The 111130-nt window shown below is 74.2% G+C and carries 106 protein-coding genes; 45 read left to right on the top strand and 61 right to left on the bottom strand.

Going from position 1 to position 111130, the window contains the following annotated elements; genetic code table 11:
• Positions 1 to 23 precede the first annotated feature (23 nt).
• The 3 genes from ACZ47G_RS10280 (at position 24) to ACZ47G_RS10270 (ending at position 3341) form a co-directional block, all read left to right on the top strand.
• A complete protein-coding gene (locus tag ACZ47G_RS10280) occupies positions 24 to 440 on the top strand; it encodes a hypothetical protein (protein WP_465740994.1) in 417 nt (138 codons plus the stop codon).
• A 189-nt stretch (positions 441 to 629) separates the two neighbouring features.
• Positions 630 to 1055, top strand: a complete 426-nt coding sequence (locus ACZ47G_RS10275; protein WP_465740993.1) for an ATP-binding protein — start codon at positions 630 to 632, stop codon at positions 1053 to 1055.
• 216 nt (positions 1056 to 1271) lie between these two features.
• Positions 1272 to 3341, top strand: coding sequence for a sensor histidine kinase (locus ACZ47G_RS10270; RefSeq protein WP_465740992.1), 2070 nt, complete (start codon positions 1272 to 1274; stop codon positions 3339 to 3341).
• Positions 3342 to 3510: 169 nt separating this feature from the next.
• Here the strand turns inward: ACZ47G_RS10270 and ACZ47G_RS10265 are convergent, their stop codons facing one another.
• From ACZ47G_RS10265 to ACZ47G_RS10255, 3 genes are all read right to left on the bottom strand, one after another.
• The gene (locus tag ACZ47G_RS10265; RefSeq protein WP_465740991.1) at positions 3511 to 3699 is read right to left on the bottom strand and encodes a hypothetical protein; all 189 of its coding nucleotides are present in this window, start codon (positions 3697 to 3699) and stop codon (positions 3511 to 3513) included.
• Between the two features lie 110 nt (positions 3700 to 3809).
• Entirely contained in the window at positions 3810 to 4271 is a 462-nt protein-coding gene (locus ACZ47G_RS10260; RefSeq protein ID WP_465740990.1) for a DUF5946 family protein, read from the bottom strand.
• A complete protein-coding gene (locus tag ACZ47G_RS10255; RefSeq protein ID WP_465740989.1) occupies positions 4268 to 4534 on the bottom strand; it encodes a hypothetical protein in 267 nt (88 codons plus the stop codon). Before ACZ47G_RS10255 ends, ACZ47G_RS10260 begins: the two co-directional genes overlap by 4 nt.
• Positions 4535 to 4738: 204 nt before the next feature.
• Here ACZ47G_RS10255 and ACZ47G_RS10250 point away from each other — a divergent pair, with 204 nt between their 5' ends.
• The 4 genes from ACZ47G_RS10250 to ACZ47G_RS10235 all read left to right on the top strand — a co-directional run bounded on the left by ACZ47G_RS10250 (position 4739) and on the right by ACZ47G_RS10235 (position 8648).
• Positions 4739 to 5677, top strand: a complete 939-nt coding sequence (locus tag ACZ47G_RS10250) for an ABC transporter ATP-binding protein (RefSeq protein WP_465740988.1) — start codon at positions 4739 to 4741, stop codon at positions 5675 to 5677.
• Positions 5674 to 6525, top strand: coding sequence for an ABC-2 transporter permease (locus ACZ47G_RS10245; protein ID WP_465740987.1), 852 nt, complete (start codon positions 5674 to 5676; stop codon positions 6523 to 6525). Before ACZ47G_RS10250 ends, ACZ47G_RS10245 begins: the two co-directional genes overlap by 4 nt.
• 147 nt (positions 6526 to 6672) lie before the next feature.
• Entirely contained in the window at positions 6673 to 7968 is a 1296-nt protein-coding gene (locus ACZ47G_RS10240) for a sensor histidine kinase (protein WP_465741460.1), read from the top strand.
• Complete coding sequence (locus tag ACZ47G_RS10235) at positions 7965 to 8648, top strand: response regulator (protein WP_465740986.1); 684 nt, start codon at positions 7965 to 7967, stop codon at positions 8646 to 8648. Before ACZ47G_RS10240 ends, ACZ47G_RS10235 begins: the two co-directional genes overlap by 4 nt.
• Positions 8649 to 8746: 98 nt before the next feature.
• Here the strand turns inward: ACZ47G_RS10235 and ACZ47G_RS10230 are convergent, their stop codons facing one another.
• Positions 8747 to 10114, bottom strand: a complete 1368-nt coding sequence (locus ACZ47G_RS10230) for a chloride channel protein (protein ID WP_465740985.1) — start codon at positions 10112 to 10114, stop codon at positions 8747 to 8749.
• A 359-nt stretch (positions 10115 to 10473) separates the two neighbouring features.
• On the opposite strand from ACZ47G_RS10230, the gene ACZ47G_RS10225 reads away from it, so the two are divergent.
• Positions 10474 to 11103 (top strand): TetR-like C-terminal domain-containing protein, encoded by a 630-nt coding sequence (locus ACZ47G_RS10225; protein ID WP_465740984.1) that lies wholly within the window; start codon positions 10474 to 10476, stop codon positions 11101 to 11103.
• Between the two features lie 100 nt (positions 11104 to 11203).
• On the opposite strand, the gene ACZ47G_RS10220 is transcribed toward ACZ47G_RS10225, so the two are convergent.
• The 3 genes from ACZ47G_RS10220 to ACZ47G_RS10210 form a co-directional block, all read right to left on the bottom strand.
• Entirely contained in the window at positions 11204 to 12568 is a 1365-nt protein-coding gene (locus ACZ47G_RS10220; protein WP_465740983.1) for an FAD-dependent oxidoreductase, read from the bottom strand.
• A 152-nt stretch (positions 12569 to 12720) separates the two neighbouring features.
• Positions 12721 to 13512: a slipin family protein gene (locus ACZ47G_RS10215; protein WP_465741458.1), complete on the bottom strand. Its 792-nt coding sequence runs from the start codon at positions 13510 to 13512 to the stop codon at positions 12721 to 12723.
• Positions 13513 to 13795: 283 nt separating this feature from the next.
• Positions 13796 to 14656: an NAD(P)H-binding protein gene (locus ACZ47G_RS10210; RefSeq protein WP_465740982.1), complete on the bottom strand. Its 861-nt coding sequence runs from the start codon at positions 14654 to 14656 to the stop codon at positions 13796 to 13798.
• A gap of 248 nt (positions 14657 to 14904) precedes the next feature.
• Here ACZ47G_RS10210 and ACZ47G_RS10205 point away from each other — a divergent pair, with 248 nt between their 5' ends.
• The 5 genes from ACZ47G_RS10205 to ACZ47G_RS10185 all read left to right on the top strand — a co-directional run bounded on the left by ACZ47G_RS10205 (position 14905) and on the right by ACZ47G_RS10185 (position 17889).
• On the top strand, positions 14905 to 15561 hold the full coding sequence (locus tag ACZ47G_RS10205; protein WP_465740981.1) for a helix-turn-helix domain-containing protein: 657 nt from the start codon (positions 14905 to 14907) through the stop codon (positions 15559 to 15561).
• A gap of 120 nt (positions 15562 to 15681) precedes the next feature.
• Complete coding sequence (locus ACZ47G_RS10200; protein ID WP_465740980.1) at positions 15682 to 16341, top strand: ATP-binding protein; 660 nt, start codon at positions 15682 to 15684, stop codon at positions 16339 to 16341.
• A gap of 13 nt (positions 16342 to 16354) precedes the next feature.
• Positions 16355 to 17227: a glycosyltransferase family 2 protein gene (locus ACZ47G_RS10195; protein ID WP_465740979.1), complete on the top strand. Its 873-nt coding sequence runs from the start codon at positions 16355 to 16357 to the stop codon at positions 17225 to 17227.
• 51 nt (positions 17228 to 17278) lie between these two features.
• Complete coding sequence (locus tag ACZ47G_RS10190; RefSeq protein ID WP_465740978.1) at positions 17279 to 17521, top strand: plasmid mobilization protein; 243 nt, start codon at positions 17279 to 17281, stop codon at positions 17519 to 17521.
• Complete coding sequence (locus tag ACZ47G_RS10185; RefSeq protein ID WP_465740977.1) at positions 17518 to 17889, top strand: fic family toxin-antitoxin system, toxin component; 372 nt, start codon at positions 17518 to 17520, stop codon at positions 17887 to 17889. Before ACZ47G_RS10190 ends, ACZ47G_RS10185 begins: the two co-directional genes overlap by 4 nt.
• Positions 17890 to 17971: 82 nt before the next feature.
• Here the strand turns inward: ACZ47G_RS10185 and ACZ47G_RS10180 are convergent, their stop codons facing one another.
• The 7 genes from ACZ47G_RS10180 to ACZ47G_RS10150 form a co-directional block, all read right to left on the bottom strand.
• Complete coding sequence (locus ACZ47G_RS10180) at positions 17972 to 19333, bottom strand: Fic family protein (RefSeq protein ID WP_465740976.1); 1362 nt, start codon at positions 19331 to 19333, stop codon at positions 17972 to 17974.
• Between the two features lie 41 nt (positions 19334 to 19374).
• A complete protein-coding gene (locus ACZ47G_RS10175) occupies positions 19375 to 20031 on the bottom strand; it encodes a DJ-1/PfpI family protein (protein WP_465740975.1) in 657 nt (218 codons plus the stop codon).
• An 11-nt stretch (positions 20032 to 20042) separates the two neighbouring features.
• Positions 20043 to 21020, bottom strand: coding sequence for a GlxA family transcriptional regulator (locus tag ACZ47G_RS10170; protein ID WP_465740974.1), 978 nt, complete (start codon positions 21018 to 21020; stop codon positions 20043 to 20045).
• 81 nt (positions 21021 to 21101) lie between these two features.
• The gene (locus ACZ47G_RS10165) at positions 21102 to 21908 is read right to left on the bottom strand and encodes a hypothetical protein (RefSeq protein ID WP_465740973.1); all 807 of its coding nucleotides are present in this window, start codon (positions 21906 to 21908) and stop codon (positions 21102 to 21104) included.
• A 99-nt stretch (positions 21909 to 22007) separates the two neighbouring features.
• Positions 22008 to 23288, bottom strand: coding sequence for a lanthionine synthetase C family protein (locus ACZ47G_RS10160; RefSeq protein WP_465740972.1), 1281 nt, complete (start codon positions 23286 to 23288; stop codon positions 22008 to 22010).
• A gap of 82 nt (positions 23289 to 23370) precedes the next feature.
• Complete coding sequence (locus tag ACZ47G_RS10155; RefSeq protein WP_465740971.1) at positions 23371 to 26496, bottom strand: lantibiotic dehydratase; 3126 nt, start codon at positions 26494 to 26496, stop codon at positions 23371 to 23373.
• An 87-nt stretch (positions 26497 to 26583) separates the two neighbouring features.
• Positions 26584 to 26721 (bottom strand): hypothetical protein, encoded by a 138-nt coding sequence (locus ACZ47G_RS10150; RefSeq protein ID WP_465740970.1) that lies wholly within the window; start codon positions 26719 to 26721, stop codon positions 26584 to 26586.
• A 471-nt stretch (positions 26722 to 27192) separates the two neighbouring features.
• Here ACZ47G_RS10150 and ACZ47G_RS10145 point away from each other — a divergent pair, with 471 nt between their 5' ends.
• Positions 27193 to 30273, top strand: coding sequence for an AfsR/SARP family transcriptional regulator (locus tag ACZ47G_RS10145; RefSeq protein WP_465740969.1), 3081 nt, complete (start codon positions 27193 to 27195; stop codon positions 30271 to 30273).
• Between the two features lie 15 nt (positions 30274 to 30288).
• Here ACZ47G_RS10145 and ACZ47G_RS10140 read toward each other — a convergent pair whose 3' ends face one another.
• The 3 genes from ACZ47G_RS10140 to ACZ47G_RS10130 all read right to left on the bottom strand — a co-directional run bounded on the left by ACZ47G_RS10140 (position 30289) and on the right by ACZ47G_RS10130 (position 32717).
• The gene (locus tag ACZ47G_RS10140; protein WP_465740968.1) at positions 30289 to 30516 is read right to left on the bottom strand and encodes a hypothetical protein; all 228 of its coding nucleotides are present in this window, start codon (positions 30514 to 30516) and stop codon (positions 30289 to 30291) included.
• 254 nt (positions 30517 to 30770) lie between these two features.
• Positions 30771 to 32045, bottom strand: a complete 1275-nt coding sequence (locus ACZ47G_RS10135) for a glycoside hydrolase family 10-like protein (RefSeq protein WP_465740967.1) — start codon at positions 32043 to 32045, stop codon at positions 30771 to 30773.
• A 264-nt stretch (positions 32046 to 32309) separates the two neighbouring features.
• A complete protein-coding gene (locus ACZ47G_RS10130; protein ID WP_465740966.1) occupies positions 32310 to 32717 on the bottom strand; it encodes an effector-associated constant component EACC1 in 408 nt (135 codons plus the stop codon).
• Positions 32718 to 32933: 216 nt separating this feature from the next.
• Here ACZ47G_RS10130 and ACZ47G_RS10125 point away from each other — a divergent pair, with 216 nt between their 5' ends.
• Positions 32934 to 33713, top strand: a complete 780-nt coding sequence (locus tag ACZ47G_RS10125; protein WP_465740965.1) for a VOC family protein — start codon at positions 32934 to 32936, stop codon at positions 33711 to 33713.
• A 106-nt stretch (positions 33714 to 33819) separates the two neighbouring features.
• Positions 33820 to 34038 (top strand): hypothetical protein, encoded by a 219-nt coding sequence (locus tag ACZ47G_RS10120; RefSeq protein WP_465740964.1) that lies wholly within the window; start codon positions 33820 to 33822, stop codon positions 34036 to 34038.
• Between the two features lie 5 nt (positions 34039 to 34043).
• On the opposite strand, the gene rox is transcribed toward ACZ47G_RS10120, so the two are convergent.
• Positions 34044 to 35474 (bottom strand): rifampin monooxygenase, encoded by a 1431-nt coding sequence (rox, locus tag ACZ47G_RS10115; RefSeq protein ID WP_465740963.1) that lies wholly within the window; start codon positions 35472 to 35474, stop codon positions 34044 to 34046.
• A 411-nt stretch (positions 35475 to 35885) separates the two neighbouring features.
• Between rox and ACZ47G_RS10110 the strand changes: the two genes are divergently transcribed.
• From ACZ47G_RS10110 to ACZ47G_RS10100, 3 genes are all read left to right on the top strand, one after another.
• Positions 35886 to 37082: an MFS transporter gene (locus ACZ47G_RS10110; RefSeq protein WP_465740962.1), complete on the top strand. Its 1197-nt coding sequence runs from the start codon at positions 35886 to 35888 to the stop codon at positions 37080 to 37082.
• A gap of 64 nt (positions 37083 to 37146) precedes the next feature.
• Positions 37147 to 37977 carry an aldo/keto reductase gene (locus ACZ47G_RS10105; RefSeq protein WP_465740961.1) on the top strand — a complete coding sequence of 277 codons (831 nt, stop codon included), beginning with the start codon at positions 37147 to 37149 and terminating at the stop codon, positions 37975 to 37977.
• 380 nt (positions 37978 to 38357) lie between these two features.
• The gene (locus tag ACZ47G_RS10100) at positions 38358 to 38762 is read left to right on the top strand and encodes a nitroreductase family deazaflavin-dependent oxidoreductase (RefSeq protein ID WP_465741456.1); all 405 of its coding nucleotides are present in this window, start codon (positions 38358 to 38360) and stop codon (positions 38760 to 38762) included.
• Here the strand turns inward: ACZ47G_RS10100 and ACZ47G_RS10095 are convergent.
• The gene (locus ACZ47G_RS10095; protein ID WP_465740960.1) at positions 38749 to 39312 is read right to left on the bottom strand and encodes a GNAT family N-acetyltransferase; all 564 of its coding nucleotides are present in this window, start codon (positions 39310 to 39312) and stop codon (positions 38749 to 38751) included. The two genes, ACZ47G_RS10100 and ACZ47G_RS10095, sit on opposite strands and share 14 nt — an antisense overlap.
• A 69-nt stretch (positions 39313 to 39381) precedes the next feature.
• Positions 39382 to 40524, bottom strand: a complete 1143-nt coding sequence (locus tag ACZ47G_RS10090; protein ID WP_465740959.1) for a hypothetical protein — start codon at positions 40522 to 40524, stop codon at positions 39382 to 39384.
• A gap of 283 nt (positions 40525 to 40807) precedes the next feature.
• Here ACZ47G_RS10090 and ACZ47G_RS10085 point away from each other — a divergent pair, with 283 nt between their 5' ends.
• On the top strand, positions 40808 to 41020 hold the full coding sequence (locus ACZ47G_RS10085; protein WP_465740958.1) for a hypothetical protein: 213 nt from the start codon (positions 40808 to 40810) through the stop codon (positions 41018 to 41020).
• Between the two features lie 171 nt (positions 41021 to 41191).
• On the opposite strand, the gene ACZ47G_RS10080 is transcribed toward ACZ47G_RS10085, so the two are convergent.
• The 3 genes from ACZ47G_RS10080 to ACZ47G_RS10070 form a co-directional block, all read right to left on the bottom strand.
• Positions 41192 to 42919, bottom strand: a complete 1728-nt coding sequence (locus ACZ47G_RS10080; RefSeq protein WP_465740957.1) for a penicillin-binding transpeptidase domain-containing protein — start codon at positions 42917 to 42919, stop codon at positions 41192 to 41194.
• Positions 42920 to 43181: 262 nt separating this feature from the next.
• Entirely contained in the window at positions 43182 to 44228 is a 1047-nt protein-coding gene (locus ACZ47G_RS10075; RefSeq protein ID WP_465740956.1) for an alcohol dehydrogenase catalytic domain-containing protein, read from the bottom strand.
• A 200-nt stretch (positions 44229 to 44428) separates the two neighbouring features.
• A complete protein-coding gene (locus ACZ47G_RS10070; RefSeq protein ID WP_465740955.1) occupies positions 44429 to 44797 on the bottom strand; it encodes a zinc ribbon domain-containing protein YjdM in 369 nt (122 codons plus the stop codon).
• A 333-nt stretch (positions 44798 to 45130) separates the two neighbouring features.
• Between ACZ47G_RS10070 and ACZ47G_RS10065 the strand changes: the two genes are divergently transcribed.
• The gene (locus ACZ47G_RS10065) at positions 45131 to 46372 is read left to right on the top strand and encodes a styrene monooxygenase/indole monooxygenase family protein (protein ID WP_465740954.1); all 1242 of its coding nucleotides are present in this window, start codon (positions 45131 to 45133) and stop codon (positions 46370 to 46372) included.
• A 135-nt stretch (positions 46373 to 46507) separates the two neighbouring features.
• Positions 46508 to 47053: a hypothetical protein gene (locus ACZ47G_RS10060; protein ID WP_465740953.1), complete on the top strand. Its 546-nt coding sequence runs from the start codon at positions 46508 to 46510 to the stop codon at positions 47051 to 47053.
• Positions 47054 to 47205: 152 nt separating this feature from the next.
• Here the strand turns inward: ACZ47G_RS10060 and ACZ47G_RS10055 are convergent, their stop codons facing one another.
• From ACZ47G_RS10055 to ACZ47G_RS10035, 5 genes are all read right to left on the bottom strand, one after another.
• Positions 47206 to 48282 carry a hypothetical protein gene (locus tag ACZ47G_RS10055; RefSeq protein ID WP_465740952.1) on the bottom strand — a complete coding sequence of 359 codons (1077 nt, stop codon included), beginning with the start codon at positions 48280 to 48282 and terminating at the stop codon, positions 47206 to 47208.
• Positions 48279 to 49538 (bottom strand): CHAT domain-containing protein, encoded by a 1260-nt coding sequence (locus ACZ47G_RS10050; RefSeq protein ID WP_465740951.1) that lies wholly within the window; start codon positions 49536 to 49538, stop codon positions 48279 to 48281. Before ACZ47G_RS10050 ends, ACZ47G_RS10055 begins: the two co-directional genes overlap by 4 nt.
• A 6-nt stretch (positions 49539 to 49544) precedes the next feature.
• A complete protein-coding gene (locus ACZ47G_RS10045; RefSeq protein WP_465740950.1) occupies positions 49545 to 55544 on the bottom strand; it encodes a tetratricopeptide repeat protein in 6000 nt (1999 codons plus the stop codon).
• Positions 55545 to 55641: 97 nt separating this feature from the next.
• Positions 55642 to 56385 carry an SOS response-associated peptidase gene (locus ACZ47G_RS10040; RefSeq protein WP_465740949.1) on the bottom strand — a complete coding sequence of 248 codons (744 nt, stop codon included), beginning with the start codon at positions 56383 to 56385 and terminating at the stop codon, positions 55642 to 55644.
• A gap of 38 nt (positions 56386 to 56423) precedes the next feature.
• Positions 56424 to 57239 (bottom strand): AraC family transcriptional regulator, encoded by an 816-nt coding sequence (locus tag ACZ47G_RS10035; protein WP_465740948.1) that lies wholly within the window; start codon positions 57237 to 57239, stop codon positions 56424 to 56426.
• Between the two features lie 96 nt (positions 57240 to 57335).
• Between ACZ47G_RS10035 and ACZ47G_RS10030 the strand changes: the two genes are divergently transcribed.
• Positions 57336 to 58556 carry an MFS transporter gene (locus ACZ47G_RS10030; protein WP_465741454.1) on the top strand — a complete coding sequence of 407 codons (1221 nt, stop codon included), beginning with the start codon at positions 57336 to 57338 and terminating at the stop codon, positions 58554 to 58556.
• Positions 58557 to 58911: 355 nt separating this feature from the next.
• On the opposite strand, the gene ACZ47G_RS10025 is transcribed toward ACZ47G_RS10030, so the two are convergent.
• The 3 genes from ACZ47G_RS10025 to ACZ47G_RS10015 all read right to left on the bottom strand — a co-directional run bounded on the left by ACZ47G_RS10025 (position 58912) and on the right by ACZ47G_RS10015 (position 60745).
• Positions 58912 to 59514 (bottom strand): rhodanese-like domain-containing protein, encoded by a 603-nt coding sequence (locus ACZ47G_RS10025; RefSeq protein ID WP_465740947.1) that lies wholly within the window; start codon positions 59512 to 59514, stop codon positions 58912 to 58914.
• 65 nt (positions 59515 to 59579) lie between these two features.
• Positions 59580 to 60329 carry a sulfite exporter TauE/SafE family protein gene (locus ACZ47G_RS10020; protein ID WP_465740946.1) on the bottom strand — a complete coding sequence of 250 codons (750 nt, stop codon included), beginning with the start codon at positions 60327 to 60329 and terminating at the stop codon, positions 59580 to 59582.
• Positions 60326 to 60745, bottom strand: a complete 420-nt coding sequence (locus ACZ47G_RS10015; protein ID WP_465740945.1) for a rhodanese-like domain-containing protein — start codon at positions 60743 to 60745, stop codon at positions 60326 to 60328. The genes ACZ47G_RS10020 and ACZ47G_RS10015 overlap by 4 nt, the downstream gene beginning before the upstream one ends.
• A gap of 366 nt (positions 60746 to 61111) precedes the next feature.
• Between ACZ47G_RS10015 and ACZ47G_RS10010 the strand changes: the two genes are divergently transcribed.
• The 10 genes from ACZ47G_RS10010 (at position 61112) to ACZ47G_RS09965 (ending at position 68530) form a co-directional block, all read left to right on the top strand.
• Positions 61112 to 62494, top strand: coding sequence for an MBL fold metallo-hydrolase (locus tag ACZ47G_RS10010; protein WP_465740944.1), 1383 nt, complete (start codon positions 61112 to 61114; stop codon positions 62492 to 62494).
• Positions 62495 to 62930: 436 nt separating this feature from the next.
• Positions 62931 to 63317: an ArsR/SmtB family transcription factor gene (locus tag ACZ47G_RS10005; protein WP_465740943.1), complete on the top strand. Its 387-nt coding sequence runs from the start codon at positions 62931 to 62933 to the stop codon at positions 63315 to 63317.
• Positions 63314 to 64060: an aquaporin gene (locus ACZ47G_RS10000; RefSeq protein ID WP_465740942.1), complete on the top strand. Its 747-nt coding sequence runs from the start codon at positions 63314 to 63316 to the stop codon at positions 64058 to 64060. The genes ACZ47G_RS10005 and ACZ47G_RS10000 overlap by 4 nt, the downstream gene beginning before the upstream one ends.
• 43 nt (positions 64061 to 64103) lie before the next feature.
• Positions 64104 to 64523, top strand: a complete 420-nt coding sequence (locus ACZ47G_RS09995; protein WP_465740941.1) for an arsenate reductase ArsC — start codon at positions 64104 to 64106, stop codon at positions 64521 to 64523.
• A gap of 26 nt (positions 64524 to 64549) precedes the next feature.
• The gene (locus ACZ47G_RS09990; protein WP_465741452.1) at positions 64550 to 65023 is read left to right on the top strand and encodes a GNAT family N-acetyltransferase; all 474 of its coding nucleotides are present in this window, start codon (positions 64550 to 64552) and stop codon (positions 65021 to 65023) included.
• 247 nt (positions 65024 to 65270) lie between these two features.
• Positions 65271 to 65456 carry a hypothetical protein gene (locus ACZ47G_RS09985; RefSeq protein WP_465740940.1) on the top strand — a complete coding sequence of 62 codons (186 nt, stop codon included), beginning with the start codon at positions 65271 to 65273 and terminating at the stop codon, positions 65454 to 65456.
• Positions 65457 to 65472: 16 nt separating this feature from the next.
• Positions 65473 to 65841 carry a low affinity iron permease family protein gene (locus ACZ47G_RS09980; RefSeq protein ID WP_465740939.1) on the top strand — a complete coding sequence of 123 codons (369 nt, stop codon included), beginning with the start codon at positions 65473 to 65475 and terminating at the stop codon, positions 65839 to 65841.
• Positions 65842 to 66059: 218 nt separating this feature from the next.
• Positions 66060 to 66812, top strand: coding sequence for a YhjD/YihY/BrkB family envelope integrity protein (locus ACZ47G_RS09975; protein ID WP_465740938.1), 753 nt, complete (start codon positions 66060 to 66062; stop codon positions 66810 to 66812).
• Between the two features lie 336 nt (positions 66813 to 67148).
• Positions 67149 to 67607 (top strand): SRPBCC family protein, encoded by a 459-nt coding sequence (locus ACZ47G_RS09970; RefSeq protein WP_465740937.1) that lies wholly within the window; start codon positions 67149 to 67151, stop codon positions 67605 to 67607.
• 455 nt (positions 67608 to 68062) lie between these two features.
• Positions 68063 to 68530: an STAS domain-containing protein gene (locus ACZ47G_RS09965; protein WP_465740936.1), complete on the top strand. Its 468-nt coding sequence runs from the start codon at positions 68063 to 68065 to the stop codon at positions 68528 to 68530.
• A 46-nt stretch (positions 68531 to 68576) separates the two neighbouring features.
• Here ACZ47G_RS09965 and ACZ47G_RS09960 read toward each other — a convergent pair whose 3' ends face one another.
• From ACZ47G_RS09960 to ACZ47G_RS09920, 9 genes are all read right to left on the bottom strand, one after another.
• The gene (locus ACZ47G_RS09960; protein ID WP_465740935.1) at positions 68577 to 70394 is read right to left on the bottom strand and encodes a complex I subunit 5 family protein; all 1818 of its coding nucleotides are present in this window, start codon (positions 70392 to 70394) and stop codon (positions 68577 to 68579) included.
• A gap of 4 nt (positions 70395 to 70398) precedes the next feature.
• Positions 70399 to 70746 carry a sodium:proton antiporter gene (locus tag ACZ47G_RS09955; protein ID WP_380451972.1) on the bottom strand — a complete coding sequence of 116 codons (348 nt, stop codon included), beginning with the start codon at positions 70744 to 70746 and terminating at the stop codon, positions 70399 to 70401.
• Entirely contained in the window at positions 70746 to 71498 is a 753-nt protein-coding gene (locus ACZ47G_RS09950; protein WP_465740934.1) for an MnhB domain-containing protein, read from the bottom strand. Before ACZ47G_RS09950 ends, ACZ47G_RS09955 begins: the two co-directional genes overlap by 1 nt.
• Positions 71495 to 71782, bottom strand: a complete 288-nt coding sequence (locus tag ACZ47G_RS09945; RefSeq protein WP_465740933.1) for a Na(+)/H(+) antiporter subunit B — start codon at positions 71780 to 71782, stop codon at positions 71495 to 71497. Before ACZ47G_RS09945 ends, ACZ47G_RS09950 begins: the two co-directional genes overlap by 4 nt.
• Complete coding sequence (locus tag ACZ47G_RS09940) at positions 71779 to 72081, bottom strand: cation:proton antiporter (protein WP_465740932.1); 303 nt, start codon at positions 72079 to 72081, stop codon at positions 71779 to 71781. Before ACZ47G_RS09940 ends, ACZ47G_RS09945 begins: the two co-directional genes overlap by 4 nt.
• 44 nt (positions 72082 to 72125) lie before the next feature.
• Positions 72126 to 72416 (bottom strand): monovalent cation/H+ antiporter complex subunit F, encoded by a 291-nt coding sequence (locus ACZ47G_RS09935; RefSeq protein ID WP_465740931.1) that lies wholly within the window; start codon positions 72414 to 72416, stop codon positions 72126 to 72128.
• Entirely contained in the window at positions 72413 to 72865 is a 453-nt protein-coding gene (locus tag ACZ47G_RS09930) for a hypothetical protein (RefSeq protein WP_465740930.1), read from the bottom strand. The genes ACZ47G_RS09935 and ACZ47G_RS09930 overlap by 4 nt, the downstream gene beginning before the upstream one ends.
• A 366-nt stretch (positions 72866 to 73231) precedes the next feature.
• Positions 73232 to 73555: a plasmid stabilization protein gene (locus ACZ47G_RS09925; protein ID WP_465740929.1), complete on the bottom strand. Its 324-nt coding sequence runs from the start codon at positions 73553 to 73555 to the stop codon at positions 73232 to 73234.
• Positions 73556 to 73557: 2 nt separating this feature from the next.
• A complete protein-coding gene (locus ACZ47G_RS09920) occupies positions 73558 to 74634 on the bottom strand; it encodes an SDR family oxidoreductase (RefSeq protein WP_465740928.1) in 1077 nt (358 codons plus the stop codon).
• 132 nt (positions 74635 to 74766) lie between these two features.
• On the opposite strand from ACZ47G_RS09920, the gene ACZ47G_RS09915 reads away from it, so the two are divergent.
• Together ACZ47G_RS09915 and ACZ47G_RS09910 are read left to right on the top strand one after the other, a co-directional pair.
• Entirely contained in the window at positions 74767 to 75453 is a 687-nt protein-coding gene (locus ACZ47G_RS09915) for an HAD family hydrolase (protein WP_465740927.1), read from the top strand.
• A gap of 7 nt (positions 75454 to 75460) precedes the next feature.
• Positions 75461 to 76189: a class I SAM-dependent methyltransferase gene (locus tag ACZ47G_RS09910; RefSeq protein ID WP_465740926.1), complete on the top strand. Its 729-nt coding sequence runs from the start codon at positions 75461 to 75463 to the stop codon at positions 76187 to 76189.
• A 20-nt stretch (positions 76190 to 76209) separates the two neighbouring features.
• On the opposite strand, the gene ACZ47G_RS09905 is transcribed toward ACZ47G_RS09910, so the two are convergent.
• The 6 genes from ACZ47G_RS09905 to ACZ47G_RS09880 form a co-directional block, all read right to left on the bottom strand.
• A complete protein-coding gene (locus ACZ47G_RS09905) occupies positions 76210 to 78012 on the bottom strand; it encodes a glycoside hydrolase family 15 protein (protein ID WP_465740925.1) in 1803 nt (600 codons plus the stop codon).
• The gene (locus ACZ47G_RS09900; RefSeq protein ID WP_465740924.1) at positions 77999 to 79108 is read right to left on the bottom strand and encodes an enolase C-terminal domain-like protein; all 1110 of its coding nucleotides are present in this window, start codon (positions 79106 to 79108) and stop codon (positions 77999 to 78001) included. The genes ACZ47G_RS09905 and ACZ47G_RS09900 overlap by 14 nt, the downstream gene beginning before the upstream one ends.
• Positions 79105 to 79629, bottom strand: coding sequence for a DUF1360 domain-containing protein (locus tag ACZ47G_RS09895; protein WP_465740923.1), 525 nt, complete (start codon positions 79627 to 79629; stop codon positions 79105 to 79107). The genes ACZ47G_RS09900 and ACZ47G_RS09895 overlap by 4 nt, the downstream gene beginning before the upstream one ends.
• Positions 79630 to 79631: 2 nt before the next feature.
• Positions 79632 to 82715: an FAD-binding and (Fe-S)-binding domain-containing protein gene (locus ACZ47G_RS09890; protein WP_465740922.1), complete on the bottom strand. Its 3084-nt coding sequence runs from the start codon at positions 82713 to 82715 to the stop codon at positions 79632 to 79634.
• Positions 82716 to 82718: 3 nt separating this feature from the next.
• A complete protein-coding gene (locus tag ACZ47G_RS09885) occupies positions 82719 to 84506 on the bottom strand; it encodes a thiamine pyrophosphate-requiring protein (protein ID WP_465740921.1) in 1788 nt (595 codons plus the stop codon).
• Positions 84507 to 84719: 213 nt separating this feature from the next.
• Entirely contained in the window at positions 84720 to 85064 is a 345-nt protein-coding gene (locus ACZ47G_RS09880) for a hypothetical protein (RefSeq protein ID WP_465740920.1), read from the bottom strand.
• A 397-nt stretch (positions 85065 to 85461) separates the two neighbouring features.
• On the opposite strand from ACZ47G_RS09880, the gene ACZ47G_RS09875 reads away from it, so the two are divergent.
• The gene (locus ACZ47G_RS09875; RefSeq protein ID WP_465740919.1) at positions 85462 to 88614 is read left to right on the top strand and encodes an AfsR/SARP family transcriptional regulator; all 3153 of its coding nucleotides are present in this window, start codon (positions 85462 to 85464) and stop codon (positions 88612 to 88614) included.
• Between the two features lie 51 nt (positions 88615 to 88665).
• On the opposite strand, the gene ACZ47G_RS09870 is transcribed toward ACZ47G_RS09875, so the two are convergent.
• Complete coding sequence (locus ACZ47G_RS09870; protein ID WP_465740918.1) at positions 88666 to 89913, bottom strand: cytochrome P450; 1248 nt, start codon at positions 89911 to 89913, stop codon at positions 88666 to 88668.
• 215 nt (positions 89914 to 90128) lie between these two features.
• Between ACZ47G_RS09870 and ACZ47G_RS09865 the strand changes: the two genes are divergently transcribed.
• Entirely contained in the window at positions 90129 to 91070 is a 942-nt protein-coding gene (locus tag ACZ47G_RS09865; RefSeq protein ID WP_465740917.1) for a TIGR01777 family oxidoreductase, read from the top strand.
• 127 nt (positions 91071 to 91197) lie between these two features.
• Positions 91198 to 91503 (top strand): hypothetical protein, encoded by a 306-nt coding sequence (locus ACZ47G_RS09860; RefSeq protein ID WP_465740916.1) that lies wholly within the window; start codon positions 91198 to 91200, stop codon positions 91501 to 91503.
• On the opposite strand, the gene ACZ47G_RS09855 is transcribed toward ACZ47G_RS09860, so the two are convergent.
• Both ACZ47G_RS09855 and ACZ47G_RS09850 read right to left on the bottom strand, forming a co-directional pair.
• On the bottom strand, positions 91493 to 91948 hold the full coding sequence (locus ACZ47G_RS09855) for an SRPBCC family protein (RefSeq protein ID WP_465740915.1): 456 nt from the start codon (positions 91946 to 91948) through the stop codon (positions 91493 to 91495). The genes ACZ47G_RS09860 and ACZ47G_RS09855 overlap by 11 nt on opposite strands.
• 52 nt (positions 91949 to 92000) lie before the next feature.
• Positions 92001 to 93107, bottom strand: a complete 1107-nt coding sequence (locus tag ACZ47G_RS09850) for a Rieske 2Fe-2S domain-containing protein (protein ID WP_465740914.1) — start codon at positions 93105 to 93107, stop codon at positions 92001 to 92003.
• Between the two features lie 237 nt (positions 93108 to 93344).
• Here ACZ47G_RS09850 and ACZ47G_RS09845 point away from each other — a divergent pair, with 237 nt between their 5' ends.
• Positions 93345 to 94982, top strand: a complete 1638-nt coding sequence (locus ACZ47G_RS09845; RefSeq protein ID WP_465740913.1) for an alpha/beta hydrolase — start codon at positions 93345 to 93347, stop codon at positions 94980 to 94982.
• A 7-nt stretch (positions 94983 to 94989) separates the two neighbouring features.
• Here the strand turns inward: ACZ47G_RS09845 and ACZ47G_RS09840 are convergent, their stop codons facing one another.
• The 3 genes from ACZ47G_RS09840 to ACZ47G_RS09830 form a co-directional block, all read right to left on the bottom strand.
• Positions 94990 to 96486: an MFS transporter gene (locus ACZ47G_RS09840; protein WP_465740912.1), complete on the bottom strand. Its 1497-nt coding sequence runs from the start codon at positions 96484 to 96486 to the stop codon at positions 94990 to 94992.
• A 108-nt stretch (positions 96487 to 96594) separates the two neighbouring features.
• Positions 96595 to 96765: a hypothetical protein gene (locus ACZ47G_RS09835; protein ID WP_465740911.1), complete on the bottom strand. Its 171-nt coding sequence runs from the start codon at positions 96763 to 96765 to the stop codon at positions 96595 to 96597.
• A gap of 46 nt (positions 96766 to 96811) precedes the next feature.
• A complete protein-coding gene (locus tag ACZ47G_RS09830) occupies positions 96812 to 97225 on the bottom strand; it encodes a hypothetical protein (protein WP_465740910.1) in 414 nt (137 codons plus the stop codon).
• 450 nt (positions 97226 to 97675) lie between these two features.
• Between ACZ47G_RS09830 and ACZ47G_RS09825 the strand changes: the two genes are divergently transcribed.
• Positions 97676 to 98035, top strand: a complete 360-nt coding sequence (locus ACZ47G_RS09825) for a hypothetical protein (RefSeq protein WP_465740909.1) — start codon at positions 97676 to 97678, stop codon at positions 98033 to 98035.
• Positions 98036 to 98142: 107 nt separating this feature from the next.
• On the opposite strand, the gene ACZ47G_RS09820 is transcribed toward ACZ47G_RS09825, so the two are convergent.
• From ACZ47G_RS09820 to ACZ47G_RS09805, 4 genes are all read right to left on the bottom strand, one after another.
• Positions 98143 to 99471: a M64 family metallopeptidase gene (locus tag ACZ47G_RS09820; RefSeq protein WP_465740908.1), complete on the bottom strand. Its 1329-nt coding sequence runs from the start codon at positions 99469 to 99471 to the stop codon at positions 98143 to 98145.
• An 81-nt stretch (positions 99472 to 99552) separates the two neighbouring features.
• A complete protein-coding gene (locus ACZ47G_RS09815) occupies positions 99553 to 100293 on the bottom strand; it encodes a hypothetical protein (RefSeq protein ID WP_465740907.1) in 741 nt (246 codons plus the stop codon).
• A gap of 44 nt (positions 100294 to 100337) precedes the next feature.
• Positions 100338 to 101093 (bottom strand): hypothetical protein, encoded by a 756-nt coding sequence (locus ACZ47G_RS09810; protein ID WP_465740906.1) that lies wholly within the window; start codon positions 101091 to 101093, stop codon positions 100338 to 100340.
• Between the two features lie 305 nt (positions 101094 to 101398).
• Positions 101399 to 101944 carry a DUF1707 SHOCT-like domain-containing protein gene (locus ACZ47G_RS09805; protein WP_465740905.1) on the bottom strand — a complete coding sequence of 182 codons (546 nt, stop codon included), beginning with the start codon at positions 101942 to 101944 and terminating at the stop codon, positions 101399 to 101401.
• Between the two features lie 117 nt (positions 101945 to 102061).
• Between ACZ47G_RS09805 and ACZ47G_RS09800 the strand changes: the two genes are divergently transcribed.
• Positions 102062 to 102799 carry a TetR/AcrR family transcriptional regulator gene (locus ACZ47G_RS09800; RefSeq protein ID WP_465740904.1) on the top strand — a complete coding sequence of 246 codons (738 nt, stop codon included), beginning with the start codon at positions 102062 to 102064 and terminating at the stop codon, positions 102797 to 102799.
• A gap of 80 nt (positions 102800 to 102879) precedes the next feature.
• On the opposite strand, the gene ACZ47G_RS09795 is transcribed toward ACZ47G_RS09800, so the two are convergent.
• The gene (locus tag ACZ47G_RS09795) at positions 102880 to 103233 is read right to left on the bottom strand and encodes a hypothetical protein (protein WP_465740903.1); all 354 of its coding nucleotides are present in this window, start codon (positions 103231 to 103233) and stop codon (positions 102880 to 102882) included.
• A gap of 505 nt (positions 103234 to 103738) precedes the next feature.
• Positions 103739 to 104539 carry a class I SAM-dependent methyltransferase gene (locus tag ACZ47G_RS09790; protein ID WP_465740902.1) on the bottom strand — a complete coding sequence of 267 codons (801 nt, stop codon included), beginning with the start codon at positions 104537 to 104539 and terminating at the stop codon, positions 103739 to 103741.
• Positions 104540 to 104814: 275 nt separating this feature from the next.
• Between ACZ47G_RS09790 and ACZ47G_RS09785 the strand changes: the two genes are divergently transcribed.
• Together ACZ47G_RS09785 and ACZ47G_RS09780 are read left to right on the top strand one after the other, a co-directional pair.
• Positions 104815 to 105222, top strand: a complete 408-nt coding sequence (locus ACZ47G_RS09785) for a hypothetical protein (RefSeq protein ID WP_465740901.1) — start codon at positions 104815 to 104817, stop codon at positions 105220 to 105222.
• A gap of 123 nt (positions 105223 to 105345) precedes the next feature.
• Positions 105346 to 106287, top strand: coding sequence for a hypothetical protein (locus tag ACZ47G_RS09780; RefSeq protein ID WP_465740900.1), 942 nt, complete (start codon positions 105346 to 105348; stop codon positions 106285 to 106287).
• A gap of 28 nt (positions 106288 to 106315) precedes the next feature.
• Here the strand turns inward: ACZ47G_RS09780 and ACZ47G_RS09775 are convergent, their stop codons facing one another.
• Complete coding sequence (locus ACZ47G_RS09775) at positions 106316 to 106858, bottom strand: GNAT family N-acetyltransferase (protein WP_465741450.1); 543 nt, start codon at positions 106856 to 106858, stop codon at positions 106316 to 106318.
• A 305-nt stretch (positions 106859 to 107163) separates the two neighbouring features.
• Here ACZ47G_RS09775 and ACZ47G_RS09770 point away from each other — a divergent pair, with 305 nt between their 5' ends.
• On the top strand, positions 107164 to 107883 hold the full coding sequence (locus tag ACZ47G_RS09770) for a hypothetical protein (RefSeq protein ID WP_465740899.1): 720 nt from the start codon (positions 107164 to 107166) through the stop codon (positions 107881 to 107883).
• Between the two features lie 98 nt (positions 107884 to 107981).
• On the opposite strand, the gene ACZ47G_RS09765 is transcribed toward ACZ47G_RS09770, so the two are convergent.
• A complete protein-coding gene (locus ACZ47G_RS09765) occupies positions 107982 to 108554 on the bottom strand; it encodes a TetR/AcrR family transcriptional regulator (RefSeq protein WP_465740898.1) in 573 nt (190 codons plus the stop codon).
• Between the two features lie 129 nt (positions 108555 to 108683).
• On the opposite strand from ACZ47G_RS09765, the gene ACZ47G_RS09760 reads away from it, so the two are divergent.
• Entirely contained in the window at positions 108684 to 109115 is a 432-nt protein-coding gene (locus tag ACZ47G_RS09760; protein WP_465740897.1) for a nuclear transport factor 2 family protein, read from the top strand.
• An 804-nt stretch (positions 109116 to 109919) separates the two neighbouring features.
• Here the strand turns inward: ACZ47G_RS09760 and ACZ47G_RS09755 are convergent.
• A complete protein-coding gene (locus ACZ47G_RS09755; RefSeq protein WP_465740896.1) occupies positions 109920 to 110360 on the bottom strand; it encodes a DoxX family protein in 441 nt (146 codons plus the stop codon).
• Positions 110361 to 111130: the final 770 nt, after the last annotated feature.

Here is a 111130-nt window from a genome sequence, read left to right as displayed (position 1 = left end):
AACGGGACGGAAGGGGAACCCCCATGCTGCTGCTAGGACTTCTGCTGCTGGCGGCCTCCGGTGCCTTCACCGGGCTGCTGATCGCCGACAACCTCGGTGGCGGGCCGGAGTACCAGGTGACGATCCTCGGCAACGACCTCGTGAAGCTCGACAGCCTCGGGATCTTCCTCGCGGGCCTCGCCCTCGCCCTGGTCTTCTGCCTGGGACTCGCCATGATGCGGCTGTCCCGGCGCGCCTCCCGGCGCCCGGTGCGGACCGCCGGGTACGTCGGGGACCGGCGGGTGGAGCCGACCGCGCCGGTGGAGCCGGCGCCGCCGCTGGAGGCCCGGGGCGCCCCGCCGGTGAGCCCGGAGGAGCGCGCCGCCGAACAGGGCGGCCGGGCCGCGGGCATCCCGCGCGAGCCGCAACGGCGGCGCGGTCGGCACCTGTTCGGGCACTGAGCCGAGGGTGCTGAGGGCCGGGTGCTGAGGGTTGGGTGCCTGAGGGTTGGGTGCCTGAGGGTTGGGTGCCTGAGCCTGGGCACTGTGCCCGGGGGTCCCTGAGACCCCGGCGCGACCGGGGACGGCGGCCGGGTGGCGGGGTTCCGGTGGTGACGGGGGGCACGACAGCGACGAGGGAGGTGCGGTCGGATGGGCGGCGCCCTGGCGTCCGCGCGGTCATGCTCCTCGGTGCGGCCGTGGGCGCGCCGCCTGCCGCTGTCCACCCGGCCGGGGGCGGTCGCCGAGGCGCGCTCCTGCACCGCCGCCTTCCTGGCCGATGTGGCCGATCCCCTGGTGGTCGCCGACGCCGTCCTGCTGGTCTCCGAACTGGTCGGCAACGCCGTCCGGCACACCGGCGCGCCCGGGGCGCTGATCCTGGTGCGCTGCCCGGGCCTGCTGCGGATCGAGGTCAGCGACGCGAGTCGGTGTCCGCCGCTGCCGCGCCCCTCGGACGGCAGGGGCGAGAACGGCGGCCGCGGCCTGTTCCTGCTGAGCCGCCTCGCGCTGCGCTGGGGCTGGCGCCCGGCGGGTGCGGGCAAGGCGGTCTGGTGCGAGCTGCGGATCCCCGGGGACTGACGGGTCACGGGCGGGGGTGCTGCGGCCGGGCCCCTCGGGCAGGCGGGCTCTGCGGCGACACCCGTCCGGCGACAACCGTCCGGTGACGCGCGTCCGGTGACGCTCGGGCCGCGGGTGGGCGCGGTCCGTCACTCGCGGGGCCGCTGCCCCATGCGCCCGGGACATCGGGTGCACGAGACTGCTGGGAGGCGGGTCGCAGGCGGAGAGAAGGCGGTCATGGGTGCGGAGAGCGCGCGGAGCGTCTGGTGGCGGCCCCGGACCGGGCAGGCGGATCGGCAGTTGGCGGCGGCGGGGCTGTGGGCGCTCGTCTGCCTGGCGGCGGGCGGGCTGTGGGCCGGGTACGTGCTGGGCCACCTGGGCGCGCCGGGGATCGGTGAGCCGACCCGGCACCTGGCGGTGCTCGGGTACGGGCTGGCCGCGGTGGCGGGCGGGGTGCTGGTGCACGTCCACCGGCCCGGCCTGGAGCTGGGCTGGGTGCTGCTGGCGTACGGGGCGGCGCTGATCATTCCGCTGGCCGCCGAGACGCCGGTCTGGACGGAGATCAGCGACCCGCGCTACATCGGGGGCGTGGTGGTGCTCAAGTCGGTCGGCTACACGGTGAGCGGCACGATCTGGCAGGCGCTGCCGCTGTGGCTGCCGTACGGCCGGCTGCCGGACCGCCGCTGGTGGGCGGCGATCGGCGCGGTGGGCCTGTGGATGCTGCCCCAGGCGAGCTACTACGTCTACCAGCCGACCGTCTTCGGCCGCCCCAATCCGCTGGCCGGCAGCACGGTGGCCGGCTGGCTGCGGGACTTCAACGGCACCCTGCACATCACCCAGTTGATCGTCTGGGTCGCCCTGACCGTCCTGGTGGTGCTCGTCCCGCTGGCCCGCACCCGGCACGTGTCGCGGCGGCGCCGACAGAACGTGCTGGTCGCGATCGCCGTCTACCTGCTCTGGGCCGGCGCCGAGGCCGGCTACTACTTCAACGGCCAGAGCAGCGCCTCGTACGTGGCCTACGCGGCGGCCTCCGCGCTGTGGACGCTCACCCTGGCCGCCGTGGTGGTGCGGGACGGCTCCTGGCGGCTGGACCGCACGGCCCGCCGGGTGCTGGTCGGGCTGCTGGTCGCCGCCGGGCTGGCGGTCGCCTTCGTGCTGCTGGCCGGGCTGCTGTCGACCATGCTGCTGCCCGGCCGCGGCCTGGGCGCGCTGTGCCTGGTCGCCCTGGTGTTCCTGCTGGCCAGCGGCCTGCCGAAGGGCGTGCGCTGGGCCTCCGGGATCGTCGACCGCTGGTACTACGGCTCGCGGGCGCAGCCGTACCAGGTGCTGCGCAGCCTGGCCGGGCGGGTCAGCCAGACCGTCGACCCGCAGGACGTGCCCGCCGTGCTGTGCGCCACGGTCGGTGACGAGCTGCGCCTGCCCGGCGTGGCCCTGACCGTCGCCACCCGGAGCGGCGAGCGCCGGCTCGCCGCCGTGGGGGAGTACCCGGGCAGCGGGGAGCGCTTCGCCCTGGTCCACCGGGGCCGGGAAATCGGCCGGCTCACCGTCGCCCCGCGCCCCGGCCAGCGCGCCCTCGACGCCAGCGACCGGGACATCCTGCGCTCGCTCGCCGACCAGGCCGCGCCCGCCGTCGCCTCGCTCCAGCTGATGGAGGACCTCCGGGCCAGCCGCGAGCAGATCGTCGCGGCCCGCGAGGAGGAGCGCCGACAGCTGCGCCGGGACATCCACGACGGGCTCGGTCCGATGCTGGCCGGTCTGCGGCTTCGCCTCCAGGGGGCGGCGGCCGTGGACGACCCGGCGCGCTTCGCCGGCGCCCTGGAGCACGCCGCCGACGACCTCGCCTCGGCCGTCCGGGAGGTCCGGCGGGTCACCGACCGGCTCGGGCCCACCGCGCTCGGCGACTACGGGCTGACCCGGGCGCTGCGCCGCCTGGCGGAGACCTTCAGCGGCGAGGAGCTGGTCGTCGGCGTTCGGCTGGCTCCCGACCCGCTGCCCGACCTGCCCGCCGCGGTGGAGGTGGCGGTCTACCGGATCACCGCGGAGGCGCTCAACAACGTACTGCGGCACGCCCGGGCGAGCAGCGCCACGGTGGCCGTCCGGGTGGACCGGGGGCGGCTGGAGCTCACCGTCGAGGACGACGGGCTGGGCCCGGGCCGCGGCGACCTGCCCCACCCGGGGGTGGGCCTGCGGTCGATGACCGAACGGGCGGCGGAGATCGGCGGCAGCTGCACCGTCGACCCGGTCCGGGGCCTCGGCCGGGGCACCCGGGTGCACGCGGTGCTGCCGCGCAACCCGGCGAGCGGCTGACCGCGGGGCCGGCCGAGCGCGGGGCCGACTGAGCGCGGGGCCGGCCGAGAGCAGGGTCGGCCGAGCGCGGGGCTTGCGGGGCCGGCCGACCGAAAAGTGCCGGAAGAGCCCCCGGCGGGTCGGATCTTGGATTCCGACGGCCGCCGGGGGCGGCGGAGCACGGGGGCGGTCAGTTGCAGTTCGGCGGGTTGGGGCAGGTGGGACGGCCCTTTCCCGGGTTCTTCCGCTCCTCGCCGGCCATGCTGTTCCCGACCGGGGCCTTGCGGGCCCGGGCGGCGCAGACGATCACGCCCACGAAGACGGCGACCGCGGCGGCACCGGCGGCGACCGCCACCGGGCTGGCCGATCTGGCGCTCATGCTGTCCTCCAGGGAGGGGATTGCGCAGGCCGGTCGACCCGCCCCTCCATGGCACCGCCGGGCCTGCCCCATGCGCATGGGGCCACGGTCCCGTCCCGGTCCCGGGGCGGCTACCCGCCGTCGCCGCCCCAGGCCGCCAGTGTGGCCGCCGCCCAGTCCCGCACCCGCTCGGCGAAGCCGTCGGCCGGGAACGTCCGGTCCAGGGCGACCTGCTCGATCGTCACCGCGAACCCGCCTCGCGGCGCCGTCGGCGGCTCCGGTTCCGGCGCTGGCGCGGGCCCGGGATGCCCCGCCCCGCCCGTCACCCGGTGCGAGTTCGCCCGCCGGGCCCGCCCGACCACTCGCTCAACCGCCGGCAGCCCGCCGTCCAGGTACGCCCGCAGCAGCCCCCGGGCGCCCGCCCCGCCGTCCCCTGGCAGCCGGCCCGGATGCTGCAACAGGAAGCAGGACACCGACACCCCGTGCAGCGGCCCCCACGGCTCCGCCCGGGAGTGGTCCAGCGCCAGCAGCCCGTGGAACAGCTCGGCACACCCGCGCGCGCCGCACTCCGCGCAGGGCTCGGCGGCCGTCACCCGCGCACGGTCTTGCTCATGGACATCGCCGAGACGCCGTAGCCGCTGCCGCCGCCTGGCTCTACCACCTCCGCGTCCTGCCCGACCACCAGGTGGCGGCCGGGGGTGTCCGGGTCGTCCGGGAGGAACCTGGCGGTGCCCTGGCGGGCGCGCTCGCGGGCCGGCTCCTCGGGCATCAGCTCGGCCAGCTCCTGGCTGGTCTCGGCCTCGCGGATCTCGGTGGCCGACTGGTACCCGGCCGGGGTCATCTGACGCAGGGTCACTTTCCGATCGTCCATCCCACCATCCTCGGCCAGACGGCGCGGTCGGCGAAAGCGGGTTTCCGCGGGTAGGGCGACGGTGTGGTACCGCGGTACTACGCGCCGTCCGATGATCAGTCCGCAGTGCCACGGATCCGGCCGCGCCCGCCCCTAGCGTGGAACCGTGGGCGGCCGGGACGGCCCGGCCCCTGAACGTAAGGGCGAGCGATGATCGAGGCGCACCAGCTGACGAAGCGGTACGGGGAGAAGACCGCCGTGGACGGGCTGGACTTCACGGTCCGGCCGGGGGCGGTGACCGGGTTCCTCGGGCCCAACGGGGCGGGGAAGTCGACCACCATGCGGATGATCGTCGGACTGGACGCGCCCACCAGCGGCTCGGTACGCGTCAACGGCCGCCGGTACGCCGAGCACGCCGCGCCGCTGCAGGAGGTGGGCGCGCTGCTGGAGGCCAAGTCGATCCACCCCGGCCGCTCCGCCTTCAACCACCTGATGGCCCAGGCCCACACCCACGGCATCCCGCGCCGCCGGGTCGAGGAAGTCATCGAGCTGACCGGCCTGCAGTCGGTGGCCCGCAAGCGCGCCGGGGCGTTCTCGCTCGGCATGGGCCAGCGGCTCGGCATCGCGGCCGCCCTGCTGGGCGACCCGGCCACGGTGATGCTGGACGAGCCGGTCAACGGGCTGGACCCCGAGGGCGTGCTGTGGATCCGCAACCTGCTCACCTCGCTCGCCGCCGAGGGCCGTACCGTCTTCGTCTCCTCGCACCTGATGAGCGAGGTCTCGCTGGTCGCCGACCACCTGATCATCGTCGGGCGGGGCAAGCTGCTGGCCGACACCACCGTGCAGGAGCTGGTCCAGCAGGCCGGCGGTGACGTCGTCAAGGTCGCCAGCGCCGACCCGGCCGGGCTGCGCTCCGCGCTCGCCGGACCGGGCGTGGAGATCACCGGCCGCTCCGGCTCGGAGGAACTGCTGGTCACCGGGCGGACGGCCCGGGAGATCGGGCTCACCGCCGCCGAGCAGGGCATCGCGGTGTTCGAGCTGACCCCCCGGACGGTCTCCCTGGAGGAGGCCTTCATGGACCTCACCCGGGACGCCGTCGAGTACCACGGCACCACGACCACCGCCGACACCCAGAGGAGCGCGGCATGACCACGATCGCCCCCAGCCAGACGTCCTCCACGGCCGCCGAGCCGCGCCCCGCCCGCCCCGCCTACAAGGTGACGGCCGCGCGCGTGCTGCGCTCGGAGTGGGCCAAGCTGTGGTCGCTGCGCTCCAGCTGGATCACCCTCGGCCTGGCGCTGCTGTTCCTGGTCGCCTTCGGCCTGATCGCGGCCTTCCAGTTCAAGTCGCGGATCACCTCCGGCCGCCCGATGGACCGCGACTTCGCGGACGCGAGCGCGCTCAGCCTCTCCCTCTTCGGCACCAACTTCGCCCAGCTGGCGCTCGGTGTCCTCGGGGTGCTGGTCGCGGCCGGCGAGTACTCGACCGGCATGATCCGCTCCACCCTGGCCGCCGTGCCGCGCCGCCTGCCGGTGCTGTGGTCCAAGGCGGCGGTGTACGGCGTGATCGCGCTGGTGCTGGGCACCGTCGGGGTGTTCGCCACCTTCTCGGCGGACAGCGGCATCCTGTCCGGCACCCGCGCGGCGATGACCCTCTCCGACACCGGCGTGGTGCGCGGCCTGCTGGGCGCCGGGCTCTACCTCGGCCTGGTCGGCGTGATCGGCGTCGCCCTCGGCGCGCTGCTGCGCTCGGTGGCCGGCGGCATCGCCGTCCTGGTCGCCTCGCTGATGCTGATCCCGGGCCTGACCTCGCTGCTGCCCAGCTCCTGGCAGAGCCACATCAGCCCGTACCTGCCCAGTCACGCCGGTGAGGCGATGTTCGCCCTGCACCACGACTCGACCACCCTCTCGCCGACGGCCGGCCTGCTGGTCTTCCTCGGCTGGACGGTGCTCGCGCTCGCCGGCGCCGCCGTCCGGCTGATGCGCTCGGACGCCTGAGCCCGGCGGAGCCTGGGACACTCGCGGTGCGGCGCCGGAGCAGACCGGCGCCGCACCGTTTCCGTTCCTACGACCAGCAGGGGAGAACCACCGGTGAGCGAGGACGACCACGCCACCCCCGCCGGCCCGTCGGCGGTCGGCGACGCGCTGCCCGGCGACGCGCTGTCCGGCCACCCGCTGTTCGGCCGGCTGGCCCGGATCGGCCAACGGCTGCGCGAGGCCGACCGCCGGCACCCGTGGGTGCTGGACGCGGCCGTGGTGGTCGCGGCCTTCCTGGTGTTCTGCCTGCCCGACCTCGTCCCCGGCCACGGCGAGTTGTCGGGCCACGGCGAGGGCGGCCCGCACGAGCACCGGATCATCCTGGTCCGGCCGCCGCTGCCGGCCACCCTGGCCCTCCAGGCGGGCCTGGTGGTGCCGCTGCTGTGGCGCCGCCGGCGGCCCACCGCGGCCTTCGCGGCGATCATGGCGGTGTTCGTGCTGCAGTGGTCGCTGGGCGTGGGCCTGCGTGCCGACGCCGCCCTGCTGGTGGCGCTCTACAGCCTGGCGCTGCACGGCCGGCTGCGGCACCTGGCGTGGTCCTGCGTGGCGATGGTCGGCGCGATGGCGCTGGTCGCGGTCGAGGTCTCCGGCGGCGGGCTGCCGGTCGGGGACGCGCTGTTCTTCCTGGTCAGCGCCGGCACCGCGGCCGTCGCCCTGGGCATCGCGGTGCGCATCCGGCGCGCCCAGCTGGCCGGGCTGCGCGAGCGCGCCGCCCGGCTGGAGATCGAGCGCGACCAGCGCAGCCGGCTCGCCACGGCCACCGAACGCACCCGGGTGGCCCGGGAGATGCACGACATCATCGGCCACAACCTGTCCGTCATCGTCACCCTGGCCGACGGCGGCGCCTACGCCGCCCAGGCCTCCCCCGAGCGCGGCCGGGAGGCCCTCCAGCTGATCGGCGAGACCAGCCGGCAGGCGCTCGGCGAACTGCGCCGGATGCTCGGCGTGCTGCGCGACCAGGCCGACCAGGAGGCCGAGTTCAACCCGCAGCCCGGCATCGCCGACCTCGACGGGCTGTGCGCCCGGATCCGGGCCGCCGGCCCCCAGGTGGTGTACACCGTCGGCGGCGACCCGGACCAACTGGACCGCGGCGTCCAGCTGATGGCCTACCGGATCGTCCAGGAGGCGCTCACCAACACCCTCAAGCACGCCGGCCCGGACACCCGGGCGCACGTCACCCTGACCGCCGAGGCCACCCGGCTGCGGGTGCGCGTCCAGGACAGCGGCCCGCCCGGCGGCGCCCGCCCGGTGCGCCCCGACGGCGAGGGGCACGGCCTGGCCGGGATGCGCGAACGCGCGGCCCTGTACGGCGGGACGGTCACGGCGGGCCCCGGCCCTGGGGCAGGATGGACCGTGGAGGCCGTCCTGGACCTCACCCCCGACCCGACAGGCGGCCACCCGTGACCACCGTCCTCATCGTGGACGACCAGCCACTCCAGCGCTACGGCTTCCGGATGCTGCTGGAGAGCCAGCCCGACACCGAGGTGGTCGGCGAGGCCGCCCACGGCACCGAGGCCGTCCGGCTCACCGCCGACCTGCGGCCGGACGTCGTCCTGATGGACATCCGGATGCCCGGCATGGACGGCATCGAGGCCACCCGCCGGATCGTCGAGGGGGGCGGGCGCTCGCGCATCCTGGTCCTCACCACCTTCGACCTCGACGAGTACGCCCACGCCGCGCTGCGCGCCGGGGCCAGCGGCTTCCTGCTGAAGGACGCGCGGCCGGAGGAACTGCTGGCCGGGATCCACGCCGTCGCCGAGGGCGACGCCGTGGTGGCCCCCGCCATCACCCGGCGGCTGCTCGACGCCTACGCCCACCACCTGCCGGTCCGCCCGTCCGGCGCGGCGCCCGTGGAGGACCCTCGGCTGGAGGCGCTGACCGAGCGCGAGCGGGAGATCCTGGTGGCCATCGCCCGGGGCTGGACCAACAGCGAGATCGCCCAGCGGCTGGTGCTGGCCGAATCCACCGTCAAGACCCACGTCAGCCGGGTGCTGTCGAAGATCGGCGCCCGGGACCGGGTGCAGGCGGTGATCTTCGCCTACGACCGGGGGCTGACCCGGCCCAATCCGCCGATCGCGAAGTGAACCGGCCGCCGGCCCCGGGCACCCGACCGCGGTGCTACGCCTGGCTGCTCGGGATCTGCCCCGGCGCCGAGCGTTGACGAGCCCGCCGGGCGGAAGTGTCAGGCCCGGTCGACCCGCGCCGGTGCCGGGGCCCTCCGGGTGTGCCGGGTCCGTCCGCGCAGCAGCTCGGCGGTGAGGAAGGCCGTCACCCCGGCGACGATCAGCAGCGGCATCGCGTTCGCCGCCTGCCCGCCCAACAGCATCGCGGCCAGCACGGTGCTGGTGACCGGCAGCCTGGTCACCGCCGCGCCGGAGGCGGCCAGCCCGGCGGCCAGCGCCGGCGCGGTGCCCAGGCCCGGCAGCGGCGCGCAGGCCACCCCGAGGGCGGCACCGATCAGGACGGCCGGGAAGATCGGGCCACCGCGCAGGCTGCCCAGCGCGATGCCCCAGCCGAGCGTCTTGCACAGCACCAGCGCGAGCAGCGCGCCCACCGGCCAGGCGGCCGGGTCGGCCGCGAGCACGCCCAGAGTGGCCTGGCCGGAGAGCGCGGCCTCCTCCGGCGAGCGGCCGGTGATCAGCGCGTAGGCGGCGATGCAGCCGCCGACCGCGACCGCGCAGCCGACGGTGCGCAGGGCGGTCCGCCGGGCGCGGGTGCCGCCGGTGAACGCCTTGACCCGGCGGCCCAGCGCCTGCCCCGCCACACAGACCACCGTGACCGCGACGGCCAGAGGCACGCCCCACAGGAAGTCGCCGGGGTCCGGCGTGCCGGACGCGGGCACGTGCGGCAGCGACAGCGCGCCGGTGGCCAGCCCGGTCCAGTGCCCGAACCCGGTGAACACCAACGCGCCGATGCCGCTGGCGAGCAGACAGGGCAGGACCAGCGCCACCAGCTGCGGGCCGCCCAGCCCGGCCGCCTCGATCATCATCACCGCCGCCACCAGCGGGCTGCCGAAGATGGTCGAGATCGCCGCCGAGGCCCCCGCCGCGCCCAGCACCGGTACCACGCGCGGGTTCCGGGCCCGGGCCGGCGCCCGTACGGCGAGCAGTGCCAGCCCGCCGCCCAGCGCCATCAGCGGCGCCTCCGGTCCGAGCACCGCCCCCAGCGGCAGGCAGACCAGCGCGGCCAGCACCACCCCCGGGACGTCCCGCGGCAGGCTGGGCGGCCCGCCGAGCCCGTCCACCGGCACATGGCCGCCGCGCCCGGGCATCCGGGTGACGAGCGGGGCGAGCAGCAGCCCGGCCAACGCCAGCGAGGGCAGCGGCCACCACCAGGGCGCCCGCGCGAAGCCGGCGGCGTCCGGCAGGCTCTCCCAGATCCAGTGCTGCAGCTCGTGCTCCAGACCGACGAAACCGAAGGCGACCAACGAGACGGGGACCCCGACCAGTGCCGCGACCAGCAGCAGCCCGAGGTAACCCCGGCGCAGCAGCAACTCGTGAAGGGTGGGGCCACCGCCCTGCCGCTCGGGTGTGTCCGGCAGCTCCGGCATGACGTCTCCCCTTTCGCGCTCCCGGGGCGCGTCCCGCCGCCGTCCTGCGACCGAGTCTCGCCGGGGGCGGCCCGCCCCGCACGGCGGCTGTGGCCGGTGGACCAGACGCTCTGGTCGGCGGTGCGCAGTTCGGTGACGGCCTTGTGGACGCCGGGGAAGGCCGGCACCGCCCGGGGGTCACCTGAACGGGCGGGATCCGGGCCGCACCGGGCGGACCGCTGCGCCGACCCCCTGCGGCCCCCCGGGGTGCGGCGGCGCCCCGGAGGCTGGTCGTGCGGGGTCCTTGGGAGGGAACGGGTTCGTTCACTAACATTGGCCGTAGGCCTGGTGAACAGGGAACCCCCGGGAGGTGTGCGGCCATGACCGCTGAAGCCCGAACCACGCAGGGTGGCACCGTGCGCGCGGCGGCGACCGCCCCGGTCCGCCGGCGCGGTGAGGCGCTGGAGAGCGCCATTTACGGGGCGACCCTCCAGCAGCTCACCACCGACGGCTACGCCCGGCTCACCATGGAGGGCGTGGCGGCCGCCGCGCAGACCGGCAAGGCCGCCCTCTACCGGCGCTGGTCCTCCAAGGAGGAGCTGGTGATGGACGCGCTGCGGGCCGGCCTGCCGCCGGCCCGGCCGGCCCCCGACACCGGCAGCCTGCGCGGGGACCTCCTGGAGGTGGTGACCGGGCTGCGCACCGCGATGTTCAGCGAACTGGGCGCCGCCGTCCGCGCGATCATGAGCGAGATCGATCACCAGCGCGCCCGGGTCTTCCTGGAGCTGGTGCAGCAGCGGGTGGTCGAGCCCACCACCGCGCTGATCGCCGAGGTGCTCGACCGGGGCACCGCCCGGGGCGAGGTGCGCCCCGGGGCGGTCACCCCGCTGGTCACCGACGTGGTGCCGGCGCTGATGCTGTACCGGATCAAGATGTGCGGCGGGGGCGCCGTGGAACTCGACCCGGTGGCGATCGTCGACGAGGTGCTGCTGCCGGTGGTCCGGGCCTGAACCGGGCCCCGTCGCCGGGCGCGGGCCCGGAGGCCGTGGTTCAGTCCCGGAGCCTGCGCTTCAGTCGCGGAGCCCGCGGTTCAGTGCCGGAGGCCGGGACTCAGGCCCCGCTGTTGCGGAGCATGGCCTCGCGCTCGACGACCTTGACGCGCTCGCGGTCCTCGGCCCGGCCGAGCTCGCGCTCGTGGGCGTCGAGCTGCTTCCAGCCGTCCCAGGTGGTGAACCGGACGCCGCGGGCGCGCAGGTGCTCCTCGATGGCCGCCGGGTCGGGCTCGGCGGCGCCGGGCAGCCGGCCGGTGGCGTGGTCCTCCAGCAGGCAGGCGACGGTCTCGTTGGCGTCGCCCTTGGTGTGGCCGATCAGGCCGACCGGGCCGCGCTTGATCCACCCGGTGACGTACACGGCGGGGACGTGCGAGCCGTCGCCGTCCAGGACCCGGCCGGCCTGGTGCGGGACGGTGCCGGAGACCGGGTCGAAGGGCAGCTTGGGCAGTTCGTCGGAGTAGTAGCCGACGGCGCGGTAGACCGACTGGACGTCCCAGTCGGTGTGCCGCCCGGTGCCGCGCACGTTGCCGGTGCCGTCCAGCTCGGTGCGCTCGGTGCGCAGGCCGACGACCTTGCCGTCCTCGCCGAGGACCTCGACCGGGGACTCGAAGAAGTGCAGGTACACCCGGTGGGGGCGGTCGCCGACGTCGCGGATCGCCCAGTTCTCGACGGTCGCGGCGACCAGGTCGACGTGCTTGACGGCGCGGCGCTCGGCTATCGAGCCCTCGTCGTACTCGATGTCCTCGGGGTTGACGATGACCTCGATGGTGGGCGAGTGGTCGAGCTCGCGCAGTTCCATCGGGCTGAACTTGGCCTGGGCGGGGCCGCGGCGGCCGAAGACGTGGACCTCGACGGCGCGGTTGGCCTTCAGGCCCTCGTACACGTTCGGGGGGATCTCGGTGGGCAGCAGCTCGTCGGCGGTCTTGGCGAGGATCCGGGCGACGTCCAGGGCGACGTTGCCGACACCGAGGACAGCGACCTTCTCGGCCTCCAGCGGCCAGGTGCGCGGGACGTCCGGGTGGCCGTCGTACCAGGAGACGAAGTCGGCGGCGCCGTAGGAGCCGTCCAGGTCGATGCCGGGCAGGTCGAGCGCGCGGTCGGCCATCGCGCCGGTGGAGAAGACCACGGCGTCGTAGTGGCGGTGCAGGTCGTCCAGGGTGAGGTCGGTCGGGTAGTCGACGTTGCCGAACAGCCGGACCTGGGGCTTGTCCAGGACCTGGTGCAGGGCGGTGACGATGCCCTTGATCCGCGGGTGGTCGGGGGCCACGCCGTAGCGGATCAGGCCGAACGGGGCGGGCATCCGCTCGAACAGGTCGATCGAGACGCCGGGCGCCTGGGCGGCGTCGGACTTGAGCAGGGCGTCGGCGGCGTAGATCCCGGCGGGGCCGGCTCCGACGATGGCGACTCGGATCGAGCGGGTCATGCGGGCGAATCCTCCGGGCGGGCGCAGCGGACCTATTGGTCTGGACCCTTGCAGCCAACCGGCTGCGCGCGCGGAGGTGTAGTCGGTTCCGATCTATGACGTCATAGAGCTGGCCTATGGCCGGCCCGGGAACTTCCCGGGCCGGCCGGACGTCACCTGTCGTCGGCCGGGGCGGTGGGCGCGCCCTGCGGCGGGACGGCCGGGGCCTCGGCGGGTTCGGGTGCGGTCGCGCCCTCGGTGAGCCGGGCGGTGGAGGCCTCGAAGAAGCGCAGCAGCTCCACCGGGAACGGCAGTACCAGCGTCGAGTTCTTCTCCGCCGCGACCTCGACCACCGTCTGCAGCATGCGCAGCTGCATCGCGGCCGGGGTGTCGGCCATCTTGCTCGCCGCCTGAGCGAGCTTGGCGGCGGCCTGGAACTCCCCGTCCGCGGTGATGATACGGGCCCGGCGCTCCCGGTCCGCCTCGGCCTGGCGGGCCATCGAGCGCTTCATGGAGTCGGGCAGGCTGACGTCCTTGATCTCCACCCGGTCGATGTGCACGCCCCAGCCGGTCGCCGGGCTCTCCAGCATGACCTCCAGGCCGTGGTGGAGGTTCTCCCGGCCGGAGAGCAGGTCGTCCAGCTCGCTCTTGCCGATGATCGAGCGCAGCGAGGTCTGGGCGACCTGCAGCATCGCGAATCCGTAGTTCTGCACGTCCACGGTGGCCCGGATCGGCTCGACCACGCGGAAGTACAGCACCGCGTCGACGCTCACCGAGACGTTGTCCTTGGTGATGCCCTCCTGGGCGGGCACCGGCATGGTGACCACCTGGACGTTGACCTTGCGCATCTTGTCGACCACCGGCACCAGCAGCGTCAGCCCCGGCTCGCGGACCTGGCCGCGCACCTTGCCCAGCCGGAACACCACACCGCGCTCGTACTGCTGCACCACCCGCACGCCGGTCATCAGCCACAGCAGGACGACCACGACGATGATCACGAGTACTGCCACGCCTGTTCTACCTTCTCCCCGTCGCGGTGCGGCCGGGCCGGGTCCGGGATGGCCCTGTCGCCGGGCGCTCGCCGCGCGCAGCACAGTATGCGCCCGGCCGGAGCGCACGGTAAGGCGTGTGCAGGGGGATCTTGACGCAGCGTTGACCGACCGGGACGGCTGCGGGGCGGGTCCGGGGCAGTGGTCCGCCCTGAACTCGCCCCGAGCCCGTCCCGAGCCCGCCCCGGGCGGTACTGGATCAGGCGCGGAAGGCGTCCGCGTGCTCGGCGGCGAACTCGGCGAAGGAGCGCGGCGGACGGCCGGTCAGCTTCTCGATGTCCGAACTCACCGCCGAGGCCTGACCGGACGCGTACAGCCCGTACAGCTCGACCATGCCCTCGGCGCGCCACGGGTCCCAGCCCATGTTGAGCAGGCCGTCCAGGGCCACCTCGGGGGTGAGCGCGGCGTACGCGACCGGGTGGCCCGCGGCGGCGGTCAACTGCTCGGCCAGCTCGCCGTGGGTGAGCGCGGCCGGGCCGGTCAGGGTGTAGGCCGCGCCCTCGTGGCCCTCGGTCGCCAGCACCTCGACCGCGGCCGCCGCGACGTCCCGGGCGTCCACGTACGACACCGCGCCCTCGCCGCCGGGCACGGCCAGGTGGCCGGCCTTGACGGTCGGGGCCGTGCCCAGGAAGTTCTGGTAGAAGCCGTTCGGGCCGAGGACCGTCCACGGCAGGCCGGAGGCCTTCAGGTGGTCCAGGCCCGCCAGGTGGGCGCCGACGAAGCGCACGCCCTCGGGCCGGTACTCGATGCCCGCGGCGGCGTGCAGCACGATCCGCGGGCGGCGGCCGGTGCGGACGGCGGCGTCGATCACGTTCTGCTCGTGCCGGGCCATCTCCGGGTGCACGGCGACCAGCAGGTAGACGGTGTCGGCCCCGTCCAGGGCGGCGTCCAGCGACGCCGGGTCGGTGAAGTCGGCGGCGACCCGCTCGACCTCGGCGTCCCACTCGCCCGGGCCGGCGGACCCGGCGCGCACCAGCGCCCGCACCTCCTGGCCGCGCTCCCGCAGCCCCACGACGACCTTCGACCCGACCGTACCGGTGGCACCCGTCACGACGATCACGGTGTTTCTCCTTGTTCCCCGTTGTTCCCCGTTGAAGGAAGCGGACATGATTCCGCGTCAGGGGGATGATCGCAGGCGGCGGACGGGGGATCGAGGCCGGGGTCCCCGCACCCCGGGCGGGCGTCGACACGCACGGGGCCCTGCTGTTCCTCGACTTGGCGTGAGCCGGACGCTTGGATGGATCCGGCCTGGTCACCGCCCGGACACCGGTCCGGGCACCCCCCTTGGCGAGCCGAGGAGCCACCACCGTGCACGAGACCTCCGATCCCGACCCCACCGCCGTGGCCCACCGGATCGCCGAACGCCGAGAGCGGCTCGGCCTGACCGAGGACGCCCTGGCCCACCAGGCGGCGATGGCCCCCCAGTACCTGCGCCATCTGCTCGAAGCCGGGCCCGACTTCGACCCCGGCGGCTTCGTGCGGATCGCCGCCGCCCTCGGCTTCAGCCGGGAGGAACTCCTGGAGGGCCGCGCCGACGCCCCGCCCGGCCAGGGCGCGCCCGGCCCGCGGCCCCGGCTGCTCGGCCTGACCGACGCCGAGTGCTGGGAGCTGGTCGGCACCCACGGGATCGGCCGGATCGCCCTGCCGGTGCGCCCGGGCCCGGCCGTCTACCCCGTCAACTACGTTGTCGACCGGGCCTCCTTCGCCTACCGCACCGGCGAACGCGCCGGCACCGCCCCGGAACCGGGCGCGGAGGTGTCCTTCCAGGTCGACCGCATCGACGAGTACCTGGGCCGGGGCTGGAGCGTGCTCGCCGTCGGCAGGGCCCGCTACGTGGACGACCCGGAGGAGCTCCAGCGCCTGGACGGCCTGCCCGGCGCGGCCCCCTGGGCGGGCGGCGACCGGCCCCGCTGGGTGCGGATCCGCCCGGCCGAGATCAGCGGCCGCCGCCTGGTCAGCGGCTGACGCCTGCGCCCCGGACCGGCGTCCGGAGCGACTGGGCTCAGGCGGGCGGCAAGTGCCGTACCGGCGCCGTGGGTTGGGGGAGTCGCCGGTGGCGGGTGGGGGCTCGGGCATACTCCTCGGATGGACGGAACCAGCAGGGGCACCTGGACCAACACCACGCACGACTGGGCCGCCGCCGTGGACGGTGAGCACCTGGCAGGAATCCGGGCCGACGCGGCGCGCTTCGCACCCGGCGGGGCGGCGCACCTGGCGCTGGAGGTGCTGGCGTACGCCGCCGACGAGGCGGACGCGCGCGGGGGCGGCCGGTGCGTCGTCACCCTGCACGCCGACGGTGCGGTCTCCGTCCGGGACGACGGGCGGGGCACCGACACCAGGGTCGACGAGCACGGCGAGGTGGTGAAGAAGCCGGTCATGGCGACCAAGGACCTGCGCTTCTTCGACCACCCGGAGGCGGAGCCGCTCCCGGACGGGCATCCGCGCCGGGGCATGTCCGTGGTCGCGGCGCTCAGCACCCGGCTGCTGCACACCAACCGCCGGCTCAACGGCGCCTGGACCCAGCGCTACGAGCACGGCCTGCCGGTCACCGGCCTGGAGCCGGTCGAGCCGGACGGGACCACCGGCACCTGCGTGACCTTCCACCCGGATGCCTCGTTGCTCACGCAGGGCCCGGTGGACGCGGAGCGGCTGGGCCGGTGGGCGGCGCACTGGCCCGCGCTGGAGGTCCGGGTGGTCGGGGTGGTCGGGGCGGTCCAGGTGGTCGGGGTGGAGAACGGCGGATAGGAAGCGGCGGCGGATGGGCGTGACACTGGGCGTGGTGGTGCTGACGATGGGCGACCGGCCCCGGGAACTGCGCGCGCTGCTCGACTCGGTGGCCGCGCAGGAAGGCGGCGGCGCGACGGTCGTGGTCCTCGGCCAGGGCACCCGGCTGCCCGAACTCCCGTCCTGGGTGCACGCGGTGGAACTCCCGGAGAACCTGGGCATCCCCGGCGGCCGCAACGCCGGCGTCGAACGGCTGCGCCGGCTCGGCGGCGTGGACGTCGTGGTGAACCTGGACGACGACGGACTGCTGCCCCGCACCGACACCTTCCGGCTGGTCCGGGAGGCCTTCGAGGACGACCCGCGGCTCGGCGTGGTCGGCTTCCGGATCGCCGACGAGACCGGGCACACCCAGCGCCGACACGTCCCGCGCCTCGGCGCCGCCGACCCGCTGCGCTCCGGCGAGGTCACCGGCTTCCTGGGCGGCGGCCATGCCATCCGGATGGACGTCTTCGCCCAAGTGGGCGCGTTCTGCGCGGAGTTCTTCTACGCGCACGAGGAGACCGACCTCGCCTGGCGCGTCCTCGACGCCGGCTGGACCGTGCACTATCGCGCCGATCTGCTGCTCCGGCACCCGCGCACCGACCCCGCCCGGCACGCCGGCTACTACCGCCGGACCGCCCGCAACCGCGTCTGGCTGGCCAAGCGTCACCTGCCGGCCCCGCTGGTGCCGCTCTACCTGGCCTCCTGGACGCTCTACACGGTGAGCCGGCGCCCGCCGGCGGCCGGGCTGAGGGCGTGGTGCGCCGGCTTCCTGGAGGGCGTCCGCACTCCGTGCCCGCCGCGCCGCCCGATCCGCTGGGCCACGGTGTGGCGGATGGCCCGGTTGGGGCGGCCACCGGTGTTCTGAGGCCGCCCGGCCGCCTTGTAGCAGGCGGTAGCGGCGGCTACGCTCACCGCCATGAAGCAGCTGAACGTCCGACTGGACGACGCCGTGCACGAGGCCCTGGAGCAGCGCGCGGAGGCCGCCGGGATGACCCTGCCGGACTACGCCCGCAGGGTGCTGGCGGAGGAGGCGGACGAGCGGCGCGAGCGGTTCCTGACCGCCGCCGCCCACTTCGCCCAGGCCTGGGGGCCCGCGTTCGAGGAGGAGTTCGGCCCCTACCCGCGCAGCACCCGCGACACCGCGGCGGACGCGGCGTGATCCTGCGGATCGACCGGGTGTGGCTGCTCGACATCGCCCACCAGTTCCTGCCGAGCGACCCGGACGTCACCGACTACGGCACCCTGGCCGCGGCCGTGGCCCGGCACGCCGACGAGGTCATGGACGTGCCGGTGTACGGCGCCGTGCACCAGCGCGCGGCCGCGCTGATGCACCAGCTGATCCGGGTCCCGGCGCTGGAGTCCGCCAACGAGCACTTCGCCGCCGTGGTCGCCGCCGCCTACCTGAGCGCCTCCGGGGTGATCGTGACCGCCGAGCCCAAGGAGGCCGTCGAGCTGGCCGCCCGGATCCGCGCCGGGCACGCCGATGTGCGGGAGAGCGCGGCGGCGATCCGGTCCTGGTACCGCTGAACGGGCCGGTCTGCACGGGAAGTCGGACCGACCGACTTCCCGTGCACACCGACCTTCCGTGCATGCGCACCGGCGGGGGCGCTCAGGCCGCCCGGCGGCGGGTCTCCGCGAGGTGGGAGTTGAGGAAGTTGGTGAGGAACACCGGGGCCGACGGGTCGGCGGCGCGGTAGCTGATCCGGCGCAGGTAGTCGACGCTGTCCAGCGCGACGCCCTCGCGGGCCAGGACGAAGACCAGGGCGAGGAAGGCGCAGCGCGCGTTGCCGTCGTCGAAGGGGTGGAAGAAGCACACGTCCAGGTAGGCGCGCACGGCGCGGGCGGTCAGCGGGAGGGGGCGCTCGCCGGACGGCGCGCTCTCGGCCAGGCAGGTGTCGAGCCGGGCCCGGGTGTCCGGTCCGATGCCGTAACGCTCCCTGCCCTCCTTGGCGAAGGCGGGCAGGGAGCGGAACTCCGGCGGCTGCGGGGCGCCCAGGACGTGCTGCTGCCAGCGCCGGATCAGCTCGAAGTCGAGGCCCGCACCGCGTGCGGCGTCGGCGCGCAGCAGTTCGAGCGCGGCCAGCAGGCCGTCCGCGCGGGCGGGGTCGATGGCGGCGTCGAAGGCGCGGATGGACCCGGCGGCGCCGTCGCGGACCGGGGTCACCGGTCCGCCCGCGGCCGCCGCGGACGGGTCGGGCCAGGCGACGGCCCCCCGTACGGCGAGCCAGTCCGCCAGGTGGTCCGGGGCGGGGCCGTCCGGCCGGGTGCCGCTGTCCTCCGGGCGCAGCGAGCGCGCGATCCGCTCGGCGACGTCGTCGATCAGCACCAGGTCCGGGGCGGTCCAGCTCTTGAACCGGCCGCCGATCGCCTGCCGGACCAGCCGCTCGGCGGCCACCGGTTCGAACCCCCAGCGCTCGAGGAACCAGGTGAGCACGAGTACGCAGTGCCCGTACCAGGCGCTCTCGTGACCGGTGAAGTCGCTCACCTGCTGGATCAGGTTCCGGACGGCACGCTCCCAGAGGATCCGCTGGCCGTCGATGTCGGCGGGATCCAGCGGGTACGCCTCGAACCGGCCGGCGAGCAGCTCCAGCCAGTCGCGCCACTCGCACAGCGAGGCGACGACCCGTTCGACCGTCTCCTCCGGGGTGGAGATCGAGTGCGAGGTGCAGCACCAGGAGCCGACCGGCCCGCCGTCGAAGTCCGCCTCGCCGACCGACCAGCGCCAGCCCAGCACCCACCGGCCGTAGTGCCGCGCCAGCGCGTGGGACATCGCGTCGGTCCACGGGGTGGCCACGTCCGTGCGCCAGGCGGATGACGCGGGGTCGAGGACGGAGAAGTCGGGCCGGACGGGCGCCCGGTGGGCCGGGCCGAGCGCGCGGACCACCCGGTCGGCGTCGTCGTGGTCGAAGGGGTGGCGGGCGGGGTCCACGTCGGCCCACGTCAGGTCGTAGGGGGCCAGGTCCAGAGTCACCGGGCAAGACTGGCGGCCCCCCCGGCCGGCGTTCAACCGATTTACGGACGGCCCTGCGGCCGCGCGGCGGAACGGTGCGGACGGTGTGCCAGGTACTCCTTCGCCTCCGGGGAGGCCTTGGCGTAGGAGCCCGAATCGAAGGGCGGCTGGGGGTCGTACTCGATGGCGAGCTGGAAGGCCTCGGCGGGCACCCGACCGGCGATCAGTTCGGCCAGCCGCAGCGCCATGTCGATGCCCGAGGACACACCGGCGGCGGTGACGATGCCGCCGGGCTGCTCCACGACCCGCTGCGCCGTGTAGGTGGCGCCGTACGACTCCAGGGTGTCGACGGCGCTCCAGTGGGTGGTGGCCGCCAGGCCGTCGAGCAGGCCGGCCGCGCCGAGCAGCAGGGAGCCGGTGCAGACCGAGGTGGTCCAGGTGCTGGTGGCGTGGATGCGGCGGATCCAGTCCAGCAGCGGCTGGTCGGTAAGCCCGCGGCGGGCGCCCGGGCCACCGGGGACGAGCAGGACGTCGGCCGCCGTGACGTCGGTGAAGGAGGCGGTGGCGAGGAGGCCGAGCGAGCCGTCGCCGTCGGTGTGGACGCCCGGAGCGGCGGTGGCGAAGAGGACCTCGGCCTCCGGCAGCATCCGGAGGACCTCGTACGGGCCGACGGCGTCGAGTGCGGTGAATCCGTCGAAGAGCGGGATGGCGATGCGCATGGGCGGGCCTTTCAGGTGTGGACGGGGTGGGCGGAGAAGCGCCGGCGGTACTCGCCGGGAGTGACGTGCAGGGCGCGCTTGAAGCCGCGGTGCAGGGTTTCGACGGTGCCGAAGCCGCAGGAGTGGGCGACGGATTCGAGGGTGGCGGCCGTCGTCTCCAGCAGCCGCCGGGCGGCCTCGATCCGGACGCTCTCGACGTACGAGGCGGGGGTGCGGCCGGTCTCGGCCCGGAAGACCCGGGTGAAGTTCCGTTCGCTCATCGCGGCGCGGGCGGCCAGGGCGGGCACGCCGAGGTCGGAGTCGGGGTGGTCGGCGATCCAGGCGAGGATCTCGCGCAGCGGCGCCCGTTCCGGTCGCTGGGCGGACAGTTGGGCGCTGAACTGCGCTTGGCTGCCCGGGCGTTGGACGAACATCACCAGGTGGCGGGCGATCGTGCGGGAGACCTCCGGGCCGTGGTCGGCCTCGGTCATGGCGAGCGCGAGGTCCAGACCGGCGGTGACCCCGGCCGAGGTCCACAGCTCGCCGTCGCGGACGAAGATCGGGTCGGGGTCGACGGTGGCCAGCGGGTGGAGCTCCGCCAGCCGGGCGCAGCGCGACCAGTGGGTGACCGCGCGCCGCCCGTCGAGCAGCCCGGCGGCGCCCAGCAGGAAGGCGCCGCTGCACACCGAGGCGGTACGCCGGGAGCGGCGGGCGGTGCGGGTGAACCAGTCGACGAACCGGCCGTCCTCGCAGGCCCGGTGGACACCCTCACCGCCGACGGCGATGAGGGTGTCCACCGGGTGGTCGGCCGCGTCGAACTCGTCGGTCGTGCGGGTCGGGGAGACGGCGAGACCGCCGCTGGCCGGCACCGGACCGGGCGTGGCGGCCACGGTGTCGATGACGACACCCCCGGTCAGCCGCCCCGCCTGGGTGAACACCTCATGGGGGCCGGTCAGGTCCAGGATCTGGAAGTCCGGGAAGACGGCGAAGACGATGCGCGGGCTGGTCACCCCTCCAGCCTGGCCGCGGCCCCGGTTGGCGGCAAGGACACGGAGGTGACGATTCCCGCCAGACCCGCCGACCGCGGACGGTCAGGGTGCCCAGGGCAGACGGAGGACCTCCAGCTCGGGATCGGCCAGCAGCGCCTCGATCAGCGCCGGGTGACCGGCGACCTTGGTGGCCCACAGGTCGTAGTCGGTCCACAGGACCCAGGAGCGGTCCTCGGCCCAGAGATTGGAGGGGCTGTGGTCGGCGTCGGTGGTGTCGTAGAGCGACTCGGCGTCGCGGAGCCGCCCGGCGCGGACGTGGAGGTTCTCGAAGTCCAGGCCGCCGAGGGCCAGCGGACTGTAGTAGGCGAGGCAGCGGGTGTCCGGGCCGGCCGTGGTGTGCTCGGCGAGGACGTGCACCAGTCGGGTCCAGGTCTCCCGGTCGAGACTGCCCTCGGTGGGCGGGGAGAGGTGGAGCGGCCAGCTGCCGTCCTTCTTGACGGACGGGAAGCACCGAAAGCAGGGCGGCATGCCCTCGGGGACGACCGGGTCGCCGGTGCGGCGGGCGAGTTCGGCCCAGCGCAGCCGTCGCCAGCCCGGGCCGGGATGCTCGGCGCGGCCGAGGCCGCCGCCGGTGGCGGTGCCGATCTGCAGGTCGAGGCCCGCGACGGTGTCGGGATCGATCAGCCCCGCCGCCAACAGGGTCTGACGGTGTTCGTGGTAGGACGCCTCGACCGGTCCCCGCTCGTGCTCGTACATCGCGTTGAGCACCCAGGCGGCGTCGGGCATCGGCGGGGGCGGGAAGCCGGTGAGGCCGTCGTCCTGGCACAGCTCCCGCAGCCGGTCGGTGGCGGGGGCGGTGACGGCGGCGGGCGCGAGGGGCCAGCGGTCGGCGAGGGGGTCGTCGGGCATCCGGTCATGATCGCAGGCGGCGGGCGGGCCGGAGGGTGCGGGCGGGCGGGCGGCGTACGGGTCGGCGTGGGCGAGTGGGGGATCGGGTGGTGGCGGCGGTCAGGCGAGGAGTAGGGCCCGGTCCCAGCAGGTGGCGGGGGTGCGGTCGGTGGCGAAGGTGTGCAGGGCGAGGGCGGCGCCGGCGGCGCCGGTGAGGAAGCCGGCCGGGTCGTCCGTCCAGCCGTTCCTGGTCCGGGGCTCGGCGAAGCCGAACGGGCTGTCCGATTCCGTGAGTTGGAGCATTCGGGCGGCGATGGCGGGGAGCCGCTCGGCCGTCCGGCGGTCGGTGCCGTCCTGGGCGATCCGCCAGGCGCACTGCAGCAGTCCGGCCCAGCCGTGGCAGAGCCCGGCGTCGGTGAGGGCCTCGCCGCTGCGGTCCAGAGCGGCGAGCAGCGCCTCCTCGGCGGTGCGGCACCAGGAGGGGGTGTCGAGTGCGAGGCCGGCGAGCTGGAGGGCGCGGGCGATGCCGGGGGAGCCGTAGCACCAGGACGGGCGGCCGGGTTCCCGCGCTGTTCCGGGCGTCAGCTCCACGGCGGCCGGCCACCAGGGCCCGGCCCGGTCCGTCCGGACCTCGCCGAGCAGCCACTCGGCCAGCCGGGTGATCGCCTCGGCCTGCCCCGGCACCCGCACCCCCTGCCGCCAGGCCAGTGCGAGCAGCGCCAGCGGGCCCGGGGCGCCGTGCGCGAGCCCGAGGTTGGCGTGGCCCAGCCCGGGGGCGACGGCGCGGTAGCGGTGGACGTCCTGGGCGACCCACCAGCCGGGCAGTCCGGCCCGCGGCGCGGTGAGCGCCACCAGGCCGCGCAGGGCCTCCTCCGTGGCCGGGCGGTCCTGGTCGAGTAGGACGGCGCCGAGCCCGGCCAGGCCGGAGATCAGGTCGTAGGACTCCAGCGCGGGGTGGTCCGTGCCGTCGGCGATCCGCTGCCGCTCCCGGCGGGCCAGCCGCCCGGCCAGAACGGCGGTCTCGCCGCGCAGGTGGGCGCGGGCCGCGCGGTAGTCCTGCGGGCCGGCGGCCGCTCGCGGCAGGGCGAAGCAGAGCGCGGGCACCGCGTCGTACAGCCCGGTGCCGGATGCGGCGGTCCGGGCCGAGCGGGCGGCGAGGGCGAGCCAGGTGTGTGCCGTGTTGCGGAACGTGTCGTCGTAGCGGGCGAGTTCGGCGTAGAGCAGGGCGATGCCGGGGGCGCCGCCGGCCAGGCCGTTCGGCTCCCACCGGCGGCCGGTGGCGGCGAGCGCGGCGGCCACCCGGTCGGGGTCGGCGAGCCGGGAGGCGGTGGCGGCGACGGCGGTGGCGGCGCGTTCGCGCAGTGGGGTGATGGTGTCGGCGTGGTGGGTGGACGGGCTCATGCGGCCGCTCCTGCGGGGTCGGCGGGTCGCTCGGCGGTGGCGGTGGCGGTGACGGCCGCGGCGGCGTGGTGGGTGGACGGGCTCATTCGATCGCTCCGGCCGGGCCGAGTACCGCTCCTGCCGCGCCGAGTGCCGCTTCGGCCGCGCCGAGCGCGGCCAGCCGCCCGTGGTACGCCCGGACGGTGCGCCGGGCCAGGGCGAGCGAGCGTTCCTCGCCGGTGCGGTCCACCCCGATCAGCCGGTTGTGGTGCATGTGCAGCAGCGCGCCGAGCGCGGTGTCGGTGCTGCTCCAGCGTTCGTCGAGGCGGGTGCGGTAGGCGGCCAGGGCGGCCGCGCGCTCGTCCCAGGAGCCGAGCAGTTCGCTGCCGCCGGGGAGTCGGCCGAGTGCGGTCCAGTGGCCGCTGGGGTCGATCAGGGCACGGGCCTGTTCCCGTACGGCCGGGGGAAGTTGGCGCCGTTCGGTGGCGCGGTGGAGCCGGGCCAGCAGTCCGAGGTCGCCGAAGTGGTGGGCCAGGTCGACGTAGTTGGCCGCCACCAGGGTCAACGGGTCGATACCCAGGCGGTGTTCGCGCAGCAGCCGCAGCTGGACCAGGCAGGAGCGGCTGTCCGCCGCGAAGACCCGCTCGGCGGCCGCCATCGCCGCCGGGCCGCCGTAGCGTTCCAGTTCGGGTTCGTAGCCGTCCAGGACGAGTCGCTCGGCGAGGCCGGCGGCGGCCAGCCGGTCGGCCCAGCCGCCGAGAACGGGCAGCAGTTCGGCGCAGAGCGCGGTCGGGTCGCCGTGGAAGCGCAGCCGCAGGTGCGGCCGGGGGTCGAGGTAGCGGATGAAGAACCACCGGTCGACCGCCGCCGGCAGCTCCGCCAGCAGTTCGGGCAGCTGCCGGTCGAGCAGTTCGTCCTGCCGGGCGGTGGAGCAGTACAGCTTGGCGTACAGCCAGGGCGAGGAGCCGGGGCCGTGCACCGTGCGGCGTCGGGGCGGGGCCACGGCCGGGGTGCGGGCCGTCCCGGGGGAGCGGCGGATCAGCGGGAACGCCAGCTCGTTGCTGCGGCCGTCCTCGCCGAGCCAGCCGGCTGGCTCCGGCGGCACCTCCTGGAGGTGGCCGTCGGCGGAGGTGGTCCAGGCGTGGTGCAGTAGTTCCCGGTGGCGGTCGTCCGCCAGGTCGAGGGTGATCCGCTGGTCCTCGGTGACGCACTGCACCACGCGCGGCACCCGCCAGCGCCGCCGCCACTCCGCCAGTCGCGCGCACCACTGCCGGTACGGCACGGCGGCGTCGCGCAGCGCGGGCTCCTCGGGGAGCCAGCGGGCCGGGCTGAGCACGGTGCGCCCGTACCGCACCCGGGGCAGGAAGGGCAGCGCGTCGGCGGCGCCCCAGCGCCAGCGCGGCCAGGCGGCCGCGCCGCTGCGGGAGAGCTCGTCCAGCAGCCGGGCGGCGTTGGGCGCGTGGACGTCGGTGGCCAGCATGTGCGGCAGCGTCGGCACCACCTCCCGGCCGAGCCGGCGGGAGACGACCGCGAGCCGGTCGTGGTCGGCGACCACCGCGAGGTCGTCGATGCCGAGGACGGCCGGGTCCGTGCGGTCGGCGAACTGGGCGAGCGTCACGGCGTACGGCAGCAGCTGCGGCACCCGGGCCACGTTGCCGGTGTGGGCGCGCGGGGTGCGGAAGGCCAGCTGGGCGCGGACGGCCTCCGGGTTGTCGGTGGGCAGGGTGCGCACCGTCTCGGTCAGCGGTCGGCCGGCCTCGCCCAGGACCGGGGCGAAGCGGCCCGCCATCGCCCCGGCGGTGGGGCCGACGCCGCTCACCACCAGGGTGAACTCGCCTGCCGTGAGAGCCTCTTGAGAGGCGGCCCGCAGCTCGGCCAGCAGGTCCAGGGAGGGCGGCGCGGTGCCGGTGCTGCCGCTCAGCCGGGCCAGCAGCGCGTCGTCGAGCACCAGTTCGCGCTCACCGTCGGCCGCGGCGCGCTGGGCGAGGGCCAGCAGCAGTTCGTCGCGCGGGTCGCCGGACTCGGCGGGCTCACCGGGCCGCAGTGCCCGGGTGCTGCGCGGCAGCCGGTAGCCGGCGGGCGCGCCCAGGCCGCGTTCGGGGTCGAGCAGTTCGAGCAGCGGCACGGCGCGGCCCAGGCCGTACCGTTCCAGGAAGTCCTCGTGGTACTGCCGCAGGTGCGCCGGGCCCGGACGCCCCGCCGAGACCGCCCACAGGGCGTCCGCGGCCCGCTCGACCTCCCGGCGGACGGCGGGCGGCAGCCGCACCTCGACGTCGAGACCGAGGTCGACCTGCACCAGCCGCTCGGCCGGGTGCAGCCGGTGCATCCGCTCGGTCAGGGCCCGCCAGCGGGGCAGTCCGGCACCGGGGGCGGTGTCCTGGTACGCGGCCAAGTCGGCCTGGACGGCGCGCAGTTCGGCCTTGGCCGGGAGGTCGGGCAGCCGGGCCAGCAGGTGTCCGACCGGATCCGGCTCGGCGGCCGGCGGCAGCAGGTCGGTCAGCAGGATCTGGGTACGGACCAGTTCGCCGAGCAGCCAGTCCACCGCCGCGGCCTCGACCTGCGGGTGGGCGGTCAGCACGGCGCGGTGCAGCTCCGTCCAGGGCAGCGGCTCGGCGGCGTGCGCCAGCACGGTGCGGATCGCCGCGGTGCGGCGGATCGACAGCTCCCGCCCGGCCGTACGCTGCTCGGCGCCCGGCACCGGGAGGTACGGCAGTACCAGCCGGTCGCCGCGCACCTGGCACAGGTCGTTGGCGGTCACCCGCAGCCCGCGCAGCACCGGCAACTCGTGCTCCAGTGCGGCGACCAGCCCGGTCAGCCACTGCTGGTCGGGCCGGGCGGACTTGCGATGCCGCCCGCCCCAGCGCACGGCGGGCCGGTCGGCGAAGCGGGCGGTGGCGACCCCGGCCATCAGGCCGAACGGGGTGGCGCGGTCGGCCATCCGCAACCGGTAGCGGGTGAGCGCCCGGGCCGCCTTGCGCAGCTGCTTGGGCCGCAGCGGCAGCCCCGCCTCGACCAGGTCGAGCACCCGGCTGAGCGAGGGGCTGGAAACGGCGACGGCCTCGCGCAGCAGCCCGTCGCGGAGTGCGGCGTGCAGCTGGTCGAGGTCGGTGTCCTGCGGGGTGGGCGCGGTGTTCTGCGGGGCGGGGTCTTCGGGCAGGGGGCGGGCCGGTCGGACGGCTGCCCGCAGCAGGGCGACCTCGCCGCAGGCGAAGGTCGGCGTGTCCGGCATGGCGGGCTCTCCTACGGGGCGGAGGGGAAGCGGTGGGGGCCGGTGCGGCGGCCGGGGGGAATGGGCCGCCGCACCGGGGACTCGGGGTCAGTCGCAGCAGCGCGAGTTGCGGGTCGAGTTGCAGGAGAACGGCCAGGAGCCGCTGGCGGCCGCGGTCTGCGCCTCGGTCTCCTCCTGGGCCGGGGCGCTGATCTCCAGGACATCGAGCTCGAGGATGTCGTTCATGGCCAACCATCGTTTCAACGGGATCCAGTGCGTTGTCGTCAGAAGAAGCAGCCGGGCCGCCGACCGCTGTTCCGCAGGCTCGGTGGCCTCCTGACATCAGGAACACTAGGCAGGACCGATCAACACCCGATCGACCGAAGGTCAACGCCCGCCCGGCTCCGATCGACGACCGATCAACGCGGCCGTGCCGCGCACCCGTGGCCACCGCCCGGGTTTCGGCACCGGGCTTTTTCTGTGCTCAGGCCCTCTCTTTCGGATCTTGCTGGGCGCACGACGCCGGGCATCCCGCCTCGACGCACCGGCGAATCACCCAAGTACGGCCCAGTACGAGGGCGATCCACCGGCACGCCCAGCCGGGCGCCCAACGCCGCGCGCTTATCCGACAAGATCCGAAAGAGAGGGCCTAGTCTGTGCACCGAACGAATGAAGATCAACGGCCGCGTGACCCGCGGCCGAACGGGGGGACACGGCGTGGTCGAAGGACTCGCGGGGCTCGGCTTCTCGCTGCTGGGGCCGATGCGCGGGCGGCGCGACGGTGAGGCGCTGCGGCTCGGCAGCCCGCAGCAGCAGGCGATGCTCGCGGTCCTGTTGCTGCGCCCGGGCGGGGCCGCCGGTGCGGCAGACCTGATCGAGGCGCTCTGGGGCGACGAACCGCCACAGGCCGCGACCACCACCGTGCGCACCTACGCCTGGCGGCTGCGCAAACTGCTGGAACCGGGCCACGGCACGCCCGCCGTCCTGGTCTCGCTCGGCGACGGCTACCGGCTGGTGCTGCCCCCCGAGGCGGTGGACGCCCAGCGGGCCGAACGGCTGGCGGCCTACGCCGAGGCCGAGGCGGCGGCCGGTCGGCCCGCGCAGGCGCGTGAACTGCTCAACGAGGCACTGGAGTTGTGGCAGGGCGAGCCACTCGCCGGGATCCCCGGCCCGTACGCCCAGCGCCAGCGCGACCGGCTCGGGGAGCTACGGCTCGCCCTGCTGGAGGAACGCCTCGCCCTGGACCTGACGCTCGGCCGGGCGGCGCGCTGCGTCCCCGAGCTGACCGCGCTGACCACCGAGCACCCGCTGCGCGAGCGGCCGCACGGCCTGCTGATGCGGGCGCTGAGCCGCAGCGGCCGGCTGGCCGACGCGCTGGCGGCGTTCCGGCGGGTGCGCGAGGTGTTGGTGGAGCAACTGGGCGTCGAGCCGGGGCCGGAGCTCACCGAACTGCACCGGCGGATCCTGAGTGGGGAGGAGTCCGAGGAGGCCTCGGCGGAGCCGCAGGTGGCCGTGGCGGCGGCCGACGAGGCTCCCGGGCCGCCCGCGCCACCCGCGGCCGCTGCCTCCGGTGTGCCGAGACCGGCCCAACTCCCGCCCGCCCCAGGAGACTTCATCGGCCGATCGGCCCAGGTGGAGACCATCCGGGCCGCTCTCACCGCCCCCGCCCGGGAGGCCCTGCCGGTGGTGTCGGTGGTCGGCATGGGCGGCGTCGGCAAGACGGCGCTGGCCGTGCACGCCGCCCACGGCGCCCGCAGCGCCTTCCCCGACGGCGAGCTGTACGCCGACCTGCGCGGCGCCGACGCCCTCCCGGCCAGCCCCGCCGACGTACTCGCCGCCTTCCTGGCCGCGCTCGGCACCCGGCCCGAGGCCGTCCCCGACAGCACCGCCGACCGCACCGCGCTGTTCCGCTCGCTCACCGACGGCCGGCGCCTGCTGGTCGTCCTGGACAACGCCCGGGACAGCGCGCAGATCCGCCCCCTGCTGCCCGGCTCGCCCGACTGCGCCGCGCTGGTCACCAGCCGCACCCGCCCCAGCAGCCTGCCCGCCGTCGTCCACCTGGACCTGGACGTCTTCACCCCCGAGGAAGCCGTCGACCTGCTCGGCCGGGTGATCGGCCGGCCCCGCCTGGACGCCGAGCCGCAGGCCGCCCTGGACCTCGCCGCCGCCTGCGGCTACCTGCCGCTCGCCGTCCGCATCACCGCCGCCCGGCTGGCCGCGCGCCCGCGCTGGACCATCGCCAGCCTCGGCGAGCGGCTCGCCGACGAACAGCGCCGGATCGACGAGCTGCGGATGGGGGACCTGGCCGTCGGCGCGGCCTTCGAACTCGGCTACCGGCAGCTGACCCCCGACCAGGCCCGGGCCTTCCGGCTGGCCGCCTGGGGCGAGGGCTCCGACCTCGGCCTGGACACCGCCGCGGCACTGCTCGACCGCCCGGCGGAGCAGGCCGAGGAACTGCTGGAGTCCCTGGTCGACGCCGCGATGCTGGACTCGCTCAGCGCCGGGCGGTACCGCTTCCACGACCTGCTGCGCGGCTTCGCCCGTTCCACCTCCCGCAGCTCCTGCAGTTCCCGCAGTTCCCGCACCGAGGGCGCGGGTGGCTTCGACGGCCCCGGTGGTTCCGACGGCTCCAGCGGTTCCGACGGCCCCGAGGAGGAGCGGGCGGCCCGCGCCCGGCTGCTCGGCCACCTGCTGGCCGGCGCCCGTACGGCGTTCCAGCTCGCGGTGCCCGGCGACCCGGTGGCCGGCGCACTCGGCGGCCCCGCCACCGAGGGGCGGCAGGCCACCGGCCCGGTGCTGCGGGACCTCGCGGCCGCCCGGGCGTGGGTCCGGGCGGAGAGCCCCGGCGCCATCGCGCTGGCCGGCCGGATCGCCGACGAGGCCGGCCCGGACACCGAACTCCGCCCGGTGATCGACCTGTTGATCGCCCTCAGCCCCTTCGGCCCCGGCGAACTCGGCGACCGGCTCGAAGCGGCGGTGACCGCCCTGGTCGGCGCCGCCACCACCGGCGGCGACCGCTTCGCCGAAGGCCGGGCCCGGTTCCTGCGCTGCGGACTCGCCCTCGCCGCCACCCGGCTGGACGAGGCCCGCGCCGAGGCGGAACTCGCCGAGCGGGCCAGCCGCGCGGCCGGGGACACCGTCATCCTGCGCCAGGTGCTCAACGACCTCGGCCTGATCGCCCAGACGCTGCGCCGCAACGAGGAGGCGATCCGCCGCTTCGAGGAGTCGGTCGAACTCGCCCGCGCACTGGGCCACCGCTCCGGCGCGGTGACCAGCACCGTCAACGCCGCGCTCGCCAAGGTCCGGCACGGCCGGGCCGAGGAGGCCGCCGACACCTGCGAGCGGATCCTGCCCGAGGTCCGGGCGCTCGGCGACGCCGTCGGCACCGCGTACACCCTCTACGTCCTCGGCCTCGCCCTGCACGGGCTCGGCCGCTACCAGGAGGCCGCCGACCGCTGCCGGGAGTGCCGGGCCGTGGCCGCCGCCGCGGGCCGCCGCGACCGGGAGGCACTGGCCGGCGTGCGCCTCGCCGAATCCCTGCTGGCCCTGAGCCGGCCGGAACAGGCGGCCGAGGAGGCGGAGGCGGCCCTGGCGATCACCGTGGAGACCGGCGCCCGCCGCGACCAGGGGTACGCACTGGTCGTCCTCGGCCGCTCCCTCGCCGAACTCGGCCGCCCGGCCGCCTCCCGGGAGCGCCTGCACGAGGCACACGCCATCCTCGAAGACCTCGGCCTCCCGGACGCCGCCGACGTCGCCACCCTCCTCGGCGAGCTGGTCACCCTGCCCGCCGAGGAGTGAGCCCCACGGCTACCGCTACTTGGGCTTCACGCAGCTGACGCACCAGGCACCGGTGCCGTTCCACTCGTCGATCCGCGGCTTGTCACCCGGCCCGGTCACGCTCCCGGCCGCCTGGTGCGTACCCGCCTGCGGCTGCGCGGCCTGCGCCGACGCACCGACCTGCGGCAGGACGACCAGCCCCACGGCCACCGCCACCGAGGCGAGCCGGGTTGCGATGCGGGTGCTGCTGCGGTGCTTGGCCATCCGAATGCGCCTCTCTGCAAGTTGTCCACCGGCCCCCGGTGGCGCCCGTACGCTCCCACGTCCCGATCAACACAGGATCAACGCCGGGGCGGTGCCCGGCCGGGCCATTGATCAACGGCCCGGGGCCGGCACCCGGTTCAGGGCGTGTTCGGCGAGGGCGGCCGCCGTCGGTCAGGGCGTGTCTGACAATTCCCGCCGGGTGCCGGGTGCCGGGTGCCGGGTGCCGGGTGCCGGACGCCGGCCGCCGGACAGGCTCAGCGGGCTTCCGGCCGGTAGTGATCGGCGACGACCCGGGCCATCGCCCCGATGCGGTCCTCGGCGACGTCCCTCGCCGCGAAGAAGCAGTGGCCGCGGACGGAGGGCGAGCGCCGGGCCAGCGTCAGGTGGCGGGACAGTTCGGCCGGGTCCTGCCAGGCGGCGGGCTGCGCCGGATCGCCCGCCTTGTACAGCGCCTCGCCGAGGTACAGGTCGACGCCGGTGCCCCGGGCCACCTCGTCCCACCAGGGCACCAGGACGGCGTAGTCGGCGGCGGCGAAGCCGATGTGCCAGTACAGCTGCGGGCAGAGGTAGTCGAGCCAGCCCTCGCGCACCCACCTGCGGGTGTCGGCGTGCAGGTCGTCGTAGGCCTGCACGCCCGCCGTGGTCGCCGAGCCGCGTCCGTCGGCCGCCTGGTTGCGCCACACCCCGAACGGGCTGATCCCGAACCGCACCCGGCCGTCGATCTCCTTGATCCGCTCGGCCGTCTCCCGCACCAGGAGGTCGACGTTGTCGCGCCGCCACGCGTCGCGGTCCGGGAAGCCGGTCCCGTACCGGGCGTAGGCCGCGTCGTCGTCGAAGCGCTGGGCGGCCACCGGGTACGGGTAGAAGTAGTCGTCGAAGTGGACACCGTCGAGGTCGTAGCGGTGTACGGCGTCGAGCATGGCGTCCTGGACGAAGCGGCGGACCGCGGGCAGGCCCGGGTTGTAGTGGAGCTTCCCGCCGTAGGTCACCACCCAGTCGGGGTGGACGCGGGCGGGGTGGGTCGGGACCAGCCGGGACGGATCCGCGTGGGTGGCGACCCGGTACGGGTTGAACCAGGCGTGCAGTTCCAGGCCCCGCCGGTGCGCCTCGGTGACGGCGGTGCCCAGGGGGTCCCAGCCGGGGTCCTGACCCTGCACCCCGGTGAGCCAGGCCGACCAGGGCTCGTACGGGGAGGGCCACAGGGCGTCCGCGGTCGGGCGGACCTGGAACACCACCGCGGTCAGCCGCCGTTCCACGGCCTGGTCGAGACGGGCGAGGAGTTCGGCGCGCTGGGTGTCGGCGGAGAGCCCGGGCCGGGAGGGCCAGTCCCGGTTGGCCACGGTCGCCAGCCACACACCGCGGAAGTCCCGTTCCCCGTCCCGTTCCCCGTCGCGGTGTTCGGCCCGGGACGGGACGGCCTGCCGCCGTGGCCCACCCGGGCCGGACCCGAAGGCCGGGCCGGGCGGGACCAGCCCGCTGAGCGCTCCCGCGGCGCCCGTCACGAAGCCCCGCCGGGTGATTCGCCCCATGTCGCACTCCTCGCTCGGATCCCGTTCGCCCGGGCGGGCCGGAGAGCACACCGGCCGCGCCGCGTCAGGACCAACGAGCCCGGGGGTGTTCGGATGCGCGGCTCGCGTTCGAGCGCGCGGGCCGTCGTGGCGGCGGCCGGGACCTCGGGCAGCACGGAACCGGCGACGTGCCGGCCGGTCCCGATGATCAGCGCCCGGGCACCGGGGAGCCGCAGCGGTAGGCCGGGGTCGGTCAGCAGCCCGGGGTCAGTCATCAACCCGCGGTCACTCATCGCCGTCCGACGGCAGGACGGCGGCGGGACCGGGGCGGTCGGCGAGCGGCTCGCCCACCTCGCGGACGAGCGCCGCGACGCCGTCCGGGTCGAGGCCGTGCGCGGCGGTCGCCCGCAGCCCGAGCGAGCTGCCGTCCGCGCGGGTCACCCGGACCACCGTCTCTCCGGCCCGCCGCCGGATCCACGCGATCAGCGCGCTGGTCAGGCCGGACACGGCCCCGCCCGCCCCGACGGCGACGGTGAGCACGTCGGCGAGGGTGCCCGGCGAACCGGGCCGAGGCGGCTCGGCCGTCAGTTCGACGCGGCCGCGCAGCCCGTCCTCCGCCCGGAGCCAGGCCAGCAGGGAGGCGGTGGCGCCCCGGTCGGCGTCGGTCACCTGGATACGGAGCAGGTCGTCCACGGCCCCCTCGGGAGCCGAGCGGTGCACGCTGGTTGACCTAGCGTCACAATGATGAGCGTCCGCGGTCAAACCCCGTGGTCGGAGGCCCCCGTGGGGCGGCCCGACGGCTCCGTTGAGCCGGACGGGTGAGGCCTGGCGGTCGGCGTGTCGGGTGGCGGATCCCTGGGCGGGACGGGAGGGTGACTGGCGGGGGACCGCACGAGCGAAAGAGCGACCATGCCCGAAGTCACCACCCCGTACGTGACCGGCACCCCGTGCTGGGTCGATCTGATGGCGAAGGACCAGCAGGCCGCGCTGGACTTCTACCGCGACCTGTTCGGCTGGCAGGGACAGCCCGGCCCGGCCGAGTTCGGCGGCTACGCCGTCTGCCAGCTCGACGGCAAGGCCACGGCCGGCATCGGCCCGGCGATGGCCCCGGAGGGGATGCCGGAGCCGCCCACCGTGTGGACCAGCTACCTGGCCAGCACCGACGCCCAGGCCACCCAGGACGCCGTCGTCGCGGCGGGCGGCACCCTGCTCGTGCCGGTGATGGACGTCGGCAGCCTCGGCCGGATGCTGATCGCCGCGGACCCGCAGGGCGCGGTCTTCGGCGTCTGGCAGGCGGTGGACTTCTCCGGGGCCCAGGTGGTCAACGAGCCCGCCGCGCTGACCTGGAACGAGCTGCACACCAGCGACATCAAGGGCGCCACCGCCTTCTACGGCGAGGCCTTCGGCATCGAGGTCGAGCGGGTGGAGGGTGACATCGAGTACTGGGAGCTGAAGATCGGCGGCCGCCCGGTCGGCGGGGCGACGCTGCTCAGCAACGACCCGCCCGGCACCCCCGCGCACTGGCTCACCTACTTCGCGGTCGACGACGCGGACTCCTCCGTCGACGTCGTGATCCGCAGCGGCGGCACCGTCCTCGCCCCGCCCTTCGACATGATGGCCGGCCGGATGGCGGTGGTCGCCGACCCGCAGGGCGCCCCGTTCGCGATGATCCAGGTCGCCTCGGCGTAGAGCCCGGCGACCCCGGCACCAGCCGCCGAACGCCCCGCCCGCCCGGACCTCCCGGGCGGGCGGGGCACGTCGGCGCCCAGACCCAGGAAGGACGGGTGGTCAGGCCGTGGCCGGACGCCACCGACGCCCCCGGGAACCGGAGTTCCCCGACGACGCCGACCGCAGGCTCCGGGCCATCGCCGACCAGCGGCCGCTGGTCGAGGAGGGCGTCGTGCTGCTCCCCGGCTCGGACCATCCGTACCTGTACCGCACCGTGTACCAGCCGGACGGTACGGTGCAGCACAGCCTGTTGCGGATCGACTCGGGCCCGCCGCAGGGGAGTTGAGCGGCTCAGGCCGTGGCGGGGCCGAACCACCGGGCGAGCGCGTCGTCCAGGGTCGCCTGGTCCTCGCCGACCCAGGCGGCGTAGCCGTCGGGCCGCAGCAGTACCGCCGGGGCGTCCAACTCCTCGACGGGGTCGGTGACATGGTCGACGCGGTCGGCCCAGCCCGCCACCGAGAGGCCGCCGCCGGTGGAGTCGAGCAGCAACGTCCGGCCGCCGCGCATCAGTTCGTACAGGCGTCCCTGCTTCAGTCGGACGTCCCGCAACCGGCGGCCGAGCAACTCGGGGCCCTCGCCCAGGTCGTAGCGGACCCCGACCCCGAAGACCATCTCCGTGACGTACCGGTTCACCTCCTCGAAGTCCATCAGGGTGGAGAGCAGCTCCCGCAGCGCGACCGCGCCGGGCTCGGAGCCCAGCAGCGTCATCTGGGCCCGGGTGTTGGCCAGTACCTGCGCGCCGACCGGGTGGCGTTCGGCGTGGTAGCTGTCCAACAGGCCCTCGGGGGCCCGGCCTTGAACGGCGGCGGCGAGCTTCCAGCCGAGGTTGTAGGCGTCCTGGATGCCGATGTTGAGGCCCTGGCCCCCGGTGGGCGGATGGATGTGCGCCGCGTCGCCGGCCAGGAACGCCCGGCCGGCCCGGTAGCGCTCGGCCTGCCGGGTGGCGTCGCCGAAGCGGGACAGCCAGCTGGGCGAGTGGGCGCCGAAGTCGGTACCGGCCGTGGCGCGCAGCTGCTGCCGGAACTCCTCCAGGGTGGGCGCGTCGCCGCGCTCCTCGCGGACGTCCGCGGCGGGCACGACCATGCGGTAGACCCCCTCGCCGCGGGGGACGGCCCCGAATCGCAGCTCGCCCCGGCGGACCTCGGTGACCACGGCCTCGATCACCTCCGGCTCCTCGTCCAGTGACAGTTCGCCGAGCAGGGTGTCGACCCGGGAGGGCTCCCCGGGGAAGGCGATGCCGAGCTGCCGGCGCACCGTGCTCCGACCGCCGTCGCAGCCCACCAGGTAGCGCGAGCGCAGTCGGCAGCCGTCGGCCAGCTCGACGCTCACCCCGTCCTCGTCCTGGTCGAGTCCGGTCACCTCCCGGCCGCGCCGGATCTCGGCGCCGAGTTCCAGCGCGTACTCCTGGAGCAGCCGCTCGGTGACCGGCTGCTCGATGCTCAGGCCGTAGTCGTGGGCGGTGTCCATGGTCTCCGGCCACGGCTTGTGGATGTGGCCGAAGAAGCCGCCGATCCGGAACCTGCCGCCCACTTCGAGGAACCGCTCCAGCAGTCCCCGCTGGTCCATCATCTCGACGCTGCGCACGTGCAGGCCCTGGCCGCGGGACTCCCGGGTCGGCTCGGTCAGCCGCTCCAGGACCACCACCTCCACGCCCTGGAGCCGCAGTTCGATCGCCAGCATCAGGCCGGTCGGCCCGCCGCCGACCACGATCACATCGATCATCGGAACATCCCCCGGTGGGTGTCGAACGAGAGTGTCGGACGAGGCCGCTACATCGGACACCGGCGCGCGTACGGTGCGAACCGCGCAAATCGCCAGGTTCCGGCCTCGGGCGACGATTGTGCGCCCTGAGGGGGGCCTTGCCGCAAGGCCCCCCGTGCGCGGTACCTTGGCAGTGGCGAGGAGTCCCCGGACTCCTCGCTTTTTGCTGTCCGTGGCGGGTCCTGTGCTGCCGGGATGAACATCGACGATCTTGAGCGGCGGCAGTGGCAGTGGCGCGGTGCGGTGCGGTGCGGGCACTTGCGCGGGCGCGGGTCTCTGGCGGCTGCAAACGTTGCGTTTGCAAGTATGGAGCGACTGCAACTATTGTGGAGGCCTGTAAGGCGCTGAAGTCATCGTATGAAGGGTCGCGCCATGCCTCTCGCACTCCTCGCCCTGGCCATCGGGGCCTTCGGGATCGGGACCACCGAGTTCGTGATCATGGGTCTGCTGCCCCAGATCGCGGGCGACTACGGTGTGTCCGTCCCCACCGCCGGCCTGCTGGTCACCGGCTACGCGCTCGGCGTGGTCATCGGCGCCCCGCTGATGACCGTGCTGGGCACCAGGATCAGCCGCAAGACGATGCTCATGCTGCTGATGGGCCTGTTCGTGGTCGGCAACCTGCTCTCCGCCGTCGCGCCGAGCCTCCCGCTGATGCTCGTCGGGCGGATCGTGACCTCACTGGCCCACGGCGCGTTCTTCGGCATCGGCTCGGTGGTGGCCGCCGAACTCGTCGCCCCGGACAAGAAGGCCGGTGCCATCGCCACCATGTTCACCGGGCTGACCGTCGCCAACATCGTCGGCGTCCCGCTGGGCACCTACATCGGCCAGGCCGTCGGCTGGCGCACCACGTTCGTCGGCGTCGCGGCACTGGGCCTGCTCGGCCTGCTCGGCATAGCCAAGCTCGTCCCGGCCCTGCCCCGCCCCGAAGGCACCCACCTGCGCGGCGAATTGACGGCGTTCCGCAACCCCCAGGTGCTGCTGGCGATGGCGATGACCGTCCTGGGCTTCGGCGGGGTCTTCGCCGCGATCACCTACATCGCCCCGATGATGACCCACGTCGCCGGCTACTCCGACGGCGCCGTCACCTGGCTGCTGGTCCTGTTCGGCGTCGGGATGTTCCTCGGCAATCTGCTCGGCGGGAAGTTCGCCGACCGCAAGCTGATGCCGCTGCTGTACGGGACGCTGGGTGGCCTGGCGGTGGTGCTGACCCTGTTCACCCTCACCGCGCACAACAAGATCGCCGCCGCTGTGACGATCCTGCTGGTCGGCGCCCTCGGCTTCGCCACCGTCCCCCCGCTGCAGAAGCGCGTCCTCGACCAGGCCCACGGCGCCCCCACCCTCGCCTCGGCCGTCAACATCGGCGCGTTCAACCTCGGCAACGCCCTCGCGGCCTGGCTCGGCGGCCTGGTCATCTCCGCCGGCCTCGGCTACACCGCCCCCAACTGGGTCGGCGCCCTGCTCGCGGCGGCGGCGCTGGTCCTGGCCGTCTGGTCCGCCGCCCTGGAGCGCCGCGACCACCGCCCGGCCGTGGACGCGGTCCCCGCGCCGCCGATCCCCGTCCACCACTGAGCGGCCGTCAACCGCCGCTCCGCTCCGCCCCCGTCCAACGCACCTCCTGAGAACCGGAATCACCATGAGCACCCGCAACGTCCCGACCGTCCGGCTGAACAACGGCGTCGAGATCCCCCAACTCGGCTTCGGCGTCTTCCAGATCCCCGACGACGAGACCGCCGCCGCCGTCACCTCCGCCCTCGAAACCGGGTACCGCAGCATCGACACCGCCGCCGTCTACGGCAACGAGACCGGCGTCGGCCGCGCCCTGGCCGCCTCCGGCCTGGCCCGGCAGGACCTCTTCGTCACGACCAAGGTGTGGAACGCCGACCAGGGCTACGACGCCACCCTGCGCGCCTTCGACGCCAGCCTCGCCAAGCTCGGGCTCGACCACGTCGACCTCTACCTGATCCACTGGCCCACCCCGGCCCGCGACCTCTACCCCGACACCTGGCGCGCCATCGAGCGGCTCGCCGCCGAGGGCCGGATCCGCGCCGCCGGCGTCTCCAACTTCCAGCCCGCGCACCTGAAGCGGCTGCTCGACACCACCGACCTCGTCCCCGCCGTCAACCAGATCGAACTCCACCCCGGCCTCCAGCAGGGCGAACTGCGCGCCTTCCACGCCGCCCACGGCATCGCCACCGAGGCCTGGAGCCCGCTCGCCCAGGGCGCCGTCCTCGACGACCCGGCCGTCACCGCCATCGCCGGGCGCACCGGCAAGTCCCCCGCCCAGGTGGTCCTGCGCTGGCACCTCCAGCTGGGCAACATCGTCATCCCCAAGTCCGTCACCCCGGCCCGGATCCGCGAGAACCTCGACGTCCTCGACTTCGAGCTCACCGCGCAGGACATGGCCGCCATCGCCGCCGGCGACCGCGGTCTGCGCACCGGCCCGGACCCGGACCAGTTCAACTGACCCACCCTGGCTCCCGAGGCCCAGCCCCCGAGGCCCGGCTCCCGGGCCCCGGCTCCTGGGCCCCGGCTCTTTGGCCCGTCGACGGCGCATGGCGCGGTCGGCGGGCCCGGTGAGCTCGTGGGCCACGGTGTGCGGGGGCAGGACGGGCGCGAAGGCGGCCGCGATGGTGGTGAGCTGGTCGGCCAGGGCGCCCCGGGGGGCGGGGCCGGCCGGGGTGGGGCGCAGGGGGGCGTGGGCGACTACCCCGAGCAGGGCGAGCGCTGTCGAGACAGTCATGAAATGGAAGCAAGGGAGTCCGATGTCCCAGTCCGGCCAGCCGTCCATCCTCTCCACCCGCCTGGTGGCCCCCCACCACCCGCCTCGGGGTCGCCGGCGGCAAGCTGCTCAACCGCACGGTCGCCGCCCTCACCAAGGCCGGCGTCAGCCTCTGGGGCTCCCGGGTCCTCGCCGTCCGCGGCCGCAAGAGCGGCGAATGGCGCACCACCCCCGTCAACCTGCTCACCCACGAGGGCGCGACGTACCTGGTCGCTCCGCGCGGCCACACCCAGTGGGTGCGCAACCTCAGGGTCGCCGGCACCGGCGAACTCCGGGTCGGTCGGCGGACCGAGACCTTCCGGGCCGCCGAACTCCCCGACGCCGAAAAGCCCGAGGTGCTCCGGGCCCACCTGCGGCGCTGGAAGTGGGAGGTCGGCTACTTCTTCGAGGGCATCGACGCCGACGCGCCGACCGGGGAACCGCTGCGGATCGCCCCCGGGTTCCCGGTCTTCCGGATCACCTTCGGCTGAGCGGGCCCCGGAGCACCAGTCGGTCGTCGGTCGTCGGTACGAGGTAGCGGAGCTTGCCGCCGTCCGCCGCGACGAGACGGCCGCCGTTGACCTCGATCACCCGCCGGGACGCGGTGTTCGACTCGTCGCAGGTCAGCAGTGCCCCGGTGATGCCCAGCGCGGCGGCCACCGGCAGCGCGGCGGCGAGCATCGCCGTCGCATGCCCCCGCTGCCGGGCGCCGGGCCGCACGTCGTAACCGATGTGCCCGCCGACCCGCTCCAGGCTCGGCGTCAGCCGGTGCCGGATCGCCAGCCGGCCCAGCAACTCGCCCTGGTCGGCCCACCACAGCGTCCTCATCGGCACGCCCGCGTCCGTTCGCATCCCCGCCTCCGTACGCTCGGCGAGGACGCGCGCGACGTAGCCGGCGAACGCGTCGGGATCGGTCAGGGCAGCCGGCTCGACGTCGGAGACGAACCACGGGACGGTACCGCCGGGCTCGGCGCGGAACTCGGCCACCGCCGCCAGGAACGAACTCCGCATCCGTACGGTCGGGTTGATCAGTTCGGGCATCGCGCCATGATGCCCGACGGCCACACCGCCGTCACGGCGTTCCCGCCGGGGCCGGTCGGTCCGGGCTGATCATCGGTCGGCCTGGTCGGATTCGGTGCCGGTCATCCAGTGGGTGAAGGCCCGGAGTGGCAGGTGCGACGCGTGCGTTGCCGCGAACCAGTGCACCCAGTCGTCGCCCGTGGCGAGGGCGTCGAGGGTGGTCCGGTACCAATCCTCGCGGTCGAGGAGGGCGAGGTGGGCGGCGAGGAGGGTTTGGTGCTGGGCCTCGGTGCAGCCGGAGTCCTCGGCGGGTCGCGTGGTGAGGTGCAGGGCGACGGTGGCGAGGGTGTAGAGGCGACGGAGGGTCGGGGGCCGGTCGGCGATGTGGTGGGCGTGGGCCCGTAGGACGGCCGCGGAGTGGGCGTAGTGGCGCAGGGTGATGCCCATGCCGGCGGAGTGGGTCAGTACGGCCAGCAACCTGCCGGTGTGGTCGAGCAGTTCGGGGTCGGTGGCGAAGCGTCGGACCTCCTCGTGGAGGCTGGCGGTGACGGCGACCCGGCCCGCGAAGTAGCCGTTGAGGAAGTGCCCGTCGACCGCCCTGCGCAGCAACCACGGGCGGGCGTCGCGGTGGTCGAGCCGGCAGAGTGCCTCTACCAGGTAGACCCGGCCCCAGCCGGCCGCCCGGTCCGCCAGCCAGAGCAGGGACTGCGCGCTGGGGTCGATGCGTTCGAGGGCGTGTGCCGCGAGCGGGCCGAAGTGGTTGGACAGCAGCCCGATCGTGCGGATGAGGGGCAGGTCGTCCGCCGTGCCCACCGAGGCGAGGAGGGCGAGACCGACCGTGACGGCGCACTGGTCCTCGCTGTGGCGGACCAGCCACCGGCCGGTGTGCCGGACACGGGCGGCGTCCTGACGGAGGGCCGCGGCGGCGATGGCCTCATCGGGGTGGATCCGGACGAAGACCTCGTGGAATGCCCAGGCCAACGCCTCGGGTGGGGCGGTGGGCCGGGCGAAGTGCTCGTCCAGGATGCGGGCGACGTCGGTGCCCAGGGCGTGTGGGTCCTGGGGCCGTTTTGGCCTGGACGGGCCCGTGTGCAGTGCGTCGTCCGGGTACGGCGAACCGTCGCGGGGGAGCGGGCCGTCCGGCGTCGCGCGGTGGAGTCGTAGGGCGTGGTCGTACAGGGCGTACCGGCCGGTGCGGTGGTCGGGCGACGGGTGCCCGTGCGCGGCGCTCACCAGCGGGTGGCCGGCTCGATTCTCTTGATCATGGTTCAGATGCTGGCAGTTGCCGCACGGATCGCGCAACTGGTTTTCGGTGACCGCACGTTCACCCCGCCTGGTTCGGCTGACCCGTGGGGATGACGATCGGCACGGCGGCAGCACAGTGGCGCTCAGCGCCCTGAAGCGAGGGCGGTGAGCGGAGGTGTAATTCGCGGATGGTCATGAACAGGGCGGTCAGGACGGCGTGGTGGGAGGGTCTGCCGGCCGGGATCCGGGAGCAGGTCGACGGGAGCGGTCGATGGGCACCGGCACCCACCGCGCGGCCGAGCGGTACCTCGGGGGCGAGGCGAAGGCTGCTGACCGAAGCGGCCGCCACCTGGTGGCGGTGGTCGCCGAGCGCGCCGGCCGGGCGCTGGTCGAACACCTGTCGGCACCCTTCCACTTCGCCGGCCCGGACCGGCCGGACGACGAGCCGCCGCGCCGGCAGCGGCCGGTGGGAGGGGAAACCTGAGCCGGGAGACCGGCCCCGGTGGGCACCCGGACGAGGTGGCGACCGAGGACGGAAGCCTGGATGGCTGTGAGGGCACCCGGGCGCGGTCCCGGTCGGCCCGGCCCCGGAGGGCGGGCCGACCAACTGGGTCTCACCCCCGAGCGGGTCGAACCGCGGTGGGCGCGGGCGCGGTCAGCCCCGGCCGCCCGCCTTCAGCACCTGGGCGGCCGCCACGCCCGCCGCGCTGTTGCCGTGGCCGCCGCCCTCGACCTCGGCCGCGACGGCCAGGTCGTTGCGGTAGGCGATGAACCAGCTGTTGGTGGCCTGGTCGGAGCCGGCCTCGACGGTGCCGGTCTTGGCGCCGATCTGGCCGCTCAGTCCGGCCATCGGGGTGCGGGCGGTGCCCTGGGTGGCGGTCCGGGCCATCATCGAGCGCAGGCCCTGGGCGACCTCGGCGGGCAGTTTTCCGGCGGCCGTCACGCGCTTGACGTCCGTGCGCAGGACGGGCTGACGGAACGTTCCGCTCTGTACGGTGGCGGCGACCGAGGCCATCAGCAGCGAGTTCACCTGGATCTGGCCCTGGCCGATGTACGCGGCCGCCGCCTCGTCCTTGTTCCCCGGGAGGGGGATGGTGGCGTCCCGGCTGGGGATGCCGATCCGCCACTGCAGGCCCAGACCGAACTGGTCGCGGGCGACCGTGCCCAGGGTGCCGGGCTGGAGCTTCTCCAGGCCCTTGTCGATGAAGCCGGTGTTGCAGGAGTGGATGAAGTCGTCGCCGAGCGTGTAGTCGAGGTGGTTGCCGGGCTCGTCGTTGTGCCAGCTCCTGGGGGAGTTGGTGGTCTCCTTGCAGGGCGCGGCGGTGTCCGGGGTCATCCCGGACTCCAGCAGTGCCGCCGCCGTGATCACCTTCATGGTCGAACCGGGCGGCTGCCCGCCACCGACCGCGCGGTTGAAGTCGCGCTGCGGGGCGTAGGCCATCGCGAGGATGTTGCCGGTGCTCGGCTGGACCGCCACCAGCGAGGCGGGCTTGCCGTTCGCGGACTGCTGCTTCACCGCCTCCTCGGCGACCTGCTGGAGGTCGGCGTCGATGGTGAGCTTGACCTGCGGTGCGCTCGGCGGGGTGAGCACGAACAGCTCCTCCGGGTCCCGGCCCCCGCCGGTGAGCACCACGGCCTGCCCGGTGACGACCTCGGCACCGTCGGGCGGGGCGATCTGCGGCAGCACGGAGCGCAGCGAGGGGTAGGCGTCCAGCGGCCGGCCCGTGCGGTCGGTGGGCTTCGACACCGGGTTGGGCATGGCCTTCACGGTGAGGGTGCGGCCCGCGGCGAGCTTGGGGTGGACCACGGTCGGTGCCCAGCGCACCAGCACGCGGCCGTCCGAGGCCCGTACGACGCCCAGCGCGCTCTCGTACTCCCAGGCCTCGGTGGTGCCGTCGAACTCCGCCCGCACCCGGTAGCCGACGGTGGGCTCGCTCGCCGTCCCGGTGGCTGCGGGGCCGGTGCCGGTCAGGGTGAGGGAGCGGGCCGACACGCCGTCGTGGAACGAGGTCAGCGCCATCCGGGCGGCCTCCGGACGGTCGGTGAGGCCGGCGGCGACGGTGAGGTCCCCGCGGCCCCAGGCCGCCAGGAAGTCCTTGGCGACCGCGTCGGCCTGTTCGGTGGTCGGCGGCGTCCTCGACTCCTTCGCGGCCGTCGGGTCGGCGCTGCTCCCGACGGCGGAAGGGCCGCCGGACACCGCGTTCATCATGGTGTAGGCGCCGTACCCGGCGACGACCACCAGCGCGGTGAACACCCCGCCGACGGCCACCAGCCACACCCGGCGGGACCGCGGGCGGGCCGGGTCCTCCTGGTGGCCGGCGTGCACGAGGTGGTCGTACTCGTCGTACTGCTCCGTGGCGTGCTCTTCGTGCTCTTCGCGCATGGCGCTGCGCCCCCCTGGGTGCTCCGGTGTCTTCGCGCCCGCCCCCGAGCCGGTGAGCGCGGCCGGTGAGGGCGGCCGCCCGGAGGGTCGTTCGGGCCCGACCAGCCTAAGCGTCGCCGATCGGCCGCCGGACGGCGGGGTCTTTGCCAACGCTTGACCCGCGATCGAAGGCGACGGCTCGGACGGAGCGGGCAAAACGGAACGGACCGGGAAGGGACCGGGAGGGGAACGGGAACGGGAACGAGAACGGGAGCGGAATGGCTCAGCGGCCGGTGGTGACGACCATCCGGAAGCGGGCCCGTCCGCTGCTCATCTTCGCGACGGCCGCCGCGCTCTCCTCCAGCGGAAGCTCCTCGATCCAGGCGCGCACGCCGGTCCGGGCGGCGAACCGCAGGGTGTCCTCGGTGTCGAGCGCGGAGCCGGAGGAGTGGCCGTGGACGGTACGGTCGCGGGCGATCAACTGGAGCGGGTTGATGGCGAGTTGATCGACGGAGGCGCCGACGACGATGAGTTCGCCGCGGCGGCCCAGGCCGTCCACGGTGGCGGACATCGCATCGGAGTTGGTGACGGTGGCCAGGACGACCTTGGCGCCGCCGAGCGCCTGCAGGGCCTCCGCGACGTCGCCGGCGGTGCTGTCGATGTAGTGGTCCGCACCCAGCTGGTACGCCAGCGGCTCCTTCTCCGCACCACGGGCGATCGCGACGGTGCGGAAACCCATCGCACGGGCGAACTGGACCCCCAGATGGCCGAGCCCGCCGAGGCCGAGGATCGCCACGGTGTCGCCCGGGCGGGCCGAGGAGCGGCGCAGGCCGTTGAACACCGTGATCCCGGCGCAGGCCAGCGGCGCGGCCTCGGCAGCGGTGAGCTCGTCGGGAACGGCCGCGAGCGCGTCGGCGGGCACGATCACGGAGTCGGCGTAGCCGCCGGGGTAGGCGGCGCCGGGCACCTTCAGCTGGGGGCAGAGGACGGCGTCGCCGTGGCGGCAGGCCTCGCAGCGCCCGCAGCTGCCGCCGAACCAGCCCACCGCGACCCGGTCGCCGACCTTCCAGTCCTGGACACCCTCGCCGAGGGCGTCGATCCGGCCCGCGATCTCGTGACCGGGAGTGACCGGGAAAGTCGTGCCGGGCAGCATGCCGCCGGCGATCAGCAGGTCGGAGTGGCAGACGCCGCACGCCTCGACGGCGATGCGGACCGTGCCGGGGCCGGGCTCGCGCAGCGGGACCTCGACCAGCTTCGGCTCCCCTCCGGGAGCGGCGACCTGAACGGCGCGCACGAGGCCGTCGGCGGGGGTGGGGGTGGTGGCAGCCATGGGGATCCTTCGTCACGGGGGACCGGCGCGGGGCACGCCCGCACACGCTGACCACATCAGCTTGCGGGGTCCGGCGTGGGTTGGCCACGCGCTGCCGGTCGGGTGCGGCCCCGCCGGGCCGGCCGGCCGTGACGGCGACGGCCCGGACGAGCGCGGTGCTCATCCGGGCCGCCGCCGCCGCAGTCTGCGGTCTGCGGGCCTCAGGCCTTCTTCACCACGCTGGACTTGAGCTGCATCGCGCCGAAGCCCTCGATCCGGCAGTCGATGTCGTGGCCGTCCACGCCGTCGACCAGGCGGATGTTGCGGACCTTGGTGCCCGCCTTGATGCCCGAGACGCTGCCCTTGACCTTGAGGGCCTTGACCACGGTGACGGTGTCGCCGTCGCTCAGCACATTGCCGACCGAGTCCCGGATGACCCGCTCACCCGCGCCCGCGCCCTCGGCACCGGCCCCGGCGCCGCCCTCGGCGGGCACCCACTCGTGGCCGCACTCCGGGCAGACCATCAGGGCGTTCATCTCGTAGGTGTACTCGCTGGAGCACGAGGGGCACGGCGGAAGGGTGTCGCTCATGGTCTCTGACTGTCCTGTTCTGTCCGGGCGGCACGGGGGTCGGCGGCACGCCAGCCTGTATGAACTTGAAGAACTTTTCAAATCGACATCCGATCGCGCCGGGATCCGCCCGGGATCCGCCCGGGATCCGCCCGGGATCCGCGCCGGGATCCGCGCCGGGATCGGCCCCGGAACCCGCCGGGATCCGCCCGGGCGCAGCACGGCTCCGTCCCGGCGCGCGCGAGCCCCCGTCCGCGCCGTGGACGCGCGCGCTCCGGACTGATATCCAGGCCACTGGCAACCGGCCCGGAGCGGGCGGCCCGGGTCGAACGGACCACCAGGAGAGCAGGGGCGATGCGCAGGATTCTGATCGTCGGTGCCGGGCAGGCCGGCCTCCAACTGGCCCTCGGGCTGCAGTCCCACGGCTACGACGTCACGCTGCTGACGGACCGTGACGCCCAGGAGGTGCGGGACGGGCGGGTGCTGTCCAGCCAGTGCATGTTCGACTCCGCGCTGCGCACCGAACGCGCCCTCGGACTGGACCTGTGGGCCGAACGGGCGCCGCGGATCGAGGGTTTGGGAGTCTCGGTCGGCACGCCGGACGGGACCAGGGTGATCGACTGGGTCGGGCGGCTGAAGGCCTACGCCCAGTCCGTCGACCAGCGGCTGAAGATGTCCACCTGGCTGGAGACCTTCGCCGGGCGCGGCGGTCGGGTGGAGCTGCGGCAGGTGAGCGCCGCCGACCTCGAACACCTCGCCGGCTCCTACGACTTGGTGCTGGTAGCCTCCGGCAAGGGCAAGCTGGCCTCGCTGTTCGAGCGCGACGAGGAGCGCTCCCCGTACCAGCGGCCGCAGCGGGCGCTGGCCGCGAGCTATGTGTACGGGCTCGGTCCGCGCCCCGAGCACGACTTCCCGGCGGTGCGCTGCAACCTAGTGCCCGGTGTCGGCGAGTTCTTCACCATGCCGGCGCTGACCGCCGACGGGCCGTGCGACATCCTGCTCTGGGAGGCCCTCCCGGGCGGCCCGGCCGACGCCTTCGACGGGCTCCGCGACCCGGCCGAACACCTGCGGGTGATGCTGGAGTTGATGAGGACGTTCACGCCTTGGGAGTACGACCGCACCCGGGCCGGCGTCGAACTCACCGACGCCGGGGGCGTCCTGGCCGGGCGCTTCACCCCGGTGGTGCGCCGTCCGGTCGGTGAACTGCCGGGCGGCGGCTCCGTGCTGGGCGTCGCCGACGTCGTCGTCACCAATGACCCGGTCACCGGGCAGGGTGCCAACAACGCCGCCAAGTGCGCCGCCCGCTACCTGGAGGCGATCCTCGCGCACGGCGACAAGCCCTTCGACCGGGACTTCCAACAGGCCGCCTTCGACCGCTTCTGGACCGACGTCGCCCGGTCCGTCACCACCTGGACGAACGCGATGCTCCGGCCGGCGCCCCCGCACGCGGTGGAGCTGTTCGGTGCGGCCGGTCGACTGGCGGCCGTGGCCGACCGGTTCGCCAACTCCTTCGACGATCCGGCCGACGTCGAGGAGTGGCTCCTCGACCCCGAGAAGGCCGCCGACTACCTCGCGTCGCTCACGCGACGGAGTTGAGCGTCGGACACGTCACGGTGAGGTCAAGGTCTCACCAAGTCCAGGGTGGGAACGCCCTGATCATGGTGGGTTCGTGTCGACCCCGGTCAGCCGGGGGACATCGAGGTGCCGAATGCGAACAACAGGAGACACGTGGTGGCGGTCGACGGCAGCAACATGGCGCACGCCGTGATAGATACGGCGGTGAAGGAGCGCACGCGCCTGCAGACCGGCCGCAGCCGGGCGACGGCGCTGGTGTTCCTGGTCCTCCTGGCGGGCCTCGGCCTCTTCCTGGCACTGGTCGTCGGCAAGTCCGACCCGACCAGCCCCCCGGACTGCGACGGCAAGACCATGACCCGGTCCGACGAGTGCCGGATCTGGTCCAACCACGGTGGCGGAGGCACCTTCGGCTACGACGAGATGATCGACCGCCGGGAGTCCGGCAAGGGCGTGTGGCAGGCGGTCGGCTTCGGCGGCACCGGCCTGGCCGTGCTGCTGATGGGCGTGTCGATCACCAAGCTCAACCCGCAGCGGCCCTGGGGCAAGCCGGTCCAGGCCGTCTGCCCGCGCTGCCACCAGCCCACCCTGCGGGAGAAGTTGACGGTACACACCATCTCGCGGGGGCGGACCAACTACCGCTACAGCGGCATCGTCACGCTCTGCACACCGGTGTGCGGCTTCACGGCCGTCCGCCAGCGCTGACACCGGCGGTCTGAACGGCCCGGGCCGGGGTCGGCCCGGGCCGGGATGTTGCGGCACACGTGGCCAAGGTGGAGCGCAGCCACGGGTTCACCCGGGCGGAGACCCCGTAGCGGCCCCGACCCCGTAGCGGACCCGAGCCCGTGGCACTCGGCTCAGCGGGAGTGGGCGGCCAGGCTGAGGAGCAGGTGCGCGGACTCCGGGTGCTGGAAGTCGGAGTGGGCGCCGGAGGGGTTCAGCCGGGTGGCGAGGCCGCCCCGGTAGACGTGGCCGGCGTCGATGTTGACGATCGGGTGGTCGAGTTCGGCGTGCGGGTACGGCGAGTCGGCCGGGCGGAGCCGGGTGCTGAACTGGGCCACCGGGGCGGAGCCGGTGCCGGAGTGGCCGATGCCCGGGAGGCCCTCGGCGCGCAGGTGCCAGAAGCCGGTGGCGCGGTCCCAGCGGGAGTGGGTGAGCACCAGCGGGCCGCGCAGCGGGGCGCCGGCCCGGCCCGGCCCGAGGAACAGCCGGGGGAAGAGCCGGGTGAAGGCGTCGCGAGGTGCGGCCATCTGGAAGACCAGGGCGCTGTCGACGGTGAACGGGCGGCTCGGGTCGCCGGGCCGGGACGACCAGCCCAGCACCGGCGGACCGGCCGGGCGGTCCGCCGCGTACTGGACGGCCTCGCAGAGGAACCGGCCGCCGAAGGAGTGCCCGAGCAGGTGGAGGTATTGGCCGTGGCGGTTGGCCAGGACGCGCGGGGCGTCCGGGCGGCCCCGGCCGGAGTCCAGGTAGCCGAGCAGATGGCCGAGGATGCGCCCGGCCTGGCCGCGCGCGCTCATCGCGTGCGCCCGGTCCCGGATGCGCCGGTAGCCGGACAGGGACGGCAGGCTGGAGGAGGGCCAGCGCACCACCACGCACCAGGGCCGGAACCCGGCGGCGAGCCCCGGGTAGGCGTCCGGGGCGGCGCGGTGCAGGGTGGCGGCCCGGTCGATCAGGGCGGCGGCCGTCCGGTGGGCGGCGTCGGGGCCGGTCTGCCAGCCGTGGACGTAGACGAACAGGTCGGTCGCCCACTCGGGGATCCGCAGGTGCCGGGCCAGGTGCTCGGCGACCCGGGCCTCGGGGACGGGCGTCGCCGTCCCGGGCACGAGCAGCCGACCGCTCTCGTCCAGGTCCACCGCAGCGGGCCGTACAGCGGGCCGTACAGCGGGTCGTACGGCGGTCGGTCCGGTGGTCGGTGCGGCGGTGGTGGTCACGGGTTGAGCTCCAGGATGCTGTCGATGCCGCAGTGCAGGGAGTAGGCCAGTGCCAGCGGATTGCGATACTCGCGGGCGAACCAGCGCACCAGCTGCTGGGTGATCTCGCCCGCCGTGAACTCGCCGGTCAGATAGTGGTCGAGGAAGGCGAAGGCGTACTCGGCGGCGAACTCCTGCGGGATCTGCAGCTGCGGACCGAGTACGCCGTCCGCGCCGAGGTCGACCAACGCCCGCCCCAGATGGTCGAGTTCGCCGGCTGCCGACTGCCCGGTGTGGCAGGCGTTCAGGAGCACGAACGGCCGGAAGACGGCGTCCGGCCGGTCCAGGTGGCGGCGGCGGTGCCGGCGGACCAGCTCGGCGTCGATGTGCCGGTCGTCGGAGAGCCGGACGGCCAGCTGCTCGTACGGGGAGTCGTTGGCGACGAACTGGCCGTGGCACCAGAAGTACATGACGTCCTCGTCCAGCACGGCCGTGGACAGCGCCTCCAGGAGGAGGTCGGACTCGGTCCGAACGGTCAGCTGGGAGCGGTCCTCCAGCAGCTTGCGGACCTCGGGCGCCCGGCCGATGCCGGTCAGCTGGTCGTCGGTGTTGAGGCTGGTGACGGGCTTGGCGCGGGCCGAGTTGGGCGGCTGGATCGGCGGGTAGGCGGCGCCGGTCTGCTCGATCTGGTGCCGGTGGCCGAGAAAGTCCGCCCACGGGTCCGGCTGGTCGCCGTCCACGGCGAGCATCGGCCAGGGGAGGTGGAGGTCGGAGTCGAAGCTGATCCGCAGCGAGCCGTGCTCGGTGAGGGTGCGGCTCAGGTACTCCCGGAAGCGCACCAGGCTGCGGTCGGCCCCGTCGAACATCGTCTCCAGGAAGTACCGCCCCTCCTCGGCGAGTTCGGCCACCTTGCGCTCGGCCACGGCGGCGTACGGGGAGAAGTCGACGGCGGTCGCGAACGGGTAGGGGTGCAGCGGGTCGGGGTCGTAGCCGATCAGCCGGTCCCGCCAGATGCCTCGCAGCCGGGCGGCATTGGCGAGGAGAACGGTTGCGGGGACGGCCAGTTGCGCCCGGTGCATACGGGTGCTGGGAGCACGCTCGCCCGGGCGGAAGGCGCTGATGTGCAGTTCGTCGCCGTGGCGGCGGAGCGAGACCACCAGATCGAGGGGTGCCGGGCCCTTGGGTGGCATCCCGTTGGCGGGGCCCGCTTGTTGGGGCAGCCGGGTGTAGTCGGCGGAGGGATTCTGCCGGACGACGACTTGGAGGTCCCGGGGCACGTCGATCTACTCCTGCTCCTGAACTCGCGGATCGGCTGGGACGTCCACGACGGCGGCGAGGTCCTGGAGGACGGCGCCGTGGCCCCGGTCGAAGACGGTGATCCGGACGGTGTGGGGGCCGGGTGCGGCCGGGGTGAGCGCGAACCGGGCGGGCCCGCCGGCCGGGCTGTGGTCGGCCACCGGCGGGTCGAGCCGCGCGTCGGGGGAGACGGCGGCGACCAGGCGCAGCTCCGGCAGGGCGGCCGGGTCGGCGGCGCCGTCGGCGGACTCCAGGCGCAGCTCCAGGTGGGTGGTGGCGCCCACGGCGGGTTCCTCGGTGAGGGAGAGCCGGGGGCGCCAGGCGGGGCGGGGGCTCGGCGGCTCGGCGACGCGGTGCATGGAGCCGCGCGAGCGGCGGGGGAGCAGGGCGGCGGGGGCGGGCCGACTGAGCTCGGCGCGGGTGGGGGCCGGCGCCGGCTCCACGGGGTCGAGCCGATCCAGCGCAGCACGGGCCTCGGCCGCCAGCGGATGGCCGGGGTCCATCAGGGCCTCACGCCCGGTGCAAACCGCCGCCAGCAGCTCACGGGCGGTGTCGCGGCGCCCGTCCGCGGCGAGGGCATGCGCCAGGCCGACGGCCAGGGAGGGGAACACCGGGAGTGGTCCGGGGCGTGCGGCGCCGACGCTGACGGCGACGTCGTCCGCGTCCGCGTGGCCGGCGAGCAGAACGGAGACCGGGGAGGCGTCGCCCACCGGGATCCGGTCGGCGATGATCCGCTCGTGGAGCCGGAGAGCCCCGTCGGCGTCTCCGGCCCGCAGCCGGGCGTGGGCCAGGGCCTGGCGGACCTCCAGGGTCAGGGCGCTGCGCGGGCCCCGGCTCTCGGCGCAGGCCTCGGCGAGTTCCTCCAGCCGGACGACGGCCCGCAGCGGGCGGGCGCCGTCGGCGAGCAGGAGCGCCTGGGTCAGCCGGGCGGTGATCGTCGCGTCGTCCGGACCGCCGAGGGCCTCGGTGGCGACGGCGATCAGGTCGCCGGCCAGGCGGAGGGCAGCCTCGGGCTGTCCGTTCCGGTGGTGGGCGAAGGCGAGGACGCAGCCGGCCTGGACCAGCTCGGGCAGGCCGGGGCCGGTGAGCCTGGTCCAGTCCTCCGCCAGCGGGGACAGTTCGGCGACGGCGGTGTCGGGTCGGCCGTCGAGGACCAGGGCCGTGGCGAGGTCGCGCCGGAGTTCCCGTACGACGGAGTGTTCGGGCCCGTGCACCGTGCGGGCGACGGCGAGGGCGTCGCGGTAGCGGGCGGCGGACTCGGTGCGGCGGCCGGCCGCCAAGAGGTTCCGGGCGATGCTGTCGTGGACGTCGAGGGCGTCCGGGTGGTCGGCGCGCAGAACCCGGCGGCGGTCGGCCAGGACGGCTCGGTAGAGCGCGTCGGCGCGGTCGTGCTGCCATCCGTGGCGCAGGGCGTGGGCCAGGCGGTCCCGGGCGGCCAGCGTGGCGGGGTGATCGGGGCCGTGGACGCGTTCGTGGTCGGCGACGAGTGCCTGGCGTTCGGCGGCCTCCTGGCGGTGACGTCCGGCGAGGCGGCGGGTGTAGGCGAGCTCGGATCGCTCCTCGAGAGTGTTCGGGTGGTTCGGACCCTGGCTCGCGGTCCGGACGGTGATCAGCTCCGTGAAGAGGTCGGTGGCGCGGTCGAGTTCGCCGGTGGTGCGGATCTCCTGGGCCGACAGGGACCGTACGAGGAGGCTTTCGGGGTGCTCCGGTCCGTGGACGCGGGCATGATCCACTGCCAGTTGCTCACGGTCGTCAACGGCTCGAAGGTGCAGGCCCGCGAACGCGCGATCGGTGGCGAGGATGCTCCGGGCGTTGAGCACGTTCGGATGGTCGGGGCCCTGCACCCGGGTCCGGTCGCGCACGAGGGCCTCGTTGAGCCGGATGCCGAGCGGGTGATCGCCGGAGGTGCGGTGGACCCAGGCGAGGATCATGCGGGCGTGGAGGGTCTGTGGGTGGTCCGGGCCCTGTATCGCGGCACGGTCGTCGACCAGGGTCTCGCAAAGGAGTAGAGCCCGTCGTAGGTCACCGGCTGCCCGGCAGGACGAGACCTGGGACTGTCGGGCGAGCAGGGTGTCGGGATGGTCGGCGCCGAGTATCCGCGCGCTGTCGGAGGCCAGGGTGCCGAAGAGTTCGGCCGCGAGGCTGTGATCCCCGGCCTCGTCGTGGGCGTAGGCGTGCCACCAGCGAGTGGTGAGCGTGTCCAGGTGGTCGGGGCCCTGGGCTCTCGCACGGTCGGTGACCAGGTTCAGGAACGACTCCACGGCACGACGATGGTCGCCCGCCCGGGAGTGTGATTGCGCCAACTCCTCGCGGATCTCCAGGGTTTGCCGGTCGTCCGGCCCGTTGACGCGGGTGTGATCGGCCACCAGGGAGGCGAACTCGGTGAGGGCACGGGCGTGCTCGTCGGCGGCCCGCCAAGCCGAGGCGCGCTCACGACGGCATTCGAGCGTGCTCGGGTGGTCCGGCCCGAACACCCGGGTGTGATCGGCGACGAGTTCTTCGAACAACGTCGCGGTCCGGCGGTGGTCACCGGAGATCTGGCAGGTGGATGCGAGCCAGACACGGACGTTGAGGGTGCCGGGATGGTCGGGGCCGAGTGCCCGAGCGTAGTCGTGAGCGAGTACTTCGAACAGGGATACCGCTTGCTGGTGATCTTCGACGTTCCGGAGGGAAAGCGCGTGCGCGAACCGGGTGATGAGCGTATCGGAGTGGTCGGCGCCCTGGACGCGGGTACGGTCTGCGACGAGTGATTCGAGCAGGTCGGTCGACCGCCGGTGTTGGCCGGCGCTTCCGTGCGCGGTGGCCAACCATTGGTGGGCGGTCAGGGCATCGGGGTGGTCGGCGCCCTGAACTCGGATCCGATCGCGCAGCAGAGTCTCGAACAGCTCGATCGCGCGATGGTGCTGACCGGTGCTCAGGCAGGCCGACGCGATGCTGACCCGGGCGTCGAGGGTCTCGGGATGCTCGGGCCCGTATACCCGGACATGGTCGGCCGCCAAGTCCTCGAACAGTGCCAGGGCACGGCGGTGGTCGCCGAGCGCCTGGTGGCTGTGGCCCAGCCAGAAACGGGTGTTCAGGACGTCCGGATGGTCCGGCCCCTGGATCCGAGTACGGTCCGCGAGCAGCGCCTCGTAGCGCGCCAGCGCTTCGCGGTGCCGCCCGAGGTTGCGGTGGGTCGTCGCCAGCCACCACCGGGTGTTGAGCACCGCCGGGTGGTCGGGGCCCTGGATGCGGGTGCGGTCGGCGAGCAGCGCCTCGAAGAGCGTCAGGGCCTCGCGGTAGTCGCAGGCGTTGGAGTGGATCGAGGCCTGCCACCACCGGGTGGTGAGGACGTCCGGATGGTCCGGTCCCAGGACCCGCCGCCGGTCGGCCACCAGCCGGTCGCACAGCTCCGCCGCGCGCCGGTGCTCGCCCGTCTCGTCGATGGAGCGGACCAGCCGCAGCCGGGCGTCGAAGGTCTCGAAGTGCTCGGGGCCGTGGATGCGCAGCCGGTCGGCGGCCAGCTGCTCCCGTACGGCGAGCGCCTCGCGCGGGCGGCCGGCGGCGTGCAGGGCGCGGGCGAGGCCGGAGCGCTCCTCCAGGGTGTCGGGGTGGTCGGGGCCCTGGATCCGGACCCGGTCGGCCACCAGGCGCTCCAGCTCCTCGACTTCGAGGGCCGGCAGGCCGGCGATGCGCAGCGCGAACCCGAGGAAGCTGCGCTCCTCCAGGGTGTCGGGGTGGCCCGCCCCCTGGACGCGGGTGCGGTCACGGACCAGCGCCCGGTGCTGCTCGACCGCGACGACGGGCGTGCCCGCCTCCCGGTGGGCGCGGGCCAGGCCGCTGCGGGCGTTGAGGGTGTGCGGGTGGTCGGGGCCGAGCACCCGGGTGTAGTCGGGGACGAGTTCGTCGAACTCGGTGACGGCGAGGGCGGCTCGGCCGGACTTGCGGTGGAGGGAGGCCAGGCGCTGGCGCGCGTAGAGGGTCTGCGGGTGGTCCGGGCCCTGGACCCGGGTGCGGTCCGTGACGAGGGCCTCGAAGGCGGCGATGGCGGCGAGGTGGTCGCCGGCGTCGGAGTGGGCGGTGGCGAGCCAGCTGCGGGCGTTCAGGGTGTCGGGGTGGTCGGCGCCCAGGATGCGGGCTCGGTCGGCCACCACCTGCTCGTACCGGCCGATCGCCAATCGCTGCTGCCCGGCGGCGAGTTGGGCGAAGGCGAGGCCGCTGCGGCGGGTTACCACGTCCGGGTGGTCGGGGCCGAGCACCCGCTCGGCGTCGGCCACCAGTCGCTCGTACTCGGCCACCGACTCCCGGTGCTGCCCCGCCACTTGCAGGGCGTAGGCCAGGCTCGCCCGGCTGTGCATCGTGTCGGGGTGGTCCGGCCCCAGTACTCGCGCCCGGTCGGCGACGACGCCTCGGAACTCCTCGACGGACAGGGCGTGTTGGCCGGCCCGGCGGTAGCTCTGGGCGAGGGTGTGGCGGTCGGCGAGGGTGGCCGGGTGGTCGGCGCCCTGGATCCTGGTCCGCTGGGCGACCACGTCCTGGCACAGTTCCACGGCCCGTGCCGGGTCGCCGGTCTTGGCCTGCAGCCGGCCGAGCCGCCCGAGGGTGGTGAGGGTGTCCGGATGGTCCTCGCCGAGGAGCCGGCGCTGCCCGTCCGCCATCGCCTCCACCAGCCGGACGGCGTACACCCGCTGGGCCCGGTCGGTGAGTTCGCCCGCGGCCAGTCCGTACAGCGCGATGGTTTCGGCGGTCGGTTCCTGGGACGGTCCGCTGTCGGCCAGCTCCCGGACGTGCGGCAGCAGCGCCCGCCGCAGCTCGGGCCGGGCGTCCGGCCAGAGCCGGGCCGCGGCCCCGGCCAGGTGCTGTTCGGCGCGTCCGCGGAAGTCGGAGCTGCGCAGCACCGCCTGGAGCAGCCGGTGCACGGTGACGGTGTCGCCGAGGGTGATCAGGTGGTAGTCGGCGAGCAGCCGTAGTGCCCGGTCCACCTCCTCCGGCCGGCGGGACCCGAAGGGGGTGAGCAGTTCGCGCGGCAGGGCCTCGGGGGCGTACCAGGCGAGGGTGCGCAGCAGTTCGACGGCGAAGGGCGCGGTGTGCTGGACGGTGCGCAGGGTGGTCCGCCAGAGCCGGGCGACGGTGGACTCGGCGCCGGGTCCCACCGGTCCGGTGGCGTGCAGCAGTTCGCGGTAGGCGGCGAAGCCGGTGCCGGTCTGCTGAACGTAGGCGCCGGCCTGGGCGAGGGCGATCGGCAGGTGGCCGAGTTCGTCGGCGAGGGCGCGGGCCTGGTCCTGTTCGGCCGGCTCGACCGCCGAGCCGCCGTAGGCCGCCCCGCAGAGCAGCCGGGCGGCCTCGGGGGCGTCGAGGACGTCGATGCGCACCGGGCGGATGCCCGGGTGCCAGCCGCCGGCACGCCGACTGGTGACCAATTGGTGGCCGCAGCCGAGGAGTCGGCCGACGTAGGGGGTGAGGTGGGCCGGGTCCTCGGCGTTGTCGTAGACCAGCAGCCAGCGGTCGTGGGCGCGCAGCCAGGCGATGGCCCACTCGACCTGCTGGCCGGGCGGGGCGGTGAGGGCCCAGGTGGGGTGGAGGTGGACGGCGAGCCCGGCGAAGGCCTCGGCCAGCTGCTCGGCGGACTCGGCGGTGAGCCACCAGATCAGCCGGTAGTGGTCGGCCCGGGCGTAGGCGTGGTGCAGGGCGAGGCTGGTCTTTCCGACGCCGCCGAGGCCGTGCAGGGTGGTGGCCTGGGTGACGAGTCCGCCGCCGTCCTCGTGTGCCAGGGCCTCGGCGACGGCGCGCAACTCGGCGTCCCGGCCGACGAGTCGGCCGGCGGCGCGGGGCGGCAGGTTGGGCGCCGGGGTGGTGGCGTCGACGGTCTGCGCGGCGCGGGCGGCCTCGGGCGGGAGGACGGCGGCGTGCGGGTCGCCGCCGGCGGCTGAGGGCGAGCCGGGGCGGCGGCGCTGCTCGTAGGGCTCCGGGTCGGGTATGCCGCTCTCGGGGCGGACGTGTGCCGTCATGGACATCAACACTGCGCCGCCCCCGCCCCCGTGACCTGCTCTGCCCGCCTACCGTAGTGCCGGTCGGACGCACTGTCAGCGGAATCCTCGCAGAGCGTCAGTCGGCGAGCCCCAGCGGGTCCGGGGCGGTGGCGAGCAGCTCGGGCCCGTTGTTGCGCACGCTGTTGACGGTCGGTGGGACGGCGCGGACCCGTAGGGCGCCGTCGGCGGGGCGGCGCAGCAGGTGGTGGAGTTCGGCCGGGTCGGTGTGGGCGGGGGAGAGCCAGGCGGGCACGTCGTCGGGGGCGATGGTGAGCGGCATCCGGTCGTGGACGCGGCCGGCCGAGTCGGTGGCGTCGGTGGTGATGACGGTGGCGGTGGCGAGCCAGGCGAGCGGGTCGTCGTCGGCGCGGGTGCGGTCGCGCCAGAACTCGTACAGGCCGGCCATCAGCATCACGCCGCCGGTGCTGAGGAAGTAGGGCTGCTTGTACTTCTTGCGGTTACCCTCGGCGGGGACTTCGCGCCACTCGTAGTAGCCGTCGGCGGGGATGACGCAGCGCCGGGCGGTGAAGGCCTTGCGGAAGGCGGGCTTGGTGTCGACGGTCTCCGAGCGGGCGTTGATCATCCGGGCGCCGCCGGACGGGTCCTTGGACCAGGAGGGGACGAGGCCCCAGCGCAGCGGGCGGAATCGGCGCAGCAGTTCGCCGGTCTCCCGGTCCACGCGCTCCAGGACGGCCGGGACCGGGTCGGTCGGGGCGACGTTCCAGCTCGGGGCGAAGGTCTCGGCAGGGTCCCACCGGAGCTCTCCGAGCAGCGAGACGAGGTCCTGGGGCGTGGTGGTGGAGACGAAGCGGCCGCACATGCCCCCAGCCTGCCACTCGGCGCCGACAACCGGGGCCGTCAGCGCGCCGGGCGGCGCTCGGGGGCGTCACCGGGGGTGTGACCGGGGGCATGACCGGGCACATGGCCGGCGGTGTGGCCAGGGACGTGACCCGGGGTGTGGCCGAAGGTGCGGCGGAAGACGTCGATGAAGGCGCTGGCGGAGGACCAGCCGCAGCGGTGGGCGACGGCGGTGACCGGCTGCCCATCGGCGAGCAGCACCAGGGCGCGGTGCAGCCGCAGCTGGGTGCGCCACTGGGGGAAGGTCATGCCGAGGTCGGCGCGGAAGAGCCGGGAGAGGGTCCGGTCGCTGGCGCCGACGGCCCGGCCGAGTTCGGCGAGGGTCCGGCGGTCGGCGGGGTCGGCGTACAGCAGGGCGCACAGGGCCTGGAGCAGCGGGGTGGTGGGCGTGGGTACGTGCAGCGGCTGCTGGGGCGAGGCGCGCAGCTGGTCCAGCAGGACGGCGCGCAGCCGGGAGCGTTCTGGGCCGTCCCGGTCCGGGGCGCGGGTGTAGGCGAGGATCAGTTCGCGCAGCAGCGGGCCGACGGCGAGCACGGTGGGCCGGTCGAGGCCGAGCGGGTTCTCGGTGGCGGGCAGGCCGACGAGGTGGAGTTCGAGTTCGCCGTGCGCCTGGTGGGCGTGCACGGTGCCGGCCGGGATCCAGAGCGCGCGGTTGCCGGGGGCGACCCAGGAGCCGGCGTCGGTGGTGATGGCGACCACGCCCCGGGCGGCGTAGGCGATCTGGTGGTCGTCGTGGCGGTGGGCGTCGATCCCGGTGCCGTGGGCGAGGAGTTGGGCCCGGGTCGGGGCGACGGGGTCGTGGCGGATTCTCGACATTGTTTGGCAGATTATCGGAAGTCCGACAGGGGGCACCGGTTCGAGCATGTCCGGGTGAGCACGCAAACGGGTCGTACCTCCGGAACGACGAAACGACTGTCGCAGAACACCTCGATCGCCCTGCTGTCCGTCGGGCACTCGTGCGTGGACGTCTACCAGGGCGCGGTGGCGGCCCTGGTGCCCTTCCTGGTAGCCGAGCGCGGCTACGGCTACGCGGCCGTCTCGGGCGTGGTGCTGGCCGCCTCGCTGCTGTCCTCGGTGGCGCAGCCGCTGTTCGGGGCGCTGACCGACCGGTGGCCACTGCCCTGGCTGTTGCCGGTGAGCACGCTGCTGGGTGGCGCGGGCATCGCGCTCAGCGGGCCGGGCGGCTCGTACAGGCTGACGCTCGTCTGGGTCGCGCTGTCGGGCGTCGGGGTGGCGGCGTACCACCCGGAGTCGGCCCGGGTGGCCCGAGCGGTGGCCGACTCGGGCGGCGGCGGGCACCGGGGGATGGCCTGGTTCTCGCTGGGCGGCAATCTGGGCTTTGCGGCGGCCCCGCTGCTGGTCGCCGCCGTGGTCGGCCTCGGCGGGCTGCGGCTGACCCCGCTGCTGGTGCTGCCGGCCCTGGCGGGGGCGGCGCTGTGCCTGCCGGTGCTGCGCGAACTGGCCCGGCAGCGGGCCGTCGGGGCGGGCACGGCGAGCCGGCCGGGGCGGGACGACCGGGCCTCCTTCGTCAAGCTGTCGCTGGCCGTGGTGTGCCGCTCGATCGTCTTCACCGGGCTGAGCACCTTCCTGTCGCTGTACGCCGCCCAGCGCCTCGGCGGTGGCCCGGCGGCGGGTACGGCGGCGCTGGTGGTGCTGTACGCGGGCGGCGCGGTGGGCTCGCTGCTGGGCGGGGCGCTGGCCGAGCGGTGGGGGCGGGTCGCGGTGGCGCGCTGGTCGTACCTGGTCGCGACGGTGGCGGTGGCCGGGGTGCTGGTGGTGCCCGGCCCGGGGCTGTACGGGTGCGTGGCGCTGACCTCGGCGGGCCTGTACGTGCCGTTCTCGCTGCAGGTCACGCTCGGGCAGGACTACCTGCCGTCGCGGATCGGCACGGCGAGTGGGATCACCCTCGGGCTGACGGTGAGCGTCGGCGGCCTGGCCAGCCCGCTGATCGGCGGGCTGGCGGACGCGACCTCGCTGCGGACGGCGCTGGTGCCGCTGGTGGCGATGCCGCTGCTCAGCTGGGCGCTGTTCCGCGGCCTGCCGGAGCCGGTGGTGACGGACGGCCGCACCGGAGGAGGGGCAGGTGCCCCCGGCGGAGACGGTGACCACCAAGCCGTGACCACCAAGCCGTGACCACCAAGCCGTGACCGCCAAGCCGTGACCCCTGGGCCGTGACCCGCGCCCGCCCGACACGGCCGAGGGCACCGGCCCGCCGCGCGCTCGGTCTGGCCCAGCTGCTGGACGGCCCGGCGCGCGGCGCGCCGGGCCGTCCACCCGCCGGAGACGGCCGTCGACGCCCGGCGGTTCTTCGCCGACCAGGCGCGGCACCGCCCGGGGGCGGGGGTGGCGGTGGAGCCGGGAGGCCAGGGTCGCCGTCGAACTCCCCGCCACCGGAGGGCAGTTGCCCGCCCTTCGACTGGGAGGGGTACCCGCCTCCGCCCGGCGATGCACGCACCCGATGCACGCACCCCCGTGCCGTCCGGGCCGGTCAGCGGGCGAGGGCAGCGAGGGCGTCGTCCAGGGTCGGCGTGCCCGGGCGGGGGCGGTTGTACGGGAGCCTGCCCAGCATCGCGCCCATCGCGCAGCTGTTGGTCAGCGCGGAGACGACCAGCCCGCCGCCGACCCCGGCCGACAGCCAGCGGGCGCCCGGCCGGGCCCGGTCGGCGAGCAGGCCGAGCAGGACCAACGCGCCGGCCGCGAGCCGGACCTGGCGGTCCATCGCCCACATCGGGCGGGCTCCGGCCACCTGGTCGACGGGGTGGCCCGCGCCCGTCCAGGCGTCGGTGCCGCCGGTGACGACGAGGGCGGTGATCCCGGCGTCGGCGAGCTGCCTGCAGGCGGTCCGGGCGCGCTGCCCGGCGGCGCAGACCACGGCGAGTTCGGTCTTCCCGGCGGCGGTGCGCAGCGCGGGCAGGGCGCGGTCGAGCTGGTCGAGCGGGATGTTCAGGGCGCCCGGGATGTGGGCGCCGGCGTACTCGCCGGGGGAGCGGACGTCGATGAGGGTGAGCTGTCCGAGGCGGGGCTTGAGCTGCTCGACGGTCAGCGGCGTGGTGGGCGCGGTGGGTGTGTTCGGAGTGGTGGGCGTGCTCATGGGGGAGGTCCTCTCGGGGTGGGGCCGGCGCGGCCGGGTGGGCGTGGCCGGGGGCTGGGGGCCGGTCAGCTCAGGGTGGTGACCAGCATCAGGATGGCGACGCCGAGCAGGGCGATCGCGAAGGCCCGCTGCAGGGCGCGTCCGCTGAGCTTGTCGGCGAGCCGTTTGCCGTCCCAGGCGCCGAGGATCGCGGCGCCGGTGAAGGGTGCGGCCACGGCCCAGTCGATGGCGCCGGCGGCGCCGAGGCGGGGCAGCAGGGCGGCGAGGGAGTTGGCGGTGATGACCAGCAGGCTGGTGCCGACCGCCTCGGCCATGGTGAAGGCGAGCACCGAGACCAGGGCGGGGACGGCGAGGAAGCCGCCGCCGACGCCGAGCAGTCCGGTGACGGCGCCGAGTCCGGCGCCCGCCGCGCTGGAGCGGCCCGGTCCGGCGGCGGATCGTTCCTGCTGCCCGGCCTTGGGCGGCGCCAGCATCCGCCAGGCGGCAAGGGCGGCCAGCACCGCGAAGGCGCCGGTCAGCAGCGCGCCCGGCAGGTGGGCCGAGAGCGCTCCGGCGGCGGCCGCGGCGGGCAGTCCGGCGGCGGCGAACAGCGCGCCGGTGCGCCAGCGCACCCGTCCGGCCCGGGCGTGGGCGAGCAGGCCGGTCAGCGAGGTCGCGGCGACGATCATCAGGCTCGCGGTGGTGGCCAGCGCGGGGGAGAAACCGAGCAGGTAGACCAGGGCGGGTACGGCGAGCATGCTGCCGCCGCCGCCGAGCCCGCCGAGGGCCAGTCCGACCACCGCTCCCGCGGCGAGTGCCAGCAGCAGCGTCGTCATATGACGTGTCCGGTGCTGCCGTCGGGCGGGGTGACCGACAGCCCGGCCCGGGCCCAGGCGTTCATGCCCCCGGTGACGTTCAGCGCCTCCACCCCGCGCGCGGCGAGCAGCCCGGCGGCGCGCTGGGAGCGGTGGCCGGAGCGGCAGAGCGCGAACACCGTACGGCCGGCGGCCTCGGGCGGCAGCCCGACTCCGGCGGCCAGACCGATCAGCGGCAGGTGCAGGGCGCCGGGGGCGTGCCCGGCGGCGAACTCGGCGGCCTCGCGGACGTCGAGCAGCACGGCGGCGCCGGTGCGGGCCCGCTCGCGGGCCAGGACGGGGGTGATCTGGCCGGGTGTGATCTGACTGGGCGTGATCTGGCTGGAGGTGATCTGACCGGGGGAGCCCGGTCCGGGGGCGGACGGCGGCTGGGGCATGGGTTTCTCCAGTGGTGGGGCCGGGCCGTGGTGGTCCGGCGGGTCGGGGGGTGCCGCGGGCGGGCCGCCGATCCGGCTGGCGCGATCGGCGGCGCGGGCGGTGGCGCGGGGCTCTCGTCGGCGCCGCCGGTGTCCGGGCGGTGCCGGGTCCGGCGGTGTGGCCGGTTCCCCCTCCGCGGTCCACCATAGTACCCCCGGGGGTATTATCGAAATGGATCGGAGATACCCCGCCCCGTATCGGCCTCGGCGGCCGCATGCTGGGCACATCTACTTCCACGCCTGCCGCGACTCCGCCGGAAAAATACCCCCGGGGGTACGCTTGGGTGTGGAGCCGACCCCTCAGCCCCCGACGAGGAGACAACCCCAGTGATCTTCAGCCAGTACTACCTCGACTGCCTCTCCCAGGCTTCCTACCTGATCGCCGACGAGACCACCGGCCAGGCCGTGATCGTCGACCCCCGCCGGGACGTCGACGAGTACCTCGCCGACGCCACGGCACGCGGCCTGACCGTCGTCGGCGTCATCAACACCCACTTCCACGCCGACTTCCTGGCCGGCCACCTCGAACTGGCCGCCCGCACCGGCGCCTGGATCGGCTACGGCCGCCGTGCCGAGACCGAGTACCCCATCCGCCACCTCACCGACGGCGAGCGGATCGAACTGGGCGACGTCGCCCTGCAGATCATGGAGACCCCCGGCCACACCCCGGAGTCGATCAGCATCCTGGTCTTCGAACAGCCCGACGACGCCGTTCCGTACGGCGTGCTCACCGGCGACGCCCTGTTCATCGGTGATGTCGGCCGGCCCGACCTGCTCGCCTCGGCCGGGGTCACCGCCGAGGAGCTCGGCGCGATGCTGTACCACAGCGTCCACCGCAAGCTGATGAGCCTGCCCGACGAGACCCTGGTCTTCCCCGCCCACGGCGCCGGGTCAGCCTGCGGGAAGAACCTCTCCACCGAGAAGCGGTCCACCATCGGGACCCAGCGCCTGACCAACTACGCCTGCCGGCCCATGGATCAGGACGCCTTCGTCCGCATCGTCACCGCCGGCCAGTCCGTCGCCCCTGCCTACTTCGGCCACGACGCCACCCTCAACCGGCAGGACCACCCACTGCTCGACCCCGCGAACGCAGCCCGTCCCCTGTGCCCGGAAGGCTTCAAGGAGGCCCGTGCCGCAGGTGCCGTCGTCCTCGATTCCCGCAGCCCCCAGGAGTTCGGCGCGGGACACATCCGTGGCGCCATCAACGTCCCCATCGACGGCCGCTTCGCCGAACAGGCCGGCACCGTCCTCACCCCCGACAGCACCATCGCGATCATCGCCCCGCAGGACCGCGAGGGCGAGGTCGTCCTCCGCCTCGCCCGCATCGGCTTCGACCACATCGCCGGCTACCTGCGCAACCCCGGCAATGCCCTGCCTGTCCTCGCCGACGACCTCACCCCCGCCGGCCGCCTCACGGCCGACCAGCTCCGCACCGCGCTCGCCGGCGAGCAGCCCCCCACCATCCTGGACGTGCGCACCTGCGGCGAGCGCGAATCGGGATTCATCGACGGATCCCTGCACGTCGCCCTGGCCGAACTCCCCGGCCGCCTGGACGAGATCCCCACCGACCGTCCCGTGGTCGTCCACTGCGCCAGCGGCCACCGCTCCTCCATCGCCGCCAGCCTGCTGCGCCACCACGGCCGCACCGACGTCTCCGACCTCCTCGGTGGCTACCACGCCTGGCACACCCACACCCCGACCGTGGCCTGAACCCAGCCACTCCGGAGCCGGGGCCGCCGCACAGATTCCTCCCCACACCGCCCGTCTCGGGTGGTGTCACCGCCCTTCCGCGCCCGAGGACGGCGGCCCGAGGGACGGCAGGGAGACCGGAGAGGATGCTCTGGGCAGCTTCGCCTGATCCGACGTTGGCTTGGGTCAGGAGGACTGGTGGGGCGGGGAGTCCGGGTGGGGCCGCATGAGCAGCAGGTCCTCGCCCCAGGTGTCCGGCACCGCCGGGTGCCCGGCGGCCCGGGCACCCGCCTCCACTCGATGCCAGGTCGCGCTTGCTGCCCGAGCGGCGAGGTCGGCAAACGCGCGGGCGTACCCGGTAGCCGTCGCAATGCCGTGAGCGGTGACTGTCAGGGCTCGGCGTTCCGAGCGGTTTGGGCGGTTGCCGCGGAGATTAGATGGCTGTCAACATAGACGTATGTCGAATCTGGAGTTGCCGGTGCTCGGCCAGGACGATCAGGCTGTGCGCTGCACGCCGATGGTCCGCGAGCCGCTGGGCGAAGAGGCCGCCGCCGAGCTGGCGAAGACGTTCAAGGCTCTGTCGGACCCGGTGCGGCTGCGGCTGCTGTCGCTGATCGCCTCACATGAGGGCGGCGAGGCGTGCGTCTGCGACCTGACCGGCCCGTTCGACGTCTCCCAGCCGACCATCTCCCACCACCTGAAGGTGCTGCGCGAGGCCGGCCTGGTCGGCTCCGAGCGACGCGGCACCTGGGTCTACTACTGGGTGCTGCCCGCCGCCCTGGCCCGGCTGTCGTCCCTGCTGAAGGCCCCGGTCGGCACCGTGGAGGCGGTGGGGGCGAGATGACCGGAATGCCCCTGGCCCGCCGGGCGGCCGTCGAGCTGGTCGGCAGCGCCGCCCTGGTGGCGATCGTGGTCGGCTCCGGCGTCCAGGCCACCGAGCTGTCCCACGACGTCGGCGTGCAGCTGCTGGCCAACTCGCTTGCCACCGTCCTCGGCCTCGGTGTACTGATCGCCCTGCTCGGCCCGGTCTCCGGCGCCCACTTCAACCCGGCCGTCACCCTGGCCGCCTGGTGGACCGGCCGCAGGGAGCGCGAGGGCCTGAGCCCGCGCGAGCTCGCCGCCTACGTGCCCGCACAGATCGCCGGAGCGATCGGCGGCGCCGTCCTCGCCGACGCGATGTTCGCGAAGCCGCTCGTCCACTGGTCGGGTCACGACCGCTCGGCCCCGCACCTGTGGCTGGGCGAGGTCGTCGCCACCGCCGGCCTGATCCTGCTGGTCTTCGGCCTGGCCCGCGCCGAGCCGGCTCATTTCGCACCGGTCGCCGTCGCCTCCTACATCGGCGCCGCGTACTGGTTCACCTCCTCCACCAGCTTCGCCAACCCCGCCGTGACGATCGGCCGGGCCTTCACCGACACCTTCGCCGGCATCGCGCCCGCCTCCGTCCCCGCGTTCGTCGCCGCCCAGCTGGTCGGCCTGGCCGTGGGCGTCGGCCTGGTCGCCGTGCTGTTCGGCAGGCCCGCCGCTGCGGTCGCCGACGACGTCCTCGTGCCCCACGGCGAGCACCACCCGGCCGCCTCCGGCCGCTGACCCGACGACAAGCCCACACCGCACGAGAGAGAAGAACCCGCCCGTGAGCACCCCCGCCGTCCCGTCCGTGCTGTTCGTCTGCGTCCACAACGCCGGCCGCTCCCAGATGGCCGCCGCCTTCCTCACCCACCTCGGCCGGGACCGGGTACGGGTCCGCTCCGCCGGCTCCGCCCCGGCCGACACCGTGAACCCGGCCGTGGTCGAGGCCCTGCACGAGGTCGGCATCGACATCTCCGCCGAGACCCCGAAGGTTCTCACCACCGAGGCCGTCCAGGCGTCGGACGTGGTGATCACCATGGGCTGCGGCGACGCCTGCCCCTACTTCCCCGGCAAGCGGTACCTGGACTGGAAGCTGGAGGACCCGGCCGGCCAGGGTGTGGAGGCAGTCCGGCCGATCCGCGACGCCATCGAGCGGCGCATCCGCGTCCTGCTCGCCGAGCTCGGTATCGAGGCCGCGGCGTGAGCCCGACCGGGGTGAGCGTCACCGGGATGCTCCCCGAGCACGCTGACCAGGTGCTGGCGATCTACCAGGCCGGGATCGACGGCGGCGACGCCACCTTCGAGACCACCGCCCCCACCTGGGAGGCGTTCGACGCCTCCCGCCTCGCCCGGCACCGCCTGGTCGCCCTGGACGGGGGCGGCCGGGTGCTGGGCTGGGCTGCCGTCGCGCCGGTCTCGGACCGGTGCGCGTACGCGGGGGTGGTGGAGCACTCCGTCTACGTCCACCCCGCCGCCCAGGGCCGGGGCGTGGGCCTGGCTCTGCTGCGGGCGCTGCTGGACTCCACCGATGCCGCCGGGATCTGGACCGTGCAGTCCGGCGTCTTCCCGGAAAACACCGCCAGCCTCGCCCTGCACACCAAGGCCGGTTTCCGGGTCGTCGGCACCCGCGAACGCCTTGGCCGTCACCGGGACCGGTGGCGCGACGTCATCCTGCTTGAGCGCCGCAGCCCGGCCGTCTCCTGAACCACCTGCGGCCCGGGTCCGCAGGGCCGCTCCGTGCCCGCGACGGGGAACAGGGTGAGCGGGTCCGGCCGGCAGCGGGGCGCAGGGGGGAACGCCGTGGCCGCCGCTCCCGGGTGCGTGGCACCTCCTCCCGGTGACAGGCCGACGAACGGTGAACCCGGGGGCGCCTGGTGTGGAACCGGGGAAGCCGGGCAGCCGCCTGGTGTCCCCTCCGGCCGGAGCGGATACCAGGCGAGAGGACACCATCGTGAACGCACCCGACAAGCACACCTCCGACCAGGACACCGCCCGGGACGGAGAGCACGAGCGGGAGCGGTCCGCGCGCACGCGCGACATCGTGGCTCCGACCCCGGCGGACGTCCGTGCCAAGCGCGGGGACCCGGAGGAGAACGACGACCCGAACCCGCCGCGACCCGGCACCCAGGCCCGATGACAGGTAGGCAGGACCCATGTCCTTTCGGCATCCCGCTGAGCGCGAGGGCGGCGGCCACAACCGCTTCGGGCGGGTGGCCGAACGCGCCTCGAACTTCACCAGCTCACCCGTGTTCTTCCTCATGTGCCTACTCCTGGTGGCCGCCTTCGTCGCCGTCCACGCCGCCGGGCTCGCCCTCGGCTGGGAGCTGCTGGTCGGCGATCTGATGACCGCCGTGACGCTGCTGCTCCTCGCCCTGCTCAAGAACTCCGAACGGCGCGCCGAGCACGCCATCCAGCGCAAACTCGACTCGATCGCCGCCGCTCTGCTCGAACAGCGCAGCGGACACACCGAGAAGGCGGTCGAATCCCTGGAAGAGGCGATCCGGTTGGAGGACCAGACCTGAAGCGCGTTTCCGCCACCCCCGGGGCGCAGCCCGGAACGGCGGATCGCCGAATGCACACCGCCGGATGGCATCCTGACGGGATGTGCCAACGGGCGCCGAGAACAGCGAGGATCCAGTGCCCCTGAACCGCCCGCCGTCGCCCGCCGCCCCGAGCGCTTGACGTGCCTCGCCGCAGCGGGCCCACCCCGCCCACTCGTGCCTGGTGGCGGGTCCTGCGAGTGGCTGCTCGCAGCGCATGGGAGCAGGGGCGCACGATCGAACTGCTCCAGCGGTCGATGGCGTTCGCCGCGCTGTTCTTCGTGACCCTCGTCCCGCTGCTCATCGTCATCGCCGCGGCCTTCCCCTCGCGCGGCACCGGGATCGCCGAGTGGATCACCGACGGCCTCGGCCTGAGCGGCCAGGGCGCCGCAGCCGTCCACCGGCTCTTCGTCTCCCGAGGCCAGGTGCTCAGCACCACCACGGGCTTCGGCCTGGCCGCGCTGGCCGTCTTCGGGGTCTCCCTCATGGCTGCGATCCAGGGAGTCTACGAACGCATCTGGGAGCTCAACCGCGGTCCCTGGCACACGGTCTGGCGCCAGGCCCTCGGCCTGGCCGCACTGGTCGGGTACATCGTGCTCGCCGCCTTGAGCGGCACGCCGTGGCGCCACTCGACCCTGCAGCCCACCATCCGCATCGCCGCGACGACCGTCGGCGGCATCCTGCTGTTCTGGTGGCTCCAGCGCCTGCTGCTCGCCGGACGCGTCCCGACCAGGGACCTGCTGCCGGGAGCAGTCGCGACCATGGTGGCACTCGCCGGACTCCGCCTCTTCTCCCGGCTGGTCTTCGCGCCCCTGCTGGTGTCCAACGCCGTCTCCTACGGGACGGTCGGCACGGTGCTGATCGTCCAGTCCTGGCTGATCGGCGTGGGCTACACCGTCTACGCCGGCGCACTGGCGGGTCGCGCCGCCGTCGAAGCCCTCCGCAGACCTTAGGGCGTGTCTGACAATTCCCGCCGGGCGCGCGACGCCGGAGCACGCGCCTCGCCGCGTTGTCGTCGGTCGCCGATGGCCCCCAGCCTCCGGCCGGGAGGTGCCCCCACCGCATGGACTCCCTCCTCCGCCTTGCGATGCACGCACCCCGACGCCGCGCGCTGATCCGACGCGAATTGTCAGACACGCCCTAGAACCGTCGGGCCCGGGTGCGTCGATCGCGGTGCGGCCGTGCCGTAGCCGAACGCGGTTTCGTGAGAGCGGTTGGGGCGCCGTCGAGCGGGCAGGCGCGTGGGCGGCCGGGACAGCCCCGACCACCGAACCCGTTGGGAGGCCCACATGAGCATGGTGAAGGAGACGGTCGACGTCGAGGTGCCGCTGCACACCGCGTACAACCAGTGGACCCTGTTCGAGGAGTTCCCGCGCTTCATGGAGGGTGTCGAGGCGGTGACCCAGCTGGACGACCGGCACAACCACTGGCGGACCAGCATCGGCGGCGTCTCCCGCGAGTTCGACACCGAGATCGTCGATCAGTTGCCCGACGAACGGATCGCCTGGAGGACGACGGACGGCGACGTCAGCCAGAAGGGCGTCGTCACCTTCCAGCGGCTCGACGACCGGCACACCCGGGTCAACCTGGCCATCGACTTCGAGCCCGAGGGGGTCGCCGAGAAGACCGGCGACATGCTGGGCATGGTCGACCGCAGGGTCAAGGGGGACCTGCACCGCTTCAAGGACTTCATCGAGCACGAGGGTCGGGAGGCGGGCGGCTGGCGCGGCCGGATCACTCCTGGCTGACGGCCCCGTCGCGGCCACGCCCTGTCGGCGGCCCCGGTCCGAGCGGCCGGGGCCGCGGCGACGGCTCGTCGGCGCTGTCGAGGCGGCGCAGTACGGCCTCCACGGCACGGTGCTCGGAGCACAGCTCACTGGGGAACCCGCTCGCCGCCGGCCTCCGTCCAACCCGGGGCCGGCGGCGAGCGGTGACCGGATGTGCCCGCCGGCTGCCGACCGTACACCGCGCCCAACGACACCTGAGCGGCCGGTCGCGGGTCGTGCGGCCGGGGGCTTGCCGCACTGCCAGCGGTCCTGCTCCGCCGGTTCGTCCTCGCGCTCGCCGGCGCCTCACTTTCCGTAGGGGGCTGATTGCCCGCGTTTGCAATAGACGAAATGCCGTTCACGTATCTGTTGACGTGAGACGGAATTCGGCAGACGCTGAACGTGTCACCTTTTGCCTCCAGGTAGGAGAAGAGACCATGAGCGGTCAGCCGCCCGTGGCGTGCTCCGCCACCCCGGTTCCTCCACCGCCCGCGCCGATCGCCGGCTGCCCGCGTACGGACCTGCGGATCGGCGGTGGCCTGTTCGTCGAGTTCGCCACCGAAGGGAGGCGAGCCAGAGCCACGGTTTCCGGAGAGATCGACCTCGACGTCGCCGACCTCCTCGGCGAGAGCCTCGTAGGCGCGCTGCGGGCCAGCCCCACCGGTCTCGATCTGGATCTCTCCGCCGTCACGTTCTGTGACAGCGCCAGCGTCAACCTCCTGCTGACCCTGCGTAACACCGCGCACCGCATCAACCGCACCCTCGCGATCACCGAGGCCAGCGATCGGGTCGAGCGCCTGCTCGCGATCACGGAAACAACGTGCCTCTTCACCCCCGAAGGCGCTGTCGGGCGCTCCTTCGACAGCCCGCGCCGACCGAACACGGACTCCTGGCCACCACGTTGACGGCGCCGAGCGTCGACACCGCGCTCGGGCGGACGGCACGGAGGGTTCAGATCTGGGCGGCGATCGCAGCGCACAGCACCCCGACGCCGAGGGCGAGCCAGGCGAGGTAGTCGCCCAGGTGCCCGGAGTGCAGGCGGCGCAGCGCCCGCACGGCCCGGGCAGCGGGATGCCGGGCAGCGAGTAGGGGAGTGCTCCGGCGGACCGCGCCGGTGGCCAGGGCGGCTGCGAGGCCGGTGGACAGCAGGCCGAGCAGCACACCGGCCGTGGTCCAGTCGGCAGCCGGCGGTGCGCCGGGTGCCGCGCCGGGCTGGGTGAGGACGGCCGCGGCGTAGGCGGCGGGGTCGGTGAAGAGGGCCGCGCCGCGGGCGAGCGAGGCGGCGACGGCAGGCAGCGCGCCGACGAGCGCGGCGAGGCCGATCAGGACGGCCGGGACGATCACCATCATGGGCGGCAGGGTGCGCTGCGGCGTGCGGATCTCGGGCTCCTCGCCCTCGCCGGTGGTCTCGTCCTGGTCCGGCCGGCTGCGCGGAGCGGGGCCGGTGCCGAAGAAGATCCGCAGGCCCGCCCGGAGGGCGGCGGCGCCGGTGACGGCGGAGGCGATGACGAACACGGCGGGCAGCCAGGGCTGCCAGTGCCCGGCGGCGTCCTCGGTCAGGGCCTTGCCGAGGCCGGTGCCGAACGGAGGCAGCCCGGCCAGCGCCAGGGCGCCCACGATGAACAGCACACCCACGGCGCGCAGCTCCCGTGCTCTGCCGTGCAGGCCGTGTTCGTCGACGGAGCCGTAGCGGTCCAGCAGGACGCCGGTGAGCGCGAACAGCGCGGCCTTCACCAGGCCGTGCGCGCCGACGTACACCGCCGTGCCGGTGGCGCCGTCGGGGGTGAGCAGGGCGACGCCGATCAGGAACAGTCCGACGTGGCTGACGGTGGAGAACGCGAGCAGGCGCTTGAGATGACGCTGCTGCCAGCACATCAATGCGCCGACCAGGGCGGTGAGCACGCCGAGGGTGGTGAAGGTGGTGCGGAAGACCGGTTGGGGGATGCCGCCGGGGCCGGAGAAGACGGTCCAGTAGATACGGGCGACGCCGTAGACGCCGAGTTCGACCATGGCGCCGGACATCAGCATGCACACCGGCGTGGGCGCCACCGCGTGGGCGTCGGGCAACCAGAAGTGGAAGGGCACGGCGGCGGCCTTGACCAGGAGGGCGGCGCAGATCAGGACGAACGCGACGACGGTGAGCGTGTCGGCGTGGTGGCCGGCCAGCTGCCGGCCCAGGCGGGCGAGGTTGAGTTCGCCGGTGCGGGCGTAGAGGAGGCCGATGCCGAGGAGGGAGCAGTAGGCGGCGAAGGAGGTGACGATGCCGAAGGTGAGGGCGCCGTGCAGGGGACGGGGGTCTTCGATGTGGTAGCCGGTCAGGGCGTAGGCGGCGGCGCCCATGAGTTCGAAGAAGACGAAGGCGTTGAAGAGGTCGCCGGTGAGCGCGAAGCCGGCCATGCCGGCTTCGAACAGCAGGATCAGGGCGGGGAAGGCGCCGGCGTGTCGGCCGGTGGGTTCCTCGAAGTACCGCCAGGAGTAGACCACGACGGCCAGCACCAGGACCGCGACGAGGAGCGCGAGTCCCGCGCCGATGGGGTCGGCGGCGAGCACGATGCCCAGACGGGCGGGCCAGCCGCCCAGATCCGCGGTCGCCACCTGCCCGTCGGCGCGGGTCCACAGCAGGGCGAGGCAGGCGACCTCGGCGCCGGCGCAGGTGGTGGCGAGGACGTCGCAGCCGGTCCGGGGCAGGGTGCGGCCGGTGACGGCGAGCAGGACCGCGCCGAGCAGCGGGACGGCCACGGCGAGGGGCAGCAGGGCGGCTTCGGTCATGCGATCAGCCCTTGAGGCCGGTGAGGGCCTGGGGGTCGACGGTGTGGTGGCGTTTGCGCAGCTGGATGGTCAGGGCGAGGAGCAGTGCGGTGACGGTGGCACCGACGACGACGTCGGTCAGAGCCAGGGCCTGGACGACGGGGTCGACGACCGGGCGGGTGCCGGGGGTGAGGTCGGAGTAGACGGGGGCGGTGGCGCCCGTGCGGTAGCCGACGGCGAGGAGCAGGAGGTAGGTGGAGGACTGGGCGACGGCCAGGCAGCCGATGGCGTGGATGAGGTTGCGGCTGGTGACCAGGCCGTACAGCGCGATGAGCAGGACCCATCCGGCGGCCAGGAAGACCCACGTCCCCATCAGCGGTCTCCGATCTCGTGCTGGTCGGGGTCGGCGAGTTCGACGGCCTGGTCGAGGAAGTGCGCGAGCAGGGCGATCAGGCCGCAGGCGACCTCGACGCCCACGGCCGCGTTCAGGACCGGAACGGTGCCGCCGGAGGTGATGGTGTTGAAGCTGCCCAGCGGCAGCACGTTCTTGAGGAACGCGCCGCCGGCGATCAGCCCGGCCAGGCCGACGAGGCTGTAGGACGCGGCGGCGAGCGAGTCCGCGACGTCCAGGACGGCCAGCGGGCGAAGCCTCTTCAAGGCGCGGTAGTCGGCGGCGACGTAGGCCAGATGCAGGGCGGTGGCGAGGACGACGCCGCCCTGGAAGCCGCCGCCGGGGCTGAGCTGGCCGTGCGCGACGATGTACACGCCCACGACCAGGGTGACGGGCAGCAGCAGGCTGCCGAACAGGCGGGTGGTGGGCATGACCCGTTCGGCTTCGGCGCGGCGGTGGCGTTCGTCGCGGGCCCGGCGCAGCAGCAGGGTGGCACCCAGGACGGTACCGAAGAGGATGGACTCCTCGCCGAGGGTGTCGAAGGCGCGGACGTCGAAGTTGACGGAGGAGACGACGTTGGCGGTGCGCCGGTCGAGGGCCGCCGCCACCGCCCGCTGCCCGTAGGGGTGGCTGTCCGTTCCGAACGGTGGGAGCTGGGTGCACGCGGCGGTGAAGAACGCGGCGATCACGGCGGCGGCCGCCAGGAACACCAGCAACCGGGCGCGGGCCGTCACTTCTGCTCCCCGTCGTCGCCGGTGGCTCCCGGGTCGTCGGTGCGGGCGGAACGGCGGGTGACCTTGCGGACGGTCAGCAGGATCAGCAGCGGGGTCAGCGCGGTGCCCACGGCCAGCTGGGACAGGGCCACGTCGGGGGCCTGGAGGACCGTGAACAGTACCGCCAGGCCCAGGCCCAGTACGGACAGGACGACGGCCTGGCGGGCCGGGTCGCGCGTGAGGACCGCGACCGTGGCGGCGAGGACGACGAAGGCGACGGCGATGCCGATGAGCCACTGGTTCACACCCCGCTCCCGTCGTCGGCCCCGGCCTGGCGGGCGGCGCGTCCGATGGCGATCGTGGTGACCGTCCCTCCGACGGCGAAGACCAGGCCGATGAACAGCGTCTTGGCGGCTCCCCGGCCGAGCCCCTGGTCGAGGGCGACGGCCGCGGCGATCAGCGGCAATCCGGCGCAGGACGCGGGGGCCAGGGCGTGCAGGCGCATCAGCGTGCCGCGCAGCCGTAGCACCGCGGCCGCCGACAGCAGCACGCACCCCACCCCGGCCCACAGCAGTACCAGCACGATCACATGGCGCGGCGTCAATCCGGACTCCCTCCCACGCCCGTGGCGAGCGGCGCGCGGTCCTGTCAGGTCTCGGGCGTGGAATCGTGCGAGCGGGTGTGGTGGCGGTGGCCCGCGACGAAGCGGGTGAAGACGAGGGTGCCGGCGGGGGCCAGGACGGCCAGCATCAGCGCGAGGTCCTGGTAGGAGGAACGGTCGTACGCCATCGGCAGCAGCAGGAACACCGCGCCGACCGACGTCGACAGCAGCGACGCCCCGAGCAGGCGGCGAATCGCGGTGCCGCGCGCCGCCACCCACAGGCACACCGGTGCCGGGCCTCCCAGCAGGACCAGCGCGGCCGCGCTCCAGGCGTTCACGGCGCCGCTTCCGGGCGGGCCACGGCCTCCTCGACCGGCCCCGCACCGGGGCGCAGGGCGTGCACGACGACCTCGTCGTCGTTCGGGACGTCGATCACGCAGGTGTCCGGCGACGCGGCGATCAGCGCGCCGGCCCAGGCGGCAGCCGCAGCGGGGCGCAGCCTCACGCGCCGCACTCCGGCAGTCGGTGTGGTGACCAGGTCCGCCACCAGTACGGCGAGCCCCCGCAGGACCGCGCCCGGCAGAACGACGAGTGCCCGCACCGCGCCCCGGCCGCCCGCGATGCGGACGCCGGCGGCCCGGCGCATCTGCTGTGCGGCGAGTCCCCCGCCCAGGGCGGCGGCGCCGGCCACCGCCATCTCGACGGGTGACACGGAGCTGATGAGGACCACCGTCAGTCCGGTCAGCACAGCACCCCACACCACGATCTCCACCAGCCGGGCGAGCACCGGACCTCCTGTCGTCCTCGGGCGTTGGTCATGGCCGGCTGCCTGGCGGCACCCGGCGCGTCCACGGGCCGGCCGTGCCTCGGCTTCGGGTCAGTCGGGAGGCTCCGGCGGGCGGGGCTGTCCGGGCTGCGGCGGGGCAGGCTCCGCGGGCTCGCCCGGGCCGGGCGAGCCCGGCGGTTCGGTCGGCGGCTCGGGCGAACCGGGAGGCGGCGGCGGATCCGGTGGCACCGGAGGCTTGACCGGCTCCGGCGGACCAGGCGGCTCCACGGGTCGGGGCGGGCCCGGCGGCTGCGGGGGCTGGGGCGGGGGAGTGGGGGTGATGTCGGGGTCGGGCGGCACGGGAACGGTATCCACGGTCACCGACTCCTAACGGCCCAGGGCGTGTTCGAGCTGCTTCTTGTTCATCTTCGAGCGGCCGTGGATGTTGCGTTGCTTGGCCTCGTTGTACAACTGCTCCTTCGTGGGGCCCTGCGCACCGCTGTGCGAGCGCAGCCCGCCCCGGCGGGAGGAGGACATGTCGTTCAACGAGCTGCGGCTGGCGGTCTTCGACTCGCCGTGTCGCGCGCGTTCCTTGTTCACCGTGCGGGCGGCGATCTCCTCGGCGCGCTTCTCGCTCTCGCCGCGCTCCAGCGCGCTGTCCTTGATGTGCTCGTACTGCCGCTCCCGTTTGGGGCTCGATCCGCGAGGCATGGTCAGAAACTCCTGTCCGATCGCTGCGGGGCGCGTGCTCCCCGCATCCGTGAGAGGAACCCGTTGCCGGCGGCGGGCAAACCCGCTTGCACCCGTGTGGCTGCGTGCCGCACCGCGTCGGCGAGGCCGCCGAGGGCGTGCGCCGCCTGCTGCTGCCGGCTGCGCCCGCGGGCCCGGTCGTCGAACCGGCCGTGCGTGCCGAAGTCGCGCTTCGCGTCGACCGGTTCGAACAGGTTGTCCGGGTCCGCGGCCCGCCGGCTGCGGTCTTCCTGCTGGGAGCCGAACCCCGTTCTGGCCAGGTAGCGGTCCAGCAGCCCCGGCACGATCGCGTTCGCCACCAGGGTGGCCACCGTGCTGCCGCCGACCCAGTACTCGCGCCGCCCGGGGTGGTCGGCCGCGAACAGGACGGCGCGGGCGGCGACCTCGCTCTGGTAGATCGGCGGCACCGGCTGGGCCCGGTTGGGCAGCCGGGAACGGACCCAGTCGAACTGCGGGGTGTTCACGGCCGGCATCTGCACCATCGTGGTGCGCACCCGGGTGCCGGAGGCGAGGAGTTCGCACCGCAGGGCCTCGTTGAAGCCCTGGATGGCGTGCTTGGCTCCGCTGTAGGCGCTCTGCAGCGGGATGCCCCGGTAGGCGATGGCCGAGCCGACCTGCACGATCGCCCCGCGGTCGCGCGGCAGCATCCGCGCCAGGGCGGCGCGGGTGGCGTACACGTAGCCGAGGTAGGTGACCTCGGTGACGCGCCGGAACTCCTCGGTGTCGATCTCGGTGAAGGGCGCGAAGACGGAGGCGAACGCATCGTTGACCCACACGTCGATCGGCCCGAGCTCGGCCTCGGCCCGTTCGGCGGCGGCCTCCACCGCGCGGGCGTCGGCGACGTCCGCCTCGATGGCGATGACCCTTTCGGCACCTGCCTCCTCGGCTTCGCGTACCGCGCCGTCCAGGCCTGCCCGGCCGCGGGCGATCAGCGCGAGCCGGTCCCCGCGGGCGGCGAACGCGACCGCGCAGGCGCGTCCGATGCCCGCGCTGGCCCCGGTGATCACGACGGTTCGGCGTGCGGGTTCCACAGGTTCCACAGCTTCCATGCTGCTGCGGGTTTCCCCGAAGCGGCGCGGTAAACGGGGCGGGTGCCGTGCGGCACCGATCGGTGGGACGTAGCGTCGAAGGACGGGCCGGCCGGTCCGGGGCGGAAGCGAAGGAGGTGTTCGATGTCGGCCGCAGCGCTGTTCGATGTCGACGGCACGTTGCTCGACACCAGTTACCGGCACACCATCGCGTGGAGCGAGGCGCTCGCGCAGTTCGGTCACACCCCGGCGATGGCCCGTATCCACGGGGCGATCGGGATGGGCGGTGACCAGCTCCTGGACCATCTGCTGGGCGAGGACCGCGACCGGGGCGAGGACGAGGCGATCAGTGCGGCGCACCAGGCGCTGTTCGCCCGCTTCTGGCCCTCGTTGCGGGCCTTCGACGGCGCGGCAGAGCTGCTGCGGGCGCTGAAGGGGCGCGGCTGGACGATCACCCTCGCCTCCTCCGCCTCCCGGCGGGACCTGGAGGTGATGCGCCGCGCACTGGACGCGGACGACGCGATCGACCACGCCACCAGCGCCGACGACGTGGAGGCCAGCAAACCCGCGCCCGACCTGGTCCACGCCGCCCTCGCCAAGTCCGGAGCCGAACCGGAGGAGGCGCTGTTCGTCGGCGACACCCCCTGGGACGTGCAGGCCGCGGGCCAGGCGAAGGTGGTGTGCGTGGCGGTGCTCTCGGGGGGCTTCGGCGAGCGCGCCCTGCGCTCGGCCGGTGCCCTCGAAGTCCACCGGGACGTCGCAGACCTCCTGGCCGGCCTCGATGGCAGCGCGCTCGCGGACCCGGCCCGCTTCACGGGTCGAGGCCGGTAGCCCGGGCGTGTGCGGCACCGGCGACTACGCGGTCACCGCGGAGTTCTTCGACCTCCTTCAGGCCGAGACCGACCGCCGGCTGGCCGAGCGCCGCTTCACCGAGGCCGCCGCCCGCGCCCGGCACGCGATCCTGGACGTCGGCGCGGGCACGGGAATCGTCACCGACGTCCTGCTGCGGACGTCCAGCGTGCCCGTCCACGCCGTGGAGCCGGCCCCGGCCATGCGCGCCGCCCTGCTGTCGCGCCTGGCCCACCTGGGCGCGGACCAGCGCGCTCGCGTCACCGTGCACCCCGAAGCCGTCGCGGCGGCGGGCCTGTCCGCGGTGGCGGATCTGGCGGTCGCCTCCAATGTGATCGGCTGCCTGGACCCCGCCACGAGGCGCTCCACCTGGCGGGCGGTCTCGGCAGCCCTCCTGCCGGGCGGCCTGCTCCTGTTCGATCCTCCGCCCGCCGATCTGCCCGCCAGGTGCGAGGGGGTGGGCCGGCTGGGGCCGGTGCGGGTGGGCCTTGACCTGTACAGCGCCGAGGTCACCCGCCGGCCCTTCCGCGGCATCCTGCGCATGGTCTTCACCTACCGCGTCGAACGGGAGGGGGAACTGCTGCGCGAGGCGCGGGAGACGTTCGACATGTGGCCCGCCCCACCCGAGCAGCTCGCCGAAGAACTCCACGCCGGGGGCCTGCACCTCGTGCAGGCCCCCGGCTCCGACCTCATGGCCGCGCGCCGCCCCAGCGCATGACACCGACGGGGGCTGTGTCGTCAGGTCGTCGTACCACCGGAGGCGAGTCGGGCGGCGGTTTCGAGCATCATGGCGTGGACGAAGGCCTGGGGAAGGTTGCCGCGCAGCTGGCGCTGGGCGACGTCGAACTCCTCCGCGTACAGGCCCGGTGGTCCGCAGGAGGCGCGGTTGCGCTCGAACCAGCGCACCGCCTCGATGTCGTTGTGCTGTTGGTGCTCGGCCAGGGCCATGGCGAAGCCGCACAGCAGGAAGGCGCCTTCGGCGTCTTCGAGGGGTCGCTGGTCGTGGCGGAACCGGTAGACGTAGTGGTCCTGGGCGAGGTCGGCGCGTACCGCGTGCAGGGTGGCGACGGTGCGGGGGTCGTCGGCGGGCAGGGCGCCGCGCAGGGCGGGCATCAGCAGGGCCGCGTCCACGCCGCTGTCGGTCGCGGAGCGCTGCCAGCGGCCGGAGGGGTGGAGGCACTCTGCGGAGGTCTCGGCGACGATCCGGTCCGCCAGTGCTTCCCATGATCCCGCCCGTGCGGTGGAGGCGCGCGGGGCGGCCTGGGCGATCGCCCGCAGGCCCGCGGCGCAGGTGAGGCGGCTGTGGGCCCAGTGATCGTCGTGGAGTTCCCAGATGCCGGCGTCCGGCTCCCGGTGGCGGGCGGCGATGGCCTGGACGGCGGTCAGTGCCGCCTGCCAGCCGCCCGCGTCGAGGCGGTCGTGGCGGGCGGCCGCGGCGAGCACCAGCAGGCTCTCGCCGAACGCGTCGAGCTGGAACTGGCGGTTGGCCCGGTTGCCGACGACGTCGAAGCCGCCCGGGTAGCCGGGCAGGTCCAGGGTGCGCCGGTCGGGCACGGGCTGCCCGGTGGAGGTGTAGGCCGGGGCGAGATCGGAGCCGTGTTCGAGGAGGCGGGCGGTGATGAACCGCACCGAGTCGTCCAGCAGTCGGTGGCCGCCGGCTGCGGCGTCGGCCTGGCCGATGTAGGCCTGGTCACGGATCCACACGTACCGGTAGTCGTAGTTGCGGCCCTGCTCGGCCCGCTCCGGCAGGCTGGTGGTGGCCGCGGCCACCGCGCCCCCGGTCGAGGTGGTCAGGCCGGCCATCACCGCGTACGCGTGCCGGGCGTCGCGGCTGCCCAGGGTGTGCGCGAGGCCCGGCACGCAGGCGGACCAGCTCTCCTGCGTCGCCCGCCACAGGTGGTCGGCCGGCTCGCCGCGGGGTAGCGGGCGGTCGGAGACCTCCAGTACGAGGTCATGGTGGGCTCCGGCCGGCAGGGCCAGCGCGGTGCGCAGCACCGCGCCGTCCGGGTGGGCGTCGGGTGCCCCGCTCCATCGCACGTGCAGGCTGCCGGCACGGCCCGTCCACCGGCCTCGCTCGTCGCGGCGCAGCTCCCGGAGCGGGTCGGTGCCGAAGCCGGCCGCCAGGTTCAGTTCCACGTCCAGTCGGGCGTCCCCGTCGACGGCCAGGAGCCGGCGCAGCACCACGGCGCGGTGCGGGTCGCCGGGGTGGGCGAGGGCCTCGCGGCACTCCGTGATCCCGCTGGTGGTGACCCAGCGGGAGCGCCAGATCAGGGTGCCCGGTTCGTAGTAGCCGCCCCAGACGAACGAGCCGGTGGGGGTGACGGTGTACCAGCCGTCGCCGCCGATCAGGGCGGTGAACACGGCGTCGCTGTCCCAGGCGGGTGCGCACATCCACACGATGTCGCCGCGCGGTCCCACCAGGGCGCCGCGCTCGCCGTCGGCGAGCAGTGCGTAGTCCCGCAGGGCGTGCGGGGCCGGAGCGCCGCTGGTGGCGGCGGGGGGCGCCGACTCGGCCCGACCGTCGGCGTCAGGTGCGCGCACGGTACTGCTCCGCCACGTCGGCCCGGACCGTCAGGCCGAGCCCGGGCTCGCCGTCGCGGCCCGGGTGCAGGTGTCCGCTGGCCGGGTCGAGGGTGCCGTCGAAGACGAGGTTCTCGATGCGGACGTGGTCGTGGAACCACTCCAGGTGGCGCAGGTTCGGCACGGCGGCAGCGGCGTGGGCGTGGGCGTGCGGGGCGCAGTGGCCGGACAGTTGGAGGCCGTGGGCCTCGGCGAGGGCGGCGGCTCGCAGCCAGACGGTGAGGCCGCCGCAGCGGGTGGCGTCGGCCTGGAGGCAGTCGACGGCCGGGATCATGCGGGCGAAGTAGGGCAGGTCGTAGCCGTACTCACCGGCGGCGACGTCGGCGGTGACGGCGTCGCGCAGGTGGGCGAGGCCGGTGAGGTCGTCGGAGGAGACGGGTTCCTCGAACCAGGACACGCCCAGGTCGGTCAGGGCCCGGCCGATCCGGATCGCCTGCTTGCGGGTGTAGGCCCCGTTGGCGTCGACGTACAGCTCGGCGTCGTCGCCCACCAGGGTGCGGGCTCGGCCGGTGCGTCGAAGGTCGCGCCGTTCGTGGGTGCCCCACCCCTCACCGATCTTGATCTTGAAGCGGGGGATGCCCTGTGCTGCCCAGCCGTCGAGCTGCTCGGCCAGCCGGTGGTCGGTGTAGGTGGTGAAGCCGCCGCTGCCGTAGACGGGCACCTCGGTGCGGGCCCGGCCGAGGAGGTCGGCCAGCGGCAGGCCGAGGAGGCGGGCCTTGAGGTCCCACAGGGCGATGTCGATCGCGGAGACGGCGCCGGAGACCAGACCGGGGCGCCCGGCGTTGCGCACCGCGCGGCTCATCGCCTCGTTGGCGGCGGGCACGTCGAGTGCCGGTCGGCCGGTCACGATGCCGGAGAGCCGGCCGGTGATCACGTCGGCGGTGGCCGGGTCGCCGTAGGTCCAGCCCAGGCCGCTCGTGTCCCCGCTGCGGGCTTGGACCAGGATCATGGTGGTGTGGTCCCAGGCGATGGTTCCGTCCGCCTCCGGGCCGTCGGTGGGGATGTCGAGGACCCGTACCCGCAGGTCGGCGACCGTGGAGTAGTCGGCGGAGCTCATGACGTCTGCTCAGCCGCGTGCTGGGCGGCCGCACGGGCGAACTGCAGGAAGTCGGCTCCGGCGAGTGCCGCCAGGGTGGCGGCGGCGAGCCGGGTGGCCCGCGGGGCGAAGACGGCTCCGGCGGTGAGGCCGGTGGCCGCCCACAGGCCGATGCAGAACGGGCAGGTGAGCAGTTCGCCGATGGCTTTGCGGCCTCCGGTGCCGCGCACCTCCTCCTCCAGTTCGGCCGGGCCGGAGGTGCCTTCGAAGCGGGTGAACGGGGCGCGCAGCGGGCTGGTGACGGGATCCTTGGCGAGCAGGCGGGCCAGTTGGTGGGTGGCGAGCGCGCTCAGGGCGACGTCCCACAAGGTCGGGTCGGGCAGCGCGCGGCGGTCGGCCGTGGCCGCGGCTACGGCCGTGACGGCGCCCGTCGCGGCGGCGTAGAGGGCCATCAGGCCCGAGTAGGCGGCCAGCGGGCGGTCTTCGTCGCCGGCGTAGGCGCGGGCCTCGCGGTGCAGCCGCTGGTGCAGCGATGTCCACATGTCTACCTCCTGCGGGAATGGTGGCTCCTACCGGAACGGTGGCGGTGCCGTGCGGCGAGGACCGCTCCGGCGGCCAGCCCCGCCGCCGCGCCGGCCAGGCCGGTGGTGAGCAGCCTGGCCGCCGCCGGGCGCGGTCGCGGGCGGGCGACGGCCGACTCCGGGTGGGAGGCGGGCAGCGGGCCGTCCAGGGCCAGGGCGAGGGCTTCGGCCAGGTGCACGGCGGTGCGGCCGGTGTCGGCCTGGTCGATCTGGGTGCGGCAGCTGAATCCGTCGGCGAGCACGAGGGAACTCGACGGGGTGTCGCGAACGGCGGGTAGGACGCCCTGCTCGGCGATGGCCTGGGACAGGTCGTAGTGGCCCTGTTCGAAACCGAAGTTGCCGGCCAGGCCGCAGCAGCCCTCGTCGAGGATCTTCGCCTCCAGGCCCGCGCGGTCCATCAGTTCGCGGTCCGCCCCGGTGCCGAGGGCGGCGTGCTGGTGGCAGTGGGTCTGCACGGTCGCCGCCCGGTCGAGCCGAGGTGGTTGCCATCCGTCCGGGGCGTGGTGGATGAGCTGTTCGGCGAAGGTGCGCGTCCGGGCCGCGAGCCGGGCGATGTCCTGGTCGCCGGCGAGCAGGTTCGGGGCGTCGTCCCGGAAGACCGCGGTGCACGAGGGTTCGAGGCCGATGATCGGGGTTCCGGCTTCCAGCCAGGGACGCAAGACCCGGGTGGTGCGGTGCAGGACGCGGCGGGCGGTGGCGAGCTGCCCGGTGGAGATCCAGGTCAGACCGCAGCACACCGGCTCCTCGGGGACGGCGACGCGGAAGCCGGCGTCCTCCAGCACCTGGACGGCCGCTCGGGCGATGTGGGGGTGGAAGCGGTTGGTGAAGGTGTCCGGCCACAGCAGTACGGTGCGCGGATCACCCGGGTCGGGTTGCGGCCGACCGGCGCGGCGCCGACCCTCCTGGAACGACTCCGGCGCGAACAGCGGTGCGGCGCGGCGCGGGTCGATCCCGGCCAGCGTCTTCCCGATCCGGCCGATGACCGGGGCGTGCAGGGCGGAGTTCGCCAGTCGGGGTGCGGCCTGGGCGAGTCCGGCCCACAGCGGGAGCCAGCCCATCGCGTAGTGGGCGGCCGGCCGGAGCCGGCCCTGGTAGTGGTGGGCGAGGAACTCGGCCTTGTAGGTGGCCATGTCGACGCCGACCGGGCAGTCGGACTTGCAGCCCTTGCAGGCCAGGCACAGGTCGAGCGCGTCGCGGACCTCGGTGGAGCGCCAACCGCCGGTGACCGGGGAGTCGTCGTGGCCGCTCAGCATCTCGAACAGCAGCCGGGCGCGGCCGCGGGTGGAGTGCTCCTCCTCCTGCGTGGCCCGGTACGAGGGGCACATCACGCCGCCCTGGTGGGTGCGGCAGTTGCCGATGCCGACGCAGCGCAGCACCGCCTGGCCGAAGTCGTGGTCGTCGTCGGGATACGCGAAGTGCGTCTGCTTCACCTGGGGCCGCCAGTCGGCCCCCAGGCGCAGGTTGTCGTCGACGCGGTGGGGGTGGACGACCTTGCCGGGGTTCATCCGGTTGCCCGGGTCGAACAGCGCCTTCACCTCGCCCATCGCCTCGACGAGTGCGGGGGTGAACATGCGGGGCAGCAGCTCGCCGCGGGCCTGCCCGTCGCCGTGCTCGCCGGACAGCGAGCCGCCGTAGGAGGCGACCAGGTCGGCGGCGTCGAAGAGGAACGACCGGAACGTCTCGACGCCCTTGCCGTCGCGCAGTTCGAACGGGATCCGGGTGTGCACACAGCCCTGCCCGAAGTGCCCGTACAGGGAGGCCTGTTGGTAGCCGTACCGGTCGAACAGGCGCTCGAGGTCGCGCAGGTAGGCGCCGAGCTTCTCGGGGGCGACCGCGGAGTCCTCCCAGCCCTCCCAGGTCTCGGAGCCGTCCGGCGGTCGGGCGGTCACGCCCAGGCCCGCCTCGCGGGCCTTCAGCATCTCCTGCTCGCGCGCCGGGTCGTCCGAGAGCGCCACCCGCGGGTCGTCCTCGTCGCGGCCGATCGCCCGCAACAGCGCGTACCCCTGCGCGTCCGCCTCCTCCTTCGTGTCACCGGTGAACTGGAGCAGCAGCCAACTGTCGCCCTCGGGCAGCCGCTCCAGGGAGTCGAGGTAGGCGTGCTCCTCGCGCATCAGCTGGGCCATCCGCCCGTCGATGGCCTCCAACTGGGAGGGCCGGCTGTGCTCCAGGAGCCGGGGCACGGCGTCGGCGGCGGAGTAGATGTCGTCGAACCCGAGGACCAGCAGTGCCTCGGCGGCCGGCACCGGGACCAGCTCCAGCTCGGCTCGCAGGACCGTGACCAGGGTGCCCTCGCTGCCGACCAGGGCCCGGGCGACGTCGAAGCCGTTCTCCGGCAGCAGGGAGTCCAGGTTGTAGCCCGAGACCCGGCGCGGGATCTTCGGATAGCCCGTGCGGATCTCGGCCAGGTGGCGGGCCACGATGTGCCGCAGCCCCTGGTAGAGCCTGGCGGTGGGCCCGCCGTCGGCCACGATCCGCCCGAACTCCTCCTCGCCGGTCGGTCCGGCCCAGAACCGGCTGCCCTCGTAGGTGAGGACTTCCAGGCGGCGGACGTTGTCGGCGGTCTTGCCGTAGGCCTGCGCGGACGCCCCGCAGCTGTTGTTGCCGATCATCCCGCCCAGCGCGCAGTGCGTGTGTGTGGACGGTTTCGGCCCGAACTTCAGGTTGTGCGGCGCGAGTTGACGGTTGAGCTGGTCCAGGACGATGCCCGGCTCGACCACACAGGTCCGCGCCTCGGTGTCAACCGAGACCAGGCGGTCGCAGTACTTGGTCCAGTCGATGACCACGGCCTCGTTCGTGCACTGCCCCCCGAGGCTGGTGCCACCGCCCCGGGACAGCAGCGGCGCGCCGAACCGGGAGCACACGGCGACCGCCGCCGCGCCGGCCTCGACGGTGCGCGGGACGACCACGCCGAGCGGGACCTGCCGGTAGTTCGAGCCGTCGGTCGCGTACGCGCCGCGGCTGCCCGCGTCGAAGCGGACCTCGCCGTCCACCTCGGTCCGGAGTGCCCGCTCCAGCGCGGCCAGATCGACGTCCTGATGGTCGGTCATCGGTCAGTTCCCGCCGCTGCCGGGCAGGAACTCCTGGACCTTGGCCTTCACCCCTTGCCGGAGGACGGAGCCCCGGTCGCTGTCACCCTTGAGGACGGACAGGGCGGCGGCCTTGATCTGGTCCCAGGTGGCGTGCGGCGGGATCGGCGGCACCGCGGGGTCGGTACGGAAGTCGATGACGAACGGCCGGTCCGCCGCGAGCGCCTGGCTCCAGGCCGGCCCCACGTCCTCCGGGCGCTCCACCCGGCGTCCGTGCAGCCCGAACAGCTGGGCGATGTCGGCGTAGCGCACATCCGGCAGGCTCTGGGAGGCCTCGAACTGCGGGGCGCCCTGCATCGCCCGCATCTCCCAGGTCACCTGGTTCAGGTCGTGGTTGTTCAGCACCGCCACCACCAGGCGCGGATCCGACCACTCCCGGTAGTACTTCGCCGCGGTGATCAGCTCGGCCAGGCCGTTCATCTGCATCGCACCGTCGCCGACGATCGCGATCGCCGGCCGGTCCGGGTGGGCGAACTTCGCGCCGATCACGTACGGCACCCCGGGCCCCATGGTGGCCAGCGTCCCCGACAGCGAGCCGCGCATCCCGTCGCGGAACCGCAGGTGGCGCGCGTACCAGTTGGCCGCCGACCCGGAGTCCGCGGCCACGATCGCGTTCTCGGGCAGCAGCGAGTCCAGGGCGTGGACGACGTACTCCGGGTTGATCGGATCCGCGGACACCTCGGCGCGGCGCTGCATCACCTCCCACCAGCGGGCACTGTTGTCCTCCACGGTCTTGCGCCAGGTGCCGTCCGACTTCGGCTCCAGCAGCGGGATCAGCCGCCGCAGCGTCTCGACGGCGTCCCCGACGAGGTTGACCTCGAACGGGTAGCGCAAGCCCACCATGGACGGGTCCAGGTCGACCTGCACCGCCCGCGCCTGGCCGAACTCGGGCAGGAACTGGGAGTACGGGAAGCTGGAGCCCACCACCAGCAGGGTGTCGCAGTCGCGCATCATCTCGTACGACGCGCGGGTGCCGAGCAGCCCGATCGAACCGGTGACGTACGGCAGGGTGTCGGGCAGCGCGTCCTTGCCGAGCAGCGCCTTCGCCACCCCGGCGCCGAGCAGATCGGCGATCTTCTCGACCTCGGCACGGGCGTGCCGGGCGCCCTGGCCGATCAGCATCGCCACCTTCTCGCCCGCGTTGAGGACCTCCGCCGCCCTGGCGAGATCGTCCTCGGCCGGGACGGGCGCGTAGTGGGGGAGGCCGAGGCTGGAGGGGACCTGCTTGAACGTGTGGGCCGGGGGCTCGTAGTCGAGTTCCTGCACGTCGGCCGGGATGATCACCGCGGTGACGGTGCGCCGCGTGGCCGCGATGCGCATCGCCCGGTCCAGCACGTTGGGCAACTGGGCGGGGACGGTGACCATCTCGCAGAACTCCGAGGCCACGTCCTTGTACAGGCTGACGAGGTCGACCTCCTGCTGGTAGGAGCCGCCCATGGCGCTGCGGTCCGTCTGCCCGACGATCGCCACGACCGGGACGTGGTCGAGCTTGGCGTCGTACAGTCCGTTGAGCAGGTGGATAGCCCCCGGGCCGGAGGTCGCCGCGCACACTCCGGTGCGGCCGGAGAACTTGGCGTACCCGACGGCCTGGAAGGCGGCCATCTCCTCGTGCCGCGCCTGGATGAACCGCGGCCGGTCCTCGGCCCGGCCCCAAGCGGCCAGCAGGCCGTTGATCCCGTCGCCCGGGTAGGCGAAGACGTGCTCTACCTCCCAGTCGCGCAGGCGCTCCAGCACGTAGTCGGAAACCTTCATCGCCGAACTCCTCCACAGTACGGGCCGGGTTCATCGGGCGCCGGACGGGCCCAGGCATGCGGCTAACCGCTGGTGCCCCGATGAAACCCGTCACCTTGCCGGGCATTTCAGGCGGACCCAACCCGGGCATGCCGGGTGCCGCGCACCGCTCAACCGGGCACCCGGTGTCAACGGGCCGGGATTTCCGGCCGCCCACCCGGTTCCGGGCTCCGGTCAGGGACGGTCCTCGTGGTGTCCGCACAGCCAGGCCAGCGCCTGGTAGGCGCCGAGGGCGTACGCGGCGTCCGCGCTCGCTCGCAGGGCGTCGCGCAGGCGGAGGGCGGCGGCCTGGTACTCGGCGAGCAGCTGCGCGCGGCACGGCCCGGCGGCGCCGAGTGCCGCGGCGGCGGTGACGGGCGCCGCCACCTGGGCTCCGGCGGCCCACCGGTAGGCCCCCAGGACTCCGTGGTCGAAACCGGTCCACGGCTGCGGGCGCCGGTTGGCAGCCTCGATCGCGTCGAACACCTCGTCCAGCGGGCGCACCCCTACGGCCGGGATCGTCGTCTCGTCACTGGTCATGACCGCAACATACGCTCACCCGCCGCCGCTCGCCGCTGGGCGTGACGACCGGCCCCGGGACCAGGGGGGCCGCGTCCGTCGAGCCGGGCGATCGGGTGAACCAGCGCGTGGCCGCGGCACTCCGGGTGGATCACGCGCCCACTGCGGGCCGTGCGATCCGGCTCACCCGCCCGGCCTCCAGTGATCGTCGCCAGCCGGACGTAGGTGTGCTGGGTGCGCCGTGTGCCGCGGCGAACGGTTGCCTCAGGGGCCATCGGTGGTTCCTCCGATCCGATCCGGTGCTGGGAGGACAGAGGCTATGCGGAGGCACTGACAATGCTCCGTATGGAGACCGTTTCTGTTCGGCAGCGTGCGAACTGGCCCGTGGGTGGCCGTTCCTGATCGCTAGGCTGATCGGGTGACGATCGAGCTGCGGGTGCTGTCCACGGTTTCCTATCGCGGTGAGGAGGTCACCGCGCCCGGGGTGCGGGGGCTGGTGGCGCTGCTCGCGGCGGACGTCCGGGGCGGGTGCGCCAGTGGGCGGCTGATCGAGGGCTTGTGGCCGGGGGAGGGGCCGGAGCGGCCGGGGAAGGCGCTGCAGGTGCTGGTGTCGCGGGCCCGGGGCAGGTACGGGGCGGAACTGATCGCCAGTACGCCGGCGGGGTACCGGCTGGGCCTGGGCGAGGAGCGGGTGGATGCCGCGGCGGTGCTGCTGCACGCGGCGGCGGCCCTGGAGAAGGCCCGGGCCGGGGATCACGCCGGGGCGCTGGCGGAGGCCGAGGCGGGGCTGGAGCTGTGGGGCGGGTCGGGGGAGGGGGACGAGCCCGGCGGGGCGGATCCGGTGGCGGCGCTGCGCGCCGAACGGGCGGGCACCCGGCGGGCGTTGCGCCGGGGGCGGGCGCTCGCGCTGGCCCGGACCGGTCGGTACGCGGAGGCCGCCGAGGCGCTCGCGGTGGAGGCGGCGGCGCACCCCCGGGACGAGGAGGTGCTGCTCGAACTGCTGCGCTGCGAAGCCCGTACGGGCGGGGCGGCCACCGCGCTCGACCGGTACGACCGCTACCGGCGCGGCCTGCGGGAGGCGCTCGGCACCGACCCGGGGCCGGAACTGCGGCAGCTGCACCAGGAGTTGCTGCGCAGCCAGCAGGCCCCGGTGCGGCGCGGGGTGCCGCACGAGCCCAATGAGCTGCTCGGCCGGGACGCCGATCGCGCGGCCGTGGCGCAACTGCTGCGCAGCGCCCGGGTGGTGTCGGTGGTCGGCCCCGGTGGGCTGGGGAAGACCAGGGTGGCGGCCGCGGTGGCCAGGGAGGCTCCGCAGCGGGTGGTGCACCTGGTGGCGCTGGCCGGGGTGGCGGTCGACGAGGAGGTGTCCGGGGCGGTGGCGGAGGCCCTCGGCGCGCCGGATCCGGCCGGGATGGCCGCCGCGCTCGGCCCCGGCCCGGCGCTGCTGGTGCTGGACAACTGCGAGCACGTGGTGCGCGGCGTGGCCGAGCTGGTGCACGGCCTGGTCGCCGCGAGCCGGGAGCTGCGGGTGCTCACCACCAGCCGGACGCCGCTCGGCATCTCCGCCGAATCCGTCTATCTGCTGCCGGAGTTGGACACCGCGAGCACCATCGAGTTGTTCACCCGGCGGGCCCGCGCGGCCCGGCCCGACGTGGAGCTGCCACCCGGCCCGGTCGCCGGACTCTGCGCTCGGCTGGACGGGCTGCCGCTCGCCGTCGAACTGGCCGCGGCGCGGGTGCGGGTGATGTCGGTGGCCGAGATCGCCGCCCGGCTGGCGGACCGCTTCGGCCTGCTGCGCGGCGGGCCCCGGGACGCTCCGCAGCGCCACCGCACCCTGCAGGCGGTGGTCGACTGGAGCTGGAACCTGCTCGCACCGGACGGCCGGGCGGCACTGCGTGCGCTGTCCGTCTTTCCCGGCGGCTTCACCGTCGAGGCCGCCGAAGTGCTCCTGGACGGACACCTGCCGGACGGCGGCGACGCCCTGGCGGTGCTGGAGGACCTGGTGGACCAGTCGCTCCTGCGGCTGACCGACACCCCGACCGGCGGCCGGTTCCGGATGCTGGAGACCGTCCGAGAGTTCGGCGTCGCGCAGCGTGCCGCGGCCGGGGAGGAGGAGGTGGTCACCCGCCGGTTCCTCTCCTGGGCAAGGGAGTTCGGCCTCGCCCGGCACGACTGCCCGTTCGGCCCGGAGGCCACCGCGGCGTGGCGGCTGATCCGGGCCGACCAGGAGAACCTGACCCGCGCGCTCCGACTGGCCCTCGCCGCCGGGGACTCGGACACCGTCGCCGCCACCGCGGCCGTGCTCGCCGCCCTGTGGACCACGGAGGGCAACCACGTCCGGCTGTCTTCCCTGGCCGAGGAGGCCGGCGGACCGGTGTCCAGGCTGCGTCCCGGCCACGAACTGCGGGAGCCGGTAAGGACGTTGACCGCGCTGAGCGCCGTCAACACCCTGCTCACCGCCAGCGGTGTTGTCACCCCCGGGGTCGGCGCGCTGCGGCTGCTCGCGGCGCTGCGCCGACTGCCGCCGGCCGCGCCGGACACCCCGGTGCGGGCGATCGCCGCCGTCCTGGCGGCCGTCCCCGACCCACTGGGCTCGGACGGAACGGCACTGGAGGCCCTGCGCGCCGATCCGGCGCCGCTGGCGGCGGCCGTCGCCGAGGCGGCGCTGGGCTACCGCTGGGAGGGCCGGCAGCAGGTGGAGCGGGCGATCGCCTCGACCCGGCGCACCCTCGCGGTGTTCGACCCGCTACCGGTGCCCTGGCTGCGGGTGTTCGCCCTCGCCCGACTCGGCGAGCTGCACCTGCTGGGCGAGCAGGGTGAGCAGGCGGTGCCGCTGCTGCGGGAGGCGATCCGGACGCTGGACGAACTCGGCGACTGGAACGACATGCTGGGCCTGCGCTGGGGCCTGGCGATCGGCAGTCTGCAGGCGGGGGACCTGGACGGCGCGGAGTACTGGCTGGCACTGGCAGTGCGCCACCGCCCGGAGGACGCCGTCGACCTGCTCTCCCCGGAGCTGGGGGTACGGGCCGAACTCGCCCTCGCCCGGGGCGAGAGGGAGCCGGGGCTCGCGTTGTGGCGGCGGGCCACCGCGCTGCTCGCCGGAGCCGTGGACCCGCTCGCCGACCCGCTCGCCGACCCGCTCACCGACCGCTCCTGGGCGCTGGAACTGGAAGCGGCCTGCGTGGCCGCACACGCCCGGCACGGGCGGCTCGACCGGGTGGCGCCACTGGCCGCCGCGCTGCGGGTCGAGCTGGTCGGGCTGCTGGAGCGGCGGGCGGCTCCGCCGGCCGGCCCGCTCGCCGGGACGCTGCTGCTGGCGCTCGGCCTGGCCGCCCTCGACGACGCGGCCCGGACCGGCGATCCCGCGCGCATCGGGGCCGGGGTGCGGATGGTGGCGCTGAGCGAACGGTTCGGCTGCTCGCGCAGCTTCCAGCCGACGATGGGCTCGGCCGCCGCCCGCCGGGACGCCGAACGGGCCGATCCGGCGGGGTACGAGCGGGCGGTCGCCGGGTACGCGCCGCTGGACCGGGCCGGGCTGGTGGCCGAGGCGCTCGCCTCGGCCCGGGCCTGACCGGCCCGCGGTCGCGGGAGCGCGGAGTTCACAGCCGGATCGGCGCGGAGTTCACAGGCGGATCGGCAGGGCCAGCAGGTGGAAGCCGTCACCCGGCCAGTGGCCGAACTCCAGCTCCTCCCGGCGGACCGCGAGCGCGGCGTCGGGCCGCTGGACCAGCACCTGGTCCAGCACCACGGAGGTGACCAGCCGGCCGAGCGCGGCGCCCAGGCAGTAGTGGGCGCCGTGGCCGAACGCGAGGTGGCCGTCCCCGCGCCCGAACTCCCTGGCGATGTCCAGGCGTTCGGGCGCCTCGCCGTACTCCCGGGGGTCGTGGTCGGCGGCGAGCAGGGCGACGGTGACCGGATCGCCGGTGCGCAGCGCCGTCCCGGCGAACTCGAAGTCCTCGGTGGCGTAGAGGGTGGCGCCGATCCGCACCAGGGTGACGTAGCGCAGCAGTTCGGGGACGGCCCGCCCCAGCAGCTCGGGCTCGTCGCGCAGCCGGGCCAGCTGGTCCGGGTGGTCGAAGAGGGCGAGCAGGCCGTGGGCGAGGAAGAGTGCGGGCGGGGTGATGCCGGTGTTGATCAGCAGGACCACGATGGACACCAGGTCGTCCTCGTCGAGGGGCTGCTCGCCCTCGCGGGTGCCGTGGACGAGGGTGGAGATCAGGTCCTCGGTGGGGTGGGCGCGGCGGCGGGCGATCAGCTCCTTGACGTAGTCGACGATGCCGACCAGGCCGTCCACCATCCCGGTGCCGTCACCGTAGGCGAGGTCGCGGATCCAGTCGCAGACCCGGGTGCGGTCCTCGGTCTCCACTCCGACCAGCTCGCAGATCACGTGGGTGCTCAGCGGGTAGGCGAACTCGCCCAGCAGGTCGGCCGGCCGGTCGCGCCCGGCGAGTTCGGTGAGCAGCTCGGCGGTCGTGCGCTCGGTGAACTCGCGCAGGGCGGCGATCCGCCGGGCGGTGAAGGCGCGGGTGAGCGGGGCCCGGCGGCGGGCGTGCTCCTCGCCGTCGAACAGCGCGAGGTGGCCGGAGAGGTACTTGGCGTACTCGGGGGGAAAGGCGTCGAAGGCGGCGGCCTGCAGTTCGTCCTGCGGGTCGGACTCGGCCCGGACGGTGGCGATGGCGGTGCGGTCCCGGACCAGGCGGGGTTCGGTGAGCGCGGCCTTGACGTCCGGGTGGCGGGTGACCAGCCGGACCGGGGTCTCCAGGCCGGGCAGTACGACCCGGGGCAGCTCGTCCTGCTCGCGGAAGGCGGCGTAGGCGCCGACCGGGTCCTCGATCTGCTCGGGGGTCAGGTGCACGGGGGTGGTGGTCATGTCGGGCCTCTCTCCGGTGGGTCGGGCTGTCCGCGGTCCCTTTGCGGTCTCTTTGCGACGGTCATGAGTGTGCCGGGGCGTGCTCTCAACGCGCTCTCGACGCGGTTTCAGGGCGGTTTCAGGGCGGCTTCAGGTCCGCCGGGCACTCGGCGGAGGCTGAATTGAACGCGTTCAATTAGTCGGCTAGGCTCGAAGCGGAAAGTGAGGGGGAACTCATGAAGATCGTCATCCCCGGCGGCTCCGGCACGCTCGGGCACCTACTCGACCGCACCCTGACGGCCGCCGGCCACCAGGTCGTGGTGCTCAGCCGACGGCCCGCCGGGCCCCGCCAGGTCGGCTGGGACGGCCACACCCAGGGCGCCTGGGCGGCGGAGATCGACGGCAGCGACGTCGTCGTCAACCTGGCCGGGCGTAGCGTCAACTGCCGCTACACGGAGCAGAACCAGCGGTCCATGATGGATTCCCGGGTGCACTCCGCCCGGGCCGTCGGCCAGGCCATCGCCGCCGCCCGCAGGCCGCCCGCCGTCTGGCTGCAGATGAGCACCGCCACCGTCTACGCCCACCGCCACGACGCGCCCAACGACGAACTGGACGGCCGGATCGGCGGTGACGAGCCCGACGCCCCGGCCTCCTGGCGGTACAGCGTCGACATCGCCCGGGCCTGGGAGGGCGCCCAAGCCGAGGCCGACACCCCGGACACCCGCCGCCTCGCGCTGCGCACCGCCGTCGTGCTCGGCCCCGAACGCGGCGGTGCCCTCGACTCGCTGTCCTGGCTGGCCCGGCTCGGCGTCGGCGGGCCGATCGCGGGCGGCGCGCAGTACGTGTCCTGGATCCACGAGCGGGACTTCGCCCGCGCCGTCGCGTTCCTGATCGAACACCAGGAGCTGAGCGGCCCGGTCAACCTCGCGGCCCCGAACCCGCTGCCCCAGCGGGAGTTCATGCGCGAACTGCGGGCCTGCTGGGGCATGCCGCTGGCCCTGCCCGCGACCCGCTGGATGGCCGAACTGGGGGCGTTCGCGCTCCGCTCGGAGAGCGAGCTGCTGCTGAAGAGCCGCCGGGTGGTGCCCGGCCGGCTGCGGGCGGCGGGCTTCGCCTTCGAGTACCCGGACTGGCCACCGGCCGCGCATGACCTGGTGCGTCGCCTGCGCGGGCGGTAGCGGTCGGCCCGGATCACCGACTGCGGGCCGAGGAGCGTCACGGGGCTGTCACAGCCGGGCGCCGGAGCTTGCCCGGAGTGGGACCGGGACGGGACGGTGGGGGCGGTCTCGGGGGAGGGGCGCGGGAATGCGCACGGTGCGGTTGGCGTCGATGCAGCTGCGGAGCGATCGGGCCGGTGTCGGCTTCGTGGTGGCGGTCGGTACGGGGACCGCCCTGGCCGGCAGCGAGGCCATCGACCCCCTGGGGGCCCTCCTCCTGCGCCACGCCGCGCTGAGCGACCGGGTGTTCCTGCGGGACGGGGACGGTCTGGCCCTGGCGATCGCCCTGCGGGCGGCGGAGCAGTTGGTCGAGCACGACCGGGTCACCGTGAAGGGCGACCAGCGCCACTACGTGCGCCGGCAGTACCTGAGCTGGCGCGCCCTCAATCCATAGGGCGAGCGGGGCGGCCAGTAGCGGGCGGGGCGGCGAGCAGGTGGTCCAGCACCCGGCCGAACACCAGCCGCCCGGCCGCCGCCACCAGCGGGTCGAACAGCCGGGGCAGGCCGGTGATCCGCAGCTCCTCGGCCCAGACCACCGCGCTGCCCGCACCCACCGGGCGGACGGTCAGTTCGGCGCCGCCGCGCACCACCCGGCCGCGCTTGGCCAGCCGGCACCGGGTGGGGGCGGCCAGCTCGACCAGCTCCATCGGATCGTCGAAGCACAGCGGCCCGAGGGCCGTGCGGGCCAGGATGACGTCCCCCTGCCGCCGCCCGGTGCCGTGCACCACGGTCACCCGGGTGAACGGCACCCGGTCGCCGTGCCGGGGCCAGGCGGTGAGCCGGGCCCAGCAGTCGGCGGGCGGCAGCGGGGTGCGGCGGGTCAGGACGAAACGGGCCATGCCGCAGCCTAACCAGGCGGGCCGTGCCGCCGCCCAACCCGCCGGACAGGGCTTAGTGACGCGAGCCGATGCCGTCCGGGGTCGGCCGACCGCGCCGGTCGGCCAGGGCGGCCGGCGCCGGCAGGTGCTCCCGGTGGTCCGGCGGGTAGAACTGCCGGGCCCAGTGCCGCATGGCGCCGATCGGTCCGTCGCCGGCGGCGAGCCGCGGCCGGGAGAGGTACCTCTTGGTGGACCAGATCGGGAAGTCGTCCGCGGTGAACTCGGTGCTGCGGCGGAAGATCGGACCGGCCAGCAGCCTGGTCACCGTACGGCTGACCGCTCGGGCGACCACCGGCGGCAGACCGGCCGGTTCCGCGAGGGCGAAGCGGCCGGCCTGGCGCAGCTGCATCCGGGCGGGGGAGACCTGGGTGGCCATCACCAGCGAGCAGATCTGCAGGCCGAGCGAGCGGGTGTGGATGTCGGTGTGCAGCGCCGCGAGGCCGTAGCCGTCCACCTCGACCTCCACCTCGCGCATCCCGACCAGCGGGAACTTCTCCCGCACCAGCATCGTGAGGTGGAAGCGCGGCCCGTCGAACTCGACCGGGCCCGCCAACTCGCCCTGCGGCCAGCCGTGCAGGGTGATGAAGTGGCCCAGGTCGAAGGAGTTCTCCATGACGTCCTGGGCGTAGCCGGGCATCTCGACGGAGGTGTGGCGCAGCGGCTGGTCCGCCAGCACGTGCCAGGCGGGGATCTCCCAGTCCGGCTCCCGGCCGTCGTGGTGGCGCCAGACGAAGACCGCCCCGTTCACCTCGCGCACCGGCAGCGGGGACAGCTCGGCCTTGGGCGGCGGGGTGCCGTAGCCGGTCCGTACGCAGCGGCCGTCGGGGTCGAAGGCGAACCGGTGGAAGGGGCAGACCAGGTCGCCGCCCTGGACCTCGGCGAGCCCGAGGTGGGCGCCCAGGTGCGGGCAGTACGGGCGGACGGCGCGCAGCCGGCCGTCCCGCAGCCGGTACAGCACCACGTCCTCGCCGGCCAGTTGGCGGGTGAGCACCGTGCCGGGCGCGAGTTCGGCGGAGAACGCGAGCGCGGCCCAGCCGTCGGGGTAGGGCAGGGCCGGTGGCAGTGCGACGTCGCCCGGGGTCGGGCGGGAGCTGACGGGATGGACGTGCTGGTGGGACACGCGGTTGGGCCCTCCTGTCGGTCTGCCCGGCGCCGTCCTGCCAGGCGTTCGGCGTCCGAACAGAGTGGATTTCAGATGCTAGTCATGGATTGAGGCCTTTTGCGTGGTCAATCTCCTTGAGGCGGTATAGGTCTGATGATCAGTCGGATCGGCTGGATGTCCGCGCTCGAGTCAAAGCTTGGTAAAGTCAGGCTCGACCCCTGGATGTGCCATTGCACATGTCACATCATGCTCCCCATGAGAAAAGCCATCGCCCTCCTCGCGGCCGCCGCAGCCGTGGCCACCCTCGGCGGGATCGTCGGCCCGGCCTCCGCCACCGAGCCCGACGCCCCCGACCTGGCCGACACCGGCCAGGGCAAGCTGGTCTGGAGCTCGTGCAACGACGCCACGACCCCGGCGCTCCAGTGCGCCATGCTCGACGTGCCGGTGGACTACGCGGACCCGCACGGCCGCACGATCAAGATCAAGCTCAACCGGCTGCCCGCCACCGCCCCCAGGGACAAGCAGCAGGGCCCGATCCTGCTCAACCCCGGCGGCCCCGGCGACTCCGGGCTCTGGATGCCCGCCTACATCTCCGGAAGCATCCCGGCGGACGTCGCCTCCACCTACGACTGGATCGGCTTCGACCCGCGCGGCACCAACGGCAGCGACCCCCATGTCATCTGCGACGCCCACTACTTCGACGCCGAGCGCCCCGACTACCAGTTGAGTCAGGGGACTTCGAAGGCCTGGCTGAAGAAGGCGGCCGGCTACGCCGCCGACTGCGCGGCCGACTGGTCCTGGCTGCTGCCGCACATGACCACCGTCGAAAACGCCCGCGACCTGGACAGCATCCGCCGGGCCCTCGGCGTACCGAAGATCAACTACTACGGCGGCTCCTGGGGCACCTCGCTCGGCTCGACCTACGGCCAGCTCTTCCCCTCGCACGTGCGCCGGATGGTGCTGGACAGCATCGTCGGCCCGACCATCAGCTGGTACGACCACAACGTGCTGCAGGACCAGGAACACCAGCGCCGCTTCGACGCCTTCACCGCCTGGGCCGCCAAGGCCGACTCCGTCTACCACCTGGGCACCGACGCCGCGTCCGTGGCGAAGGCCTACCAGCAGGTCGAGGACGCGCTGCGCAAGGACCCGGTCGATGCCGCCCCGGCACCCGGGAAGGTCGGCCCCGCCGAGTTCGAGGACACCTTCTACGGCGGCGGCTACAACTTCCTGCGCTGGCCCCGGATGGCCACCGTGCTCTCCGCCTACCTCACCCAGCACGACACCCGGCCGCTGAACATCGCCTACAACAAGTACGCGGCCCCCGGCGCCGATGACGGCGCCTTCCCGGCGTACAACGCCGCCCAGTGCACCGAGAACGCCTGGCCGCGCGACTGGGAGCACTGGAAGAAGGACCAGGCCAAGGTCAACGCCACCGCGCCCTTCTACACCTATAACAACATGTGGTACAACGCCGCCTGCATGTTCTGGCCCTACCAGGGCAACCCGGCGGGCCGGCTGAAGATCACTGGCAAGAACCTGCCCCCGGTCCTGCTCTTCCAGTCCACCGAGGACGCCGCCACCCCGTACCAGGGCGGCCTCGCCATGCACGACGCGCTGCCGAGCTCCAAGCTCGTGGTCCAGAACGGCGGCAGCTTCCACGAGATCCTGTTCCACGGCAACGCCTGCCTGGACGACACCTTCACCGCCTACCTGCGCGACGGCAGCCTGCCCCAGGGCAAGGGGCGCATCGCCAAGACCTGCGCCCCCGAGGACGACCCGGCGCCGGTGTACGTCACCCCGCCGCCCGCCACCAGCAAGGCGCTCACGGCCGCCCAGGCCGCCCCGCTCGCGCCCACCGACCCCGAGGCCGTCCGGGGAGTGCTGCGCTAGACCCGCCTCAGGAGTCCCTTGACGCGGTGACGGCGCTGAGCGGCGCAGCCAGCGACTCCAGGCTGCGCCGCTCCGCCGGTACGCCGATCGCCGCCTCCACCAGGCCGGCGGCCGTCATCAGCGCCGCGCCGATGCAGAAGGCGAGCGTGGTGTCGGACACCTCGCCGCTGCTCACCAGGCCGTTGAAGAGCAGCGGGCCGCTGATGCCGCCGACGGCCGTGCCGATCGCGTAGAAGAAGGCGATGGACAGCGCCCTGGTCTCCAGCGGGAAGATCTCGCTGACCGTCAGGTAGGCCGCGCTGGCCCCGGCCGAGGCGAGGAACAGCACGGCCGTCCAGCAGCCCGTCATGGAGGCGGCGGAGAGCGAGCCGCGCTGGAAGAGCGCGGCGGTGGCGAAGAGCAGCAGGCCGGACCCGATGTACGTGCCGGCGATCATCGGCTTGCGGCCCAGCGAGTCGAAGAGGTGGCCGAGGAGCAGCGGGCCGAGGAAGTTGCCGACCGCGATCACCGCGAAGTAGTAGCCGGTGTCGCCCTCCGGCACGGCGAAGTAGGTGGTCAGGATGGTCGCGTAACCGAAGGTCACCGCGTTGTAGAGGAAGGCCTGGCCGATGAAGAGCGCCAGGCCGAGCGTGGTGCGGCGGGGGTAGCGGGCGATCACCGTGCGCAGGATCACGCCGAAGCCGAGCGGCGCGCGCTCGCGGATCAGGATCGGCTCCCCGGTGACCGGAGGCAGCGGCCGGCCGGTCTCCCGTTCGATGGCCTGCTCCGCCTCGGCCACCACCTGCTCGGCCTCCGGCGCCCGCCCATGGGTGAACAGCCAGCGCGGGCTTTCCGGGACGTGCCGGCGCACCAGCAGGATCACCAGCCCCAGCACCACGCCGATGCCGAAGGCGAGCCGCCAGCCGAGGTCCGTCGCGAACAGCGAGGTGTTGAGCAGAGCGATCGAGGCGAAGGCGCCGACCGCGGCACCGACCCAGAAGCTGCCGTTGATGATCAGGTCGACCCGGCCGCGCACCCGGGCCGGGATCAGCTCGTCGATCGCCGAGTTGATCGCCGCGTACTCGCCGCCGATCCCGAAGCCGGTGAAGAAGCGGCACAGGAAGAAGAACCAGGCCGTCCAGGACAGCGAGGTGACGGCGGTGGCGGCCAGGTAGACGGCGAGGGTGACCATGAACAGCTTCTTGCGACCGAGCCGGTCGGTCAGCCACCCGAAGAACAGCGCCCCGGTGCAGGCGCCGGCCACGTAGACGGCGGCGGCGACGGTGGTCACCTGACTGGTGGTGATCGAGATGCCGCTGCCGTCCTGGGCCAGCCGGCCCGCCATGTTGCCGACGATCGTCACCTCCAGGCCGTCCAGGATCCAGACGGTGCCCAGGCCGATCACGATCCGCCAGTGCCAGTGGGACCAGGGCAGCCGGTCCAGCCGGGCGGGCACGTCGGTGGCGATCACCCCGGGCTGGGTCTCCTGGTGATGGGGAGGGGCGGGCTTCGCCGGATCGGTCATCACGGGCCTCCTTCGTCGGGTGGCATCCCGGTGGTCACTTTCGGGTGAACGGTGGCTGTTCCTCCGTCATGATGCCCCGGTGGCGGTCGGGCCGCCGCCCGGGCGGGGTCAGGGGGACAGGCAGAGAATCCCGGCGGCGACCACGAACGGGAAGGCCGTCAGCACGGCGGCGAGGCCGGTGCGGACCGGCCCGCGACGCTTCCAGCCCGCGAGCATCAGCAGCACGCCGGCCGGCAGGAAGGCGACCAGGAACGGCAGGACCAGCAGGAGGAACGGCACCCGGTGGGCGTGGTCAGTGGACGGGGCCGTTGGCCGGTGGGCGTGGTCAGCGGGGCGGGAAGAGAATCGCGAAGCCGGTCACGGCGGGGATGATCAGCAGCAGGGCGGCGAGCGTCCCGCGGGCCAGGGCGCCGTTCTTCCAGCCCGCGAGCAGCAGCAGGGGGCCGGCCGGGAACAGGATGAGGACGAACGGCAGCGGGATCAGCAGGTAGGGGGCGGCGAGAACGATCTGGATGCCGAGCACCACCACGCCGACGGTCAGGCAGGTGCGGCGGAACCTCAGCGGGTCCGCGATCACGAGCGGCAGGGCGTTGAGCGCCAGGCACAGGCCCCAGAGGGTGATGAGCCACCAGGCCGCGGTGAAGCCGACCAGCATCCAGGGCTGCACCCAGGTGGCGAGTGCGAACAACGCGATCAGCCACGGCCGATCGGTTCGGAAGGCGAAGAGGCGTCCTGTCATCCGGTCCCCCCGGGATCTTTGAACGGGTTCAAACTGAACGCGTTCAAAGCTACGCGCGGTGGTGGGCCGTCGGCAAATCCGTCGATCCGGGCCGCCCGGCGACGCCGGGTCGGGTGCATGCGCGAGCGTCGCCCGGATGCCTCCATCGGGACGTGGGTGGCGGCGAACATGCTTCGTACGGCGTTGTGCACGGGCCGGTACCGACCTGCTCGGCGACGAATCGACCGGCGTCGGACTCTCCGCTTCCGGACGCCCGTGAGCCGCCCGGTGCGCCTGGGTGTGCGCCGGTGCGCCGGTCCGGTGCCTGCGCTCAAGTCACTTGGTGAGACACCGAGTTGGCGCTTTGCGGCGGCGTGGTGGAGCATGGGCGGAGCCCGGTCTGTTGCGGCGCGCTTGCGCCCGGCCGGGGCGGCACGCGTACGGCGAGAGGAGGCGGTTCCCGTGGATTCGGTGGCACGTCCGTTTCTGGTCCGGGGGAGGGCGGTTCCGCTGGCCAGGTACCTGGCGGAGGAGGAGATCGAGGGCCTGGTGGCATGCTCGTGCATCGGCAACGAGGTCACCATCGACCTCGCCGACACCCGGATCATGGTGAGCCTGGCCGATGCCGGCGACCGGGTGGGGCTCACCTTCCACATGGTCCAGGACGGCCCGGCCAAGGCCCGCTCCTGGACGCGCCGGCTGCCGGGCGACACGGAGCCGAGGGAGCTCGCGGCGCGCATCGCCCGGGACGTCCGGACCCTGGAGCGCGAACTGGCCCCGCTGCGCCGCCGCCCCCCGGAGGCCCGGCAATGGCGCCGGCCGGTCACCTGACCGCACCCGCCAGGCCCCCGACGTAACCTCCTCGGGCGAGTGGATCCGGCGGCCCGGGCCCGACGGCGGTCCGCCGTCGGGCCCGGTGCCGGATCTGACGGCACCCGTTAGCGGGTCACCTGCCAGGACAGCTTGCCCGTCAACTCGGCGCGCAGCGCCGGATCCGCCACCGCCGGGGTCGGGTCGGTGGCGACGGCGGTGAGCAGGTGCGGGCGCGAGCGCGGGCCGGTGAGGTGGAGTGCGCCGAGGTCGAGGGCGGTGCGTCCGCGCAGTCGAGGCTGCTCGCGTCCGTCCAGGTACCAGCGCAGTTCGGTGCCGGGCACCGGCAGGTCGACGAGGAGCTGCTCGGCGGTGGTGAGCCAACTTCCGCTGGGGGTGGGGCTGGTGAGCGGGGTGGCGTGCCGGTAGAAGCCGGCGATCATCGCCTCCCGGCCGGGCAGGTTGAACTCGCGCCCGAGCGAGCGCATGATCGAGTTCTCGGTCGGTCGGTAGAGCCCCGTCGGGTAGTAGCCGCCGCCCTCGTAGCTGCCGACCGTCCCGCCGTCGGGCGAGGACTGGCCGAGCCAGCGGGCCCACTTGGTGCCCTGGTCGCGCATCCGCTCGGCGGTGAGCGTGCTGAGGTTGGCCTCGGGCGGCTCGGCGCCCTGGTAGGTGCCCTGGCCGTCGTAGGCGTACTCGTCGGCCAGTTTGCCCAGTGAGTGCCCGGTCTCGTGCACCGCTATCTGGCCGGACTTGGCGTTGCCGCCCGCGACGGTGGCGATGCCCTCGTAGCCGAGCGGGGACTTGATGTCGTTGTAGCCCGCGCCGCCGTACTTGGCGCTGTTGGCCACCACGATCACCAGGTCCGCCTGCGGGGCCTTGGCGGCGTAGCGGTCGACGGCCTTCTCGTCCAGGCAGAGCAGCCGTTCCACGCCGTCGCACCAGAAGTAGGAGCCGAGCGCGGTGTGCCGGACGGTGGCCTGGTCCGGGTCGCCGGTGACGCCTGACTCGGGCGAGACGGCGGACACCGCCCAGACGTTGAACAGCCGCTGGTAGTCGGCGTACGGCTCGACGGCGGTGATCTCGCGCCACTTCTCGGCGGCGTCGGTGCGGAACTTCCCCTGCTCCTGGGCGGAGTAGCCGTCGCCGATCACCACCACGTCCAGTTTGGCGGCCGGCTCCCCGTTGCGGACCAGGGCGGTGACCTCGCCGTCGCCGTCGGCGCCGGGTGCGCTGAGGCCGGCGGGCGGGGTGGCGAGGTAGGGGGAGGCGGCGGGCGCGGTGGCGCGGGAGATGGTGCCGTCCTCGGCGAAGGCCTCCACCTGGTGCCGGAGTCCGGCCGCCGGGGCGTTCCGGCCGTCCGGGGCCGGGGTGCCCCAGGCGGGGGCGGCGCCGAGGAGGGGCGCGGCGACGGCGGCGGTCAGCAGGGCGGCTGCGGTTCTGGTTCTGGCGCGCATGGAGGTCCTCCCGGTGGGCGGCGGATGTGGGCAGGTTCCTTCCCTTGTTCGAGACCTGACAACCGCTGCCTGCCCGCCCGGTCACCGCCCCTGGAGCGCCTCGGCCAGCACCAGGGCCTGCCCCTCGGTGATGCCGAGCGCGAGCGGCACTCGCCGGGGACTGTAGTCCGACGTGCAGACCGGGATCGGGCTCTCCGGGCCGAGCACCCACCGCGGCTCGTGCCGCGCCGGATCGCCCAGCAGCCGGGCGGCGAACTCCCCGGCGGTGTCCGGGCGGAACCCGACCGCCACCAGCGCCTCGGCCACCGCGGGCCGGGCCTGCGCCAGGGGCGTGTCGGCGTCGCCGAGCGCCGGGAGGAGCAGCAGCAGCCGCTGAGCCCGGTCCCGGAGGCCGTCCGCGCCCGGATCACCCTCGCTCCCCGCCAGGTTGACCAGCTCCGGCCAGGAGAGCCCGGGGGCGGAGCCGTGCGGGCCGAACTGCCCGAGGAAGCCGTACCGGCCCCAGTCGGGGTGTTGGACGAAGAAGTCGACGAGGCTCTCGTCCTCGAAGCTCTGGTACGTGACGCAGGCGGTGTGCCCGTACCGGAACGGCGCCCGGAACAGCAGCGGGGGCGCCTCGGCGTCGAAGAGCCGCGCCATCATGGCGTCGTAGGCCTCCTGCGGCACGCCGTAGGCCTCCGGCTCGTCCACGTCGTGATGCAGGATCAGGAGCAGGTGGGCGAACCAGAAGACGGGGTCGGCGGCCAGCTCCTCGCTCGGGACCGGCTCGGCCTCCTCGTCGTAGGCTTCAGCGGCTTCGGGCGGGTGTGGCACGGTGGTCATGCGAGGAGCGTAGTGCCGGGGTCGGACAGCACCGCGGTGCGGGGTCAGAAGTGCTCGAACGTGCTGCGGGTGATGGCGGCCACGATCAGCCAGCAGAGGACGGAGATCGGCAGGGTGACGAACAGTGGCCACTGGAAACCGATCAGCAGCATGGAGCCGATGAGGGTGACGATCGACGCGCCGACGGCGTAGGCCACAGCCAGCCCCGCCATGAACTCCAGGTCGGCCAACCCGCCGGTGACCATCATGATCATCCCGAATCCGATCATCGCGCTGAACCCGGCGATCGTCAGGTACGGGATGTTCGCGGGCTGGGAGCGGTGTCCGTGGTAGCTGAGCTCGAACACCTTGCCGTGCAGGATCTTCAGGTCCACGTCGGTGCCGACCGTCACGTCGTTGTAGAAGGCCTTGCCAACGGAGTAGCGGCCGGTGGGCGCCGTCTCGCGGGACACCGTCAGCACGTAGTCGGTCGAGTCGGAGTCGGCCTCCTCTTCCTTCTTCTTCACCCGGCCGCTCTCCAGCGTCGCGCAGTCCGCGCCCGGTTTCGCGTCCGCGGCGCAGACCGGGGTGGCGCGGTAGGCGCGGGTCTCCTCGAAGGTGCCGATGAACCGGACGAAGCCGAGGATCGTCAGGCCGAGGCCGAGCACGACGAGCACGGCCGGGATGACGGTCCGGAGCAGCTCGCCGAGGCTGCGCCTCGGCTTCGGTTTCGGCTTCGGTTTGGGCTGCGGGGTCGGGAGTTCGGGCCGGGGCTCGGGCTCCGGCTTGGCGTCCTGGATGGGGACGGAGTCCTCAGGCATCGTCACCCTCCGGTGCCGTCCGTACCGTCCGTACCGTGTGTACCGTCCGTGCTGTCCGTGCTGTCCGTGCTGTCCGTGTCGTCCGCGCGTTCATCGGCATGCCCCCCACCGGTCGTACCCTCTCCGCCAGCTCCGTCCGCACCCGGCTGTGAGCAGGCCGCCCGGCGGACCGCCCGGCGGACCGTTCGCATCCGGGCGCAGACGGGATCATGCCAGGGAACGGCGGAGTGCGCGAGGAATTCCCCCTGGCCGGACCGTACTTGTAGGGCGGCGGTAGATCGGCGTGCCGCGGTGGGGCGGGGGTCTCACCACCGGGCGTGGCGGACCCTCAGTCGTCCCAGCCCGACCACCCCGGAGATCCGGATGACCGGGCCGCCCGGGCGTGCGGGCCGGCGGGGGCGGTAGCGCGGTTCCTTCAGGCCGACGTGCAGACCACCGAGGTCGACGACCGCGTCCCGGGGGACGGTGATGCTGACTCCGCCGGTGCCGAGCTGCAACTCGATCTCGACCACCGGGTGGTCGATGACCGCCCGGGAGAGGTCCAGGCGCACCCGGCCGAGCGCGGAGGCCACCGTGAGCCTCCGGGGGACCTCCCAGGCGCCGCGCCGCCGTACCCGCCCGCCGAGGGTGGCGCCGGTGATGGTGGCCGTGACCGGTGGGGGCGGCTCGGGGAGTCCGGTGAGCGATTCGGCGAGTTCGCCGTGGCCGGCGGCGGTGAGCGCCTGGTTCAGGCGGTCCTCGAACTCCCCGTGCGGGAGCAGCCCTTGGGCGTACGCCTCCTGCAGCCGCCGGACGGCGGTGTCACGCTCCTCGGCGGTGACGGGTGTGGGCCCGTCGGCTCCGGCCGTCATCACTCAACCCCTGGACTGAGTACGTTGTACGCGGTCATGGCGGCCAAGCTAGATTACTGGGTACCGTGTACGCAAGCAGAAGGACCAGACAGACCAGAAGGACCAGAAGGGCCGAGGGTGACCGAAGCCGAGTACGTGAACATCTGGATGCGGCCCGAGCGCCCCGCCCGCGGGCCCAAACCCGCCTACAGCCGCGCCAGGATCACCGAGGCCGCCGTCCGGATCGCCGACGCCGAAGGCCTGGAGGCCGCCACCATGCGGCGGATCGCCGCCGAGATCGGCGCCGGCGCGATGTCGCTCTACCGCTACGTCCCCAGTCGCGACGACCTGATCCAGCTGATGGCCGACCGGCTGATGGGCGAGATCGACGTCGAGGGCCTGCCCTCCGGCGACTGGCGCGCCGACCTCACCCGCTACGCCCACGGGCTGCGCGCCATGTGGCTGCGGCACCCGTGGATCGCCACCGTGCACCGTGCACTGCCCGGGTTCGGACCGAACCAACTTCGGCTGGTCGAAGGGGTGATGGGAGTCCTCGACGGCCACGTCCCGATCGACGAGAACCTCGGCCTGATGGCCCTCCTCAACGGCTACGTCGAGAGCGCCGCCCGCGACGAGGTCAGCTGGACCGAGGAGGTCCGCCGCAGTGGCCTGAGCGAGGCCGAGTGGCTGGCGCGCAGCTACCCGTACGTCCAACAGCTGCTGGACAGTGGGCAGTACCCGATCTTCGGCAGGATCGCGATGGAGGCGCGCCGGCCGCGGCTGAGCCGCGACGAGCAGTTCCAGCACGGGCTGGAGCGGGTCCTCGACTGCGTCGCCGCCGCCCTCCCGCCCGGCGAGCGCCGGCGCCCCGGCTGACGAACCGGCTTTCGGCCCTGCTGGCGCCCCGCTTTTGGCCCTGCTCTTGGCCCGGCTGGCGCCTCGGCGGACGGCCGGGGTCAGGACTGGTCCCAGGCCTCGATGGTGAGCCGTTCGTCGTCGGGGCAGGCGGCGATCCGGATCAGGTGCAGCTCCACCTGGTACGGCCGGGAGAACGGCCCGCGCCCCGCGCCGGGCACGGTGCCCTCGGCGAACAGCTGCCGGACGTGACGGGCCGTGGTGGCGTAGCGATTGGGGTAGCCGCCGTTCAGCAGCCGCTCCGCCCGCCCGGCCGCCACGAGCTCCTCCAGCCAGTCCAACCCTGCCACGCCGATCTCCCACTGACCGAGGAGCGTGGTCCGACGGGCCTCGGGGGTGGCCTGGTCGAACTCCTCGGGGGCCATCCTCGCCATGGTGATCCAGTAGCCGAGCATGTCCGGATTCCTTCCGTTGATCGCGGTCGGAGCCAGTCAACCACCTTGCGCTGCTGGGGCGTTGGCGTCGACAGATGGCGATGGCATCGGCGATGGCGGTGGCGGTGGTGTTGGCGCTCCAGGGTGCGTGGTCTCCTCCGGGGTCCGGGCGGGCGCGGGGGGGAGCGACAGGGCGTCGTCGCGCCCGGTGTTCTCCCCATGGCCGTCGAAGACCGACCGCCACGGTCCGTGCACCGAGCCGTCGGCCCACGGCCGGACCGGCTCCCCGCCGCTTCAGACGCCGCTCACCGCGACGGCGAGCCCCGCCAGCGCGGTGGTGGCGAGCAGGGCGACGGTGAGCAGCCGGGGAACTCGCGTCATGCGTCGAGTATGGCGCGGGAGCGCCGGGCCGACGGCGGCTGACGACCGGCGACTGGCGACCGGCGGTTGATGACCGGAGGCTGGCGAGTGACGGCCGTGGCGCGGGCGTCGCTTCGGCGGTCCGCGCCCCGGGCGGTGTGGGGTCTCACAGCCGCCGGGTGCGCAGCACGGCCGTCAGCATCGGCAGGGTGAAGCCGCCGTCCGCCGTCTCGGGCCGGCCCGAGAGGAACTCCCGGATCCGGCTCAGCGCGGCCGCCCGCTCCCCGTCCGGCATCACCAGTACCCCGGCGCGGGTGGCGAGGGTCGCGACCAGGGAGTCCGCGGTGCGCGGCTGCCCGTGCGGGAACACCTCCTGCTCCGCCCCGCCGAACCGGGCCGCTCCGCCGCCCTTCGGAAGGTGCGCGGCGGCGGTCTCGACACGCCAACTGTCTGGCGTGTCACGCGGCCCGACCGCCGCGGGCCCGCTCACCCGCGCCAGCTCGGCGACCCACCCCACCCGGTCGTCCAGGACGTTCCACAGCCCGGCCAGGACCCCGCCCGGCACCAGCACCCGGGCGAGTTCGGGCCCCGCGACCGCCATGTCGAACCAGTGCATGGCATTGCCGGCCAGCACGGCGTCGACGGACCCGTCCGGCAGCGGAACCACCTCGGCACTGCCCGCCAGGGCCCGGATGTCCGGCAACGCCCGGCGCAACTCGCCCAGCATCGCCGGATCCGGCTCCACCGCGATGACATCGGCCCCCAGTGCGACCAGTGCGGCCGTCAACTTGCCCGTCCCGGCGCCGAGATCGAGCACCCGGGGGCGGTGCGGGGCGCCGGGCACGGCCTCCAGAGCCCACCGCACGGCGGCGTGCGCGTAGTCCGGGCGGTGTTCGGCGTAGGCGGCCGCTGCGGCGCCGAAGGAAGATGCGTGGCGGTATCGCTGGTCCTGATCCGTGTGATCCATCCGGTCACGCTACCCGCGCCCGCGGCGCCTGGCGGGAGTTCCCACCACTTCGCCGACCTCTGCGGCCCCAACGTCGGGCTGACGCCGCCGACCCGCCGCGGGGTACTCGCCGGAACCGGCTCCACGCCCGGCGCAGGGTCAACAGGCCGCTGCGGGAGGGTGGTTGCCGAGCGGTGGGCCGCTGGATGAACGCCGCTTCAACGTTCGTCGTCGAACCTGGCCGCCGCACACCGTCGTTCGTAACATGACCGGTAACCGACAACGGAGGGGCTCTTATGAACCGCAGGACCGTGACCTGGCTCGGCGCCCCCGCGCTGGCCATGGGGATGCTGCTCGGCGCAGCCCCGGCGCACGCCGGCACCGGGGTGCAGGTCGACGGCGCGACCGTCTCCGGCGGCGCCGCGAGCACGGTGACCGTCACCATCGGGTACTCCTGCGATGCCGGCGGTTTCGTCAGGTCCGCGACCGTGACCGCCGAGGACCGGCGCTCCGGGGCCCTCGGCGCCGCCCGCTTCACCCCGAGCTGCACGGGCGCGACGGTGACCGCCGTCGTCCCGGTCACGAGCCTGAACCAGAACGGCTACGCCGCGGGCGATCCGGTGGCCGTCCGCGCCTCGTTGCTCGACGTGGACGACACCGAGGTGCTCGGGACCATCACTCAGGTCACCATCGGCAACGGGTAGGAGGGCGGGCGCCCTGGCGGTCACGCAGGGTGACCGGTGAGTCGATGATCGTCACGGGGCCCGGGTGCGAGCCGGAGCCCCGGTGCGGGCGTGCCGGGCGGGCGGACGGGGTACCCGAAGTGCATGGCAGTCTTCCGCAAACCGGGCCGCTTCACGCGGCCGGGCCGCCCGGATCCCAAGGCTCCGGGGGCCGAACCGGCGCCACCCGACACCGCCCTCGCCGATGATGCCGTCGCCCGGGCCGGTCCCGCGACGGAGGCGGGCCTGGCCGAGGGCCTGGCCGAGCTGGTCGAGGGAGCCGAGCGCCCGACCGGGGCCTGGCACGTCGCCGAGTACCACGCGGAGCGCGGCCGGGGCCGGGCGCTGGTGGCCGGCGCGGCTCGGCGGCTGGGCAGCGGCGGCCGGCTCGTGGCCAAGGGCGCGGTGCTCGGGGGCAAGGCGCTCGCCGAGCAACTGATCCGGACGGCACCGCGGATTCCGGTCCGCGACCTGGCTACCCTCCGTGCCCAGCACCCGGACGCCGCCGACCCCGAAGGCCTGGCCGACCTGCTGGTCGCCGGGGCCACCCGGGCCTCCGCCGCGCTCGGCGCGGGCGTCGGCGCGGCGGCCATGCTGCCGGTGCCGCCCGCGATGCCGGTGGAGATCGCGGCCGAGACGCTCGCGGTGGCAGCCGTGGAGGTGAAGCTGATCGCCGAGCTGCACGAGGTCTACGGCGTCCCGGCACAGGGCAGCGCGACCCAGCGGGCCGGGGCCTACCTGGGCGCCTGGGCGAACCGCCGGGGGATCGACGCGATGCTGCTGGCCCGCCCGGCCGGTTTCGCGGCGCTCGCCCTGGGCGCGGAGGTGCGCCAGCAAGTACGCCGCCGACTCACCCGCAGCTGGATGCGCCGGTTGCCGTCCGTGACCCCGCTGCTCCTGGGCGCGGGCATCGGCGCGACCGTCAACCGGCGGGACACCCGGCGGCTCGCCGGGCAGGTCCGCGACGACCTGCGCTCGCGCCGGCCGACGAACAGCGGCTACTGGGCCGCGGCCGGGCCGGCGATCGAGGGCGAGGTCATCCCGTAGCCACTGCCGAGCGAACGGCGTCGAACCCTCACTGAACCGCCCGGCGCGGCGGAGGCCGCATGCCGAGCCACTGCTCGGCGTCCCAGGCCTCGAACCGCTCCACTTCGGTGAAGCCCAGCTTCGCCGCGAGACGCATCGAACTGACGTTGGCCGTCTGGGTGGTGAGCACCACCGGCTCGCCGGGAAGCGCGCCGGCGAGCCAGCCGAGCGCCGCCGCGCACGCCTCGGCGGCGTAACCGAACCCCCAGGCCTGCGGCAGGAACAGGTAGCCGAGATCGGCCCTCCCGGCGGCAGCCGGGCGACTGTGCCCGGTTGCCCTCCTGAGCAGCACCTGGCCGATCATCGCCCCGTCGAGATCCACCACGAAGCTCCCCGGCCACCGCTCGGGCACTCCGGGCATCTCGCGCTCCAGTTCGTCGCGGGGACGGGGTCCGCCGAGGTAGGCGTGCACCTCCGGCGAGGCGTGCAACTCGATGAACGCCGTACGGTCCCGGGCCTCGGGCTCACGGAGCACGAGCCTCGCGGTCCTGATCGGCTCGGGTGGCCAGGCGACGGGGTGGAGAGCGTCCATCTGCGCACAGTAACAGGCGGTCAGGTCGCTTGAACTGGAGGGGGATTGGCAGCAATCCGCGAAATAGCCGCTGTTGTTGTGGGGGTTGTAGGTGTGCTGGGTGTGGGAGAGGACGTCGGGGCTGGTCCAGTGGCGGGTGAGCGCCAGGTCGTACCTCATGGCCGCCTTCTGCACGGCCTCGCCGACGGACCCTGCCGGACGTCGGCCACACACGATCAGGCCTTTCACGGATCGACGAGCGGGTGGCAGGGTCCGGCGGTTGATCCGGCAGCGGTGTCGGACGCGGGTGGGATGCTGTCGGCCGCGTGTTCTCCTCGGATCGGAGCTTTCTGGTGATGGGTGTCGATTTTGATGCCGCTTGGTGTGCGACGGACCTCGGCGACTACCGCCCCTGTCGCTATACCTATGAGCGATATCCGTGTGACACGTTGCCACCTCTGGACGAGACGCGGTTCACCGGGGAATTCCAGTGGTTGGGAGATCCGGGCGAGTTCCTTGCCGACCAGGCCGCGAAGTTGCGGCGGGTGGAGGAGAGACTCGCTGCCGAGGGGTTGGCGCTGCCCGAGGACTTCGTCACCTTCGAAGTGTCGTCGAATCTGCGGGGAGCGCTGGACTCGGTGTCGGTGACTGGTTGCTGGAGCAGCCTCTCCGAGCCGCTGCCCAGTCCTGTCGAGCCGGGCGCGTTCTTGGTCCGCTTCTTCCGCGATCAGCAGGACTGTGTTCTCTGGTATCTCTACTTGCGCGCGTCCGGCGAGGTGTTCGTGGTCAACTCCCACCTTGACTACGAGCATGAGTACGAGGCGCGGGAATCGGATGAGTTCCAGCCCGAGAGTGATTTGAGTGATCATTCCAGTCAGAGGGCCGCGATCCTGTGGTGTGCTCCCTCGTTCGAGTATTTCGCCTACCGATTCTGGATTGAGAACCGACTCTGGCGCGTCGTCAACGGCGAGGGTGATACGCCTCTTGACACCGGGATGCGACGTTATCTGGAGCATTACGGGGCCGGGTCGTCGCAGGGAGTGTGATGCCGTGCGACGCGCGGGCCCGCCGACCTCCGGCCGGTGGGCCCGGAGGTCGGCGATGAGCCGGGTGGCCCGGTCGGGAGCCCGCCGCCTTTCGCCGGTCAGTGTGGCCGCAGGCCGTCGAAGACCACCGCGAAGACGCGTTCGCGGGCCGGGGCGTCGTCCGCGAGGTGTTCCATCGTCGTGGTCGTACCGATCAGCAGGGCGACGACCTCCGGCGGGCCCAGTTCCGGGCGCACCGCCCCGGCGCGCTGCGCTGCGGCCAGCAGTTCGGCGAGCCGTGCCCGGATTCCCGCGCCGGCGTCCCGCAGGGCGGCGTGGGCGTCGACGCCGGCGGCGGCGAGTGCCCGGGCGAACTCGTTCTTGCCCGCGGACTGTTCGACCACCAGGCGGAAGCAGTCGAAGAACGCCTCGGCGGGCGCGGACTCGGCGCTCAGCTGCGCGGCTCGGGCGGCGATCGTGTCGAGCCTGCGCACCAGCACCGCTTCGAGCAGTGCCTCCTTGGTGGGGAAGTGCCGGAAGAGTGTGCCGACCCCGACGCCGGCGGCCCGGGCGATCTCCTCGGTCGGCACGCCGATGCCGCGGGTGGCGAACACCTGTGTGGCGGTGTCCAGCAGCCTGGCCCGGTTGCGGGCGGCGTCGGCCCGCAGCGGGCGTGCCTGGGTACCGCTCATCGCTCCCATCCTTTCCTGTCGGTGGCGGAGCCGCCCTGGACAACCGGAGTCGCTGGTCCGTATCGTCGAAAGCGGATTCGCTAGTCCGATTCTAGCGACGGATCCTTCGGGGGGTTGATCATGTCCGATGTGCTGTCACCTCGTGAGGTCTTCACGAAGCTGCTCGACGGTATCGGCGCGGGGCGGTTCGCGGAGCTCGCGGACCTCTACGCCGAGGACGCCGTGGTGGAGATCGTGTTCGCGCCCGTCGGACCGCGCCGGTTCGAGGGGCGGTCCGTGATCAGGGAGCGGTTCATGGAACTCGCCACGAGCGTCCCCGTGGAACTGACCCCGGTGAACGTGGTGATCCGGGAGACCGACGACCCGGAAGTGATCGTCAGCGAATGGGACCACCGGGTGCGTCACCTGGCGACCGGGCGGACCTTCAGCTCCGCCAACATCCAGGTGCTGCGCGTGCGCGACGGCCTGATCGTCAGCAGCCGGGACTTCCACGACCACCTGGCCCTCGTCCTGGCCGGCGGCAACTTGCCGCACCTGGTGGAGGCACTGGAAGGCAGCTGACGCGGGTCGTCCGCGTCCGCACCGGCGCGCGTGCGTCGACGCACGGGCGTCGACGCCCGGGTGAGACCGGGGAGGAGTCCGCCGGCCGCACTGCGACAGGCTTGACGCCTCGGGGAGGTGGCGGTTCGCCACCCGCGCCTGCGCTGTGGCGACAAGCCCGTCCAGGTGGCGACCGGCGTGTCCCGGCGCTGGAACGGACAGCAGGGCACCTCGCGAGCCGCCCTCTCGGGGCACGGGCCAGGCAATGGCAGGGATCGCCGTCGACCTGCGCCCCTCGCCGCCCCGGGCGGCTGTGCTCGGTGTGGCCCGGCCCCGGCCCCGGCCCGGCGTCCTGTGTCCGGCGGCGGCCGATGGCGGACGCCGGGACGCCGGGACGCTGGGGCCGGTGGCTGGTGCCGGGGGTGCGCAGGCCGGGGGCGGGCGTGGGGCGGTCGGGCCGGGCCGGGGGCCGGGTGTGGAGGCGCTGGGGCCGCGGCAGCCGAGCTGGTTGTGGCCGTCGGTGAGGGGGCGCAGGCGCGGCGGGACGTCGTCGGAGTGGACGAGGACGCTTCGCGCGCTCCGGCCCAGACGGTGGTCGCGGTGTCGGTGCGCGGCGCTCGCGGGGCCGCCCGTTCGTCGAGTGTTCGGTTCGGCGTGTTGGCGGTGGCGCCGGCCGGTGCTGTCCGTCGGGGCGTCCGCCGGTAAGGGGGCGGGCGGGTGGAGAAGCGCGCCCGGCCGTGGTGGGGCCCGCCGCAGGCCATGGGGCGAGCCAGGCTGTGCGCCGCGACACCGGCCCTCTGGCGGCGGACCCCTGCGTGTATCCGGTCAGCTCGGGAGGCGGAGCAGCTCGGCCGTCCCGGCGCGACGGTTCCAGGCGATGACGGCCAGCGGCGCCATGAAGATGAACGGGGTCCCGGCGTTCTCGCCGTGCATCGCGGTGAGCTGGGTGACGAACGCGCACGCCAGGAAGACGATGAGCGCCGTCGCGGCCGGCCCGGCCAGTCGGCGCATCAGCAGGCCGACCGCTCCGGCCAGCTCCACCAGCCCGGTCACGTACATGAACCAGTGACCCGCGCCGATGGCGTCGAAGACCGTTGTGGCAGCGGGGAGCGCGAGCAGCTTGGGCAGGGCGCTGGCCAGGGCGAAGAAGAGCGCGAGCAGGATTCGCAGCGTCCAGACCGTCCTGACGACGGCCTTTCCGGACTTCGTGGCGGTGGCGGTGGCGGTGGCGGCGGGGGTGCTGGTGGCGGGGGCGGTGCTGGACATTTCAGGTCTCCCTGGTCGGCTTGTCTTTGCTTTCCCGGGTTTGACCGCCGCGACCGCGTGAACTCATCGGTCCCGGGAGAAAAAGTTTCCGGCAGCCCCAGCCCCAGTGCCTCCAGCCCGCCGACGCTCTGCCGTCCGTGCATCGGCCCGGCCGGCACCGGAGCACGGGCGGCCGTTCTCAGGGATCGCCGATCGCCGTCACGGTCGTGGTCCGGGTCGTCGGGGTCCGGGACGGCGGGCAGTGCCACGAGGTCGCCGGTCAGGCGGTGGCGTCCTCGCCGGTCTGCGGGAGGACGGTGAGGTGGTGCGGGCTGTCGGCGGCGGCCACGTTGTTGAGGGTGTGGCGGGTGTCCGGGGACGGGGGAGGGCCGTCGTGTCGGGGCCGGACAGGTCGGTCGGCGGGCCTCGCTGCCCGGCGGGCCGGCCACCCGGTGGGTGGTGCGGCGGCGGTGGCCCGGTCGCGTGCCGGGTGTCCGGGGGGGACGAGGTCGTCCGTCGGCAGCGGTGGTGGGGCCCCTGGCCGCGGTGGGGGTAGCGCCGCCCGCCCCGCCCGTCCTGACGGGGCTGTCGGGGGGCCGTCGGGAGGGTCGGGGCGGGTCGGTGTGGGGCTACGGGGGTTTGATGGTGTGGGGGCGGGCCCGGGACACGGTTGTGGGGCCCGGGGGTGTGGGGTTTGGGGTGGGTTAGTTCAGGGAGGCGAGGGCGGTTTCGTAGTTCGGTTCGTCGGCGATTTCGGTGACGAGTTCGGTGTGTAGGACGGTGTCGTTCTC

This window comes from Kitasatospora sp. NPDC030952 (assembly GCF_055571335.1).
Note: the sequence above shows the minus strand (reverse complement) of the source record. Positions and strands in the feature narration are given on the sequence as shown.

What these genes read in the sequence shown, in the direction of transcription:
- ACZ47G_RS10085 (WP_465740958.1), top strand. Translation starts at nt 40,808, where the DNA reads ATGGGCACCGGCACCCACCGCGCGGCCGAGCGGTACCTCGGGGGCGAG.
- ACZ47G_RS09960 (WP_465740935.1), bottom strand. Translation starts at nt 70,394, where the DNA reads ATGACCGAAGCCGCCCTGCTGCCCCTCGCCGTGGCCGTCCCGCTGCTC.
- ACZ47G_RS09880 (WP_465740920.1), bottom strand. Translation starts at nt 85,064, where the DNA reads ATGACCAGTGACGAGACGACGATCCCGGCCGTAGGGGTGCGCCCGCTG.
- ACZ47G_RS09815 (WP_465740907.1), bottom strand. Translation starts at nt 100,293, where the DNA reads ATGACCACCGTGCCACACCCGCCCGAAGCCGCTGAAGCCTACGACGAG.
- ACZ47G_RS09885 (WP_465740921.1), bottom strand. Translation starts at nt 84,506, where the DNA reads ATGAAGGTTTCCGACTACGTGCTGGAGCGCCTGCGCGACTGGGAGGTA.
- ACZ47G_RS09845 (WP_465740913.1), top strand. Translation starts at nt 93,345, where the DNA reads ATGAGAAAAGCCATCGCCCTCCTCGCGGCCGCCGCAGCCGTGGCCACC.
- ACZ47G_RS10005 (WP_465740943.1), top strand. Translation starts at nt 62,931, where the DNA reads ATGTCGAATCTGGAGTTGCCGGTGCTCGGCCAGGACGATCAGGCTGTG.
- ACZ47G_RS10175 (WP_465740975.1), bottom strand. Translation starts at nt 20,031, where the DNA reads ATGCGCATCGCCATCCCGCTCTTCGACGGATTCACCGCACTCGACGCC.
- ACZ47G_RS10070 (WP_465740955.1), bottom strand. Translation starts at nt 44,797, where the DNA reads ATGAGCGACACCCTTCCGCCGTGCCCCTCGTGCTCCAGCGAGTACACC.
- ACZ47G_RS09820 (WP_465740908.1), bottom strand. Translation starts at nt 99,471, where the DNA reads ATGCGCGCCAGAACCAGAACCGCAGCCGCCCTGCTGACCGCCGCCGTC.
- ACZ47G_RS10215 (WP_465741458.1), bottom strand. Translation starts at nt 13,512, where the DNA reads ATGACCGGCGTGCGGGTGGTGCAGCAGTACGAGCGCGGTGTGGTGTTC.
- ACZ47G_RS10040 (WP_465740949.1), bottom strand. Translation starts at nt 56,385, where the DNA reads ATGTGCGGCCGCTTCGTCTCCACCACCACGCCCCAGGACCTCGTCTCG.
- ACZ47G_RS10270 (WP_465740992.1), top strand. Translation starts at nt 1,272, where the DNA reads ATGGGTGCGGAGAGCGCGCGGAGCGTCTGGTGGCGGCCCCGGACCGGG.
- ACZ47G_RS10110 (WP_465740962.1), top strand. Translation starts at nt 35,886, where the DNA reads ATGCCTCTCGCACTCCTCGCCCTGGCCATCGGGGCCTTCGGGATCGGG.
- ACZ47G_RS10250 (WP_465740988.1), top strand. Translation starts at nt 4,739, where the DNA reads ATGATCGAGGCGCACCAGCTGACGAAGCGGTACGGGGAGAAGACCGCC.
- ACZ47G_RS10095 (WP_465740960.1), bottom strand. Translation starts at nt 39,312, where the DNA reads ATGCCCGAACTGATCAACCCGACCGTACGGATGCGGAGTTCGTTCCTG.
- ACZ47G_RS10020 (WP_465740946.1), bottom strand. Translation starts at nt 60,329, where the DNA reads ATGACGACGCTGCTGCTGGCACTCGCCGCGGGAGCGGTGGTCGGACTG.
- ACZ47G_RS09990 (WP_465741452.1), top strand. Translation starts at nt 64,550, where the DNA reads ATGCTCCCCGAGCACGCTGACCAGGTGCTGGCGATCTACCAGGCCGGG.
- ACZ47G_RS09765 (WP_465740898.1), bottom strand. Translation starts at nt 108,554, where the DNA reads ATGAGCGGTACCCAGGCACGCCCGCTGCGGGCCGACGCCGCCCGCAAC.
- rox (WP_465740963.1), bottom strand. Translation starts at nt 35,474, where the DNA reads ATGATCGATGTGATCGTGGTCGGCGGCGGGCCGACCGGCCTGATGCTG.
- ACZ47G_RS10245 (WP_465740987.1), top strand. Translation starts at nt 5,674, where the DNA reads ATGACCACGATCGCCCCCAGCCAGACGTCCTCCACGGCCGCCGAGCCG.
- ACZ47G_RS10160 (WP_465740972.1), bottom strand. Translation starts at nt 23,288, where the DNA reads ATGAGCCCGTCCACCCACCACGCCGACACCATCACCCCACTGCGCGAA.
- ACZ47G_RS10000 (WP_465740942.1), top strand. Translation starts at nt 63,314, where the DNA reads ATGACCGGAATGCCCCTGGCCCGCCGGGCGGCCGTCGAGCTGGTCGGC.
- ACZ47G_RS09970 (WP_465740937.1), top strand. Translation starts at nt 67,149, where the DNA reads ATGAGCATGGTGAAGGAGACGGTCGACGTCGAGGTGCCGCTGCACACC.
- ACZ47G_RS10045 (WP_465740950.1), bottom strand. Translation starts at nt 55,544, where the DNA reads ATGACGGCACACGTCCGCCCCGAGAGCGGCATACCCGACCCGGAGCCC.
- ACZ47G_RS09860 (WP_465740916.1), top strand. Translation starts at nt 91,198, where the DNA reads ATGCGCACGGTGCGGTTGGCGTCGATGCAGCTGCGGAGCGATCGGGCC.
- ACZ47G_RS09795 (WP_465740903.1), bottom strand. Translation starts at nt 103,233, where the DNA reads ATGCTCGGCTACTGGATCACCATGGCGAGGATGGCCCCCGAGGAGTTC.
- ACZ47G_RS10035 (WP_465740948.1), bottom strand. Translation starts at nt 57,239, where the DNA reads ATGTCGAGAATCCGCCACGACCCCGTCGCCCCGACCCGGGCCCAACTC.
- ACZ47G_RS09865 (WP_465740917.1), top strand. Translation starts at nt 90,129, where the DNA reads ATGAAGATCGTCATCCCCGGCGGCTCCGGCACGCTCGGGCACCTACTC.
- ACZ47G_RS09870 (WP_465740918.1), bottom strand. Translation starts at nt 89,913, where the DNA reads ATGACCACCACCCCCGTGCACCTGACCCCCGAGCAGATCGAGGACCCG.
- ACZ47G_RS10265 (WP_465740991.1), bottom strand. Translation starts at nt 3,699, where the DNA reads ATGAGCGCCAGATCGGCCAGCCCGGTGGCGGTCGCCGCCGGTGCCGCC.
- ACZ47G_RS09830 (WP_465740910.1), bottom strand. Translation starts at nt 97,225, where the DNA reads ATGACAGGACGCCTCTTCGCCTTCCGAACCGATCGGCCGTGGCTGATC.
- ACZ47G_RS10025 (WP_465740947.1), bottom strand. Translation starts at nt 59,514, where the DNA reads ATGAGCACGCCCACCACTCCGAACACACCCACCGCGCCCACCACGCCG.
- ACZ47G_RS09775 (WP_465741450.1), bottom strand. Translation starts at nt 106,858, where the DNA reads ATGGACGCTCTCCACCCCGTCGCCTGGCCACCCGAGCCGATCAGGACC.
- ACZ47G_RS09980 (WP_465740939.1), top strand. Translation starts at nt 65,473, where the DNA reads ATGTCCTTTCGGCATCCCGCTGAGCGCGAGGGCGGCGGCCACAACCGC.
- ACZ47G_RS09780 (WP_465740900.1), top strand. Translation starts at nt 105,346, where the DNA reads ATGGCAGTCTTCCGCAAACCGGGCCGCTTCACGCGGCCGGGCCGCCCG.
- ACZ47G_RS10200 (WP_465740980.1), top strand. Translation starts at nt 15,682, where the DNA reads ATGGACGGAACCAGCAGGGGCACCTGGACCAACACCACGCACGACTGG.
- ACZ47G_RS09805 (WP_465740905.1), bottom strand. Translation starts at nt 101,944, where the DNA reads ATGACGGCCGGAGCCGACGGGCCCACACCCGTCACCGCCGAGGAGCGT.
- ACZ47G_RS10225 (WP_465740984.1), top strand. Translation starts at nt 10,474, where the DNA reads ATGACCGCTGAAGCCCGAACCACGCAGGGTGGCACCGTGCGCGCGGCG.
- ACZ47G_RS09790 (WP_465740902.1), bottom strand. Translation starts at nt 104,539, where the DNA reads ATGGATCACACGGATCAGGACCAGCGATACCGCCACGCATCTTCCTTC.
- ACZ47G_RS10105 (WP_465740961.1), top strand. Translation starts at nt 37,147, where the DNA reads ATGAGCACCCGCAACGTCCCGACCGTCCGGCTGAACAACGGCGTCGAG.
- ACZ47G_RS10280 (WP_465740994.1), top strand. Translation starts at nt 24, where the DNA reads ATGCTGCTGCTAGGACTTCTGCTGCTGGCGGCCTCCGGTGCCTTCACC.
- ACZ47G_RS10150 (WP_465740970.1), bottom strand. Translation starts at nt 26,721, where the DNA reads ATGAACGACATCCTCGAGCTCGATGTCCTGGAGATCAGCGCCCCGGCC.
- ACZ47G_RS09895 (WP_465740923.1), bottom strand. Translation starts at nt 79,629, where the DNA reads ATGTGGACATCGCTGCACCAGCGGCTGCACCGCGAGGCCCGCGCCTAC.
- ACZ47G_RS10065 (WP_465740954.1), top strand. Translation starts at nt 45,131, where the DNA reads ATGCGCAGGATTCTGATCGTCGGTGCCGGGCAGGCCGGCCTCCAACTG.
- ACZ47G_RS09755 (WP_465740896.1), bottom strand. Translation starts at nt 110,360, where the DNA reads ATGTCCAGCACCGCCCCCGCCACCAGCACCCCCGCCGCCACCGCCACC.
- ACZ47G_RS10015 (WP_465740945.1), bottom strand. Translation starts at nt 60,745, where the DNA reads ATGCCCCAGCCGCCGTCCGCCCCCGGACCGGGCTCCCCCGGTCAGATC.
- ACZ47G_RS10220 (WP_465740983.1), bottom strand. Translation starts at nt 12,568, where the DNA reads ATGACCCGCTCGATCCGAGTCGCCATCGTCGGAGCCGGCCCCGCCGGG.
- ACZ47G_RS09810 (WP_465740906.1), bottom strand. Translation starts at nt 101,093, where the DNA reads ATGCCTGAGGACTCCGTCCCCATCCAGGACGCCAAGCCGGAGCCCGAG.
- ACZ47G_RS09915 (WP_465740927.1), top strand. Translation starts at nt 74,767, where the DNA reads ATGTCGGCCGCAGCGCTGTTCGATGTCGACGGCACGTTGCTCGACACC.
- ACZ47G_RS09855 (WP_465740915.1), bottom strand. Translation starts at nt 91,948, where the DNA reads ATGGCCCGTTTCGTCCTGACCCGCCGCACCCCGCTGCCGCCCGCCGAC.
- ACZ47G_RS09955 (WP_380451972.1), bottom strand. Translation starts at nt 70,746, where the DNA reads ATGGGGACGTGGGTCTTCCTGGCCGCCGGATGGGTCCTGCTCATCGCG.
- ACZ47G_RS09965 (WP_465740936.1), top strand. Translation starts at nt 68,063, where the DNA reads ATGAGCGGTCAGCCGCCCGTGGCGTGCTCCGCCACCCCGGTTCCTCCA.
- ACZ47G_RS10230 (WP_465740985.1), bottom strand. Translation starts at nt 10,114, where the DNA reads ATGCCGGAGCTGCCGGACACACCCGAGCGGCAGGGCGGTGGCCCCACC.
- ACZ47G_RS10190 (WP_465740978.1), top strand. Translation starts at nt 17,279, where the DNA reads ATGAAGCAGCTGAACGTCCGACTGGACGACGCCGTGCACGAGGCCCTG.
- ACZ47G_RS09890 (WP_465740922.1), bottom strand. Translation starts at nt 82,715, where the DNA reads ATGACCGACCATCAGGACGTCGATCTGGCCGCGCTGGAGCGGGCACTC.
- ACZ47G_RS10140 (WP_465740968.1), bottom strand. Translation starts at nt 30,516, where the DNA reads ATGGCCAAGCACCGCAGCAGCACCCGCATCGCAACCCGGCTCGCCTCG.
- ACZ47G_RS09900 (WP_465740924.1), bottom strand. Translation starts at nt 79,108, where the DNA reads ATGAGCTCCGCCGACTACTCCACGGTCGCCGACCTGCGGGTACGGGTC.
- ACZ47G_RS10155 (WP_465740971.1), bottom strand. Translation starts at nt 26,496, where the DNA reads ATGCCGGACACGCCGACCTTCGCCTGCGGCGAGGTCGCCCTGCTGCGG.
- ACZ47G_RS10165 (WP_465740973.1), bottom strand. Translation starts at nt 21,908, where the DNA reads ATGCCCGACGACCCCCTCGCCGACCGCTGGCCCCTCGCGCCCGCCGCC.
- ACZ47G_RS10135 (WP_465740967.1), bottom strand. Translation starts at nt 32,045, where the DNA reads ATGGGGCGAATCACCCGGCGGGGCTTCGTGACGGGCGCCGCGGGAGCG.
- ACZ47G_RS10195 (WP_465740979.1), top strand. Translation starts at nt 16,355, where the DNA reads ATGGGCGTGACACTGGGCGTGGTGGTGCTGACGATGGGCGACCGGCCC.
- ACZ47G_RS10080 (WP_465740957.1), bottom strand. Translation starts at nt 42,919, where the DNA reads ATGCGCGAAGAGCACGAAGAGCACGCCACGGAGCAGTACGACGAGTAC.
- ACZ47G_RS09840 (WP_465740912.1), bottom strand. Translation starts at nt 96,486, where the DNA reads ATGACCGATCCGGCGAAGCCCGCCCCTCCCCATCACCAGGAGACCCAG.
- ACZ47G_RS10275 (WP_465740993.1), top strand. Translation starts at nt 630, where the DNA reads ATGGGCGGCGCCCTGGCGTCCGCGCGGTCATGCTCCTCGGTGCGGCCG.
- ACZ47G_RS09785 (WP_465740901.1), top strand. Translation starts at nt 104,815, where the DNA reads ATGAACCGCAGGACCGTGACCTGGCTCGGCGCCCCCGCGCTGGCCATG.
- ACZ47G_RS09925 (WP_465740929.1), bottom strand. Translation starts at nt 73,555, where the DNA reads ATGCCTCGCGGATCGAGCCCCAAACGGGAGCGGCAGTACGAGCACATC.
- ACZ47G_RS10075 (WP_465740956.1), bottom strand. Translation starts at nt 44,228, where the DNA reads ATGGCTGCCACCACCCCCACCCCCGCCGACGGCCTCGTGCGCGCCGTT.
- ACZ47G_RS10125 (WP_465740965.1), top strand. Translation starts at nt 32,934, where the DNA reads ATGCCCGAAGTCACCACCCCGTACGTGACCGGCACCCCGTGCTGGGTC.